At 72.4% G+C, this 96,839-nt stretch carries 86 protein-coding genes, 2 tRNA genes, 12 pseudogenes and 1 riboswitch; of the genes and pseudogenes, 67 read left to right on the top strand and 33 right to left on the bottom strand.

Translation table 11 applies throughout. The features are described 5' to 3' along the window. On the bottom strand, positions 1-2,302 hold a 2,302-nt coding region (locus BM536_RS04440; RefSeq protein WP_094102547.1), incomplete at its 3' end, for a Tex family protein. Between the two features lie 90 nt (positions 2,303-2,392). After that, positions 2,393-2,524 (bottom strand): LPFR motif small protein, encoded by a 132-nt coding sequence (locus tag BM536_RS43840; RefSeq protein WP_252548838.1) that lies wholly within the window; start codon positions 2,522-2,524, stop codon positions 2,393-2,395. A gap of 150 nt (positions 2,525-2,674) precedes the next feature. Here BM536_RS43840 and BM536_RS04435 point away from each other — a divergent pair, with 150 nt between their 5' ends. After that, positions 2,675-3,637 carry a GlxA family transcriptional regulator gene (locus BM536_RS04435; RefSeq protein WP_094102546.1) on the top strand — a complete coding sequence of 321 codons (963 nt, stop codon included), beginning with the start codon at positions 2,675-2,677 and terminating at the stop codon, positions 3,635-3,637. Positions 3,638-3,669: 32 nt separating this feature from the next. Next, positions 3,670-4,305, top strand: coding sequence for a DJ-1/PfpI family protein (locus BM536_RS04430; protein ID WP_073495842.1), 636 nt, complete (start codon positions 3,670-3,672; stop codon positions 4,303-4,305). On the opposite strand, the gene BM536_RS04425 is transcribed toward BM536_RS04430, so the two are convergent. Beyond that, positions 4,292-5,041: an enoyl-CoA hydratase/isomerase family protein gene (locus BM536_RS04425; protein ID WP_073495844.1), complete on the bottom strand. Its 750-nt coding sequence runs from the start codon at positions 5,039-5,041 to the stop codon at positions 4,292-4,294. The two genes, BM536_RS04430 and BM536_RS04425, sit on opposite strands and share 14 nt — an antisense overlap. Positions 5,042-5,152: 111 nt before the next feature. Between BM536_RS04425 and BM536_RS04420 the strand changes: the two genes are divergently transcribed. Both BM536_RS04420 and BM536_RS04415 read left to right on the top strand, forming a co-directional pair. Further along, positions 5,153-5,791, top strand: coding sequence for an HdeD family acid-resistance protein (locus BM536_RS04420; RefSeq protein ID WP_073495847.1), 639 nt, complete (start codon positions 5,153-5,155; stop codon positions 5,789-5,791). 174 nt (positions 5,792-5,965) lie between these two features. Next, the gene (locus BM536_RS04415; protein WP_073495869.1) at positions 5,966-6,520 is read left to right on the top strand and encodes an ATP-binding protein; all 555 of its coding nucleotides are present in this window, start codon (positions 5,966-5,968) and stop codon (positions 6,518-6,520) included. 10 nt (positions 6,521-6,530) lie between these two features. On the opposite strand, the gene idi is transcribed toward BM536_RS04415, so the two are convergent. From idi to galE, 3 genes are all read right to left on the bottom strand, one after another. Further along, a complete protein-coding gene (idi, locus tag BM536_RS04410; RefSeq protein WP_073495849.1) occupies positions 6,531-7,124 on the bottom strand; it encodes an isopentenyl-diphosphate Delta-isomerase in 594 nt (197 codons plus the stop codon). Between the two features lie 216 nt (positions 7,125-7,340). Continuing rightward, positions 7,341-8,276, bottom strand: a complete 936-nt coding sequence (locus tag BM536_RS04405; RefSeq protein ID WP_073495851.1) for a cation diffusion facilitator family transporter — start codon at positions 8,274-8,276, stop codon at positions 7,341-7,343. A gap of 137 nt (positions 8,277-8,413) precedes the next feature. Beyond that, entirely contained in the window at positions 8,414-9,385 is a 972-nt protein-coding gene (galE, locus tag BM536_RS04400; protein WP_073495853.1) for a UDP-glucose 4-epimerase GalE, read from the bottom strand. A 299-nt stretch (positions 9,386-9,684) separates the two neighbouring features. Between galE and BM536_RS04395 the strand changes: the two are divergent. The 21 genes and pseudogenes from BM536_RS04395 to BM536_RS04305 form a co-directional block, all read left to right on the top strand. Continuing rightward, positions 9,685-11,009, top strand: a pseudogene (locus tag BM536_RS04395) (CDP-alcohol phosphatidyltransferase family protein); the annotation flags it as partial. After that, the gene (locus BM536_RS44700) at positions 10,994-11,497 is read left to right on the top strand and encodes a DUF5941 domain-containing protein (RefSeq protein WP_425444608.1); all 504 of its coding nucleotides are present in this window, start codon (positions 10,994-10,996) and stop codon (positions 11,495-11,497) included. The pseudogene BM536_RS04395 and the gene BM536_RS44700, both read left to right, overlap by 16 nt. Continuing rightward, positions 11,494-12,246, top strand: a complete 753-nt coding sequence (locus BM536_RS04390) for a phosphocholine cytidylyltransferase family protein (protein ID WP_073495855.1) — start codon at positions 11,494-11,496, stop codon at positions 12,244-12,246. The genes BM536_RS44700 and BM536_RS04390 overlap by 4 nt, the downstream gene beginning before the upstream one ends. Beyond that, positions 12,234-13,295 carry an iron-containing alcohol dehydrogenase family protein gene (locus BM536_RS04385; protein WP_073495857.1) on the top strand — a complete coding sequence of 354 codons (1,062 nt, stop codon included), beginning with the start codon at positions 12,234-12,236 and terminating at the stop codon, positions 13,293-13,295. Before BM536_RS04390 ends, BM536_RS04385 begins: the two co-directional genes overlap by 13 nt. Next, a complete protein-coding gene (locus BM536_RS04380; protein ID WP_073495870.1) occupies positions 13,273-14,052 on the top strand; it encodes a CDP-alcohol phosphatidyltransferase family protein in 780 nt (259 codons plus the stop codon). Before BM536_RS04385 ends, BM536_RS04380 begins: the two co-directional genes overlap by 23 nt. Before the next feature lie 8 nt (positions 14,053-14,060). Then, positions 14,061-14,942, top strand: coding sequence for a glycosyltransferase family 2 protein (locus BM536_RS04375; protein ID WP_073495859.1), 882 nt, complete (start codon positions 14,061-14,063; stop codon positions 14,940-14,942). Between the two features lie 97 nt (positions 14,943-15,039). After that, a complete protein-coding gene (locus BM536_RS04370; RefSeq protein WP_073495860.1) occupies positions 15,040-15,969 on the top strand; it encodes an ABC transporter permease in 930 nt (309 codons plus the stop codon). Then, on the top strand, positions 15,962-16,744 hold the full coding sequence (locus BM536_RS04365) for an ABC transporter ATP-binding protein (RefSeq protein ID WP_073495862.1): 783 nt from the start codon (positions 15,962-15,964) through the stop codon (positions 16,742-16,744). Before BM536_RS04370 ends, BM536_RS04365 begins: the two co-directional genes overlap by 8 nt. Before the next feature lie 360 nt (positions 16,745-17,104). Continuing rightward, positions 17,105-17,997 (top strand): annotated as a pseudogene (hpnC, locus tag BM536_RS04360) (squalene synthase HpnC). Continuing rightward, positions 17,994-18,944, top strand: coding sequence for a presqualene diphosphate synthase HpnD (hpnD, locus tag BM536_RS04355; RefSeq protein ID WP_094102545.1), 951 nt, complete (start codon positions 17,994-17,996; stop codon positions 18,942-18,944). Before hpnC ends, hpnD begins: the two are co-directional and overlap by 4 nt. Further along, positions 18,944-19,099 carry a DUF6380 family protein gene (locus tag BM536_RS44695; RefSeq protein WP_425444601.1) on the top strand — a complete coding sequence of 52 codons (156 nt, stop codon included), beginning with the start codon at positions 18,944-18,946 and terminating at the stop codon, positions 19,097-19,099. Before hpnD ends, BM536_RS44695 begins: the two co-directional genes overlap by 1 nt. After that, positions 19,096-20,553, top strand: a complete 1,458-nt coding sequence (gene hpnE, locus BM536_RS04350) for a hydroxysqualene dehydroxylase HpnE (RefSeq protein WP_073495863.1) — start codon at positions 19,096-19,098, stop codon at positions 20,551-20,553. Before BM536_RS44695 ends, hpnE begins: the two co-directional genes overlap by 4 nt. 74 nt (positions 20,554-20,627) lie before the next feature. After that, the gene (locus tag BM536_RS04345) at positions 20,628-21,692 is read left to right on the top strand and encodes a polyprenyl synthetase family protein (protein ID WP_170109880.1); all 1,065 of its coding nucleotides are present in this window, start codon (positions 20,628-20,630) and stop codon (positions 21,690-21,692) included. A gap of 118 nt (positions 21,693-21,810) precedes the next feature. Further along, positions 21,811-23,823: a squalene--hopene cyclase gene (gene shc, locus BM536_RS04340; protein ID WP_094102543.1), complete on the top strand. Its 2,013-nt coding sequence runs from the start codon at positions 21,811-21,813 to the stop codon at positions 23,821-23,823. Then, positions 23,823-24,464 carry a phosphorylase family protein gene (locus BM536_RS04335; RefSeq protein ID WP_094102542.1) on the top strand — a complete coding sequence of 214 codons (642 nt, stop codon included), beginning with the start codon at positions 23,823-23,825 and terminating at the stop codon, positions 24,462-24,464. The genes shc and BM536_RS04335 overlap by 1 nt, the downstream gene beginning before the upstream one ends. Positions 24,465-24,469: 5 nt before the next feature. Beyond that, positions 24,470-25,492, top strand: a complete 1,023-nt coding sequence (hpnH, locus tag BM536_RS04330) for an adenosyl-hopene transferase HpnH (RefSeq protein ID WP_073495867.1) — start codon at positions 24,470-24,472, stop codon at positions 25,490-25,492. Positions 25,493-25,496: 4 nt separating this feature from the next. After that, positions 25,497-26,290, top strand: a pseudogene (locus BM536_RS04325) (flavodoxin-dependent (E)-4-hydroxy-3-methylbut-2-enyl-diphosphate synthase). Between the two features lie 28 nt (positions 26,291-26,318). Continuing rightward, a complete protein-coding gene (dxs, locus tag BM536_RS04320) occupies positions 26,319-28,220 on the top strand; it encodes a 1-deoxy-D-xylulose-5-phosphate synthase (protein ID WP_094102541.1) in 1,902 nt (633 codons plus the stop codon). Then, positions 28,217-29,602, top strand: coding sequence for an aspartate aminotransferase family protein (locus BM536_RS04315; RefSeq protein WP_073499745.1), 1,386 nt, complete (start codon positions 28,217-28,219; stop codon positions 29,600-29,602). Before dxs ends, BM536_RS04315 begins: the two co-directional genes overlap by 4 nt. A gap of 80 nt (positions 29,603-29,682) precedes the next feature. Beyond that, positions 29,683-30,306: a helix-turn-helix domain-containing protein gene (locus BM536_RS04310; protein ID WP_073499747.1), complete on the top strand. Its 624-nt coding sequence runs from the start codon at positions 29,683-29,685 to the stop codon at positions 30,304-30,306. Further along, complete coding sequence (locus tag BM536_RS04305; protein ID WP_073499749.1) at positions 30,303-30,425, top strand: DUF6126 family protein; 123 nt, start codon at positions 30,303-30,305, stop codon at positions 30,423-30,425. The genes BM536_RS04310 and BM536_RS04305 overlap by 4 nt, the downstream gene beginning before the upstream one ends. Positions 30,426-30,451: 26 nt before the next feature. Here the strand turns inward: BM536_RS04305 and BM536_RS04300 are convergent. Continuing rightward, positions 30,452-31,248, bottom strand: a pseudogene (locus tag BM536_RS04300) (tyrosine-protein phosphatase). Positions 31,249-32,310: 1,062 nt separating this feature from the next. Further along, positions 32,311-32,468: riboswitch (cyclic di-AMP (ydaO/yuaA leader) on the top strand. 4 nt (positions 32,469-32,472) lie between these two features. Between BM536_RS04300 and BM536_RS04295 the strand changes: the two are divergent. The 4 genes and pseudogenes from BM536_RS04295 (at position 32,473) to BM536_RS04280 (ending at position 37,429) form a co-directional block, all read left to right on the top strand. Further along, positions 32,473-33,498, top strand: coding sequence for a M23 family metallopeptidase (locus tag BM536_RS04295; RefSeq protein ID WP_073491705.1), 1,026 nt, complete (start codon positions 32,473-32,475; stop codon positions 33,496-33,498). Between the two features lie 354 nt (positions 33,499-33,852). Beyond that, positions 33,853-35,772: a rhamnogalacturonan lyase family protein gene (locus tag BM536_RS04290; RefSeq protein WP_245873258.1), complete on the top strand. Its 1,920-nt coding sequence runs from the start codon at positions 33,853-33,855 to the stop codon at positions 35,770-35,772. A gap of 14 nt (positions 35,773-35,786) precedes the next feature. After that, positions 35,787-36,499 (top strand): annotated as a pseudogene (locus BM536_RS04285) (DUF6250 domain-containing protein). A 145-nt stretch (positions 36,500-36,644) separates the two neighbouring features. Next, positions 36,645-37,429 (top strand): annotated as a pseudogene (locus BM536_RS04280) (SGNH/GDSL hydrolase family protein). Between the two features lie 508 nt (positions 37,430-37,937). Here the strand turns inward: BM536_RS04280 and BM536_RS04275 are convergent. After that, complete coding sequence (locus BM536_RS04275; protein ID WP_281258534.1) at positions 37,938-38,558, bottom strand: TetR/AcrR family transcriptional regulator; 621 nt, start codon at positions 38,556-38,558, stop codon at positions 37,938-37,940. A 41-nt stretch (positions 38,559-38,599) separates the two neighbouring features. Beyond that, positions 38,600-39,778 (bottom strand): Glu/Leu/Phe/Val dehydrogenase dimerization domain-containing protein, encoded by a 1,179-nt coding sequence (locus BM536_RS04270; RefSeq protein WP_094102540.1) that lies wholly within the window; start codon positions 39,776-39,778, stop codon positions 38,600-38,602. Positions 39,779-39,941: 163 nt separating this feature from the next. Here BM536_RS04270 and BM536_RS04265 point away from each other — a divergent pair, with 163 nt between their 5' ends. The 7 genes from BM536_RS04265 (at position 39,942) to BM536_RS04240 (ending at position 45,714) form a co-directional block, all read left to right on the top strand. After that, positions 39,942-41,171: an MBL fold metallo-hydrolase gene (locus tag BM536_RS04265; protein ID WP_094102539.1), complete on the top strand. Its 1,230-nt coding sequence runs from the start codon at positions 39,942-39,944 to the stop codon at positions 41,169-41,171. 360 nt (positions 41,172-41,531) lie between these two features. Further along, entirely contained in the window at positions 41,532-43,211 is a 1,680-nt protein-coding gene (locus BM536_RS04260) for a sensor histidine kinase (RefSeq protein WP_245873257.1), read from the top strand. A gap of 31 nt (positions 43,212-43,242) precedes the next feature. Continuing rightward, a complete protein-coding gene (locus tag BM536_RS44690; RefSeq protein WP_245873256.1) occupies positions 43,243-43,602 on the top strand; it encodes a hypothetical protein in 360 nt (119 codons plus the stop codon). Positions 43,603-43,676: 74 nt separating this feature from the next. Then, a complete protein-coding gene (locus BM536_RS04255; protein ID WP_073491709.1) occupies positions 43,677-44,111 on the top strand; it encodes a roadblock/LC7 domain-containing protein in 435 nt (144 codons plus the stop codon). A 2-nt stretch (positions 44,112-44,113) separates the two neighbouring features. Then, on the top strand, positions 44,114-44,485 hold the full coding sequence (locus tag BM536_RS04250; protein WP_073491710.1) for a DUF742 domain-containing protein: 372 nt from the start codon (positions 44,114-44,116) through the stop codon (positions 44,483-44,485). Beyond that, on the top strand, positions 44,463-45,083 hold the full coding sequence (locus BM536_RS04245) for a GTP-binding protein (protein ID WP_073491711.1): 621 nt from the start codon (positions 44,463-44,465) through the stop codon (positions 45,081-45,083). The genes BM536_RS04250 and BM536_RS04245 overlap by 23 nt, the downstream gene beginning before the upstream one ends. A 61-nt stretch (positions 45,084-45,144) precedes the next feature. Next, a complete protein-coding gene (locus tag BM536_RS04240) occupies positions 45,145-45,714 on the top strand; it encodes a GAF domain-containing protein (protein ID WP_073491712.1) in 570 nt (189 codons plus the stop codon). 18 nt (positions 45,715-45,732) lie between these two features. Here the strand turns inward: BM536_RS04240 and BM536_RS04235 are convergent, their stop codons facing one another. Continuing rightward, positions 45,733-46,338 (bottom strand): GOLPH3/VPS74 family protein, encoded by a 606-nt coding sequence (locus BM536_RS04235; protein ID WP_073491713.1) that lies wholly within the window; start codon positions 46,336-46,338, stop codon positions 45,733-45,735. Between the two features lie 204 nt (positions 46,339-46,542). On the opposite strand from BM536_RS04235, the gene tdh reads away from it, so the two are divergent. From tdh to BM536_RS04200, 7 genes and pseudogenes are all read left to right on the top strand, one after another. Beyond that, positions 46,543-47,571 (top strand): L-threonine 3-dehydrogenase, encoded by a 1,029-nt coding sequence (gene tdh / locus BM536_RS04230; RefSeq protein WP_094102538.1) that lies wholly within the window; start codon positions 46,543-46,545, stop codon positions 47,569-47,571. 35 nt (positions 47,572-47,606) lie between these two features. Beyond that, complete coding sequence (locus tag BM536_RS04225; RefSeq protein WP_073491714.1) at positions 47,607-48,827, top strand: glycine C-acetyltransferase; 1,221 nt, start codon at positions 47,607-47,609, stop codon at positions 48,825-48,827. An 8-nt stretch (positions 48,828-48,835) separates the two neighbouring features. After that, entirely contained in the window at positions 48,836-49,738 is a 903-nt protein-coding gene (locus BM536_RS04220) for a LysR family transcriptional regulator (RefSeq protein ID WP_094102537.1), read from the top strand. Between the two features lie 43 nt (positions 49,739-49,781). Then, a pseudogene (locus BM536_RS04215) lies at positions 49,782-50,359 on the top strand (helix-turn-helix domain-containing protein). Continuing rightward, positions 50,356-50,877 (top strand): GNAT family N-acetyltransferase, encoded by a 522-nt coding sequence (locus tag BM536_RS04210; protein WP_073491716.1) that lies wholly within the window; start codon positions 50,356-50,358, stop codon positions 50,875-50,877. Before BM536_RS04215 ends, BM536_RS04210 begins: the two are co-directional and overlap by 4 nt. A gap of 30 nt (positions 50,878-50,907) precedes the next feature. Continuing rightward, positions 50,908-51,273: an MmcQ/YjbR family DNA-binding protein gene (locus tag BM536_RS04205; protein ID WP_073491717.1), complete on the top strand. Its 366-nt coding sequence runs from the start codon at positions 50,908-50,910 to the stop codon at positions 51,271-51,273. A gap of 81 nt (positions 51,274-51,354) precedes the next feature. Continuing rightward, a tRNA-Pro gene (locus BM536_RS04200) sits at positions 51,355-51,428 on the top strand. A 195-nt stretch (positions 51,429-51,623) separates the two neighbouring features. Here BM536_RS04200 and BM536_RS04195 read toward each other — a convergent pair. Together BM536_RS04195 and BM536_RS04190 are read right to left on the bottom strand one after the other, a co-directional pair. Next, the gene (locus BM536_RS04195) at positions 51,624-52,274 is read right to left on the bottom strand and encodes an endonuclease (protein ID WP_073491718.1); all 651 of its coding nucleotides are present in this window, start codon (positions 52,272-52,274) and stop codon (positions 51,624-51,626) included. A gap of 123 nt (positions 52,275-52,397) precedes the next feature. After that, a complete protein-coding gene (locus tag BM536_RS04190; RefSeq protein ID WP_073491740.1) occupies positions 52,398-53,036 on the bottom strand; it encodes a DedA family protein in 639 nt (212 codons plus the stop codon). A gap of 243 nt (positions 53,037-53,279) precedes the next feature. Here BM536_RS04190 and BM536_RS04185 point away from each other — a divergent pair, with 243 nt between their 5' ends. After that, positions 53,280-55,097, top strand: a complete 1,818-nt coding sequence (locus BM536_RS04185) for an ABC transporter ATP-binding protein (RefSeq protein WP_094102535.1) — start codon at positions 53,280-53,282, stop codon at positions 55,095-55,097. A gap of 404 nt (positions 55,098-55,501) precedes the next feature. On the opposite strand, the gene BM536_RS04180 is transcribed toward BM536_RS04185, so the two are convergent. Both BM536_RS04180 and BM536_RS04175 read right to left on the bottom strand, forming a co-directional pair. Next, entirely contained in the window at positions 55,502-55,942 is a 441-nt protein-coding gene (locus tag BM536_RS04180) for a (2Fe-2S) ferredoxin domain-containing protein (RefSeq protein WP_245873255.1), read from the bottom strand. 5 nt (positions 55,943-55,947) lie between these two features. Beyond that, entirely contained in the window at positions 55,948-56,487 is a 540-nt protein-coding gene (locus tag BM536_RS04175) for an NUDIX hydrolase family protein (RefSeq protein ID WP_094102534.1), read from the bottom strand. Positions 56,488-56,814: 327 nt separating this feature from the next. Here BM536_RS04175 and BM536_RS04170 point away from each other — a divergent pair, with 327 nt between their 5' ends. Then, positions 56,815-57,684 carry a Cof-type HAD-IIB family hydrolase gene (locus tag BM536_RS04170; protein WP_073491719.1) on the top strand — a complete coding sequence of 290 codons (870 nt, stop codon included), beginning with the start codon at positions 56,815-56,817 and terminating at the stop codon, positions 57,682-57,684. Between the two features lie 888 nt (positions 57,685-58,572). Then, entirely contained in the window at positions 58,573-59,835 is a 1,263-nt protein-coding gene (locus tag BM536_RS04165; protein ID WP_073491720.1) for an amidohydrolase, read from the top strand. 35 nt (positions 59,836-59,870) lie between these two features. Here BM536_RS04165 and BM536_RS04160 read toward each other — a convergent pair whose 3' ends face one another. From BM536_RS04160 to BM536_RS04150, 3 genes are read right to left on the bottom strand one after another with little or no spacing between them, the layout of a single operon-like run. After that, on the bottom strand, positions 59,871-60,203 hold the full coding sequence (locus BM536_RS04160) for a DUF3140 domain-containing protein (RefSeq protein ID WP_073491721.1): 333 nt from the start codon (positions 60,201-60,203) through the stop codon (positions 59,871-59,873). A 43-nt stretch (positions 60,204-60,246) separates the two neighbouring features. Next, complete coding sequence (locus tag BM536_RS04155) at positions 60,247-60,729, bottom strand: Dps family protein (protein WP_073491722.1); 483 nt, start codon at positions 60,727-60,729, stop codon at positions 60,247-60,249. After that, entirely contained in the window at positions 60,726-60,983 is a 258-nt protein-coding gene (locus tag BM536_RS04150) for a WhiB family transcriptional regulator (protein WP_073491742.1), read from the bottom strand. The genes BM536_RS04155 and BM536_RS04150 overlap by 4 nt, the downstream gene beginning before the upstream one ends. A 187-nt stretch (positions 60,984-61,170) precedes the next feature. Here BM536_RS04150 and BM536_RS04145 point away from each other — a divergent pair, with 187 nt between their 5' ends. From BM536_RS04145 to BM536_RS04135, 3 genes are all read left to right on the top strand, one after another. After that, positions 61,171-62,358 carry a thiolase family protein gene (locus BM536_RS04145; protein WP_094102533.1) on the top strand — a complete coding sequence of 396 codons (1,188 nt, stop codon included), beginning with the start codon at positions 61,171-61,173 and terminating at the stop codon, positions 62,356-62,358. An 89-nt stretch (positions 62,359-62,447) separates the two neighbouring features. Next, positions 62,448-63,221 carry a sulfite exporter TauE/SafE family protein gene (locus tag BM536_RS04140; RefSeq protein WP_073491723.1) on the top strand — a complete coding sequence of 258 codons (774 nt, stop codon included), beginning with the start codon at positions 62,448-62,450 and terminating at the stop codon, positions 63,219-63,221. A 143-nt stretch (positions 63,222-63,364) separates the two neighbouring features. Then, entirely contained in the window at positions 63,365-64,111 is a 747-nt protein-coding gene (locus tag BM536_RS04135) for a cobalt-precorrin-6A reductase (protein ID WP_094102532.1), read from the top strand. On the opposite strand, the pseudogene BM536_RS04130 reads toward BM536_RS04135, so the two are convergent. From BM536_RS04130 to BM536_RS04115, 4 genes and pseudogenes are all read right to left on the bottom strand, one after another. Further along, positions 64,098-64,516, bottom strand: a pseudogene (locus tag BM536_RS04130) (hypothetical protein). The gene BM536_RS04135 and the pseudogene BM536_RS04130 sit on opposite strands and share 14 nt — an antisense overlap. A gap of 44 nt (positions 64,517-64,560) precedes the next feature. After that, a pseudogene (locus tag BM536_RS04125) lies at positions 64,561-66,659 on the bottom strand (MDR family MFS transporter). Positions 66,660-66,729: 70 nt separating this feature from the next. Continuing rightward, positions 66,730-67,503, bottom strand: a complete 774-nt coding sequence (cobF, locus tag BM536_RS04120) for a precorrin-6A synthase (deacetylating) (RefSeq protein ID WP_073491743.1) — start codon at positions 67,501-67,503, stop codon at positions 66,730-66,732. Between the two features lie 45 nt (positions 67,504-67,548). Next, positions 67,549-68,054, bottom strand: a pseudogene (locus tag BM536_RS04115) (DUF309 domain-containing protein). A 97-nt stretch (positions 68,055-68,151) separates the two neighbouring features. On the opposite strand from BM536_RS04115, the gene BM536_RS04110 reads away from it, so the two are divergent. From BM536_RS04110 to BM536_RS04095, 4 genes are all read left to right on the top strand, one after another. Then, positions 68,152-68,228 (top strand) — tRNA-Pro (locus tag BM536_RS04110). 117 nt (positions 68,229-68,345) lie between these two features. Further along, positions 68,346-68,918, top strand: a complete 573-nt coding sequence (locus tag BM536_RS04105; RefSeq protein ID WP_073491724.1) for a TetR/AcrR family transcriptional regulator — start codon at positions 68,346-68,348, stop codon at positions 68,916-68,918. A 151-nt stretch (positions 68,919-69,069) separates the two neighbouring features. Further along, complete coding sequence (locus BM536_RS04100) at positions 69,070-70,248, top strand: acyl-CoA dehydrogenase family protein (RefSeq protein WP_094102608.1); 1,179 nt, start codon at positions 69,070-69,072, stop codon at positions 70,246-70,248. Positions 70,249-70,250: 2 nt separating this feature from the next. Then, positions 70,251-71,009: an SDR family NAD(P)-dependent oxidoreductase gene (locus tag BM536_RS04095; protein ID WP_073491744.1), complete on the top strand. Its 759-nt coding sequence runs from the start codon at positions 70,251-70,253 to the stop codon at positions 71,007-71,009. Between the two features lie 50 nt (positions 71,010-71,059). Here BM536_RS04095 and BM536_RS04090 read toward each other — a convergent pair whose 3' ends face one another. Next, positions 71,060-71,845, bottom strand: a complete 786-nt coding sequence (locus BM536_RS04090) for a GntR family transcriptional regulator (RefSeq protein WP_073491745.1) — start codon at positions 71,843-71,845, stop codon at positions 71,060-71,062. 301 nt (positions 71,846-72,146) lie between these two features. On the opposite strand from BM536_RS04090, the gene BM536_RS04085 reads away from it, so the two are divergent. The 5 genes from BM536_RS04085 to BM536_RS04065 all read left to right on the top strand — a co-directional run bounded on the left by BM536_RS04085 (position 72,147) and on the right by BM536_RS04065 (position 77,542). Continuing rightward, positions 72,147-73,166 (top strand): sugar ABC transporter substrate-binding protein, encoded by a 1,020-nt coding sequence (locus tag BM536_RS04085; RefSeq protein WP_073491725.1) that lies wholly within the window; start codon positions 72,147-72,149, stop codon positions 73,164-73,166. Further along, a complete protein-coding gene (locus BM536_RS04080) occupies positions 73,166-74,242 on the top strand; it encodes an ABC transporter permease (RefSeq protein ID WP_073491726.1) in 1,077 nt (358 codons plus the stop codon). Before BM536_RS04085 ends, BM536_RS04080 begins: the two co-directional genes overlap by 1 nt. 5 nt (positions 74,243-74,247) lie before the next feature. Continuing rightward, positions 74,248-75,162, top strand: coding sequence for an ATP-binding cassette domain-containing protein (locus tag BM536_RS04075; RefSeq protein WP_073491727.1), 915 nt, complete (start codon positions 74,248-74,250; stop codon positions 75,160-75,162). Positions 75,163-75,186: 24 nt separating this feature from the next. Beyond that, on the top strand, positions 75,187-75,792 hold the full coding sequence (locus tag BM536_RS04070) for a GNAT family N-acetyltransferase (RefSeq protein WP_245873254.1): 606 nt from the start codon (positions 75,187-75,189) through the stop codon (positions 75,790-75,792). Between the two features lie 499 nt (positions 75,793-76,291). Further along, positions 76,292-77,542 (top strand): serine hydrolase domain-containing protein, encoded by a 1,251-nt coding sequence (locus BM536_RS04065; protein ID WP_094102530.1) that lies wholly within the window; start codon positions 76,292-76,294, stop codon positions 77,540-77,542. A gap of 45 nt (positions 77,543-77,587) precedes the next feature. Here the strand turns inward: BM536_RS04065 and BM536_RS04060 are convergent, their stop codons facing one another. The 3 genes and pseudogenes from BM536_RS04060 to BM536_RS04050 form a co-directional block, all read right to left on the bottom strand. Next, positions 77,588-78,592, bottom strand: coding sequence for a Gfo/Idh/MocA family protein (locus BM536_RS04060; RefSeq protein ID WP_073491729.1), 1,005 nt, complete (start codon positions 78,590-78,592; stop codon positions 77,588-77,590). 63 nt (positions 78,593-78,655) lie between these two features. Then, a pseudogene (locus tag BM536_RS04055) lies at positions 78,656-79,429 on the bottom strand (SDR family oxidoreductase); the annotation flags it as partial. 73 nt (positions 79,430-79,502) lie between these two features. Then, on the bottom strand, positions 79,503-80,651 hold the full coding sequence (locus BM536_RS04050) for a phytanoyl-CoA dioxygenase family protein (protein ID WP_094102528.1): 1,149 nt from the start codon (positions 80,649-80,651) through the stop codon (positions 79,503-79,505). Positions 80,652-80,795: 144 nt separating this feature from the next. Between BM536_RS04050 and BM536_RS04045 the strand changes: the two genes are divergently transcribed. Beyond that, positions 80,796-81,827, top strand: a complete 1,032-nt coding sequence (locus tag BM536_RS04045; RefSeq protein WP_073491731.1) for a LacI family DNA-binding transcriptional regulator — start codon at positions 80,796-80,798, stop codon at positions 81,825-81,827. Positions 81,828-81,838: 11 nt separating this feature from the next. On the opposite strand, the gene BM536_RS04040 is transcribed toward BM536_RS04045, so the two are convergent. Continuing rightward, positions 81,839-82,999 carry a Gfo/Idh/MocA family protein gene (locus BM536_RS04040; protein WP_073491732.1) on the bottom strand — a complete coding sequence of 387 codons (1,161 nt, stop codon included), beginning with the start codon at positions 82,997-82,999 and terminating at the stop codon, positions 81,839-81,841. A 123-nt stretch (positions 83,000-83,122) separates the two neighbouring features. Here BM536_RS04040 and BM536_RS04035 point away from each other — a divergent pair, with 123 nt between their 5' ends. Then, positions 83,123-84,178, top strand: coding sequence for a LacI family DNA-binding transcriptional regulator (locus BM536_RS04035; protein WP_094102527.1), 1,056 nt, complete (start codon positions 83,123-83,125; stop codon positions 84,176-84,178). Here BM536_RS04035 and BM536_RS04030 read toward each other — a convergent pair. Beyond that, positions 84,168-84,512 (bottom strand): cupin domain-containing protein, encoded by a 345-nt coding sequence (locus BM536_RS04030; protein WP_073491733.1) that lies wholly within the window; start codon positions 84,510-84,512, stop codon positions 84,168-84,170. The genes BM536_RS04035 and BM536_RS04030 overlap by 11 nt on opposite strands. A gap of 211 nt (positions 84,513-84,723) precedes the next feature. Here BM536_RS04030 and BM536_RS04025 point away from each other — a divergent pair, with 211 nt between their 5' ends. From BM536_RS04025 to BM536_RS03995, 7 genes are all read left to right on the top strand, one after another. After that, the gene (locus BM536_RS04025) at positions 84,724-85,374 is read left to right on the top strand and encodes a GntR family transcriptional regulator (protein WP_073491734.1); all 651 of its coding nucleotides are present in this window, start codon (positions 84,724-84,726) and stop codon (positions 85,372-85,374) included. A 181-nt stretch (positions 85,375-85,555) separates the two neighbouring features. Then, complete coding sequence (locus BM536_RS04020; RefSeq protein ID WP_073491735.1) at positions 85,556-86,308, top strand: PIG-L deacetylase family protein; 753 nt, start codon at positions 85,556-85,558, stop codon at positions 86,306-86,308. Further along, on the top strand, positions 86,305-87,027 hold the full coding sequence (locus tag BM536_RS04015; RefSeq protein WP_073491736.1) for a 4-carboxy-4-hydroxy-2-oxoadipate aldolase/oxaloacetate decarboxylase: 723 nt from the start codon (positions 86,305-86,307) through the stop codon (positions 87,025-87,027). The genes BM536_RS04020 and BM536_RS04015 overlap by 4 nt, the downstream gene beginning before the upstream one ends. Then, positions 87,024-88,136: a 4-oxalomesaconate tautomerase gene (locus BM536_RS04010; RefSeq protein WP_094102526.1), complete on the top strand. Its 1,113-nt coding sequence runs from the start codon at positions 87,024-87,026 to the stop codon at positions 88,134-88,136. The genes BM536_RS04015 and BM536_RS04010 overlap by 4 nt, the downstream gene beginning before the upstream one ends. Continuing rightward, positions 88,133-89,083 carry a catechol 2,3-dioxygenase gene (locus tag BM536_RS04005; RefSeq protein WP_073491737.1) on the top strand — a complete coding sequence of 317 codons (951 nt, stop codon included), beginning with the start codon at positions 88,133-88,135 and terminating at the stop codon, positions 89,081-89,083. Before BM536_RS04010 ends, BM536_RS04005 begins: the two co-directional genes overlap by 4 nt. A 117-nt stretch (positions 89,084-89,200) precedes the next feature. Next, positions 89,201-90,532, top strand: coding sequence for an MFS transporter (locus BM536_RS04000; RefSeq protein ID WP_094102525.1), 1,332 nt, complete (start codon positions 89,201-89,203; stop codon positions 90,530-90,532). A 72-nt stretch (positions 90,533-90,604) separates the two neighbouring features. Further along, positions 90,605-90,823 (top strand): hypothetical protein, encoded by a 219-nt coding sequence (locus BM536_RS03995; RefSeq protein ID WP_094102524.1) that lies wholly within the window; start codon positions 90,605-90,607, stop codon positions 90,821-90,823. A 31-nt stretch (positions 90,824-90,854) separates the two neighbouring features. On the opposite strand, the gene BM536_RS03990 is transcribed toward BM536_RS03995, so the two are convergent. From BM536_RS03990 to BM536_RS03965, 6 genes and pseudogenes are all read right to left on the bottom strand, one after another. Continuing rightward, positions 90,855-91,799 (bottom strand): alpha/beta hydrolase fold domain-containing protein, encoded by a 945-nt coding sequence (locus BM536_RS03990; protein WP_073500138.1) that lies wholly within the window; start codon positions 91,797-91,799, stop codon positions 90,855-90,857. 194 nt (positions 91,800-91,993) lie between these two features. Next, positions 91,994-93,030 (bottom strand): annotated as a pseudogene (locus BM536_RS03985) (class I SAM-dependent methyltransferase). A gap of 265 nt (positions 93,031-93,295) precedes the next feature. Next, a complete protein-coding gene (locus tag BM536_RS03980) occupies positions 93,296-94,456 on the bottom strand; it encodes a glycosyltransferase (RefSeq protein WP_094102523.1) in 1,161 nt (386 codons plus the stop codon). Next, positions 94,453-95,265, bottom strand: coding sequence for an alpha/beta fold hydrolase (locus BM536_RS03975; RefSeq protein WP_073500035.1), 813 nt, complete (start codon positions 95,263-95,265; stop codon positions 94,453-94,455). Before BM536_RS03975 ends, BM536_RS03980 begins: the two co-directional genes overlap by 4 nt. A gap of 2 nt (positions 95,266-95,267) precedes the next feature. After that, on the bottom strand, positions 95,268-95,585 hold the full coding sequence (locus BM536_RS03970; protein WP_073500033.1) for an acyl carrier protein: 318 nt from the start codon (positions 95,583-95,585) through the stop codon (positions 95,268-95,270). Next, the coding region (locus BM536_RS03965) for a 4'-phosphopantetheinyl transferase superfamily protein (RefSeq protein ID WP_143650807.1) at positions 95,582-96,839 on the bottom strand (1,258 nt) is incomplete at its 5' end. The genes BM536_RS03965 and BM536_RS03970, both read right to left, overlap by 4 nt.

The following is a 96,839-nucleotide window of genomic DNA, read 5'->3' as shown; positions in this document are numbered from 1 at the left end:
CCCCGCCGCGCTGCCCGCCCTGCTGACGCCGGTTGCCACCCTGCTGACGCTGCTGCGGGGGACGCCCGCCGCCCTGCGGCCGGCCCTCGCCCGACGGGTCGCCCTTCGGGGCCGCCTCGTCGTCCAGGCGGAGCGTCAGCGAGATCCGCTTGCGCGGGATGTCGATGTCGAGGACCTTCACCTTGACGATGTCACCGGGCTTGACCACGTCCCGCGGGTCCTTGACGAACGTCCTGGACAGCGCGGAGACGTGCGCCAGCCCGTCCTGGTGGACGCCGATGTCGATGAACGCCCCGAAGGCCGCCACGTTCGTGACGACACCCTCCAGGACCATCCCGGACGCCAGGTCGGAGATCTTCTCCACGCCCTCCTTGAAGGTGGCCGTCCTGAAGGCGGGCCGCGGGTCGCGGCCGGGCTTCTCCAGCTCCTTGAGGATGTCGGAGACGGTCGGCAGACCGAATTTCTCGTCCACGAAGTCGGTCGGACGCAGCGAACGCAGCACCGCCGTGTTGCCCATCAGCGAAGCGACCTCCTGCCCGGACGACTTCACCATCCGCCGCACCACCGGGTACGCCTCGGGGTGCACGCTGGATGCGTCCAGCGGGTCGTCGCCGCCACGGATCCGCAGGAAGCCCGCGCACTGCTCGTACGCCTTCGGGCCGAGCCGGGGCACCTTCTTCAGCGATTGCCGGGAGGTGAACGGCCCGTTCGAGTCCCGGTGCGCCACGATGTTCTCGGCGAGACCGGAGGTGATGCCGGAGACCCGGGCGAGCAGCGGGGCCGAGGCGGTGTTCACGTCGACGCCGACGCCGTTCACACAGTCCTCCACCACCGCGTCCAGCGAACGCGACAGCTTCAGCTCGGACAGGTCGTGCTGGTACTGGCCCACCCCGATGGACTTCGGGTCGATCTTCACCAGCTCGGCCAGCGGGTCCTGGAGCCGGCGCGCGATCGAGACCGCGCCGCGCAGCGACACGTCCATGTCGGGCAGCTCCTGCGAGGCGAACGCGGACGCCGAGTACACGGACGCGCCGGCCTCGGACACCATCACCTTGGTGACCTTCAACTCCGGATGCCTGTCGATGAGTTCACCGGCGAGTTTGTCGGTCTCGCGGGACGCTGTGCCGTTGCCGATCGCGATCAGCTCGACCGCGTGCTCCCGCACCAGGCGCGCCAGTGTGGCGATCGACTCGTCCCACCTGTTGGCCGGGACGTGCGGGTGGATGACGTCGGTGGCGACGACCTTGCCGGTCGCGTCGACGACGGCGACCTTCACGCCCGTACGGAAGCCGGGGTCGAGGCCGAGCGTCGCGCGCGTGCCCGCGGGGGCGGCGAGCAGCAGGTCGCGCAGGTTCGCCGCGAAGACGTTCACCGCCTCGTCCTCGGCGGCCGTGCGCAGCCTGAGCCGCAGGTCGATGCCGAGGTGCACGAGGAGGCGGGTGCGCCAGGCCCAGCGGACGGTGTCCTTGAGCCACTTGTCGCCCGGTCGCCCGCGGTCGGTGATACCGAACCGGTGCGCCACGATCCCCTCGAAGGAGGACGGCCCGTCCGTCGGCTCCTCCGGCTCCAGGACGAGGTCGAGGACCTCCTCCTTCTCGCCGCGCAGCATCGCGAGGATCCGGTGCGAGGGCAGCGCGGTGAACGGCTCGGCGAAGTCGAAGTAGTCGGCGAACTTCGCGCCCGTCTCCTCCTTGCCCTCCCGCACCTTCGCCGCCAGCCGGCCCCGCACCCACATGCGCTCGCGCAGCTCGCCGATCAGGTCGGCGTCCTCCGAGAACCGCTCGGTGAGGATCGCCCGCGCGCCGTCCAGCGCGGCCTGCGGATCGGCTACGCCCTTCTCGGCGTCGACGAACGCCGCCGCCGCGGCGAGCGGCTCCACCGAGGGGTCGCCGAGCAGTCCGTCGGCGAGCGGCTCCAGGCCCGCCTCGCGTGCGATCTGCGCCTTCGTCCGCCGCTTCGGCTTGAACGGCAGGTAGATGTCCTCCAGCCGCGCCTTGGTCTCGGCGCCCCGGATCCGCGCCTCCAGCTCGTCGCTGAGCTTGCCCTGCTCGCGCACGGACTCCAGGATCGCCGTGCGGCGTTCCTCCAGCTCCCGCAGATAGCGCAGCCGCTCCTCGATCGTGCGCAGCTGCGCGTCGTCGAGCATCTCGGTCGCTTCCTTGCGGTAGCGGGCGATGAAGGGCACCGTCGAGCCGCCGTCGAGCAGCTCCACGGCGGACCTCACCTGCCGCTCCCGGACGCCGAGTTCCCCGGCGATCCTGCCTTCGATGGACCCTGCGAGGGCCGGCAGCTCTGTCGTCACGATTCCCGTACCGCCTTCTCCACTGAGGTTGCGCGGCAATTGTGGCAGGCGGCGCCGACACACGGGGATCAGGGCGCGGCCCGGCGGGCCTCAGGCCCTCCCGTGCCGCGTCGTGGAGGAGGCCCCGCCGAACAGGCGGGCCAGGGCACGGAAGGGCAGCGTCACGACGGTGGCGACGGCCCCACCGATCTGCCGCAGTACATCTGCGATCGCACGGAACACGGAGTTCTCCTTTCGTCTCCCGGCCGCTCGGCCGGGCCGCCCGGGTACCTCGACCGCGCCGGATCATGCCGCGTGCGCGTCGGCGAGGTGGCAGAAAAGGTGGGGAACTCGTCGTTGCGGCCGCCGGGCGGGCGGCGAAGAATCGACCGCATGGCCCAGCGAACCGTCCTCGTCGTCCTGTTCGACGATGTCCAGAGCCTCGACGTCACCGGTCCCGTGGAGGTCTTCGCGGGAGCCGACAAGCACGTCCCCGGCACGTACCGCGTCCGGACCGCCTCCCTGGACGGCGGCGCCGTGCGCACCTCCAGCGGCCTCACCCTCGTACCCGACACGGCCCTCGCCGACGCGCCCGAACCGCACACGCTGCTCGTGCCGGGCGGACAGGGCACCCGCGCGCCCGACCCGCGGCTCACCGAGTGGCTGCGCGGGCACGGCCCGCGCGCCGAGCGCCTGGTCTCCGTGTGCACCGGCGCGATCCTGCTCGCCGAGGCGGGCCTGCTCGACGGCCGCCGCGCCACGACCCACTGGGCGTACTCCGACAGCCTCGCCCGCAACCACCCGGCGATCGAGGTCGACGCCGAGCCCATCTACGTGCGCGACGGGCACGTCTCCACCTCGGCCGGCGTCACCGCGGGCATCGACCTCGCCCTCGCCCTGGTCGAGGAGGACCTGGGCCGGGAGGTGGCGCTCGGCGTCGCCCGCCACCTGGTCGTCTTCCTGCGCAGGCCCGGCAACCAGGCCCAGTTCAGCGCCCAGCTCCGCGCGCAGACCGCCCGGCGGGAGCCGCTGCGCGAGGTCCAGCAGTGGATCACCGAACACCCGGACGGCGACCTCGGCGTCGAGTCCCTCGCGGCCCGCGCCCTGCTCTCGCCCCGCCACTTCGCCCGCGCCTTCCGCACGGAGACCGGCATGACGCCCGGCCGCTACGTCGACCGGGTCCGCCTCGAACACGCCCGCCGCCTGCTGGAGGACACCGGCGAGGGCGTCGAGGAGATCTCCCGCGCAAGCGGCTACGGCACCCCCGAGGCGATGCGCCGCGCCTTCGTCAGGGCGCTCGCCACCTCCCCGGCCGAGTACCGGCGCCGGTTCCGCACCGCCGCCCCCGTGCAGTGAGACGTCCATCGGCTTCTTCCGGAAGGCAGCACATGCAGATCGCCATCGTCCTCTTCGACCGCTTCACCGCCCTGGACGCCGTCGGCCCCTACGAGACCCTCGGCCGCCTCCCCGACGCGCGGACCGTCTTCGTCGCCGAGCGGACCGGCCCGGTGCGTACCGACACCGGGGCCCTCGCCCTCACCGCCGACCGGACCCTCGCCGAGGTGACGAGCCCTGACCTGGTGGTCGTGCCCGGCGGCCCCGGCCAGACGCCGCAGATGGACAACCCCGTGCTGCTGGACTGGCTCCGTGCGGCCGACGCCACCAGCACCTGGACGACGTCGGTGTGCACCGGCTCGCTGATCCTGGCCGCCGCCGGACTTCTCCGGGGCCGCCGGGCCACCTCGCACTGGCTCGCCCTGGACCACCTGAAGCGGTTCGGCGCGGAACCGGCCGAGGAGCGGGTCGTCACCGACGGCAAGTACGTCACCGCGGCCGGCGTCTCCGCCGGCATCGACATGGGCCTCACCCTGCTCGGCCGGATCGCCGGCGACGAGCACGCCCAGGCCGTCCAACTGCTGACCGAGTACGACCCGCAGCCGCCCTACGACGCCGGATCACCGCACAAGGCACCGGCGCACCTCGTCGAGGAGTTCCGCGCCACCAGCCGGTTCAGCCTGACGTAGTCCAGGTGAAGCGCGGCTCCCTGCGCTCCAGGAAGGCGGCGACCCCCTCCGCGGTGTCGCCGCTGCCGCGCGCCTGCGCCGACCAGTAGGCGTCACGGTCCGTGCGGCCGTCCGCGAACTCCTTCGCCGCGGCCTGCGTCAGCCGCGAGCGGGACACCAGCACGCGCGTGAACTCCTCGACCCGTCCGTCGAGTTCGCCGGCCGGCAGCACCTCGTCGACCAGGCCCGTGCGCAGCGCCCGCTCCGTGTCGATCAACTCGGCCGAGAACAACAGGTACTTGGCGGTGGCCGGACCCACCAGCGACACCAGCCGCCGGGTCGCGGAGGACGGGTAGACGATCCCGAGCCTGGCCGGCGTCACCCCGAACAGCGCGCCCTCCTCGGCGAACCGCAGGTCGCAGGCGGCCGCGAGCTGCGCGCCCCCGCCCACGCAGTGCCCCTTCACCGCGGCCACCGTCGGCCCGGGGAAGGCGGCGAGGGCCTCCTCGGCCCGCACGGCCAGCGTCTGGGCCTCGTCCGGCGAGCCCTGGAGCGTGGAGATGTCGGCCCCCGCGCAGAAGGTGCCGCCCGCGCCGGTCAACACCAGCGCCCGTACACCGGGATCGGCCGCCAGCTTCTCCAGCAGCGGTGGCAGCGCCCGCCACATCGCGGCCGTCATGGCGTTGCGCTTGGCCGGATGGTGCAGGACGACGGTGGCGACAGCGTCGGTGACACCGTGCAGCAGTTCGGGCTCCATGGCCCGGATGCTAACCGTCCGGCCGGGCACATGATCAAGCCCGGCCGCGTGAGCGTCACGTCATCGAGGGCAAAGGGGACTAAAGGGGGGAAGCCATGCGAGGAGATGCCCATGGACACGTCCACCCGGAACGAGGGCGAGGTGGCGAGGCTCCGCAGAGGGTTCAGCCGGCTCTTCGTGCTCGGGGTGATCCTGGTGGTGGCCGGGCTCGTCGGGCTCGTCTACACCGGTGTCGCCACCCTGACCTCGATGCTGCTGTTCGGCTGGCTGCTGCTGATCGGCGGCGTGGTGGGCCTGTTGCACGCCGTCCAGGCCCGCGGCACCAGCTTCTTCTGGCTCGGCGTCATCGTGGCCGCCCTGAACATCGCCGCCGGAGTCGTCATCATCCGCAGGCCCGACGAGGCCGCCGCCGCGCTCACCATGTTCGCCGCCCTGCTGTTCCTCACCGGTGGCCTCTTCCGGCTGGTCGGCAGCATGGTCGTACGGGGCTCGCAGTTCGGCTGGACGCTTCTGCTGGGCGTCTTCGACCTGCTGCTGGGCATCCTGGTACTGATCGACTGGCCGAGCAGCAGTCAGTACGTGATCGGCTGCTTCTTCTCCCTCGCCCTGCTCTTCGACGGCCTCGGGCTGGTCGCCACCGGCTTCGGTGGGCGGCGCATCGTGGGCCTGGTCTCCGAGCGCATGGCCGGGGAGACGGATGCCGGGGACGAACCGGGCGAGCGCACCGCCAAACCCGTACAACCCGAATAGTGCGCGAAGGAGGCACGGCCAGGACAGAAGCGCTGGCGATTCCGACAGGAGGTGTCTCCAGCGGTCGGGAACGCTCGATACCGGCTGACTTCTGTTCAGGCATCCGGTGGGAAGCGCCGCGTTACCAACACTCGACGTGTGGTGACAATCGAGCGCAAGGACGGCGACCGGACGATGGAGAACCAAGGGCGCGGGCCCGGCCCACGCCCCGAGGGTGAGACAGGGGCGCCTTCCGAGCCCTCGGAGACCCCCCCGGCCGGCAGAGTGCCGCAACCGCTGCCGCAGGCCATGCCGCAACCGCTGCCGTACGAAGGCGTCTGGCGGTTCACCGCACAGGCGGAGGACGCCTCGGTCCCGCAGGCCAGACACGCCGTGCGGGACCTGCTGTACCGGCAGGGCGTCCCGGCCTCGGACGACCTGGTCCAGGGTCTCCTGCTGATCGTCTCCGAGCTGGTGACCAACGCCGTACGGCACGCGGCACTGCTGTCGCCGATGCTGGCGGTGGAGGTGGCCGTCGGGGCCGAGTGGGTGCGGGTGTCCGTGGAGGACGACCACCCCTACCGCCCGACCGCGCTGGAGGCCGATCACGGCCGGACGGGTGGCCGCGGGCTGCTGCTGGTGCGGGAGATCACCCGCGAGGCGGGCGGGGTGTGCGAGGTCGAGCACACCTCGAGCGGCGGCAAGGTGATCTGGGCCGCCCTGCCGCTCAAATCCGTCGGAACGCGCTAGTCCACCCGGTTCACCAGCCGACCGAGGGGCCCGTCAGCTCCCGCACCGCCGGCCTCGCCGCGTCCAGCACGGTCATGAACCAGGAGGAGAACACGTCCTTCGCATGCCGCTCGGCCAGCTCGGCGGGCGTCACGAAGAGGGTGTCGCCGACCTCCTCCGGGTCCGGCCGCGGTACGGACTGCACCATCCCTACGAACAGGTGGTTGTACTCCTGCTCCACCAGGCCCGATGCCGGGTCCGGATGGTTGTAGCGGACCGTGCCCGCCTCCGCCATCAGCGAGGGCGACACCCCCAGCTCCTCGAACGTGCGCCGCGCCGCCGCCGCGAAGGGCGCCTCACCCGGGTAGGGGTGACCGCAGCAGGTGTTGGACCAGACACCGGGGGAGTGGTACTTGCCCAGCGCCCGCTGCTGCAGCAGCAGCCGGCCCCGCTCGTCGAAGAGGAACACCGAGAACGCCCGGTGCAGCAGCCCCGGCGCCTGATGGGCCGCGAGCTTCTCCGCGGTGCCGATGGTCACGCCGTTCTCGTCGACCAGCTCCAGCAAAATCGGGTCCGCGGTGCCGTTCGACGAGCGGGTCGTCGCGGTGGCAGGTGTGATCGGCATACCCATCCTTAACATCGGTCCTCGCGCCCCCAGTCTGCCGTACGCGCACGGCACTCCCGGCACTTCCGCGCGCACGCCCGCATGTCCCGCCGCCCGGCGCGACCACGGCGGCCGCCGCCCAGTCTCCGGAAACGGGGCCCGGTGGGTGATCTTGCCCGGCGCCGCGCGCCCGGAACCGTCCGGAACGGATGTGCGAACCCGGTGCCGCCCGGCCGGTCAGTGGCAGAGCCGCGCCTCGTGCTGCGCGTGCCCGCTCGGCTCCAGCTGGAAGGTGCAGTGCGCCACGTCGAAGTGATCGCCCAGACAGCCCTGGAGCTCGTGCAGCATCTTCTCGTGGCCGATCGCGTCCAGCACGTCGGAGCGCACCACCACGTGCGCCGACAGCACCGGCATCCCGGAGGTGATCGTCCAGGCGTGCAGGTCGTGCACGTCCTCCACGCCGTCCAGGGCGAGCATGTGGGTGCGCACCTCCGCCATGTCGACGCCCTTCGGAGCCGCCTCCAGCAGCACGTCCAGCGTCTCGCGCAGCAGCTTCACCGTCCGGGGCACGATCATCAGGCCGATGACGAGCGAGGCGACCGGGTCGGCGGCCTGCCAGCCGGTCGTCAGGATCACCACCGCCGAGACCAGCACCGCGACCGAGCCCAGCGCGTCCGCCGCCACCTCCAGGAACGCGCCCCGCACGTTGATGCTGTCCGCCTGGCCGCGCATCAGCAGGCTCAGCGAGACCATGTTGGCGGCCAGGCCGATCCCACCGAACACGATCATCAGCCCGCCCTCGGTCGGGGCCGGCGTGAAGAACCGCTGGACGGCCTCGTACACGACGTACCCGCCCACGCCGAGCAGCAGCAGACAGTTGGCGAGCGCGGCCAGGATCTCGGCGCGGGCGTACCCGAAGGTGCGGTTCCCGGTCGGCGGGCGGCCCGCGAAGTGGATGGCGAGCAGCGCCATCCCCAGGCCGAGCGCGTCGGTCGCCATGTGCGCCGCGTCCGCGATCAGGGCGAGGGAGTCGGCGAGCACACCGCCGACGATCTCCACCACCATGACGGTGAGCGTGATCGAGAGCGCGGCGCGCAGTCTGCCGCGGTACGCCGCCGCGGCCGTACCCGTGGTCGGCACGTGCGTGTGGCCGTGGTCGTGCCCAGCCCCCATGAGAAACAGCCTCCTGTGATCCGCCCGGCCTCCCAGTGAACTACGGGTGGGGGGTATCCGGCAACGCGGCACTGAACACCGTTGTCATGTGCCCTGACCTGCGAAAACGAAATGCAGGTCAGCGGCCCGGCGCCGGCTCACCCGCCGTGGTGCAGCTGCCATCCCCGCCAGGCCGACGCGACCATCTCGCGCATCCCGCGCGAGGCGGTCCAGCCCAGTTCCCGGGCGGCCAGCGCGGCCGAGGCCACCGCGCGCGGGGCGTCCCCGGGGCGTCGTCCCTCGACCAGGGCGGGCCGGGGGTCGCCGGTGACCTCGCCGATCAGCGTGACCAGCTCGCGCACCGAGACGCCCTCGCCCCGGCCGATGTTCACCGTCAGATCGCCGCGCACGTCCGGCGCGGTGAGCCGCCGGGCCGCCGCGAGATGCGCCTCGGCCAGGTCGGCGACGTGGATGTAGTCCCGTACACAGGTGCCGTCCGGCGTCGGGTAGTCGTCGCCGAAGATCCGCGGGGCCTCGTCGCGGGTGAGCCGGTCGAAGACCATCGGGACGATGTTGAAGACGCCGGTGTCGGCCAGGGCGGGCTCGGCCGCCCCGGCCACGTTGAAGTAGCGCAGGCACGTCGTCGCGATGCCGTGCGCCTCGCCCGCCGCCCGCACCAGCCACTCCCCGGCGAGCTTGGTCTCGCCGTACGGGTTGACCGGGGAGCAGGGGGTGTCCTCCGTGATGAGGTCCACGTCCGGGTTGCCGTACACGGCCGCCGACGAGGAGAACAGGAACCGGCGGACACCGGCCTCGGCGACCGCCTCCAGCAGGGTGGCCAGACCGCCGACGTTCTCCCGGTAGTAGCGCGTGGGCCGCGCCACCGACTCGGCGACCTGCTTGCGCGCCGCCAGGTGCACCACCCCGGTCACCGCGTGCTCGGCCAGCACCCGCTTCAGCAGCCCCGCGTCGAGCGCCGAGCCCGCCACGAGCGGCACGTCCGCGGGCAGCCGACCGGGCACGCCGGCCGACAGGTCGTCCAGGACGACGACGCGCTCGCCGGCGCCGGTCATGGCCCGCGCCACATGTGCCCCTATGTATCCGGCCCCGCCGGTGATCAGCCACGTCATGGCCGCCCACCCTATGCCGAGCCCCCGGGTCCGTGCGCAATGTCCCGGATGTCCGCCACCGGGGAGCGCGGTTTGTGGGCGGGGCCGCCGATCACACATGATGATCTCGGCGACGGCCGGTCCGGACCGTGTGGATCGGACCTGAACGGCCGGTGAACACGGCCTTCCCGGCATCCGATAGCCTCTGCCGAATGCCGCGCCCGGTGCCTTCACCGGTGCCGCCAAGGGGCGCCCGCCATGCAGAGCCCACCATGCAGACGACCGGCGCGCACGCGCCGGGACCCAGGGAGTGAGTTCGGTTGTCGACCGCCATCCTCACCGGTCAGCCGGTCCCCGGTTCGTCGATCGAGGCAGACCTGCGGTCCCTCGGCTTCGACGTCCGGACCGCCACCGATGCCGCCGACGCGGAGACGCTCCTCGCGGCCGTCCCGGGTGACCAGCGGGTCGCCGTCGTCGACACCCGCTTCGTGGGCCATCGCCACGCGCTGCGCCTAGGCCTCACCGACCCCCGCTTCCCGCTCGCCGCGATCCCCGGCGCCGTCACCGCGCAGCCGGCCGGCCGGCAGGCCCTGACCCGCGCCCTGGCCCGCGAGAACTCGGCGAACGGCGGCACCGTCCTCGCCGTGGACAGCCTCGCCGACCGCATCGTCACCGCCCTCGACGCCGACGGCGGCGAGGTGCACCGGCCCGAGCTGGGCAGCCTGGTCGCCGCCGTCCCGGCCGACCCGCAGGCCCGCAACGAGGCACGGCAGGCCGTCAGCGCCGTCGACGACGAGACCGTACGCCTGAAGTCGGCGGTGAAGGCCCGCGACGGCTTCTTCACCACGTTCTGCATCAGCCCCTACTCGCGCTACCTCGCCCGCTGGTGCGCCCGCCGTGGGCTCACCCCCAACCAGGTCACCACCGCCTCGCTGATCACCGCGCTGATCGCGGCGGGCTGCGCGGCCACCGGCACCCGCGGCGGATACGTCGCCGCCGGACTGCTGCTCCTCTTCTCCTTCGTGCTGGACTGCACCGACGGCCAGCTCGCCCGCTACTCCCTCCAGTACTCCACCCTCGGAGCCTGGCTGGACGCCACCTTCGACCGGGCCAAGGAGTACGCCTACTACGCCGGACTCGCCCTCGGAGCGGCCCGCGGCGGCGACGACGTCTGGGCCCTGGCCCTCGGCGCGATGGTCCTCCAGACCTGCCGGCACGTCGTGGACTTCTCCTTCAACGAGGCGAACGTCGACAGCACCGCCGCCACCGCGAACACCAGCCCCACCGCGGCCCTCTCCGGCAAGCTGGACAGCGTCGGCTGGACGGTCTGGGCGCGCCGGATGATAGTCCTGCCCATCGGCGAACGATGGGCCATGATCGCCGTCCTCACCGCGGCCACCACCCCCCGCATCACCTTCTACGTCCTGCTCGTCGGCTGCGCCTTCGCCGCGACGTACACCACGGCGGGCCGCCTCCTGCGCTCCCTCACCCGCAAGGCGCGGCGCACGGACCGGGCCGCACAGGCCCTGGCGGACCTCGCGGACAGCGGGCCGACGGCCGGCCTGCTGGTGCGGTTCCTGCCCGGCGGGGGCGCGGCCGACGGCGACCCTCAGCGCAGCCGCCGGTGCCGTGCTCGTCACGCTCGGCGCCTGGCTGTGGGGACCGAGCTGGTGGGTCGTGCTGATGGCCGGTGCCTATGTCCTGCTGTCCGCCGAAGCCGTCGCCCGCCCCCTCAAGGGCGCCCTCGACTGGCTCGTCCCGCCGGTGTTCCGCGCCGCCGAGTACGGCACGGTGCTGATCCTCGCGGCGAAGGCGGATGTGAACGGAGCGCTACCGGCGGCTTTCGGGCTGGTTGCCGCTGTCGCCTACCATCACTACGACACGGTGTACCGCATCCGCGGCAACGCCGGAGCGCCGCCGGCCTGGCTGGTGCGCGCTGTCGGGGGACAGGAGGGGCGGACGCTGCTCGTGGCCGTACTGGCCGCGGTGCTCACCGCCCGGCAGTTCACGGTCGCGCTCACGGTGCTCGCCGTGGCCGTCGCCCTCGTGGTGCTCGCCGAGAGCATCCGCTTCTGGGTCGCCGCCCACCGGGCGGGCGCCCCGTCCGTACACGATGAAGGAGAACCCGCATGATCGGCCTCGTGCTGGCGGCCGGCGCCGGACGGCGTCTGCGCCCCTACACCGACAGCCTGCCCAAGGCGCTGGTGCCGGTGGGGCCCGCGGGCATAGAGGGCGAGCCCACGGTGCTGGACCTGACCCTCGGCAACTTCGCCGAGATCGGTCTGACCGAGGTCGCGGTCATCGTCGGCTACCGCAAGGAAGCCGTGTACGAGCGCAAGGCGGCCCTGGAGGCGAAGTACGGCCTCAAGCTGACCCTCATCGACAACGACAAGGCCGAGGAGTGGAACAACGCCTACTCCCTGTGGTGCGGGCGTGACGCCCTCAAGGACGGTGTGATCCTCGCCAACGGCGACACCGTGCACCCGGTCTCCGTCGAGAGGACCCTGCTCGCCGCCCGCGGCGAGGGCAGGAAGATCATCCTCGCCCTCGACACCGTGAAGTCCCTCGCGGACGAGGAGATGAAGGTCGTCGTCGACCCCGCGAAGGGCATGACGAAGATCACCAAGCTGATGGACCCCGCCGAGGCCACCGGCGAGTACATCGGCGTCACCCTCATCGAGGGCGACGCCGCCCCCGAACTGGCCGACGCGCTGAAGACCGTGTGGGAGACCGACCCGCAGCAGTTCTACGAGCACGGCTACCAGGAACTGGTGAACCGAGGCTTCCGGATCGACGTGGCCCCGATCGGCGACGTCAGCTGGGTCGAGATCGACAACCACGACGATCTCGCCCGTGGACGGGAGATCGCGTGCCAGTACTGACCCGGCTGATCCCCTCGCCGGTCGTCGTCGACATCCGTCCGGGTGCCCTCGACGACCTCGTGGGGGTCCTCGCCGACGAGCGCATCTCGCACTCGGGCAAGCTCGCGATCGCCGTCAGCGGCGGCTCGGGCGCCCGGCTGCGCGAGCGCCTCTCCCCCTCCCTGCCCGGCGCCACCTGGTACGAGGTCGGCGGCGGCACCCTCGACGACGCCGTGCGGCTCGCCGGTGACATAAAGGCCGGCCATTACGACGCGGTCGTGGGCCTGGGCGGCGGCAAGATCATCGACTGCGCCAAGTTCGCCGCGGCCCGGGTGGGCCTCGCGCTCGTCGCCGTACCGACGAACCTCGCGCACGACGGCCTGTGCTCCCCGGTCGCCACTCTCGACAACGACGCGGGCCGCGGCTCCTACGGCGTGCCGAACCCGATCGCGGTCGTGATCGACCTGGACGTCATCCGCGAGGCACCGGTGCGCTACGTGCGGGCCGGCATCGGCGACGCCGTCTCCAACATCTCCGCGATCGCCGACTGGGAGCTGGCCCACCGCGTCAAGGGCGAGAAGATCGACGGCCTCGCCGCCGCGATCGCCCGGCAGGCGGGCGAGGCGGTCCTCAGGCACCCGGGCGGCATCGGCGACACCGGCTTCCTCCAGGTGCTCGCCGAGGCACTCGTCCTCAGCGGCATCGCGATGTCGGTGTCCGGCGACTCCCGCCCCTCCTCCGGCGCCTGCCACGAGATCAACCACGCCTTCGACCTGCTGTATCCCAAGCGTGCCGCCGCCCACGGCGAGCAGTGCGGACTCGGCGCGGCCTTCGCGATGTACCTGCGCGGAGCCCACGAGGAGTCCGTCTACATGGCCGAGGTGCTGCGCCGGCACGGGCTGCCGGTGCTGCCCGACGAGATCGGCTTCACGACCGACGAGTTCGTCAAGGTCGTCGAGTTCGCCCCGCAGACCCGCCCCGGCCGCTACACGATCCTCGAACACCTCGACCTCAAGACCGAACAGATCAAGGACACCTACGCCGACTATGTCAAGGCCATCGGTAGCTGAACTCAGACCGGTCGTCCACCCCGCGGGGGTGAAGGACCGGCGCAGCGGTGAGCACTGGATGGGACGCCTCTACATGCGTGAGGTGTCCCTGCGGGTCGACCGCTACCTGGTCAACACCAGGGTCACGCCCAACCAGCTCACGTACCTGATGACCGTCTTCGGCGTGCTCGCGGCCCCGGCCCTGCTGGTGCCGGGGATCACGGGCGCCGTGCTCGGCCTGGTCTGCGTCCAGATGTACCTGCTGCTGGACTGCGTGGACGGCGAGATCGCCCGCTGGAAGAAGCAGTACTCGCTCGGCGGCGTCTACCTCGACCGGGTCGGGGCCTACCTGACCGACGCCGCGGTGCTCGTCGGCTTCGGCCTGCGCGCCGCCGACCTGTGGGGCACCGGCCGTATCGACTGGCTGTGGGCCTTCCTCGGCACCCTGGCCGCGCTCGGCGCCATCCTGATCAAGGCGGAGACCGACCTCGTCGGCGTCGCCCGCCACCAGGGCGGACTGCCGCCGGTCAAGGAGACGGCGTCCGAGCCGCGATCCTCCGGCATGGCGCTGGCCCGCCGGGCGGCCGCCGCGCTCAAGTTCCACCGCCTGGTCCTCGGGATGGAGGCCTCGCTGCTCATCCTGGTCCTGGCGATCGTGGACCAGACGCGCGGCGACCTCTTCTTCTCCCGGCTCGGCGTCGCCGTACTCGCCGGCATCGCACTGCTCCAGACCGTGCTGCACCTGGTGTCCATCCTCGCGTCGAGCAGGCTGCGGTGAGCGCGCCCATGAAGGTCGGCGCGGTGATCATCACCATGGGCAACCGCCCCGAGGAACTGCGCGCGCTGATCGACTCGGTCGCCAAGCAGGACGGCGACCCGGTCGAGGTCGTCGTCGTCGGCAACGGCTCCCCGGTCCCGGACGTCACCGAGTTCTCCCCGCACGTGCGCACCGTCGAGCTGCCCGAGAACCTGGGCATCCCCGGCGGCCGCAACGTCGGCACGGAGGCCTTCGGCCCCAGCGGCCGCGACGTCGACATATTGATGTTCCTCGACGACGACGGGCTGCTCGCCCGGCACGACACCGCCCGGCTGTGCCGCGAGGCCTTCGCGGCCGACCCCGAGCTGGGCATCATCAGCTTCCGCATCGCCGACCCCGATACCGGGGTCACCCAGCGCCGCCACGTGCCCCGGCTGCGCGCCGCCGACCCGATGCGCTCCTCCCGGGTCACCACCTTCCTCGGCGGCGCCAACGCGGTGCGCACCCGGGTCCTCGCGGAGGTCGGTGGTCTCCCGGACGAATTCTTCTACGCCCACGAGGAAACCGACCTGGCATGGCGGGCCCTCGACGCGGGCTGGATGATCAACTACCGGTCCGACATGGTGCTGCACCACCCGACGACCGCGCCCTCGCGGCACGCGGTCTACCACCGCATGGTCGCCCGCAACCGGGTCTGGCTGGCCCGGCGCAACCTCCCCGCGCCCCTCGTCCCGGTCTACCTCGGGGTCTGGTTGCTGCTCACTCTGCTGCGCCGCCCCTCGCGCTCGGCCCTGAAGGCGTGGTTCGGTGGTTTCCGGGAAGGGTGGGCCACACCGTGCGGACCGCGCAGGCCCATGAAGTGGCGTACGGTGTGGCGGCTGACCCGACTGGGCCGGCCTCCCGTCATCTGACAAGCTCGTCCCCGAGGGCCCCGGGCCGTTCCGCGGCCCCCCGGCACGTGCCGGCCCGGTTCAGGCCGCGCATCCCGAAGACGAAAGTTTCCTACTGGTGAGTGAGACAACGCATGACGGCGCAGTCGCGGTGAGTGCGCCGCCGTCGCCCGACGAGGGCCTCACGGCGGCGCAGCTGGCCGCCAAGTACGGGTTGGCCGTGAGTGGTGCCCGGCCCCCGCTGCGGGAGTACGTCGGCCGGCTCTGGGGACGCCGTCACTTCATCCTGGCCTTCTCCCAGGCGAAGCTGACCGCCCAGTACAGCCAGGCGAAGCTGGGGCAGCTGTGGCAGGTGGCCACACCGCTGCTGAACGCCGCCGTGTACTTCATGATCTTCGGCGTGATCCTCAACGCCAGCCGCGGCATGGAGAAGGAGGTGTACATCCCGTTCCTCGTCACGGGTGTGTTCGTCTTCACCTTCACCCAGTCCTCGGTGATGAGCGGCGTCCGCGCGATCTCCGGCAACCTCGGCCTGGTCCGCGCCCTGCACTTCCCGCGGGCCGCGCTGCCGATCTCCTTCGCGCTCCAGCAGCTCCAGCAGCTGCTGTACTCGATGATCGTGCTGTTCCTGGTGGTGATCGGTTTCGGCAGCTACCCGGACGCCTCCTGGATCCTGATCGTCCCGGCGCTGGTGCTCCAGTTCTGCTTCAACACCGGTCTGGCACTGGTGTTCGCGCGGGCCGGCGCCAAGACCCCGGACCTGGCGCAGCTGATGCCGTTCGTGATGCGGACCTGGATGTACGCCTCCGGCGTCATGTTCTCCATCCCCGTCTTCCTCGCCGACAAGCCGCAGTGGATGGCGAACGTCCTGCAGTGGAACCCGGCCGCCATCTACATGGACCTGGTGCGCTTCGCCCTCATCGACGAGTACGGCTCCGAGAACCTGCCCCAGCACGTGTGGGCCGTCGCCGGCGGCTGGGCCGCGCTGTTCGCGATCGGCGGCTTCGTCTACTTCTGGCAGGCGGAGGAGAGGTACGGCCGTGGCTGAGCAGGCGCCGGGCACCCGGGTCCCCACCGTCATCGCCGAGGACGTGCACATCGTCTACCGCGTCAACGGCGCCCGGACGGGGAAGGGCAGCGCCACCGCGGCCCTCAGCCGCATCGTCAGACGCGGCGGCGAGGAGCGGGGCGTGCGCAAGGTGCACGCGGTGCGCGGTGTCTCCTTCGTCGCCCACCGCGGCGAGGCCATCGGCCTGATCGGCTCCAACGGCTCCGGCAAGTCCACCCTGCTGCGCGCCATCGCCGGCCTGCTGCCGCCCGAGAGCGGCAAGGTCTACACCGACGGCCAGCCCTCGCTGCTCGGCGTGAACGCCGCCCTGATGAACGACCTGACCGGCGAGCGCAACATCGTGCTCGGCGGGCTCGCCATGGGCATGTCCCGGGAGCAGATCAAGGAGCGCTACCAGGAGATCGTCGACTTCTCCGGCATCAACGAGAAGGGCGACTTCGTCACTCTTCCCATGCGCACCTACTCCTCCGGCATGCAGGCCCGTCTGCGGTTCTCCATCGCCGCCGCCAAGGACCACGACGTCCTGATGATCGACGAGGCGCTGGCCACCGGCGACGCGAAGTTCCGCAAGCGCTCCGAGGAACGCATCCGGGAGCTGCGCGGGCAGGCCGGGACGGTGTTCCTGGTCAGCCACAGCAACAAGTCGATCCGGGACACCTGCGACCGCGTGCTGTGGCTGGAGCGCGGTGAACTGCGCATGGACGGACCGACCGAAGAGGTCCTGCGGGAGTACGAGAAGTTCTCCGGGAAGTGACCCGGCGCCGTCGGGGCCCCGCCGGAACTGTCCGACGGGGCCCCGCGTCTGCAAAGGAGGCGTCAACTCCTTCCCGCCGTAGGAAGCTTGACGCCGATCGGTGTGTTGTTGTGATCTGCGGGACACCCGCGCGTACCGCGCCGCGTTGTACAACGTAAGCTGTGGCGGGTCCCGAAACGCGTCAAGTGGGGCGATAATGCGCGACACCTCCGGGCCCGGCTGCCACGCGGGCGGCCGGGCGGCGTGTCCGAAATAGTGGGTGTCGGGTTGTCGGTGTAGAACGGGAGATGTGACGGCAATGGCTACGGAAACTCCCCAGCTCAACGCAGCATGCGCCGTCCCTGCCCCGGGCAGCCGACGATGACGGCGCCGGGCACCGCGGACGCGGAGCGCGGCACCCTCGCCAAGGCCGCCGACGAGAACTTCCCCGTCGCCCCCTTCTTCCTGCCCCGGGACTGGCGCGAGGACCTGGTGGCCGTGTACGGCTTCGCCCGCCTCGTCGACGACATCGGTGACGGCGACCTGGCACCCGGCGGCGCCGACGCCCGCCTGCTGGGCGTGCCGGCCGACGAGGCCGAGGACCGCCTGGTCCTCCTCGACGCCTTCGAGGCGACCTGCGGCGCGTCTTCGACGGCACGCCCCGCCACCCCCTGCTGCGTCGCCTGAGGCCCACCGTGCGCCGCCGCTCGCTCACCCCCGAGCCCTTCCTCGGCCTGATCGCCGCCAACCGCCAGGACCAGCTCGTCACCCGGTACGAGACCTACGACGACCTGCTGGCCTACTGCGAGCTGTCCGCCAACCCCGTGGGCCGCCTGGTCCTCGCCGTCACCGGCACCACGACCCCCGAGCGCGTCCGCCTCTCCGACGCGATCTGCACCGCGCTCCAGATCGTCGAGCACCTCCAGGACGTGGCCGAGGACCTCGGCCGCGACCGTGTCTACCTTCCCGCCGCGGACATGAAGCGTTTTCACGTCCAGGAGGCGGATCTCGCAGCGGTCACCGCGGGCGCGTCGGTGCGCGCCCTGGTCGCCTTCGAAGCCCAGCGCGCCCGCGACCTCCTGAACGAGGGCGCCCCCCTCGTGGATAGCGTCCACGGCAGGCTGAGGCTGCTGCTCGCGGGCTTCGTGGCGGGAGGAAGGGCGGCGCTCCACGCGATCGCCGCCGCCCAGCACGACGTTCTTCCCGGCCCGCCCAAGCCCGGCAAGCTCCGGCTGCTGCGCGAGGTGGGCGTGACCCTGCGAGGAGAGGGGTGATCCGGACCGTGGAGTCACCGCCACCCGTGTCCGCGCCGGTACTCGCCGCCTACGGCTACTGCGAGACCGTCACCGGCCAACAGGCGCGCAACTTCGCCTACGGCATCCGGCTGCTGCCCACCGCGAAGCGGCGTGCGATGTCGGCGCTGTACGCGTTCTCGCGCCGCGTCGACGACATCGGCGACGGCGCGCTGGGCGGCGAGGTCAAGAGCGCCCGGCTCCAGGACACGCGGGCGCTGCTCACCCGGGTCCGCGCGGGCGAGGTCGAGGAGGACGACACCGACCCCGTCGCGGTCGCCCTCGCGCACGCCGCGCGGGTCTTCCCGATCCCGCTGGGCGGCCTGGACGAGCTGATCGACGGCGTCCTGATGGACGTCCGCGGCGAGACCTACGAGACCTGGGACGACCTGAGGACGTACTGCCGCTGCGTGGCGGGCGCCATCGGGCGGCTCTCCCTCGGCGTGTTCGGCACGGAAGCGGGGGCGCGCGGCGCCGACCGGGCGCCGGAGTACGCCGACACCCTCGGCCTCGCCCTCCAACTGACCAACATCCTCAGGGACGTCCGCGAGGACGCCCTCGGCGGGCGCACCTATCTGCCCGCCGACGACCTCGCCAAGTTCGGCTGCTCGGCCGGGTTCGACGGGCCGACGCCGCCGGAGGGCTCCGACTTCGCGGGCCTCGTGCACTTCGAGGTGCGACGCGCCCGCGCCCTGTTCGCCGAGGGCTACCGGCTGCTTCCCCTGCTCGACCGGCGTAGCGGCGCCTGCGTGGCCGCCATGGCCGGCATCTACCGCCGCCTCCTCGACCGCATCGAACGCGACCCCGAGGCCGTCCTGCGCGGCCGGGTCTCGCTGCCCGGCCGGGAGAAGGCCTACGTCGCCGTCCGCGGCCTCTCCGGTCTGGACACCCGCCATGTGTCCCGGATGTCCGGCAGGAGGCAGATCTGATGGACCCACGGGGTGACAACGACGTGGACCAGGGCGATGCCGCCGGAGGAAAGCGGCACGCAACCCTCCGCAGCGGCGCGGCGTCCCTGACTGCGACGGCCTGCCGCGCGGAGTTCGACCGTCACGGTGGGCGCACAGGAGAGGGTGCACGATGAGCGACGAGCCGCGCTCCGACATCCCGGAAACCTCCGGGCGGGACGCCGTAGTGATCGGCGGCGGGCTCGCCGGCATCACCGCCGCGCTCGCGCTCGCCGACGCGGGCGTGCGCGTCACCCTGCTCGAGAGCCGGCCCCGGCTCGGCGGACTGGCCTTCTCCTTCCAGCGCGACGGACTCACCGTCGACAACGGCCAGCATGTGTACCTGCGCTGCTGCACCGCCTACCGCTGGTTCCTCGACCGCATCGAGGGCACGGCGCTGGCACCGATCCAGAACCGCCTCGACGTGCCCGTCGTCGACCTCGCCAGGCCCGAGGGACGACGGCTCGGCAGACTGCGGCGCGACGAGCTGCCGGTCCCCCTCCACCTGGGGCGCAGCCTCGCCACGTATCCGCACCTCTCGCTCGCCGACCGCGCCAGGGTCGGCCGGGCCGCGCTCGCGCTCAAGGGACTCGATCTCGCCGATCCGGCCCTGGACGCGCAGGACTTCGGCAGCTGGCTGACCGCGCACGGTCAGTCGGCGCGTGCCGTCGAGGCCCTGTGGGACCTGGTCGGCGTCGCCACCCTCAACGCGGTCGCGGGCGACACCTCCCTGGCACTCGCCGCGATGGTGTTCAAGACCGGCCTGCTGTCCGACCCGGGCGCCGCCGACATCGGCTGGGCCCATGTCCCGCTGGGCGAACTGCACGACCGGCTGGCCCGCAAGGCCCTCGACTCCGCGGGCGTGCGCACCGAGATCCGTACCCGTGTCACCTCCGTCTCCGCCGAGGACAACGGCAGTTGGACCGTTCAGGTGCCCGGCGAGACGCTCCGCGCGGACGCCGTCGTGCTCGCCGTACCACAGCGCGAGACGTACGACCTGCTGCCGGACGGGGCGCTCGACGCCCCCGAGCGGCTGCTGGACATCGGGACGGCGCCGATCCTGAACCTGCACGTCGTCTACGACCGCAAGGTGCTCGACGTCCCCTTCCTCACCGCGCTGGGCACCCCCGTGCAGTGGGTGTTCGACCGCACCGACGCCTCCGGGCTGTCGACAGGCCGCCCCGAAGGGCCTGACGAGGGCCGTGGCGGGCGACGGGCGGGACAGTACCTCGCCGTCTCGCAGTCCGCCGCGCACGAGGACATCGACGCACCCGTCGCCGCCCTGCGCGAGCGCTACCTGCCCGAACTGGAGCGGCTGCTGCCGGCCGCCCGCGGCGCCACGGTGCGGGACTTCTTCGTGACCCGGGAGCGCACGGCCACCTTCGCTCCCACCCCCGGCGTCGGACGGCTCAGGCCCGGCGCCCGCACCAAGGCATCCGGCCTGTACCTGGCCGGAGCGTGGACCGCCACAGGGTGGCCCGCGACCATGGAGAGTGCGGTCCGCAGCGGCGTCAGTGCGGCGGACGCCGCCCTCGGCGCCCTCGGCCGGCCCCGCCCCCGCCGCCTCTTCGCCGTCGAGGAGGCCGCCTGATGACCGATCAGCACGGCTCGGCACACCCCCGCACCCCCTCCGGTAACGCGACAAGAGGAGAAACTGTGCCCACTGTGCCCCCGGCCGAGAAGGCCGCTCGGAGGACCGCGGTGGACGTGACCGCGCTGCTGGAGCGCGGCCGGACCCTGGCCACACCGGTGCTGCGCGCGGCCGTCGACCGCCTGGTGTCTCCCATGGACACGGTCGCCGCCTACCACTTCGGCTGGATCGACGCCCAGGGCAACCCGACCGACGGGGACGGCGGCAAGGCCGTACGTCCCGCGCTCGCGGTGCTCTCCGCCCAGGTCACCGGAGCCGCGCCCGAGGTGGGCGTGCCCGGGGCGGTCGCCGTCGAACTGGTCCACAACTTCTCGCTCCTGCACGACGACCTGATGGACGGCGACGAGCAGCGCCGTCACCGCGACACCGTCTGGAAGGTGCACGGCCCCGCCCAGGCCATCCTGGTCGGCGACGCCCTGTTCGCCCTCGCAGGCGAGGTCCTCCTCGAACTCGGCACGGTCGAGGCGGGCCGGGCCGCCCGGCGGCTGACCACCGCCTCCCGCGCCCTGATCGACGGCCAGGCCCAGGACATGTCCTACGAGCACCGCGACCGCGTCAGCGTCGAGGAGTGCCTGGAGATGGAGGGCAACAAGACCGGCGCCCTGCTGGCCTGCGCCAGCTCGATCGGCGCCGTGCTGGGCGGCGCGGACGCGCGCACCGCCGACACCCTGGAGCGTTACGGCCACCACCTCGGCCTGGCCTTCCAGGCCGTCGACGACCTCCTCGGCATCTGGGGAGACCCGGAGGCCACCGGCAAGCAGACCTGGAGCGATCTGCGTCAGCGCAAGAAGTCCCTGCCGGTCGTGGCCGCCCTCGCCGCCGGCGGCCCCGCCTCCGAGCAGCTCGGGGAGATGCTCGCCGCCGACGCCAAGCGCCAGGACTTCGCGAACTTCTCCGAGGAGGAGTTCGCGGCCCGCGCCGCGCTCATCGAGGAGGCCGGCGGCCGCGAGTGGACCGCCGGGGAGGCACGCCGTCAGCACACCATCGCCATCGAAGCCCTGAACGCCGTCGACATGCCCGAGCAGGTGCGGGACCAGTTCACGGCGCTCGCCGACTTCGTCGTCGTACGAAAGAGATGATCACTATCGGTCGAATAACCCTCGCGTAGTCGCCGGCCGGTGTCGCGGGAAGAGACGCACCGGCGACGGCGGACCCACAGCAGACGCAACGCCATGCACACTGCACGAAGGGGAAGCCATGACAGCGACGACCGACGGAAGCACCGGGGCCCTCCCGCCCCGCGCTGCCGCGGCCAGCGAAACCCGTATCGACATCCCCGCGGCGGCCGGGGTACAAGAAGCCGCCGTGCGCGCGGTCCGGCGCGCGACCGACTTCCTGCTCGCCCGGCAGGACGTCGAGGGCTGGTGGAAGGGCGACCTCGAGACGAACGTCACCATGGACGCCGAGGATCTGCTGCTCCGTCAGTTCCTGGACATCCAGGACGAGTCGACGACCCGCGCCGCCGCCCTCTTCATCCGCGGCGAACAGCGCGCGGACGGAACCTGGGCCACCTTCCACGGCGGCCCCGGCGACCTCTCCGCCACCATCGAGGCGTACGTCGCCCTGCGGCTGGCCGGGGACGAGCCCCACGCGCCGCACATGGCGAAGGCCTCCGCCTGGGTCCGCGACCAGGGAGGGATCGCCGCCGCCCGGGTCTTCACCCGGATCTGGCTGGCGCTGTTCGGCTGGTGGAAGTGGGAGGACCTCCCCGAACTCCCGCCGGAACTCCTCTACTTCCCGAAGTGGTTCCCGCTCAGCATCTACAACTTCGGCTGCTGGGCCCGGCAGACCATCGTGCCGCTCACCGTCGTCTCCGCGAAGCGCCCGGTGCGTCCGGCGCCCTTCCCGCTCGACGAACTGCACACCGACCCGGCCGATCCCAACCCGCCCAGGCCCCTGGCGCCGGTGGCCAGTTGGGACGGGTTGTTCCAGCGGCTGGACAAGGTCGTGCGCGGCTACCGCAAGGTCGCGGTGCGCAGACTGCGCAAGGCCGCCCTGAACTCCGCCGCCCGCTGGATCGTCGAGCGGCAGGAGAACGACGGCTGCTGGGGCGGCATCCAGCCGCCGGCCGTGTACTCGGTCATCGCCCTGTACCTGCTCGGCTACGACCTCGAACACCCCGTGATGCGCGAGGGCCTCAAGTCGCTGGACCGGTACGCGGTGTGGCGCGAGGACGGGGCGCGGATGATCGAGGCCTGCCAGTCACCCGTGTGGGACACCTGCCTCGCCACCATCGCGCTGGCCGACGCGGGGGTGCCGGCCGACCACCCCCAACTGGTCAAGGCGGCCGACTGGATGCTGGGCGAGCAGATCGTGCGGCCCGGCGACTGGTCCGTACGGCGGCCCGGGCTCCCGCCCGGTGGCTGGGCCTTCGAGTTCCACAACGACAACTACCCCGACATCGACGACACCGCCGAGGTGGTCCTCGCGCTGCGCCGGGTCCGCCACCACGACCCGGACCGGGTGGAGAGCGCGATCGGGCGCGGGGTGCGCTGGAACCTCGGCATGCAGTCCAGGAACGGCGCCTGGGGCGCGTTCGACGTCGACAACACCAGCCCCTTTCCCAACCGCCTGCCGTTCTGCGACTTCGGCGAGGTCATCGACCCGCCGTCCGCGGACGTCACCGCGCACGTCGTCGAGATGCTCGCGTTCGAGGGCCTCTCCCACGATCCGCGCACCCGGCGCGGCATCACCTGGCTACTCGCCGAACAGGAGCCGGAAGGCTCGTGGTTCGGGCGCTGGGGCGTCAACTACATCTACGGCACCGGCTCGGTGGTGCCCGCGCTCACCGCCGCCGGACTGCCCGCCCGGCACCCGGCGATCCGGCGGGCGGTCGGCTGGCTGGAGCGGGTGCAGAACGAGGACGGCGGCTGGGGCGAGGACCTGCGCTCCTACCAGGACTCGACACGCTGGAGCGGCCGGGGCGCCTCCACCGCCTCCCAGACCGCCTGGGCGCTGATGGCGCTGCTGGCGGCCGGGGAGAAGGACTCCAAGGCCGTCGAGCGGGGCGTCGCCTGGCTCGCCGAGACCCAGCGCGAGGACGGTTCCTGGGACGAGCCGCAGTTCACCGGGACCGGCTTCCCGTGGGACTTCTCCATCAACTACCACCTGTACCGGCAGGTGTTCCCGCTGACCGCGCTCGGCCGGTACGTCCACGGCGAGCCCCTCGTCGTGAAGGCACCGTCTCCCGCCGAGGCCGAAGGACGCTGATGAACGCCCAGCCCGCCCCCGCCCCGCTGCTGATCGCCTGCGCGCTCGGCATCGAGCACCTCGCGCTGCGCATGGGCGACCGCGGCGGGGCCGGCGGGCCGGTGACCGTCCTGCGCACCGGCATGGGGCCGAAGGCGGCCGAGCGCTCCGTCACCCGGGTCCTCGCCGACCCGGTGCTCGGCGGGGCGGCGGTGCTCGCCACCGGCTTCTGCGCGGGACTGGCCCCCGGCATGCACCCCGGCGACCTCGTCGTCGCCGAGGAGACCCGTGACCCGCTCGGCACCGTGCCGTGCGTGAACACCGACCTGCTCGTCAAGGAACTCGTGCGCACCCTGCCCGGGCGCACCGTCCACACCGGCCCCCTGACCGGCTCCGACCACGTGGTGCGCGGCCCGGAGCGGTCCGACCTGCTCGCCACCGGCGCGATCGCGGTCGACATGGAGTCGGCGGCCACGCTGCTGAGCGCCGTCCGCGCGGGCACGCGCCCGGTTGCGGCCGTCCGGGTGGTCGTGGACGCTCCTGAACATGAACTCGTCCGGATCGGCACGGTACGCGGTGGAATATCGGCGTTCCGCGTCCTTCGTTCCGTCCTGCCTGCATTCTTCGAATGGCACCGCAATGTGCTGCTCCCCCGGAGGTGAGCCAGATGGCCATGCCGCTGCGCCAGTCCATCAAGGTCGCTACGTACTTGGCTGAACAGAAGCTCCGCAAGCGGGAGAAGTTTCCGCTCATCGTGGAGCTGGAACCCCTCTTCGCCTGCAACCTGGCGTGCGAGGGCTGCGGCAAGATCCAGCACCCGGCCGGTGTGCTGAAGCAACGCATGCCGGTCGCCCAGGCCGTGGGCGCGGTACTCGAATCCGGTGCGCCGATGGTCTCCATCGCCGGCGGCGAGCCGCTGATGCATCCTCAGATCCACGAGATCGTGCGGCAGTTGGTGGCGAGGAGGAAGTACGTCTTCCTCTGCACCAACGCCATGCTGATGCGCAAGAAGATGGACAGGTTCACGCCCTCGCCCTACTTCGCCTTCGCGGTGCACATCGACGGTCTGCGCGAGCGGCACGACGAGTCCGTCGCCAAGGAGGGCGTGTTCGACGAGGCGGTGGAGGCGATCAAGGAGGCCAAGCGGCGCGGCTTCCGGGTCACCACCAACTCGACCTTCTTCAACACCGACACCCCGCAGACCATCATCGAGGTGCTCAACTTCCTCAACGACGACCTCAAGGTCGACGAGATGATGATCTCGCCCGCCTACGCCTACGAGAAGGCTCCCGACCAGGAGCACTTCCTCGGCGTGGAGCAGACCCGGGAGCTGTTCAAGAAGGCCTTCTCCGGCGGAAACAGGCGCCGCTGGCGGCTCAACCACTCGCCGCTCTTCCTGGACTTCCTGGAGGGCAAGGTCGATTTCCCGTGCACGGCCTGGGCGATCCCGAACTACTCCCTCTTCGGCTGGCAGCGGCCCTGCTACCTGATGAGCGACGGCTATGTGCCGACGTACCGGGAACTGATCGAGGAGACCGACTGGGACAAGTACGGCCGCGGCAAGGACCCGCGCTGCGCGAACTGCATGGCGCACTGCGGCTACGAGCCCACCGCCGTCCTCGCCACCATGGGCTCGCTCAAGGAGTCCCTGCGGGCCATGCGCGAAACCGTCTCCGGAAACCGCGAGTAGCGCTGTGACCGCCATCTCCTTGGGCATTCCCGAGGTACCGGTCCGGCCGATCGCCGCGCGGCGCGTGTCGCGGCGGATCCAGGTCGGACCGGTGGCGGTCGGGGGCGGGGCTCCGGTGTCCGTGCAGTCGATGACGACGACCCGGACGTCCGACATCGGCGCGACGCTCCAGCAGATCGCCGAGCTGACGGCGTCCGGCTGAAGATCTCCGTCAAGCACAACGACCCGGTGGTGATGATCGAGGCCTACCGCCAGCTCGCCGCCCAGTGCGACTACCCGCTGCACCTCGGGGTGACCGAGGCGGGTCCGGCGTTCCAGGGGACGATCAAGTCGGCCGTGGCCTTCGGCGCCCTGCTCTCGCAGGGGATCGGGGACACGATCCGGGTGTCGTTGAGCGCGCCGCCCGCGGAGGAGGTCAAGGTCGGCATCCAGATCCTGGAGTCGCTGAACCTCAGGCAGCGTGGGCTGGAAATCGTCTCCTGCCCGTCCTGCGGCCGCGCCCAGGTCGACGTCTACAAGCTGGCCGAGGAGGTCACCGCGGGTCTGGAGGGCATGGAGGTCCCGCTCCGGGTCGCGGTCATGGGATGTGTGGTCAACGGCCCCGGCGAGGCGCGGGAGGCGGACCTGGGAGTCGCCTCCGGCAACGGCAAGGGGCAGATCTTCGTGAAGGGCGAGGTCGTCAAGACCGTGCCCGAGTCGAGGATCGTGGAGACCCTCATCGAGGAGGCGATGAAGATCGTCCAGCGGATGGAACAGGACGGCGTCGCCTCCGGAGGGCCGGCCGTCACCGTGAGTTGAACAGCACGGACCGAGAGGGGGCCCGAGCGTGACGATCCTGGAGAACATTCGGCAGCCGCGCGACCTGAAGGCGCTGTCCGAGGCGGAACTCGGCGAACTGTGCGGCGAGATCAGGGAGTTCCTGGTGCACGCCGTCGCCAGGACCGGCGGACACCTCGGGCCCAATCTGGGGGTGGTGGAACTGACCGTCGCCCTGCACCGGGCCTTCGAGTCGCCGGTCGACCGCATCCTGTGGGACACCGGCCATCAGAGTTATGTGCACAAGCTTCTGACGGGGCGTCAGGATTTCTCCAAGCTGCGGGGCAAGGGCGGCCTGTCCGGCTATCCCTCACGCGAGGAGTCCGAGCACGACGTCATCGAGAACAGCCACGCCTCCACCGCCCTCGGCTGGGCCGACGGCCTCGCCAAGGCCCGCCAGGTGCGGGGCGAGAAGGGCCACGTCGTCGCGGTCGTCGGCGACGGCGCGCTCACCGGCGGCATGGCCTGGGAGGCGCTCAACAACATCGCGGCCGCCAAGGACCGGCCGCTGATCATCGTCGTCAACGACAACGAACGCTCCTACGCCCCGACCATCGGCGGCCTCGCCGACCACCTGGCCACCCTGCGCACCACCGACGGCTACGAGAAGGTGCTGGCCTGGGGGAAGGACGTACTGCTGCGCACGCCCGTCGTCGGCCACACCGTCTACGAGTCGCTGCACGGCGCGAAGAAGGGCTTCAAGGACGCCTTCGCGCCGCAGGGCATGTTCGAGGACCTCGGCCTGAAGTACGTCGGTCCCGTCGACGGGCACGACATCGGGGCCGTCGAGTCGGCGCTGCGGCGGGCCAAGCGCTTCCACGGGCCGGTGCTGGTTCACTGCCTGACCGAGAAGGGCCGCGGCTACGAGCCCGCTCTCGCGCACGAGGAGGACCACTTCCACACCGTCGGGGTGATGGACCCGCTGACCTGCGCACCGCTCGCCCCGGCCGGCGCCCCCTCCTGGACGTCCGTGTTCGGCGACGAGATCGTGCGGATCGGCGAGGAACGCGACGACGTCGTGGCGATCACCGCCGCCATGCTGCACCCGGTCGGCCTCGGTGAGTTCGCCGCCCGCTTCCCCGGCCGGGTGTGGGACGTCGGGATCGCCGAACAGCACGCGGCGGTGTCCGCGGCCGGGCTGGCCACCGGGGGCCTGCACCCCGTCGTCGCCGTGTACGCCACCTTCCTCAACCGGGCCTTCGACCAGCTGCTGATGGACGTGGCCCTGCACCGCTGCGGCGTCACGTTCGTCCTCGACCGCGCCGGGGTGACCGGGGTGGACGGCGCCTCCCACAACGGCATGTGGGACATGTCCGTCCTCCAGGTCGTCCCCGGCCTCAGGATCGCGGCCCCGCGCGACGCCGACCAACTGCGCGCGCAACTGCGGGAAGCGGTCGCCGTGGACGACGCGCCCACCCTGATCCGCTTCCCGAAGGAGTCGGTCGGACCGCGGATCCCGGCCGTCGGCCACGTCGGTGGCATGGACGTACTGCGCCGCGGCGCGGCGCCGGAGGTCCTCCTGGTCGCCGTCGGCGTCATGGCACCGGCCTGCCTCAGGGCCGCCGAACTGCTGGAGGCCCGGGGCATCGACTGCACGGTGGTGGACCCGCGCTGGGTGAAACCCGTCGACCCGGCCCTGCCCGGCCTCGCCGCCGACCACCGTCTGGTGGCCGTCGTCGAGGACAACAGCCGTGCCGCGGGCGTCGGTTCGGCCGTCGCCCTGGCCCTCGGAGACGCCGAGGTCGACGTGCCCGTACGGCGGTTCGGCATCCCGGAGCAGTTCCTCGCCCACGCTAAGCGGGCCGAGGTGCTCGCCGACATCGGCCTCACGCCCGTCGAGATCGCCGGACGGATCAGCGCGAGCCTGGCCGTCTGCGACGCCGACGGCCCCGTCAAGGAGACAACGGAATGAGCACGGAGTTCGACCTCGGCGCGCTGCTGGCCGAGCGCGGAGCCGAACGCTACGAGCTGCACGGCAGATACCTCAACCACCAACTGCCGCGCATGCTGCACACCATCGGCTTCGACAAGGTCTACGAGCGGGGCGAGGGCGCGTACTTCTGGGACGCGGACGGCAACGACTACCTGGACATGCTCGCCGGGTTCGGGGTGATGGGCCTGGGCCGCCACCACCCCGTCGTCCGCAAGGCGCTGCACGACGTCCTCGACGCCTCGCTCGCCGACCTCACGCGCTTCGACTGCCAGCCGCTGCCCGGACTGCTGGCCGAGAAGCTGCTCGCCCACAGTCCGCACCTGGACCGGGTGTTCTTCGGCAACAGCGGCACGGAGGCCGTGGAGACCGCCCTGAAGTTCGCCCGGTACGCCACCGGGAAGCCGAGGGTCCTGTACTGCGACCACGCCTTCCACGGGCTCACCACGGGTTCCCTGTCGGTCAACGGCGAGGGCGGGTTCCGCGACGGCTTCGCGCCGCTGCTGCCCGACACCGCCGTACCCCTCGGCGATCTCGACGCGCTGGCACGGGAGTTGCGGAAGGGCGACGTGGCCGCGCTGATCGTCGAGCCGATCCAGGGCAAGGGGGTGCACGAGGCCCCGCCCGGCCATCTGCGTGCCGCCCAGGAGCTGCTGCACCGGCACAGGGCGCTGCTCATCGCCGACGAGGTGCAGACCGGCCTCGGCCGGACCGGCGACTTCTACGCCTACCAGCACGAGGACGGCGTCGAACCGGACCTGGTGTGCGTCGCCAAGGCCCTCTCCGGAGGCTATGTGCCGGTCGGCGCCACGCTCGGGAAGGATTGGATCTTCAAGAAGGTCTACTCGTCCATGGACCGGGTGCTGGTCCACTCGGCGAGCTTCGGGTCCAACGCACAGGCCATGGCGGCCGGGCTCGCCGTGCTGTCCGTCATGGAGAACGAGCAGATCGTCGCGGGCGCCCGCCTGACCGGCGACCTGCTGAAGTCCCGGCTCACGGCGCTGATCGACAAGTACGAGCTGCTCGCCGACGTCCGTGGCCGGGGCCTGATGATCGGCATCGAGTTCGGAAAGCCCCGATCCCTGAAACTGCGCAGTCGCTGGGCCATGCTCCAGGCGGCGCGCAAGGGGCTGTTCGCGCAGATGGTGGTCGTCCCGCTGCTCCAGCGGCACCGCATCCTCACCCAGGTCTCCGGCGACCACCTGGAGGTGATCAAGCTGATCCCGCCGTTGGTGGTGGGCGAGCCGGAGGTGGACCGGTTCGTGGACGCCTTCACCGAGGTGATGGACGACGCGCACAACGGGGGCGGTCTGGTCTGGGACTTCGGCAGGACGCTGATCAAGCAGGCGGTGGCCAACCGGTAGGTCCTCCCGCCCCCGCCGATGTCTTTTGCCTCTGAGGCAACAAGTTTGCCGCAGAGGCAAAGTTCCGGCTGAATGGAGGCATGAGCCACCCCGCCTCCGAGCCCGGGCCCGAACCGGCGGACGACCTGGGTGTCGTCGCGCCCCAGCTCCGCGCCCTGCGCCGGCGCGCCTCCCTCACCCTGGAGGCCGCGGCCCGCGCCGCCGGGCTGTCACCGGCCCACCTCTCGCGCCTGGAGACCGGGCAGCGCCAGCCCTCGCTGCCCATGCTGCTCGCACTCGCCCGCGTCTACGGTACGACCGTCTCCGAACTCCTCGGCGAGAGGGTCGCCGACCGGGACGCCGTCGTACGCGCCGCCGACATGGAGCCCACCCACGCGGGCGGCTGGACCTACTGGCAGTCCGGCGCCTCCGGGCGGGGCATGCAGGCGCTGCGCGTGCAGGTGCCGTACGGCTCGCAGGGCGACATCGTGCGGGTGCATCCGGGCGAGGAGTGGCTGCACGTCCTGCGGGGACGGCTGCGGCTGCGCCTCGGGGACACCACGCACCTGCTCGGCGCGGGGGACAGTGCGCACTTCGACTCGCTGACCCCGCACCGCATCGCCGCCCAGGACCCCGACGGGGTCGACCTGCTGTTCGTCCACACTCTGTTGCAGAGCCCGACGGCCGCGCTGTGCCTCGGCCCCACCCCTGGAGAGACGCCATGACCGACATCGAGGAGAAGTTCCCCAGGAGCCTGTGGATCCGGCTGATCATCTACATCGCGGTGGGGCATGTCTTCGCCGGGTTCCTGTGGCTGCTGTTCGAGGTCGGCGCCAAGCGGTAGCCGACGGCCCTCGGCCGGCGGGGTGCTCAGTCGAGCAGGCGCTCGCGGAGCCGCTCGCGAGTCCGAGGCGTCAGGCCGAGGCCCTGCTCCAGGTAGGTGTCGACACGCCCCAGGTCTCCTCGACGGTCTCGAACGCGGCCGTCAGGTACTCGGCACGGGCGTCGAAGAGGGGGTCGAGCAGCTCCATGACCTCGGGGGAGTACGCCGCGGCGGAGGTGCCGCTGCGGCGCACCTTGTAGCGGCGGTGCTTGGCGCTGGACTCCAGGTAGTCGGCCAGGATCGCGTCGCGCTCCACACCCAGGGCGAGCAGGGTCACGGCGATGGACAGGCCGGCGCGGTCCTTGCCCGCCGCGCAGTGCATCAGCGCCGGGACGCTGTCCTCCGCGAGGGAGTGCAGGACGCGGGAGTGCTCGCCCGTACGCTCCTTCATGATCGAGCGGTAGGAGGCGATCATCCGGCCGGCCGCCCTGCCGTCGCCGAGGATCTCGCGCAGCTGCTCGATGTCGCCTTCGCGGACCATCTTCCAGAACTCGGCGCCGTCCGCCGGGTCGGAGAGCGGCAGGTTCACATTGCGCACGCCCGGCAGCTCGACGTCGGGGCCCTCCAGCTTCTGGTCCGCCGCGTTGCGGAAGTCGAAGACCGTGTGCAATCCCAGCGAGGAGAGGAACGCGACGTCCTCGTCGGTGGCGTGCGCGAGGTGGCCGCTGCGGTACAGCACGCCGTGGCGGACGCGCCGGCCGTCGACGGTCGGCAGGCCGCCCACGTCCCGGAAGTTGCGCACTCCGGCCAGCTCGGGCTCGGTCGACGGGATCTGCTGCGTCACGGGGGCTCCTCCCGGTCGTCGGTCCCGGCCGGCGCGGCTCGAGATGGCCACCGGAACACCTCACTGACCATACGACATGGATGCCCGGGGCAAACGGGTTGTCCACAGGGGGCTCCGGCGGTTGTGCGGCACCTGGCGTGTACGTCGGACCGGGGCGGGCGGGGGAGGAGCGGGGGCGCATGATCGGGGTCGCCTCGGCCGGGCGAGGCCCTCGGCCGGTGGCTCGAGGGGCGGCACCCGGGCGGGTGATGCCCCTTGCGGACGGGGGGAGTGCCGGCTGTGGGGCCCGGCCGGGGTGGCGGGTCGCCGGGGTGGCAGTCCGCGTGTGAGGGGGCGGGGGCCCGAGGCGAGGGAGCCGCCCGGGCGGCGGTGCCGGATTCTGGTGGGCTCGGTCGGGCGATGGCCTCGCCCGACCGTGGTGCCCGAGTGGCGGCCTTCGAGAGGGAGTTGTCCGAGCGGGGCACGGCCGGGTCAGGGTCGCCCGGGCGATGACGGCCGACCCTGCCAGTCGGCTGCCCCGGCCCACCCCGGCTGGGTTCGGTTCCAGCCCGGACGAAAGCGGACGGAACTGTGCAATCGACTCGTACTGCACTCCGTGCGCCAGGACGTCCAGGAGCGCCGGGGCTCGACCCGGCAACGGTGTGCGAATGCCGTGAAATGGACGAAGTTGACCGGGGTGCGATGCTGATGCGCCACTGGTTGAGCGCCGGGCCGCATGGTGGTCTTGATGCGACGGTTATCCGGCAGCGTCGCATCTGGGGGTTCTGTCCGAATTAGATCCTTCGTCACAACTCGCTCTGTAATAAGGGGATCTGGGGACATGTCACGTGAGCAGCGTCATATTCGTGACTATGAGTCGCCCGTCATGTGCACGTAATACGGCTGTTTCCCAAGGGCGTTCGTGGGAAGAACGGCCTCTCGATGCACGCAGGGTGACCGGGAATTCTCACAGGGGATCAAGAGAAGCGTGCGGTGAGTGCAACCTTCGCTTGTACCTGTGCGTCGTGGTCGCTTACGTTCCACCCAATCCGGACGGACGCCCAATCCTGCCGCCGCCCGGAGACCGCACACTCACCCGTGAACGGCAGGAGCGGGGGACCCACAGGCAGTACCGCCTGTTCCGGTCTCCGGAACGGCTAGGGGTAAAGCCGCGCCTCGGCGCGGCCGGACATCTCCAGTCCGCACCCGACAGCTCACCTCGCAGGCGCCGGAGAGGAATTCGTCATGCCCGCCAAGGGTAAGCACCGTCGTCCGAAGTCCCAGCGCTTCACCCGTTCCATCGCCGTCGCCGGAACCGGTGGCGCCGCGCTCGCCCTCCCCTTGATGGGGGCCTCCGGCGCCCAGGCCGCACCGTCCCAGTCGGCGACGCAGGCCGTTTCCGCCGCCTCCGCCGTTTCCTCCCTTCCCTCCCACTCCTCTGTTTCGGAAAAGGCCGCCGAGACCGTTTCCGTGGCGCAGAAGTCCGGGAAGTCCGCCACGGGCGCCAAGACCTACACGGTGCAGTCGGGCGACTACCTCTCCAAGATCGCGGACGAGCAGAACGTCAGCGGCGGCTGGAGCCGGCTCTACGCGGACAACCGTGAGGCCGTCGGCGAGAACCCGTCGCTGATCCACCCGGGACTGAAGCTCTCGATCGGGGAGAAGGCCGCGACCGGCACGACCAAGTCGCCGTCCACTTCGTCCGGTTCATCTACTTCGTCCGGTTCGTCGGCCTCGCCGAAGCAGTCCTCGGGCTCCTCCACGAAGTCGTCCTCCTCGGACTCGGGCTCGTCGGACTCCGCGAAGTCCTCCTCGTCGAAGGCGTCCACGGCGCAGGCTGCCGAGAAGGCCACCGCCTCCAGTGGCTTCGCCCTCCCGGTGGCGGGTGCGACCGTCGGCACCCCGTACAAGATGTCCGGCAGCATGTGGTCCAGCGGTTACCACACCGGCGTCGACTTCGTCGTCCCGACCGGCACCTCGCTCAAGGCCGTCGGCGCGGGCACGGTCGTCTCCGCGGGCTGGGGCGGCGCGTACGGCAACCAGGTCGTCATCAAGCTCGCCGACGGCTACTACGCCCAGTACGCCCACCTGTCCTCGCTCTCCGTCTCGGCCGGCCAGTCCGTCTCCGGCGGTCAGCAGATCGGCCTGTCCGGTGCGACCGGCAACGTGACCGGCCCGCACCTGCACTTCGAGATCCGTACCGGTCCCGACTACGGCTCGGACATCGACCCCGTCGCCTACCTGCGCTCGCACGGCGTCTCCGTCGGCTGACGTAGCGCTCGACCTCCCGCCTGACACGCCGTCGAAGGCCGGACCCCGATCCCGGGTCGGCCTTCGGTGTTTCCACACGCCCGCGCGCCTGGGCGCTCGCATGCCCGCACGCAGGTGCCCGCACCTGCTCCCGCACGGACGCCCGCACCGGCACTCCCCGCCCCCCGGCACCCGCTCCGCATCTGTTCGACTTTGCGCGCTCATGATCGTTCCATTGCGGTCTTGTGGCGGGTGTGCCCGAGGTGTCGACAGGCGGGGCGGGGCAGGGACACAGTGATCGAAAAGAGCGGCAAGCGCTTTCCCGCATCGCGCCCCGTCCGTCTCACGCGATCCTGTGCCGTTGAGGAGCCCCTGGTGCACACCACCCCGCGCCGAAGAACCGTCACCGTCACCACGACCGCGGTGGCCCTGCTGGCCGGGCTGTTCACCGCACCGGCCACCGGCCGGGCGGCGTCCGCGCACGTCGAACAGCCGCGCCGCGTCGTCGAGAACCTCGACCGCGGACTGGTCGCCGTGCCCTCCGCGGAGGGCACCTTCCTCAGCTGGCGGCTGCTCGGCACCGAGTACGCCCGTCACGGCGAGGCGATCGCCTTCAACGTGTACAAGAACGGCCGCCGCCTCAACCGCGAACCGGTCAGGAAGTCCACGACCTACCGGGACCACAGCCCCGGCAAGGGCAGGTACACCGTCCGCGCGGTCGTCGACGGCCGGGAGACCAGGGCGAGTTCCCCCGCCCTGGACTTCGCCGACGGGTACGCCGAGATCCCCCTCTCCGCCGCCGACGGTTACACCGTCCAGCATGCCTGGCCCGGCGACCTCGACGGCGACGGACGCTACGAACTCGTCGTCAGCCGGCTCTCCCGGACCCGGGACCACCCCGACCTGCTGGAGGCGTACACCCTCACCGGCGAGCGGCTCTGGCGGGTCGACCTCGGCCCCGGCTCCTACACCCAGGTCGGCGGGAACGGCGCCAACGATCCCGCGCCCGCCGCGATCAGCGGGTCCACCGCGATCGGCGGCTACCGCAACGACGACAACGTCACCGTGTACGACCTCGACAGCGACGGCAGGGCGGAGGTGCTGGTGCACACGGCCGCCGGGACCACCTTCGCGGACGGCGCCCGGGTCGCCGCCGACTCGCCCGCGGACCAGTTCGTCTCGGTGATCGACGGCGCGACCGGAGCCGAGCGCACCCGGCAGCCCGTCCCCGACGACTTCGTCGCCGACGGCCCCTCCGGCGGCCACTTCGGCATCGCCCACCTCGACGGTCAACATCCCAGCCTCGTCACCAAGTCGGTCACCCGCGTGGGCGCCCGGCGCGGCACCTTCCGGAGCCTGTTCCAGACGTGGGACTTCAACGGCACCGATCTGACCCGCCGTTGGAAGTACGTCGTGGATCCGGCCTCCGGCGCGACCGGTTTCCACCAGATCCGCACCGTCGACGTCGACCAGGACGGCAAGGACGAGATCGCCGACGGCAACTACGTCATCAACAGTGACGGCACCCTGCGCTATGTCGTCGACGGCGCCATCCACGGCGACCGCTTCGACATCGCCGACCTCGACCCGGCCCGCCCCGGCCTGGAGGGCTTCGCCATCCAGCAGTCCGAACTGGGCATCGTCTCCGACTTCCCCTGGTACTACTACGACGCCGACACGGGCGAGCGACTGGTGACCGGCGCCCACCCGGCGACCCCCGTGAGCGACGCCGACCTCGACGTGGGCCGCGGCAACGCCGCCGACATCGACCCCGGCCACCCCGGCTACGAGTACTGGACCTCGACCGCCGACGTCACCCGGCCCGGCGCGGGCGTCTTCAACGTGCTGCACGGCAAGGTCTCCGGCACCACTCCGAGCGTCAACTTCCGCATCTGGTGGGACGGTGACAAGGCGTCGGAACTGCTCGACCTCACCCACGTCGAGAAGTGGGACCCCGCCACCGAGACCGCCACCCGCCTCTTCGACCCGGCCGGCGTGGTCTCCGGCGCCCGCAACGCCACTCCCTTCTACGGCGACCTCGTCGGCGACTGGCGCGAGGAGATCCTCGCCGAGACCGCCGACCACACCGCGCTGCGCCTCCACACCACCACCGAGCCGACGAGGACCCGCGTCTACACCCTCGCGCAGAACCCGGCCTACCGGCTCGGCTGGACCGTGCGTGGCTACCTCCAGTCCACGTACACCGACTACTACCTCGGCACCGAGACCCGCCGTATCCCCGAACCGCTCATCACCACGCCCACCGCCACCACGCCCCTGCCCGGTACGCCCTGAAGGAGCCGCTTCCCATGACCACCACCCGCAGAGCCTTCGGCGCCATGGCCTCCGGTGCCGTAATCGCCGCACTCGCCCCCGCGACCGCGGCGAGGGCCACGCCCCGCCACCGCCGCCTGATCGCCCACGACGACTTCCGTCACGGCCTCGGCCGGTGGGCCGTCGAGCTGGAGAAGGGCGGCTCCGTCACCGCCTCCCGCGGCACCCTGGAGGTCGACGTTCCGGCCGGCGCGACGATCTGGTTCAAGAAGCGGCTCGAAGGGCCGTACGTCCTGGAGTACTCGGCCACCCCGGTCTCCGCCGGCGGCGTCAACGACCGCGTCTCGGACCTCAACAACTTCTGGAACGCCGTCGACGCCCGTTCCCCGCACGACCTCTTCGCCACCCCGCGCCGCGCGCCCTCGCCGAGTACGACCACCTCAGGACCTACTACGTCGGCTACGGCGCCAACACCAACACCACGACCCGGCTGCGCCGTTACGTCGGGCAGGCGGGAGTGCGGCCGCTGGTCCTCGACCACACCGAACCGCTGCTGGTGGCGAACGCGCCGCACCATGTCCGCATCGTCTCCGACGGCTCCACCGTCCGGTGGTGGAACAACAGGCGGCTCGTCTTCGACCACACCGACCCGGAGCCCTACACCGCCGGGCATTTCGCCTTCCGCACCACCTGGAGCCATTTCCGGATCAGCGGATTCCGGGTGTGGTCGTTGCACCGACGCGGCTGAGACAAGGCCTATTCCCGCATTGGCCAAGTCTTTAGGAGTGGCTTATCTCACCGCCCGTCAACCCTTGCCTACGGTCGCGTAAGTCACATTCGAAGGTGAATCATGAACGGTTGTGGCAGACGATTCGAAGAATGACGACAGTTCACTGATCGGGTCGTACGTGGCGGTGGGGGACAGCTTCACCGAGGGCGTCGGCGACCCCGGCCCCGACGGGGCGTTCGTCGGCTGGGCCGACCGGTTCGCGGTACTGCTCGCGGACCGGCGGCCCGAAGGCGACTTCGCGTACGTGAACCTCGCGGTGCGCGGCAAGCTGCTCGACCAGATCGTGGAGGACCAGCTTCCCCGGGCGGTCGAGCTGGCGCCGGACCTGGTCTCCTTCTGTGCGGGCGGCAACGACATCCTCCGACCCGGCACCGACCCCGACGAGGTCGCCGAACGCTTCGAGCGAGCGATCGCGGCCCTCACCTCCGTGGCCGGCACCGTCATGGTGACAACCGGGTTCGACACCCGCGGCGTCCCCGTGCTCCGGCATCTGCGCGGCAAGATCGCCACCTACAACGGGCACGTGCGCGCGGTCGCCGACCGGTACGGCTGTCCGGTCCTGGACCTGTGGTCGCTGAAGTCCATCCAGGACCGACGGGCCTGGGACGGCGACCGGCTCCACCTCGGCGCGGAGGGCCACACGCGCGTGGCGCTGCGCGCGGTCAGGTCCTGGGCATCGACGTACCCGCCGACCCGGAGCAGCCCTGGCCGCAGCTCCCGCCGCGCGGCACCTTCGACATCCGGCGCGACGACGTGCAGTGGGCGCGCGAGTACCTGGTGCCGTGGATCGGACGCCGGCTGCGCGGGGAGTCCTCGGGCGACCACGTGACCGCCAAGGGCACGCTCTCGCCCGACGACATCAAGCTGCGGATCGCGACCGTGGCCTGAGCCCGGTGCGGCCGGCCGTTCCCGAGGGACCCGGTCGGCCGCTCGACCAGTGAGGTGAGCGCGCGGGAGTGGGTCCTCGCGGAACCGGTCCGGAGGCCGGGACGACCGCATGCCCCGCTCCCGCACGTGGCTCTCGTCCACGGCGCCCCGCGCCCGTACGTCCGGCAGGGCGCCGCGTGCGGCCGCCGCGGCCGTCTTGACGCTCCAGGGCGCTCCAAGGCATTCCAGGCCCCGGTTCGCCCGACTCGGCGGCCACCGCCTCGGCCGCATGGTCTCCCTCGGCGAGGACGCGACCGGCTGTCCGCGCCCGCCGGTACCGCCGACGCCGAAGCCGCCGACGCCGAAACCGCCTCCGGTGGAGTCGCCGTGGCGCCGGGCGTCATCCGCGCGGCGGCGACGGCGACGGCGACGGTGACGGCCGTGGACGAACTCGACTGCGCCGTGGACGAACTCGACTGCGCCGGGTACCCACTCGACTGAGCCGGGTACGCACTCGACCGGTCCGGTCTCAGTGCTCCTGGGCGCTCGACGTCCCCGCCCCCAGACCGAGTTCCCGGCCCAGCGCCTCCTCCACCCATTCCTGCGCACGGGCCCGGGAGACCGCACCGTCGTAGGACGTGAGCTGTACGGCGAGACCGTCGAGGAGGGCCGTCAGGCGCAGGGCCGTCCCGGCCGGGTCGGGACAGCGGAACTCGCCCGCGGCCACCCCCTCCGCGATCACCTCGGCGAGCGCCGCCTTCCACCGCCGGTCGAGGTCGCGGGCGACGTCCCGCAGAGCGGGTTCGCGCAGCGACACCGCCCAGCCCTCGATCCACAGCCGCCAGCCCTTGGCCGGTCCCGTGGGGGCGTACCAGCGCACCGCCGACCGCAGTCGGCGCAGTGCGGTCGTGCGCCGGCCGAGCAGTTTGCGCAGATGGGCCAGGTCGCCCTCGGCGGCGAAGGCGAACGCGTCGGCGACGAGCCGCTCCTTGGTGGAGAAGTGGTAGAGCACGAGCGCGTTGCTCACGCCGAGCGCCGAGGCCACGTCGGCGATCCTGACCGCCGCCACGCCCCGCGCCTCGATCTGCTCGATGGCCGCCCGCAGCAACTCCTCGCGCCGCTCCGCCACACTCAACCGGACCCTAGCCACGCCGTCACCCTACACACGGCCCGCGACCTGCGCGGACGCCCTCAGCGGTGCTGCCCGAACCGCTCCGCGATGACCGGCAGTCGCTGGTCGGCGATCGCGTGCGCGGCCCGGCGCGGGGTTGTCCCGTCGGCCTCCGCGCGCGTCAGCACCAGGTCCACCAGGGCGCGCATCGAGCGGCGCGTGTGGGCGAACGCCTCCCCGGCGTCCGCGCCGATGTCGCCGAACAGCGTCCACCACCACCAGGCGTTGGTCCCGGAGTTGACGACGACGTCGGGCAGCACGCTCACCCCGCGCGCGTGCAGCAGCGCCTCCGCCTCGGGAAGAACCGGCATGTTGGCCGCCTCGGCGATCCAGCGGGCGGTGATCCGCGCCTGCTCGTCCGGCCCGATCGCGTACGACACGGCGGCCGGCACCAGCACCTCGGCCTCGGCCGACAGCCAGGCGTCCCCCGGCAGTTCGCGGTCGCCGGGGCGCAACGCGCGGCGGTCGACGGTGCCATGGGCGTCCCGCGCGGCCAGCAGCGCCTCCACGTCGAGGCCCGCCGGGTTGGTGATCGTGCCCTTGACGTCGGCGACGGCCACGACCGTCAGTCCCGCGCGCGTGAGGAAGCGCGCCGTGGCCCCACCCATGGTGCCCAGACCCTGGAGGGCGACCCGGGTGCCGGCGTGCGGCACTCCCGCCCGGTCCAGGGCGGTGAGGACGGACTCGGCGACCCCGCAGCCGCCGACCAGCTCGTCCAGGCCGATGCCGTCCACCTCGACGGCGAAGGCGTCCGCGAGCCGCCGGCGGGCGGTGCTCTCGTCGTCGAGCAGCGGATGGACGGCCTGGATCGACGACACCAGCCCGGCCTCGGCGACGGCCCGGTCGACGACGTCCTGGCTGAGCCCCAGGTCCTCACCGGTGGTCCAGCAGCTCTCGACGTAGGGCCGTACCGCCCGCAGGTAGCGCACCAGCAGGCCGTACGCCTCCGGGTCGCGAGGATCGCAGTCGATGCCGCCCTTCGCGCCGCCCAGGGGGACATGGCGTGCCGCCGGGTCGTAGTGCAGGGCCTCCTTGCGGCTCATGCCGCGGGCGAGGCCGGTCACCTCGTCGAGGGTGCAGCCGTCCCGCATCCGCAGGCCGCCGCTGCACACGCCGCGCACGAGCCGGTCGACGACCAGGTAGCCCCGGCGGCCGGTGAGGTGGTCGGTCCAGGTGAGGGACACCAAGGGGGAGGTCATGCGGACTCCTCGACAGGGACCTGTTACTGAACAGTGGGTCAGTATCGGGAGCCCGGAGGTGCCGTGTCAACGCGCTGCGGGCGGCCCCGGACCAGGGCGACCCGAGGTTTGTCGGACCGGCCGACCATAATGGGAATCCTCAGTGACCCCACCTGGAGGTACCGTGGCTGCATTCCGTTCCCTGAGCCCTGGGCTCCGCGCACTGCAGCCCGAGGCCTTCGGCGCGGACCCGAGCGGTGAGCGCCTGGCGCGCATCCGCAGATCACCCCACTTCAAGGACGGGGTGTTCCAGAACCCCGGCGGCATCGGCGCGCGGATCCGGCCCTCGGGCACCGGGCTCGACTTCGCCAAGGCCTTCTTCGACAAGGAGACCCGCCCCCGGCGTTCCCCCTCCGGCCCCGTTCCGGTGCACCCCACCACCCTCGCCGACCTGGCCCGGCCACCCGCCACGGGCCTGCGCCTGACCTGGATGGGGCACTCCAGCGTGCTCGCGGAGATCGACGGGCACCGGGTGCTGTTCGACCCCGTCTGGGGCGAGCGCTGCTCTCCCGTCCCCTTCGCGGGCCCCAAGCGACTGCACCCGGCCCCGCTGCCGCTGGCCGCGCTCGGCCCGGTGGACGTCGTCGTCATCTCGCACGACCACTACGACCACCTCGACCTGCCCACGATCAAGGCGCTGGCCGGCACGGACACCCTGTTCGCGGTGCCCCTCGGTGTCGGCGCCCATCTCGAACACTGGGGCGTGTCCGCCGACCGGCTGCGCGAGCTGGACTGGCACGAGGCGACCCGCGTCGGCGGCCTCACCCTCACCGCCACCCCGGCCCGCCACTTCTGCGGCCGAGGCCTGCGCAACACCCAGCACACCCTGTGGGCCTCCTGGTCCGTCGCCGGCGACGAGCACCGGATCTTCCACAGCGGCGACACCGGTTACTTCGACGGTTTCAAGGACATCGGCGCCGAGTACGGCCCGTTCGACGCGACGATGATCCAGATCGGCGCCTACTCCGACCTGTGGCCGGACATCCACATGACCCCCGAGGAGGGGCTGCGCGCCCACCTCGACCTCCAGGGCGGCCCGAGCGGGGCGATCCTGCCCATCCACTGGGCCACCTTCAATCTCGCCACGCACGCGTGGTCCGACCCGGGGGAGGGCACCCTGGCCGCCGCGCGCGCGGCCGGCGCCCGGATCGCGCTGCCCCGCCCCGGCGAGCCCTTCGAGCCGACCGCCGAGACCGTGCCGGCGGAGCCGTGGTGGCGTGGCGTGGCGCTCGCTCCGGCGGGCGGGTGGCCCGAAGTGCTGCCGGAAGCCAAGGCCATGGTCGATACGGTGCGTGACATTCCGAGGGATGCGGCCGAGGGTGGGGACACCCCGGAGGCCGTCCCGGCGGGCTAGCGGGGCGCCCGTACCGGACCTGACCGCCCGACGACGGGGGTCGGAGCGAACAGCTCCCCGACCCCCGTCGTCCGTTTCCGAGCGTCTCTGACCAGGTCCGATCGGCTTCCGCACCTCAACTGTCCGTAGACCGAGCGGGTTTATCGGTCTGTCGTACGAAGCCTCATACCAGAGCGGGACGCTCACCGGGGGACTTTGTCAACTGCCCGCCGCACATGATGGGTTGGCAACTACTGTGAGTGGCCGTGGGGCGAGAAGGGTGCACGAAGCTCTCGCTCTCCGACCGACACCGCGATGGCGCGAGCCCCAGGAGCGCACCCCACGCGAGCCCCAGGCCCGACGGACAGTACGAGGACACCGATGTCTCACCTCCGCGCACCGGCCGCACGCGCAGACCGCCGTGAGGGCGGACGGCACGGACGGCCGGTCTCCCGCCCCGCACCCGCACCGGCCGAGACGCACATACGGCCGCAGCTGCTGCGGCTCGCCGTGCTGCCCCCGACCGCCGTCGCCCTCAGCGCCTGCGCGGCCGTCCTGTTCACCGTCCGCTCCACCGGCGCCCGGCCGGGACCGGTCCTGTGGGCCGTCCTCGCCGGAGCCGTCGCGGTGACCGGCGTCGGCATCGTCGTCGCCGCCGTGGCCGCCGACCGGGCCGCCCGCTCCGTCAGCGACCGCGTCACCGCCCTGCGTCGCAACAGCGCGCGCGGCGAGGCCGACCTGCGCGCCCTGCTGGACACGCTGCGCCGCGGCGAGCCCCCGCCGCAGCGCACACCGCGCGGCGGTCCGCCCGGCGACGCCGACGAGTTCGAGCTGCTCGCCGCCGATCTGTCCCGCGCCCACGACGGGGCCGCCACCGCCGTCGTCCAGGCCGCGCAGCTCTCCAGCCAGACGGGCAGCGAACAGAAGCTCGAGGTCTTCGTCAACCTGGCGCGGCGCCTTCAGTCCCTCGTGCACCGGGAGATCGCCACCCTGGACGAGCTGGAGAACGAGATCGAGGACCCCGACCTCCTCAAGGGCCTCTTCCACGTCGACCACCTCGCCACCCGGATCCGCCGCCACGCCGAGAACCTCGCCGTCCTCGGCGGTGCCGTCTCCCGGCGGCAGTGGAGCAACCCCGTCTCCATGACCGAGGTGCTGCGCTCCGCCATCGCCGAGGTCGAGCAGTACTCGAGGGTCAAACTCGTCCCGCCGGTCGACGGCGAACTGCGCGGGCACGCCGTCGCCGACGTCATCCACCTGCTCGCCGAACTCGTCGAGAACGCCACGGTCTTCTCCGCCCCGCACACCCAGGTCCTGTTGCGCGCCAACCTGGTCACCTCCGGGCTCGCCGTCGAGGTCGAGGACCGCGGCCTCGGCATGCCCGTCGAGGAGCAGAGCCGGATGAACGCCCTGCTCGCCGACCCCGACCAGGTCAACGTCGGCCGTCTGCTCGCCGATGGCCGCATCGGCCTCTACGTCGTCTCCCAGCTGGCCCGCCGCCACGGCATCCGGGTCCGGCTCCAGAACAACATCTACGGCGGCGTCCAGGCCGTACTCGTCGTACCGCAGGCCCTGCTGGGGTCGGCCGGGCTGCCGTTGCCGCAGGCCGAGGAGCGTGGCACGGGAACGGTGCCGACGGGGGCGGCGGGGCCGGCGGGCGGACAGGGCGCGCGAGACGGGGGGAGGCCACAACCGGCTCCGCACGCCCGCGTGCAGGCGCAGGGGCAGGCCCGCCCCGAGTCACGCCCGCAGCCCCAGCCGCAGCTTCGGTCCCCGGCCCCGCTCCAGCCGCAGGCACCGCCACCGACGCACCTCCAGCCCCGCCTCCAGCCCCAGCTCCAGTCCCAGGGCTCTCCGCTCCCACCGCCGTACACGCCCCCCCGGCCCGCCCCGCGGGAGCATCCGCACGCAGGCGCCGCGTCCGCCCCCACCACCGGGTCCCCCGTCCAGCACGACCACCCCCCGCCCGAACGACGGCCGGCCGGCCCCCCTCCCCGTTCGCGGGCGCGCACGAGGAGCGGCCCAATCCGGCCGAGGCCGTGCCCGGTGTCCGGCCGGTGACCGGTCCGCGGTGGAGGAGATCGCGGGCCTCATGCCCACTCCGCGCGCCGGCGCCGTGCGCGGCACCATGGGCAAGCCCCAGCTGCCCCGGCGCCGCGCCCACGAGCACCTCGCACCCCAGTTGCGCGGCGGCCCGGCCCCCCGGCCGGACGCCGCCGAGCAGCCCGCCGGGCACGACCCCGGTCTGATGGCCGCCTTCCAGCGCGGCGTCGGCCTCGCCGAGGCCCAGCAGAGCCTGGAGGCGGACCCCCTGCCGGACCCGGCCGTCGCGGACGCACCGCCCGCCATGCCGGCGTACCCCATGGCCGAGACCCGCACCGTGTCCGGCCTGTCCGGCGACTTCGACCACCAGTCCACCACCCGGCACGACGGGAGCACACCAGCCGGATGAGCACCCCCCTCACCACCTCCACCCCCACCGCACCCGCTCCCGCTGACCTTCGTACCCCAAGGAGTCGATCCACCATGGCGAGCGATGCGCCGACCGGCCAGGTATCCGATCTCGACTGGCTGATGAGCGGCCTCGTGCAGCGTGTACCGCACACGACCAGCGCGGTCCTCCTCTCCTGCGACGGCCTCGTGAAGTCCGTCCACGGCCTGGACCACGACAGCGCCGACCACATGGCGGCCCTGGCCTCCGGGCTGTACTCCCTCGGCCGCAGCGCCGGTCTCCGCTTCGGCGACGGCGGGGACGTACGGCAGGTCGTCGTCGAACTCGACTCGACGCTGCTGTTCGTCACCACCGCGGGGTCGGGCACCTGTCTCGCGGTGCTGGCCGGGCGCGAGGCCGATGCCGCCGTGCTCGGCTACGAGATGGCGATGCTCGTCAAGAGCGTGCGGCCGTACCTGGTCACCGCGCCCCGGCAGCACGCCGTCGAACCCTCGGTGATGGGGCCTTGAGGGTGGCGGCGGCCGGCGACGGGCCCTGGCTCGACGACGCGGCCGGACGGCTGGTCCGTCCGTTCACGGTCAGCAACGGCCGCACCAAGCCCACCGTCGCCCTCGACCTCATGTCACAGGTGCGGGCGACCGGGTCCACCCCCCTCGGCTATCTCGGCCCCGAGCACGCGCAGGCGCTGGACCTGTGCCGTGCCCCCGTCCCGGTCGCCGAGGTCGCCGCACATCTGAGGCTGCCGGCGGCGGTCACCAAGGTGCTGCTGGCGGACCTCGTGGACTGCGGGGCGCTGACCACCAAGCCCCCCGAGTTCCAGCACAACCCCACCGACCGGGTCCTTCTGGAGGCAGTGCTCGATGGACTACGACGACAGCTCTGAACACGACGACGACCGCGACCCCTTCCCGACCGCGCTGAAGATCCTGGTCGCGGGCGGGTTCGGGGTCGGCAAGACCACGTTCGTCGGCGCGGTCAGCGAGATCGCGCCCCTGAGTACCGAGGAGCTGCTCACCACCGTCGGCGCCGCGACCGACAACCTCGACGGCATCGAGAACAAGGTCGAGACGACCGTGGCCATGGACTTCGGCCGCATCAGCCTCGATCCACAGCATGTCCTGTACCTGTTCGGCACCCCCGGACAGGAACGGTTCTGGTTCATGTGGGACGAACTGTCCGAGGGGGCCCTCGGCGCGGTCGTCATCGCCGACACGCGCCGCCTGGAGGAGTGCTTCGCGGCCGTCGACTTCTTCGAGGAACGCGGCCTCGGCTTCATCGTGGCCGTCAACGAGTTCGACGGCGCCCACCGCTACGACCCGGAGGAGGTGCGCGCCGCCATCGACCTGGACCCGGCCGTCCCCATCGTGCGCTGCGACGCCCGCATCTCCGCGTCGGGCGTGCAGACCCTGCTCACCCTCGTCCGCCACCTCATCGCCCACGCGCCGGCGGCACCTCAGCCGAGCCGCGGCGCCCACATGTGATCCCCGTACACCACACACCGGAGCCGCACATGCGCTACGTCCACAGCGACGGAGTCCGCCGATGAGCCACGACCCGCCCCGCACGGCCGGTCGACTGCTGCTCACCCCCGAGGACAAGGAAGCTCCCGCCCGCACCCGGAGGGTGCGCCGACTCGGCCTCGGGGAGCGGGCGGAGCCCTCCCTGGACGCCTTCGCGGACCGCCTCGCCGAGGTGACCGACGCGCCGTACGCGATGGTCAACTTCATCGACGAGGAACGGCAGTTCTTCGCCGGGCTGCACACCCCGCCCGGCGGCCGGGCGGCCCGCGGCGGCAAGCCGGAGGTGGGCCGGCGGCTGCCCCGCGAGTACGGCTACTGCCCGTACGTCGTCGTGCGGCGCAAGGCGGTGGTGCTGGAGGACGTCCGCGACTACCCGCGGTTCGCGGGCAACCCGGTCGTCGACGAGTACGGCATCCACGCGTATCTAGGCGCCCCGCTGATCGACACGGCCGGCCTGGTCCTCGGCACGGTGTCGGTGGCCGATCTGGCGCCCCGGCCGTGGGGGAAGGCGGGACTGGAGACCATCAAGGCGACCGCGGCGGATCTGGCCGGGCGGCTGGAGCACCGGGCGGCCGGCGGGCCGCCCCTGTGACCTGACCTGCGGTGGCCGTCACAGGCCCCGCCAGACGTTGTCGAAGGCGGAGTCCTCGACGGACCGCCGCTGCTGTACGGCCGTCAGTTCCGTCACCGCCTCGCCGACCGCGGCCAGGACCGTCGCCACCGGATCGGTGAGGGGACCCGGAAAGCCGTCGCCCGGCTCCTCGCGCAGACCGGCCGTGGTGGCCAGGCCGGCGAGGACGGGCTCGGCCGACGCCCAGCGTTCGGCGGCGCGGCGCCGGGCCGGTGAGTCCACGGCCTCGCTCCGGTCGGACCGTGCCGCGAGCCAGCGGCCGCGCGGGTGGGTCAGCACCCCGTCGGCCTCCATCCGCGCGGTGTAGGCCGACATCAGCCCACGGCCGCGGCGCCACAGCCACTCCTCGACCGACTCGTACGGCTCCCGCCGTACCAGCGAGGAGGCGGCGTCCGCCAGCAGGCGGTCGTCCGGGGCCGCGGCCCGGCCGGGCGTCACCCGGTCACCGTCCAGGACGACCACGCCCGCCTCCACCAGGTCGATCAGTTCGGCCCCCGCGAGGGCGAGGGAGAGTTCACCCTGCTCGACGGGGCGCGCGGGCGCCACGTCCAGCGAGACGATCATCAGGTCCTGCGCTGTGGTCATGAGCGGCTTCCCGTCGTCGGTTCCCTCTCCAGAGTGGCACGTCGCCGCGGGGCGTGAAGCGGAGCTGTGGCGCCGCTTAAGAAACTCTCGATGGACCGTGGCGCCGCCGTACGGCAGATTGCTACCGGATTCCACCCCTCTTCCCCCGCCGCGGGCCGCTTCGGCATGCCCGGCGCCGGGGTCTCACCGTCAGGAGCCGTAGCGTTGAAGGCGCTGGTCAAGGAGAAGGCAGAGCCGGGACTGTGGCTCGCGGACGTGCCGGAGCCCGCCGTCGGACCCGGGGACGTACTGATCAGGGTGCTGCGCACCGGCATCTGCGGCACCGATCTGCACATCCGGTCCTGGGACGGCTGGGCGCGGCAGACGATCCGCACCCCCCTCGTCCTCGGGCACGAGTTCGTCGGCGAGGTCGTCGGGACCGGCCGGGACGTCGGCGACATCAAGGCCGGTGACCGGGTGAGCGGCGAGGGACACCTGGTCTGCGGCAGGTGCCGCAACTGCCTCGCCGGGCGCCGCCACCTGTGCCGGGCCACCGTCGGGCTGGGCGTCGGCCGCGACGGCGCGTTCGCCGAGTACGTGGCGCTGCCCGCCGCGAACGTCTGGGTGCACCGCGTCCCGGTGGACCTCGACGTGGCGGCGATCTTCGACCCGTTCGGCAACGCCGTCCACACCGCGCTGTCCTTCCCGCTGGTCGGCGAGGACGTGCTGATCACCGGGGCCGGCCCGATCGGCCTGATGGCCGCCGCCGTCGCCCGGCACGCCGGCGCCCGCAACGTCGTCGTCACCGACGTCAGCGAGGAGCGCCTGGAACTCGCCCGCAAGATCGGCGCGAGCCTCGCCCTGAACGTCTCCCGCGCCACCATCGCCGACGGACAGCGAGAACTGGGCCTGCGCGAGGGCTTCGACATCGGCCTGGAGATGTCCGGCCGCCCCGAGGCGATGCGCGACATGATCGCCAACATGACGCACGGCGGCCGGATCGCCATGCTCGGCCTGCCCGCCGAGGAGTTCCCGGTCGACTGGGCCCGCATCGTCACCTCGATGATCACCATCAAGGGCATCTACGGCCGCGAGATGTTCGAGACCTGGTACGCCATGTCGGTCCTGCTGGAGGGCGGCCTCGACCTCGCCCCCGTGATCACCGGCCGCTACGGCTACCGCGACTTCGAGGCGGCGTTCGCCGACGCGGCGAGCGGCACCGGCGGCAAGGTCATCCTCGACTGGACCGCGTGACCCCCTTCCGGCAAGAACACCCCAGGAGCCTCACCATGTTCGACTCCGTGCGCGACGACCTGCGCGCCACCCTCGACGAGATCCGCGACGCCGGCCTGCACAAGCCCGAACGGGTCATCGGCAGCCCGCAGTCCAGGGCCGTCGCCGTCACCGCGGGCGGCCGGACCGGCGAGGTCCTCAACTTCTGCGCCAACAACTACCTCGGCCTCGCCGACCACCCCGAGGTGATCGCCGCCGCCCACGAGGCCCTGGACCGCTGGGGCTACGGCATGGCCTCCGTGCGGTTCATCTGCGGCACGCAGGAGGTCCACAAGGAGCTGGAGGCGCGGCTGTCGGCCTTCCTCGGCCAGGAGGACACGATCCTGTACTCCTCCTGCTTCGACGCCAACGGCGGTGTCTTCGAGACGCTGCTCGGCCCCGAGGACGCGGTGATCTCCGACGCCCTCAACCACGCCTCCATCATCGACGGCATCCGGCTCTCCAAGGCCCGCCGCTTCCGCTACGCCAACCGTGATCTGGCGGACCTGGAAAGGCAGTTGAAGGACGCGTCCGACGCGCGCCGCCGGCTGATCGTCACCGACGGCGTCTTCTCCATGGACGGTTACGTCGCCCCCCTCGCCGAGATCTGCGACCTCGCCGACCGCTACGACGCGATGGTCATGGTCGACGACTCCCACGCTGTCGGCTTCGTCGGGCCCGGCGGCCGCGGCACCCCCGAGCTGCACGGTGTGATGGACCGGGTCGACATCATCACCGGCACCCTCGGCAAGGCGCTCGGCGGGGCGTCCGGCGGTTATGTCGCCGCCCGCGCCGAGATCGTGGCGCTCCTGCGCCAGCGCTCCCGCCCCTACCTGTTCTCCAACACCCTCGCGCCGGTCATCGCCGCCGCCTCCCTCAAGGTCCTCGACCTGCTGGAGTCGGCCGACGACCTGCGTCTGCGGCTGGCCGAGAACACCGCCCTGTTCCGCCGCCGGATGACGGACGAGGGCTTCGACGTCCTGCCCGGCGACCACGCCATCGCGCCCGTGATGATCGGTGACGCGGCGCGGGCGAGCCGGATGGCGGAGCTGCTGCTGGAGCGCGGGGTGTACGTGATCGGCTTCTCCTACCCGGTCGTCCCGCACGGCCGGGCCCGCATCCGGGTCCAGCTCTCGGCCGCGCACTCCACGGCCGACGTCGACCGTGCCGTGGACGCCTTCGTGGCGGCGCGGGCGGCACTGGAGGCTGAACCGGCCACCCCGGACACCTTGCGATAATCGACCTCATGATCGAAGCGCGGCGGCTCCACATCCTCCGTGCGGTGGCCGACCACCGCACGGTGACGGCGGCTGCCGCCGCGCTGTACCTCACTCCGTCCGCCGTCTCCCAGCAGCTCACCGCCCTGGAACAGGAGACCGGCCACCGCCTGGTGGAACGCGGCGCCAAGGGCGTACGGCTCACCCCGGCCGGCGAGATCCTGCTCGCCCACACCCACGCGGTCCTCGCCCAGTTGGAGCGGGCGGAGGCGGAACTGGCGGCCTACGACGCGGGCACGGCCGGGACGGTCACCGTCGCGGCCTTCGCGACCGGCATCGCCCTGGTCGTGGCGCCCGCCGTGGCCCGGCTCGCCGGCACCGACCCGGGGATCCGGATCCGCGTCCAGGACGCCGAGGGCGACGCCAGCCTGCCGATGGTCCTCGACCGACAGGTCGACATCGCCGTGGCCGTCGAGTACCGCGGGGCACCCGCCGCCGACGACCCGCGCCTCGCGCACGTCCCGCTCTACGCCGAGCCCTTCGACGCGGTCGTCCCGGTCACCCACCGCCTCGCCGGGTGCGCGGAGGTGCCGCTCGCCGACCTGGCCAAGGACCCGTGGATCGGCCCGTACCCCGGCAACCCCTGTCATGACGTGGTCGTCCTGGCCTGCGAGAACGCCGGCTTCCAGCCTCGCCTGGAGCACTCCTCGGACGATTTCCGCGCCGTCGTGGCGCTGGCCTCGGCCGACGCGGGCGTGGCGCTGGTGCCGCGCTCGGCGCTGCGCGGCATGGACCTGACCGGCGTGGTCGTCCGTCCGGTCGACGGGGTGGCCCCGACCCGCCGCGTCTTCGCGGCCGTACGCCGTGGGGCGGAGGAGCATCCGCTGATCCGCCCGGTGCTGGACGCGCTGGAGCAGGTCACGCCTGCCTGAGCCCCAGGCTGGGCTGTCTCTCATCTGGGATAGCATCCCGAATATGAAACAGCCTGTGGACGGTGAGGTCGACGCCCGGCTGGCCGCGCGCCTGGCCGAGCTGCGCGGCGAGCGCGGCTGGTCGCTGGGGGAGCTGGCCGAGCGCAGCGGCGTGAGCCGCTCCACCCTGTCCCGCGCCGAACGCGCCGAGATCAGCCCGACCGCCGCCCTGCTCAACCGTCTGTGCCAGGTGTACGGCCGGACCATGTCCCGGCTGCTCAGCGAGGTCGAGGCGGAGGCCGGGCCGGTGCCGCTGGTGCGGGCTGGTGAGCAGAGCGTCTGGGAGGACCGCGCCTCCGGCTTCGTCCGGCGGTCCGTGTCGCCGCCGCACCCCTCACTGCGCGGCGAACTCGTCGAGGGCCGGCTCGCCGCGGGCGCCGACCTGGTCTACGACCGGCCGCCCGTGCCGGGCCTGGAACAGCACATCTGGGTCCTGGAGGGCGCCCTCGCGGTGACGGCGCAGGACGTCGAGCACCGCCTGGACACCGGTGACTGCCTGCGGCTGCGGGTGTGGGGGCCGACGAGGTTCCGGTGCGCGGGCGCCGAGGAGCGCGGTACGTGCTGGCGGTGGTGCTGCCATGACGACGACCGGGCTCGACGCCGCCGCCCTCCTCGGCCGCGCCGGGGAGTTGGCCGACCTGCTGGTCGACACGGTGGCCGGCGGCGCCTCCGTCGGCTTCCTCGCCCCCCTCGACCGTACGGAGGCCCTCGCCTGGTGGGAGGGGCGCGCGGCCGGTGTCGCCGCCGGGCACCTGGCGGTCTGGGCGGCCCTCGACGGCGACCGGGTCGCCGGCACCGTCACCCTGGCCTTCCCCGACAAGCCCAACAGCCGTCACCGCGCCGAACTGGTCAAACTCATGGTCCACCGGGACGCCCGGGGGCAGGGCCTCGGCCGTCGGCTGCTGACCACCGCCGAGGAGGCCGCCGCCGCGGCCGGTGTCACCCTGCTGCACCTGGACACCGAGACCGACAGTCCCGCCGAACGCCTCTACCGCACGGCGGGATGGACCAGGGCGGGGATCATCCCCGACTACGCGGCCGACCCGTCCGGTGTCCTGCGGCCGACGGCCCTCTACTACAAACACCTGTCCGCGCCGTGACTGTCAGTGCCTGCCGCTACGGTGCGAAGCATGCCGGACGCCGAAGACGTACGCCGTGTCGCCCTGTCCCTGCCGGACACGACGGAGAAGACCGCCTGGAACATGCCCACGTTCCGGGTCGCGGGAAAGATGTTCGCCACCCTGCCCGAGGACGAGACCTCGCTCGCCGTGCGCTGCCCCAAGGAGGAGCGCGACGAGCTGGCTCTCGCCGAGCCGGGGAAGTTCTGGATCGCCGACCACGAGGCCCAGTTCGCCTGGGTCCGGGTCCGGCTGGCCGCCCTGGAGGACGAGGCCGAGCTGCGGGACATCCTCGCCGACTCCTGGCGCCAGGCCGCTCCGACCTCGCTGCTGGAGGCGTATCCGGGACTGGGGGTGGCGGGGGAGGGGGCGCCGTAAAGGCGTGCGCGATCACCGACCCGAGTGCGGTATTGTTTCCCTGCGGGTCCGGCCGGGCGAAACCCCAGGTCAGACGGGCAGCGGGACGTGGCGCAGCTTGGTAGCGCACTTGACTGGGGGTCAAGGGGTCGCAGGTTCAAATCCTGTCGTCCCGACTTTTCGAAGTCGGATCAGAGGCCGTCTTCTCAGCGATGAGGAGACGGCCTCTGTCGTGTCCGAGCGGTGGCCCCGTGTCCGAGCGGTGGCCTCTTGTCCGCGGTATGGGAGCGGCGCCAAGCCGTCCGGCGGTCGGGGGCCGGGGTCGGCGGTCAGCAGTCGGCGGTCGCCGGTCGGCAGGGTCGTCGTCCGTGTCAGCCGGCCCTGGCGAGCACCTCGTCGACCAGCTTCCTGTCCAGTGCGGCCCGCACCAACGCGGCGGCCAGTGCGGCCGGTTCGGTGGGCCGGGCCGACGCGACCAGTTGGTCCGGCTCGTCCGGGAGACCGAGCCGACGCGCGCCCTCCAGGGCCTTCGCGTCGATGTACGGTGCCGCCTCCGGCCAGACGCTCTGGACCTCCCGCAGGAAGATGTCCGCTCCGGTGGGCCCGATCCCCGTCACCTCCTGGACCAGGCGGCGCAGCCGGGAGACGTCCCCGCCGGCCTCCTCCCGCAGGCGTCGCAGGTCGCCTCCCCACCGCTCGGTCAACAGTTCCGCCGCCGCGCCGAGTTGGGTCGCCGTGCGTTCGTCGTAGCGCCGGTAACCGCCGCGGCCCAGGGCGTCGACGCGCTGCCGCCAGGTCGCTTCGGCCATGGTCCGGGGGTCGCGCATGCCCGCGTCGTACAGGGCACGGACCGTCGCGACGGCGGTGGAGGCGCGGATGCGTGCGCTGAGCAGATGGGCCAGGACGAGGGTGCGGTACAGCGGCTGCGGGGTGTTCCTCAGCCGGATGCCCGCCTCCTGCGCGTAGGTGCGGCCGTACGAGGAGAGGAGTTCCTCGATGACGTGCTGCTGCTTGTCGCTCATCGTGCGAGCCGCTCCTCGGCCTGGGAGTGAGAGCCCCGCGCGAGGCCCGTCGGAGCCCCGGGGCCGACGGGTGCCCGTCACGGACGGGCGGAAACCGGACGGACTCGGAATCCGGCCCTTCGCTCAGCGTGAGGGCCGCCGCCGCTCGTGCCGTGCGCGGCGCGCCGGTGCCAGCAGGGGGAACAGGGAGAGCGCGACGACCACGGCGATGAGCGGCAGCAGGTAGTCCTCGATGTGGGGGACGGACGAGCCGAGGGTGTACCCGGCCAGCACGAGACTCTGCGACCAGAGCAGACCGCCGACGACCTGCCAGACGGTGAAGGTGCGCATGGGCACGCCGAGCGCCCCGGCCGCCGGGTGCAGCACGGTCCGCAGCATCGGCACGAAGCGGCCGATCACGAGGGCCTTGCCGTGGCCGTAGCGGGCCAGGAACCTCTCCGCCTGTGCCGTGCCCTCCTTCAGGCGCCGGTTCGAGGTGTGGGCCAGCAGCGCCCGCCCGCCGCGCCGTCCGAGCAGGAACCCGACCTGCGCGCCCGCCACGGCGCCGACGGCCGCGCACACCAGCACCTGCCACAGCTCCAGCCGCGCAGCCTGCTGGCCGCTGCCCGCGCACAGCACGCCGGCCGGGAGGAGCAGCGCGTCACCGGGCAGGAAGAAGCCGACCACCAGCAGCCCCGACTCCGCGAAGATCACCACCAGCACGCCCAGCGCGCCGAAGGCGGCCAGCAGCGAGGCGCTGTCCATCGGATTGACGGCGATCACGGTCATCGCCTCCCGGCCGTCCTCGTCGAGCTGTCGTGCGTCGAGCCGTCGTCATCGGTCCCGTCGGCCGAGTTCCCTGTCCTCGCGCATCCAGCGGACATGGCGGAGCAGGCGGAGGTCTTCGGGGGGCGCACGGGAGTACCCGTGCCGTCCGGAGCGTAAATCCTTGGACTCCGTCGGAGCCGTCGCGGGACACTGCGAAGGCCGGTACGACCGGCTGCCGGACGACCGCACGGGGTGGGGATGGGATCGTCTGAATCGCGCAGAGTCACGCCCGGCAAGGGCTCCGTACTGCTCGCACTTCGCTATTACGGGCGGGAGTTGGCCCGCCTTCGGTGGCTGACCCTTCCCGCCATGCTGTTGCCGGCGCTCGGCAACATCGGCATCAACTACCTCGCTCCGCTGGTCGTCGCCAAGCTCGTCGGCCGGCTGGCGGACGACCCGGACGTCGAGGTCGGAGCGGCGTTGCCGTACGTGCTCGGCTTCGCCGGGGTGCTGCTGGTCGCTGAGGCGCTGTGGCGGGTCGGGCTGCACTGTCTGAACCGTCTGGACGCGCTCGGCATCGAGCACCTGTACGTGATCGGCATGGACGAGCTCTTCGCCAAGGACGCCGCGTTCTTCCACGACAACTTCGCCGGGTCGCTGACCAAGCGGGTGCTGAGTTTCGCCTCCCGCTACGAGGAGTTCGTCGACACGCTGACGTTCCAGATCGTGGGCAGTCTCGTGCCGCTGCTGTTCGGCTCGGTGGTGCTGTGGCGTTACGAACCGCTGCTCGTCGTCGGGCTGCTGACCATGATCACCTTGACCGCGCTGTGCGTGGTGCCGCTGATCCGGCGCCGGCAGGCGCTCGTCGCCCAGCGCGAGGAGGCGATCGCGCGGGTCTCCGGCCATGTCGCCGACAGCCTGATGAACATGGACACCGTCCGCGCCTTCGCGGCGGAGGAACGGGAGGCCGCCGAGCACCGCTCCCGGGTCGCGGTGTCCCGGCGGCTCACGCTGAGGTCGTGGGACTACGGCAATCTGCGCATCGACACCCTGGTCGCGCCGCTGTCGGTGCTGACCAACGCCCTGGGCCTGCTGCTGGCGGTCGCGCTCGGCGGGGGCGGGCAGAGCGTGGAGGCGGTCGTGGTGGCCTTCATGTACTACGCCAACGCGACCCGGATCATGTTCGAGTTCAACCAGATCTACCGCCGCCTGGAGAGTTCGATGACGGAGGCCGCGCAGTTCACCGAACTGCTGCTGGCGCCGCCGACCGTGCTCGACCCCGAGGCGCCCGAGCCGCTGCGGCCCACCGCCGCCGACGTCCGCTTCGAGCGGGTGACCTTCTCCCACGGTGGCCCGGAGCCCCTCTTCGACGGGCTCGAACTCACCGTGCCCAGCGGGACGAAGCTCGGGCTCGTCGGCCGCTCCGGCGGCGGCAAGACCACCCTGACCCGGCTGCTGCTGCGGATGACCGACATCGACGGCGGACGCATCCTCGTCGGCGGCCAGGACATCAGCCGGCTGCGCCAGGCCGACCTGCGCAGCCGGATCGCCTACGTCCCGCAGGACCCGGCGATGTTCCACCGCTCGCTGCGGGACAACATCGTCTTCGCCCGGCCGGACGCCACCGAGGCCGAGATCCGCCGTGCGGCCGACGCGGCCCATGTCACCGAGTTCGCCGACGCGCTCCCGGACGGCTTCGGCACCATGGTCGGCGAGCGCGGCATCAAACTGTCCGGCGGCCAGCGGCAGCGGGTCGCGCTCGCCCGCGCGATCCTGCGGGACGCGCCGATCCTGCTGCTCGACGAGGCGACCAGCGCGCTGGACTCCGAGAGCGAGATCCTCGTCCAGGAGGCGCTGTGGCGGCTCATGGAGGGGCGGACGGCCCTGGTGGTCGCGCACCGCCTGAGCACCGTCGCCGGCATGGACAGCCTGGTCGTCCTGGACCGCGGACGGATCGTCGAGCAGGGCACCCACCAGGAACTGCTGGCGTCGCAGGGCACCTACGCCAAGCTGTGGCAGCACCAGTCGGGCGGCTTTCTCGACGACGACCCGGCGCGGGCGGCCGACCTGCTCTGAGCGCGGGACCGCTCGGGCGGCGGGCCCCCGGTCCGTGCCGGCCGCCGACGAGGAGACCGGACGCCGCCCGTGCGACGTGCCGCAACGGCTGACGGGAGTCCACTGCGGGCTCCCGGTCGTCGAAGGTCTTCCGTTCGGGCCGCCTGCCGGGTCAGGGAGCGGGGCTTGGTGACGGGGAACCTCCCGCGCTGTTCGGACGGTGGGGGAGCCCCGCGGGGCGGAGGCGGGAGCCGGGGCGGAGCCCTGGGGCCACCGACGACAACGCGGCGACCTGCGATGCAGGAGCCCGCGAGCCCGGCGGGATCCGGGACGAGGGGCTCCGGTCACCGTCGGGTGCGGGCCGGCGGGATCCGGGACGAGGGGCTCCGGGTCACCGTCGGGTGCGGGCCGGGCGGGATCCGGGATTAGGGGCTCCGGTCACCGTCGGGTGCGGGCCGGACGGGCGGGCTGATGAACTGGAGTGTCAGGGCGGCCGGGGGCGTCGCGACGCCCGGACCGCCCGCCGCCGCCCAGGTGAGGATCTCCTCGGTGCAGTCGTCGTCCATGGCGAACCCGATCCAGGTGGCGCGGCCGCCCGCCCGACGGCCCGCGCCGGACGGCTGGACCACGATCACGTTCGCCTGGTCGCACGGGCCCAGACAGTCCGTCGTGCGGACCTCGAAGCGGCCCGCCGACGCCGCGGCCGCGGCGCGCAGGCGCTCCAGTTGCCAGGCGTGGTCGTAGCCGGGGTGCTTGCGGGCGTCGCCGCAGCAGCAGCCCCGGCACACCACGAGGGTGCAGGGCCTGCGGGCGGCGGCGCCGATCGACACCACGCGCTGGGCCGGCAGGCCGGCACGGACTCCCACGCCGGTCAGGACGCCGACTGGCCGACGTGGGCCAGCGCCTGCCGCACCAGGAAGCCGTGCCCGCCCGGCATCTCGGTCTGCACCGCGGGCGAGACGACCTCCTGCGGGTCGAACCACACCAGGTCCAGGGCGTCCTGCCGGGGCCGGCAGTCACCGGTCACCGGCACGATGTACGCCAGCGACACGGCGTGCTGACGGGGGTCGTGGTACGGCGTGATGCCCTGCGTCGGGAAGTACTCCGCGACGGTGAAGGGCTGGAGGGACGCCGGGACGTGGGGCAGCGCCATCGGGCCGAGGTCCTTCTCCAGGTGCCGCAGCAGGGCGTCGCGGACCCGCTCGTGGTGCAGGACCCGGCCCGAGACCAGGGTCCGGCTGACGTTGCCGTCCGGTCCTATCCGGAGCAGCAGGCCGATCTTGGTGACTTCGCCGCTGTCGTCGACGCGCACGGGCACGGCCTCGACGTACAGGATCGGCAAGCGGGAGCGGGCGGCTTCGAGTTCGTCCTGGCTCAGCCAGCCGGGCGTGGTATCGGTCAAGTCAGACATTGCTTGATCATACTTTCAGTCCGTCGGGAAGCCGGTAGACCCGGCGAGCGTTGCCCGCCCCGGCCCACCGCGCCGGGCGCGGCGCGTCGGCGGTGCAGAGGCAGCACGGTGATCGTGCCCGCGGTGCGGGGCAGCCAGTCCGTCGGAAGGGCCGGAACCGCCGGCGGATCCCCGAGGCACCCGCTCGGCCCGACCCTGCCGGATCCGGCCGTACGCCGGTACGGCCCGGGAGCGCGGAGGGACGAACGCGTCGACCGGCGCCCGCGGTCGGCTCCAGCGGCCCCCGGTAGGGTGACAATCCGGTCACCCCCGTACAGGAAGCAGGACATGCCCTACTCCCACGCCCCTCAGCTGACCGCTCCCGAGCCGTCGGCCGGCAGCGCCGACATCCGTCTCGTCGTCACCGACATGGACGGCACGCTGCTCGACGACGACAAGCGGATACCCGACGGGCTCTGGGAGGTCCTCGCGCTGCTGCGGGAGCGGGGCGTGCTGTTCAGTCCCGCCAGCGGCCGGCAGTACGCGACGCTGGCGCGGGAGTTCGCCGAGGTCGCCGACGGGATGGTCTTCATAGCGGAGAACGGCACCTACGTCGTCCGCGACGGTGAGGAACTCAGCTCCGACCCGCTGGACCCCGCAGCGGTCACCGGCGTCGTCGAGGCCGTACGGCGGCTCGCGGCGGACGGCGCGGATGTCGGGGCCGTCGTCTGCGGGAAGCGGTCCGCCTACGTCGAGCGGGCCGACGAGGCGTTCCTGGCCGAGGTCGGCCGCTACTACCTGCGCCACCAGGTGGTCGAGGACATCGCCGCCGTCGAGGACGACGTCATCAAGGTCGCCCTGTTCGACTTCGGGTCGGTGGAGGAGCGCACCGCGCCGGCCCTCGCGCCCTTCGCGGACACCCACCAGGTCGTCGTCTCCGGCGAACACTGGGTCGACGTCATGAACCGCACCGCCAACAAGGGCGCCGCGCTGCGCCGGCTCCAGCGGGAACTGGGCATCACGCCCGCGCAGACCGTCGTGTTCGGCGACTACCTCAACGACCTGGAGATGCTGGACGCCGCCGACTGGTCCTTCGCCATGGCCAACGCCCACCCCGAGGTGGCCCGGCGGGCCCGCCACCGGGCCCCCTCCAACAACGACAACGGGGTCCTGCGCACCCTGGTCCGCCTCCTGGACCTGCCGGTGACCGGACTCTGACCCGCGTCCTCAGGACGCCGGCCGAGCGTGGCGGAGCAGACGGGCCAGGGCCGCGATCTCCACACGGTTGCGCATGTGCGGCCCGAGCCGGACGCCGGGACAGGAGTGTCCCGGCCATGGAGCGCGACGCGTACGGTCCGCCCGCGATCTCGGCGTCGGTGCGGCCCGGGGCGACCCGGCGCCGGGATGGGGGCCATCTCGGCGGACGGACTTCCAGGTGCCGGGGTCGGCCGTGGTGCGGACGACGGTGACGGGAGGGCGGACGGTGGCACCCTCGGCCGTGGGCGTGGACGACGTGACGGGCGCCGTCGGCCGTGGCGTGGACGACGGTGACGGGAGTGCGGACGGTGGCACCGTCGCCTTCCCGCCGGTGCGGGTGACCGTGGCCCCGGCCACGGCCTTGCGGCCGTCCGGGCAGGTGACCCGGAGGCCCTGTCGCCGACCCTCGGGAGCGGAGGAAACGTGCTCTGCGCGCGGGCGGCGGTGACGACGTCGGCGCCGAGTGGCCTGTGGCCGACGGTCACGGTGCTCTGCCCGTCCCGGGGTGTGGCCGGCTCCGTGCCGGAGAGCAGGTGGGTGCCGAGCGCGCCCGGGGGCGATCACGGCGTCGGAGCCCCGATGGCACCGACCACGGACTTGGCGCACTGCACGCGGACTTCAGGTGGCCGGGGAAGGAGGAGGCGCGGTCCTCCGTCGTGGCCGTCGCGGCCGTCGTGGCCGTCGTGCCGTCGCGGAGGCAGGACGCGCCTCCGACTTCGCCTCGCACGGGTGCGCTCATCTCGGCCGAACGGCAGGGGATCGCGGGCGGAACCCGACCGCCGGGCCGATCGTTTCCGGGCGGGGCGCACAAGCGCCGGGGGCAGGTGTCCGTCGAGAAGGGGGAAGCGAGTGAGCGATCCGGCGGAAGTCGCGCGCCTGACCCGGGAGGTGACCGCGGGGCTGGAGCGGGCGGACCTGGAGGACTTCTACCGGGACCTGCACCGCCACCCCGAACTGTCCTTCCGCGAGCACCGTACGGCCGCCCGTCTTGCCGGGCGGCTGCGGGCGGCCGGGTTCGCGGTGACGGAGGGCGTCGCCCGTACCGGCGTGGTCGGCGTGCTGGCCAACGGCGACGGGCCCGTGGTGTGGCTGCGCGGCGACATGGACGCGCTGCCCGTGCGGGAGGCCACCGGCCTCGACCACGCCTCCACCGTCGACGGCGTCATGCACGCCTGCGGCCACGACCTGCACATCACCTGGCTCGCGGGCGCCGCGGAGGTGCTCGCCGCCGCCCGCGAGACCTGGTCCGGCACGCTCGTCGTGGTGGGGCAGCCCGCGGAGGAGGCGGAGGGCGGGGCGGCGGCGATGGTCGCTGACGGGCTGCACCAGCGGTTCCCGCGCCCCGACGTGCTCCTCGGTCAGCACGTCACGCCAGGGCCGGCCGGCTTCTATCCGCACACGTCGGGGCTGACCCTGTCGGCCTCCGACGACATCGACGTCGTCGTGCACGGCGTGGGCGGGCACGGGGCGCGGCCCGAGTCGACCGTCGACCCGGTGGTGACCGCCGCGTACGTCGTCACCCGGCTCCAGGGCGTCGTCTCGCGCGAGGTCGCGGCGAACGAGTCCGTGGTGCTGACGGTGGGCCGGTTCCACGCGGGGACGAAGCCGAACATCATCCCCGCCGAGGCGCGCCTCTCACTGAACGTGCGCACCCAGGACACCAAGGTGCGCGAGCGGGTCCTCGCCGCGATCCGGCGGATCGTGGAGGGCGAGTGCGCGGCGGCCGGCTGCCCGGCACCGCCCGAGGTCACGGTGGTCCCCGGCCACCCGGTCACCGTGAACGACGCCGTGCTCGACGAGGAGGTGGCCGCCGTCCACCGCGAACTCTTCGGCGCGGACCGGGTGTTCGACTTCGGCCGGGCGATGGGCAGCGAGGACTTCTCGCTGCTCGCACCCGCCGGTGTGCCGTACGACTACTGGTACGTGACCTCGACGCCGGCCGAGGTGTGGGAGGCGGCGCCGGGCGAGGAACTGGCCCAGAAGATCGACGCGGTGCCGGGCAACCACAGCCCGTTGTTCGCGCCGGACCTGTCGGTGGTCGTGCCGGGCGTGCGGACGCTGGTGTCCGCGGCCCTGAGCCGCCTCACGGGGCCGGCCCCGCTCAAGGCCTGAGCGGGGCCGGGCTCACGCCTTGAGCGGGGCCGGGCTCAGGGCCTGAGAGGATCGTGGCCCACGGTCATCAGCCGGTGGCGCAGGGCGGTGTCCCCGGCCGCGGGCTCGTCGGCCGCGTCCGTCCGGTCGGCGACCTCGTCCACCACCTCCCGCATCACGCGGAGGTCGTCCTCCGTGAGGTCGGTGCGCCGCTTCTGCAGGATGGCCAGCACCTGCCGGCCGGTCCGGGTGCCCGCCTCTTCGGGCGGCACCTCGGTGGTCTCTTCGGCGTCGCGCACCCGGAGCCAGGCGGCCAGCTCCTGGGAGGTCATGTTGACCACGCGGTTGAAGTCCTCCCACAGCGCGTCGAGTTCGAGGGCGTCGGTCATGGCATGCCCTTCCGTCGTCGTCGAGCCGGTGTCGCGGCGGTGGTCAGCTCTCGCGCGGCCAGTTCTCCGCCTCGAACATCCACCGCTGCTTCTCCAACTCGGCGGTGACGCTGATCAGCAGGTCCTGGCTGACCGGGTCGGCCTGCTCGGTGGCTTCGATGCGTTCCCGCAGCCGGCCGATGGCCGCGCCCAGTGTCTCGGCGATCACCTCGACCACGTCCTCGTCGCGCAGCCAGCCGTCCTTCGGGGCCGGCAGCGTGAACGCCGAGGCGATCGTCTCCGGGCGGCCGTCCGGCGGCAGGCCGAGGGCGGCGGCACGCTCGGCGACCGTGTCGGCGAAGGAGCGGGCCGCGGTCACCACCTCGTCGAGCTGGAGGTGGACCGAGCGGAAGCGCGGCCCGACGATGTTCCAGTGCGCCTGCTTCCCGATCAGGGAGATCCCCAGCAGATCGACCAGGGTGCTCTGGAGGGCGTCGTAGGTGACCTGACGGGCCGGTTCGGGGAGCGGACTCTTCACGACAGTCATACGGCGGTCTTCCTTCTCACGTCGTCTCGGGCGGTACGGAGCAGATCGGCACGTTCCGCCTCGCCGGTCCCGCCCCACACACCGGACGTCTGCCCGCTGACGAGGGCGTAGTCCAGGCAGTCGGCGGTCACCGGGCAGCGGGCGCACACCCGCTTGGCGTCCGCGATCTCCCGCAGGGCCGGTCCGGACGCGCCCACCGGGAAGAACAGCTCGGGGTCCTCACCGACGCAGGCGGCACTGCGCAACCACTCCATGGAGGCGCGGGTGCCCCGGCCGAATCGCCGCAAACACGGCTCGCGCGGGGAGCGGACGAGGCTCCGGGGACCTTCCCAGCGGCCCCGGCCGCGGTCTATAGTCCGAAACTAGCAGTGCTAATTAATCTGCCGATCCACAGCTGATCTGCCGATCCACAGCGTCGTCGTCGGTCAGGAGACCCCAGTCGTGCGTCCCGTCCACTTCGCGGCCGCCCGCCGCACCCCCATCGGAAAGCTGCGCGGCGCCCTGTCCGCCGTACGGCCCGACGACCTCGCCGCCGCCGTCATCCGCGGCCTGGTCGCCGACCTGCCCGCGCTCGACCCCGCCCGGATCGACGACGTGTACTGGGGCGCCGCCAACCAGGCCGGCGAGGACAACCGCAACGTCGCCCGCATGGCCGCCCTGCTCGCCGGACTCCCCGAGACCGTGCCCGGCGCCACGGTGAACCGGCTCTGCGCCTCGGGCATGGAGGCCGTCACCGCCGCGGCCCGCACGATCGCCGCGGGCGAGGCCGAGATCGTGCTCGCGGGCGGCTCCGAGTCGATGAGCCGCGCCCCCTTCGTGCTCGCCCGCCCCGACGAGGCCCTCCCGCACCGCGTGGAGACCGTGGACACCCGGCTCGGCTGGCGCCTGGTCAACCCCGCCATGAAGGACCTGCACGGTCTGCTGGCGATGGGCGAGACCGCCGAGGAGGTCGCCGAACGGTACGGCATCACCCGCGAGCGCCAGGACGACTTCGCGCTCCGCAGCCACCGACGCGCCGCGCTCGCCCGCAAGAACGGCCACTTCGACGACGAACTCCTGCCCGTGCGGCGCCCGGACGGCGTGGTCGTCGACGCCGACGAGTGCATCCGCGAGGACACCTCCTACGACAGGCTCGCCGCGCTCGCACCCGTCTTCCGGCGGGGCGGCACGGTCACCGCGGGCAACGCCTCCCCGATGAACGACGGCGCCGCCGGCCTCCTCCTGGTCAGCGAGGAGGCCCTGAACGCACTGGGTCTGGAGTCCCTCGGCCGCTACGTCGCCGGTGCCTCCGCCGGTGTCCACCCCGACGTGATGGGCATCGGCCCGGTCCCCGCGACCCGCAAGGCGCTGGACCGCGCCGGGTGGAGCGTCGGCGACCTCCAGGAGGCCGAGTTCAACGAGGCGTTCGCCGCGCAGGCACTGGCCTGCGTGGACCAGCTGGGCGTCGACCCCGAGCTGGTCAACCCCAGCGGCGGCGCGATCGCCCTCGGCCATCCCCTCGGCTGCTCCGGGGCCCGCATCCTCACCACCCTGCTGCACCGGATGCGGCGCACGGGGGCGGAGCGGGGCCTGGCGACGATGTGCGTCGGCGTGGGGCAGGGGAGCGCGGTGCTGGTCGAGCGGCACTAGGACCCGACGGGGCGGCAGGCCCTTGCAGGAGCCGTCGGGCGACACCGGCTCACCGGGGCCCCTTAGGTGTGCGTAGCATCGGTCCCCGCATGAACACGATGACGTTGTGGCACATCACCGGCTGGGAGTTCGCCGTCCTCGCCCTCGCGGCCCTGCTGGTCGGCTTCTCCAAGACGGCCGTCAGCGGGGCCAACACGGTCAGCCTGGCGATCTTCGCCGCGGTCCTGCCCGCCCGCGCCTCCACCGGCGTCCTGCTGCCGATCCTGATCGCCGGGGACGTGCTGGCCGTCCTGACCTACCGCCGGCACGCCCACTGGCCCACGCTGTGGCGGCTGTTCCCGGCGGTCGCGGCCGGTGTCGTCGTCGGCACGCTGTTCCTGATGTGGGCCGACGACGCGGCCGTGCGCACCTCGATCGGCGTGATCCTGCTGTTCATGACCGGCGTCACGGTGTGGCGGCGGCGCACCGCCGAGGCGGCCGACGACCCCGACGCCGTGGTCACCCGCGCCGGCCGTCTGAAGGCCCGCTCCTACGGCGTCCTCGGCGGCTTCACCACGATGGTCGCCAACGCGGGCGGCCCGGTGATGTCGATGTACCTGCTCTCGGCGGGGTTCCGCAAACTCGGCTTCCTCGGCACCTCCGCGTTCTTCTTCCTCATCGTGAACGTCTCGAAGGTGCCGTTCAGTGTCGGCCTCGGCCTGATCGACGGCAGCTCGCTGCTCCTGGACGCGGCTCTCGTCGCGTTCGTCGTCCCCGGTGCCCTGCTCGGCCGGTGGGCGGTGCACCGCATCAACCAGCTGCTGTTCGAACGGCTCGTCATCGCGGCGACGGTGGTGGGCGGCGTCCAGTTGCTGGTGCGCTGACCTCCGTCCGTGCCGGGAGGTCCGCGGCCCCGACGTCCGTGCCGGGAGGTCCGCGGCCCCGACGTCCGCGCCGGGACGTCCGCGCCGGGACGGCCCCCCAGCCCCCTCCGCCCTTCCGGCCTCGTACGCTCGACGCCATGTCCATGTCCGCGCATGTCCTGGTCCTCGGTGGCACCACCGAAGCCCGTGAACTGGCCGCCGTCCTGGCGGCACACCCCGGTGTCCGGGTGACCTCGTCGCTGGCGGGGCGGGTGTCGCGGCCGGGGGCGCTCGCGGGGGACGTGCGCATCGGCGGGTTCGGCGGGGCCGAAGGGCTCGCGGCCTGGCTGGGCGAGCACGGGGTGCACGCCGTGGTCGACGCCACCCATCCCTTCGCCTCCGGCATCACCGCGAACGCGGCGACGGCCGCGTCGGCCGCCGGACGGCCCCTGGTCGTGCTGCGCCGGCCCGGCTGGCGGCCCGGACCGGGCGACCGCTGGCACCCGGTCGGCTCCCTGGCAGAGGCGGCGGAACTGCTGCCCGCCCTGGGCAGGCGTGTGTTCCTGACGACGGGACGCCTGGGCCTGGCGGCCTTCGCACATCTGACCGGACCGCACTTCGTCGTCCGGTCCGTGGAGCCGCCCGAGCCGCCGATGCCGCCGGACACCGAACTGGTTCTGGCCCGCGGCCCGTTCACCGTCACCGACGAGCTGGCGCTGCTGCGGGAGCACCGCATCGACGTGCTGGTCACCAAGGACAGCGGGGGAGCGGCGACGGCCGCGAAGCTGACGGCCGCCCGCCGGCTCGGCCTGCCCGTCGTGGTCGTACGACGGCCGCCGTTGCCGGACGGTGTGACCGTGGTCCCGGACGTGGCCGGTGCGCTGGAACGGCTGGGGTTCAGCGCGCCGTGACGGAGGCGCGCATCCGGTCGATCGCGCGGAGGACCTCCGTGCGGTTCTTGGCGCTCTTGATCCAGGCGGGCAGCCGGGCGATGTACGTCATCTTGCGGCCGTGCTCGTACCAGGGGTCCCGCTCCCGCAGGGAGGCGGCCACGAACCGCCGCAGCACATCGAGGTGTTCGAGGTTGTACGCCCACACCTCGCCGTGCCGGGTACGGGTCGACAGCCACAGCGCCGGCCGTCCCGCGGGCCGGGACAGGCCGCAGGAGCGGCACACCAGACGGTGGACGGGGGTGTGGTCAGGGCGCGCTCGTAGTGAGCGAGGCGCGCGCAGCGCGGGCACCTGACCAGCGCCGACGCGGCGTGGTCGGCGAGGGTGGTGGCCGGGTCGCGGAAGCGGACGGGGGCGGGCGGCATGGCGTCGAGTATGAGGTGCGCGGACCCCGGTGGGCATCCCGTTTTCAGGGTGCGGCCGGGGCGAGCGCCGACGACCGCTGGGTGAGGCCGGCGCTGAGGTCCTCGACCACGAGCCGCTTGGCGATGGCGTCCACGGCGGCCCGCAGATCGCTGCCCGCCGGGTGTCCGATGTCCTGCCGGACCCGCTCCTCCAGCCAGTCGCCCCACGCCTGGGTGATCACGCGGGCCTCGCGCGCCCCCGCCTCCGTGTGGCCGATCAGCGAGCCGTGGCGGGTCAGGAAACCCTCGTCGACCATGCGGTCGAACACCGGCAGCAGCACCTCGGGCGGCAGGTGACGGCGGGCGGCGATCAGCCCGAGGCTCGCATGGCCGACCAGCCGGTCGAACAGCTCGACCTGCATCACCGCCCACGCCCCGGCCGCGTCGAGCCGGGTGTCGGACTCCTCGACGATGCGGCGTGCGGTCTCGGCGTCCGTCCTGCCGATGATCTTCGCCACGGCCGTCTCCAGCATCCGCCGCGCGTTCGCGTCGTGCGGCGAGCCGAACCCCTCGCCGAGGTCGGTGGAGGTCCTGCGGGCGCTGTCGCGCAGCGGGACCTGCTTGAGGAACAGCGCGACGAGGAAGCCGAGGGCGGCGACCGGCACGGTCCACAGGAACACCGTCTGGATGGTGTCGGCGTACGCCCCGACGAGCGGGGCGGCGGTGTCCGGGGGCAGTTGGTGCAGGCCCTCCGGGCTGGTCGCCGCGCGGGTGACGGTCGCCGGGTCGCACCGCCGACCGCCGTGGCGGACGCGATGCCGTCCTCGAGGTTGGGGGCGAGGGCGTTGGCGTAGATCGTGCCGAAGACTGCGGTGCCGAAGGCACTGCCCAGGGTCCGGAAGAAGGTGACGCCGGAGGTGGCGGTGCCCAGGTCGGCGTATTCGACGGTGTTCTGCACGGCGATCGTCAGCACCTGCATGCACAGACCGATGCCGGTGCCGAGCACGAACATGTACAGCGACTCCAGCCAGGCGCCCGTGGACGGTTCCATGAGGGACATCAGGTACAGCCCGACACCCATCACCAGCGAACCGACGATCGGGAACAGGCGGTACCTGCCCGTCTTGCTGACCACGTTGCCGCTGAAGACCGACGCGATCAGCAGCCCCAGCACCATCGGCAGGGTGCGTACGCCGGACACGGTCGCCGAGTCGCCGTCCACGTACTGGAGATACGTCGGCAGGTAGGTCAGGGCGCCGAGCATCGCGAAGCCGACGATGAAGCTGAGGATCGAGCAGACCGTGAAGACCGGGCTGAGGAACAGCCGCATCGGCAGCATCGGTTGCTTCGCCCGGGTCTCCACCCAGCAGAACCCGGCGAGGGCGAGCAGGCCGCCGACGAACAGGCCGATGATGACGCCCGAACCCCACGCGTACTCGTTGCCGCCCCAACTCGTCGCCAGGATCAGCGCGCTGGCGCCGACCGCGATCAGCGCGATGCCCGCGTAGTCGATGACCGGGCGGACCGCCGACCTCACCACCGGGATGGTGCGGGCTGCCGCGAACACGACGACGATCGCGATGGGGACGTTGACGTAGAACGCCCACCGCCACGACAGATGGTCGGTGAACAGGCCGCCCAGCAGCGGCCCGACGACGGTGGCCACGCCGAACACGGCGCCGATCGCGCCCTGGTACTTGCCGCGCTCGCGCAGCGGGATGACGTCGGCGATCAGCGCCATGGAGGTCACCATCAGGCCGCCCGCGCCGATGCCCTGCATCGCCCGCCACAGGATCAGCAGCGTCATGTCGGTGGCCAGGCCGCACAGGAACGACCCCGTGATGAAGATGATCGCGGATACCTGGAAGACCGCCTTGCGGCCGAACAGGTCGCCGAACTTGCCGACCAGGACGGTCGCGACGGTCTCCGCGAGGAGATAGGCGGTGACCACCCACGACATGTGCTCGGCGCCGCCGAGGTCCGAGACGATCGTCGGCAGCGCGGTGCCCACGATCGTCTGGTCCAGCGCCGCCAGCAGCATGCCCAGCACGATCGTCACGAAGACGATGTTCCGCCGCCGCGGATCGAGCACGGGCGGCTGTGTCGCGGCCGGCACGGACCCCGCGGATCCCCCGGCCCCCGCCGATTCCTCGGTGACTGTCACGAGGTCACGATCACACCGGCCACCCGGCCCCGCACGCGGGCGCGGTCCGGCCGGGTGCCCTACGACACCCCTACACGTCCCGGGGGTTGCGGCGCAGCAGATACGTGTCCATGATCCAGCCCTTGCGCTCGCGGGCCTCGGCGCGCAGGCGCTCGATGCGGGGGCCGGCCTCGGCGAGCGGGCCCGAGACGAGGATCTCGTCCGGGGTGCCGATGTAGGCGCCCCAGTAGATGTCGACGTCCTGGTCGGCGTACCGCCTGAATGCCTGGTGGGCGTCGAGCATCACCACCACGTCGTCCACCCCCTCCGGGAAGCCCTCGGCGAGCCGCCGCCCGGTGGTGATCTGCACCGGCCGGGCCACCCGGTTCAGGCCCGTGCGGTGGCGGGCGACGAGTGCCGAGACACTGCTGATGCCGGGCACCACGTCGTAGGCGAAGGCCACCGCGCCCCGTGCCAGCACCTCCTCGAGGATCCCGATCGTGCTGTCGTACAGCGCGGGGTCGCCCCACACCAGGAACGCGCCGCTCTCCTCCTCGCCGAGTTCCTCCGCGATCAGCCGCTCGTAGATCCCGGCGCGGGCGCTGCGCCAGTCGCCGACGGCGGGGGAGTAGGCGGCGCCGCCCGCGCGGCGGTCCCGCTCCGGGTCGCGGGCCTCCACCACCCGGTAGCCGCCGTCCGGTACGTGCGTGTCCAGCATGTCCCGGCGCAGTCGTGTGAGGTCGCTCTTCACCTCGCCCTTGTCCAGGACGAAGAACACGTCCGTGCTGCGCAGCGCCCGGACCGCCTGGAGGGTCAGCTGGTCGGGGTCGCCCGCGCCGATACCGATGACATGAATCTTTCGCACGACCACGAGTCTGCCGTACGCCACCGACAGTGACGGGGGCGGGTGTCAGCGCAACCGCGGTGCCGAGGCCCTCGCGTCCACCGCCGCACCCGTCTCCTCCACCTCCGCGGCCAGCCGCCGCGCCCAGTCGGCCAGCCCGGCGACGTCCATCCCGTACGGCCGCCACCGCCCGGTGCCGCGGGCCCACTCCTCCACGGCCGCCGCCCCGCGCCCCAGCAGCCGCGGCCGCCCGTGAGGTTGCCGCGGGCGGCATGGGTGAGACCCACCGCGAGCTGGGCCAGGCCCCGCCACAGCGTGCGCTCCTCCTCCGGGCCCGACTTCCAGGCGTCCTCGAACACCTCGTGCGCGTGGAACGGCTTCCCGGCGTCCAGCAGCGCCTGCGCCTCGGTGACACTGTCCTGCGGCCGCCGGACGACCCCCTCGGGCTGGCGCTCCACCCCGGCCGTCCCGTACGGCAGCGGTCGTCCCAGCCCGTCCCGTGGCCGTGCGCTGCGTGCCCGCCCTTCCTCGTCCCGGTCCCTCGCGTCCTCGCCGCCACTCGTGCTGCCCATGGGGCGATTGTCCCGCGCCGGTGCCCCTTTCGGCGCAGCGCCCGGCGTGGGGTAAAGTGCTGTTCGCGCGATCACGCGGAAATCCGCGGGAGCGCACCGGGACGTGGCGCAGCTTGGTAGCGCACTTGACTGGGGGTCAAGGGGTCGCAGGTTCAAATCCTGTCGTCCCGACCAGCGTCATCGCAGGTCGGAAGCCGCTTTCTCATGCGTGAGAGGGCGGCTTCGGTGCGTTCCGGGCGCGGTCGGCCACCGGCCGGCCGGGTCCGGCGGGGGCCTGGATATTCTGGGATCATGCCGTCCCCCCGCCGCACCGCCCGACAGGCCGACCTGCTGGAACGACTCGTCGCGCTGCTCACGGCGGAGGGGTTCTCCGATCTCACCCTGGACGATCTCGCCGAGCGGCTGCGCTGCTCCAAGACCACGCTGTACCAGCTGGCCCGCAGCAAGCAGGGGCTGGTCGTGGAGGCCGTCAAGCACTACTTCCGGGGTGCGACCGAGGCCGTAGAGAAGCGGGTGGCGCAGACCGACGACCCCTCGGACCGCGTCCGCGTCTACCTGACGGCCGTCGCCGAGCAGCTACGGCCGCTCTCCCGGCGCTTCCTCGACGACGTGGCCGAGTTCCCGCCCGCGCGCGAGGTCTACGAGGCCAACACGCGCATGGCGGCGGAGCGGGTACGGCGGCTGATCGCGGACGGCGTCTCCGACGGCGCCTTCCGGGAGGTGCACACCGCGTTCGTCGGCGAGGTCGCCGCCGCGACCATGCGCCAGATCCAGCAGGGCGAGCTGAAGGCGCGTACCGGGCTGACCGACGCCGAGGCGTACGAGCAGCTCGCGTCACTCATCGTGCACGCCGTCTCCTCCTGAGCCTCTCCTGCCTCTCCTTCCGCGTCTCCTCCTACGGAGCGGCGGCTGAGGCGCTTGGTGCATCTTCCGTGCGGATGCTCTGCCACGCCAGCGTGCCGTACTGTGAATGATACGTTCGTACTCGTTTCAGTATCACTCCGCGGAGGTCGACATGCCTGCCACTCGCGCCCTGCCGACCGAGGAAGCCGTCGACCTCATCCAGCTGACGCGCACCCTCGCCGCCAGGGAACTCGCACCCCGGGTCGCCGACGCGGAGGCGGACGGGGCGTTCCCCCGGGACGTCTTCCGTACCCTCGGGCGCAGCGGACTGCTCGGACTGCCCTTCGCCGAGGAGCACGGCGGGGCGGGACAGCCGTACGAGGTGTACCTCCAGGTCGTCGAGGAGGTCGCCGCCGTCTGGGCCAGCGTGGCCGTGGGCATCTCCGTGCACGCGCTGTCCTGCTTCCCGCTGGCCCGCTTCGGCACCGAGGAGCAGCGCGGGAAGTGGCTGCCCGAGATGCTGGGCGGGGAACTGCTCGGCGCGTACTGCCTCTCCGAGCCGCACGCCGGCTCCGACCCGGCGGCCATGCTCACGCGTGCGGCGCGCGCCGGCGACGAGTACGTCCTGAACGGCGCCAAGGCGTGGACCACGCACGGCGGGTACGCCGACTTCTACACGGTGATGGCCCGCACCTCCGACGACCGTGCGCACGGCATCTCCTGCTTCCTCGTCCCGGCGGACGCCCCGGGGCTGAGCGTCGACCCGCCGGAGCGGAAGATGGGGCTGACGGGGTCGGCCACGGCCACCGTGCGGCTCGACGACGTGCGGGTGCCCGTCGAGCGGCTCATCGGGGAGGAGGGGCAGGGCTTGAAGATCGCGCTCGCCTCCCTGGACTGCGGCCGCCTCGGCATCGCCGCCGTCGCCACCGGCCTCGGCCAGGGCGCCCTGGACCACGCCGTACGCTACGCCCGCGAGCGGGAGACCTTCGGCAAGCCGATCATCGAGCACCAGGGGCTGGCCTTCGTCCTCGCCGACATGGGCGCGGCCACCGAGTCGGCGCGCGCCACGGCCCTCGCGGCCGCCCGGCTCAAGGACGCCGGCCTCCCGTTCACCCGGGAGGCCTCCATCGCCAAGCTCGTGGCCACCGACAACGCGATGAAGGTGACCACGGACGCGGTGCAGGTCCTCGGCGGGTACGGATACACGCGTGACTTCCCCGTCGAGCGCTACATGCGCGAGGCGAAGGTCATGCAGATCTTCGAAGGAACCAATCAGATCCAGCGCATGATCATCTCCCGTGCGCTGGACCGGAACGAGGGTGGTGCGCTCACCGTCCTCGGCAAGGAGTGATGATGCAGCTCGAGAACACCGCCGCCCTAGTCACCGGCGGTGCGTCCGGCCTCGGCGCGGCCACCGCGAAGGCCCTCGCCGAGGCCGGTGCGCGGGTCTTCGCCCTCGACCTCAAGGACGGCGTCGACAAGGCGCCCGAGGTCCCCGGCGTGACCTACGTGCCCTCCGACGTCACCGACCCCGAGCAGGTACGGGCCGCCGTCGCCACCGCGGCCGGCGCGGGAGTGCCGCTGCGCACGGTCGTCAACTGCGCCGGCATCGGCCCGTCCATGCGGATCCTCGGCAAGAAGGGCGTGCACGACCTCGCCCTGTACGCGAAGGTCGTCCAGATCAACCTGGTCGGCACCTTCAACGTCCTCGCACTGGCCTCGGAGGCCATCGCCGGCACCGAGGCCGACGAGAACGGCCAGCGTGGCGTGATCGTCAACACCGCCTCGATCGCCGCCTACGACGGCCAGGTCGGCCAGGCCGCCTACTCCTCCTCCAAGGGCGGCGTCGTCGGACTGACCCTCCCCGCCGCCCGCGACCTCGCGCAGTACGGCATCCGGGTCTGCACCATCGCCCCGGGCATCGTCGAGACACCGATGCTGGCCACCGTCTCCGAGGAGTTCCGCGCCTCGCTCGCCGCCGGAGTGCCCTTCCCGCAGCGGCTGGCCCAGCCCGAGGAGTACGCCAGGCTCGTCCTGGCGATCGTCGACCACGACTACCTCAACGGCGAGACCATCCGCATGGACGGCGCGCTGCGGATGGCGCCCCGGTAGTTCCCGGGGGCCGGCGGCCGGGCCCGGTGGTTCTCCCGGCCCGCCGGCTCTCACGGTCTGACCAGCAGCCGGAAGTCGAACGCGTACCGGGACGCACGGTAGACGTGCGTCCCGTACTCGACCGCGCGCCCCGTGTCGTCGTAGGCCGTGCGCTGCATGGTCAGCAGGGCCGCCCCCGCCCTCTCCGCGAGCAGGGTGGCCTCCTCGGCGGTGGCCGAGCGGGCGCCGATGGTCTGCCGGGCGCTGTGCAGCGTCACGCCGGCCGCGCGCAGCAGCCGGTACAGGCCCGTCCCCTCCAGCCGTGCCGTGTCGAGGTCCAGCAGGGCCGGGGGCAGGTAGTTGCACAGGAACGCCACCGGCTGCCCGTGCGTCGAGCGCAGCCGCTCCAAAAGCGTGACCTCGGCGCCCTCCGGTATCCCCAGGGCGGCGGCGACATCGGCCGTCGCCGGGACGCGTTCGTTGCGGACGACGTGCGTGGTCGGTCCCTGCCCGGCCGCCTCCAGATCGTCGTAGAGGCTGCTCAGTTCCAGCGGCCGTTTCACCTGGCTGTGCACCACCTGCGTGCCGACACCTCGGCGGCGTACCAGCAGGCCCTTGTCGACCAGTGACTGGATGGCCTGGCGGACCGTGGGGCGGGACAGGCCGAGCCGGGTCGACAGGTCGATCTCGTTGCCGAGCAGGTTGCCCGGGGTGAGCGCCCCCTGCTCGATGGCCGCCTCCAACTGCTGGGAGAGCTGGTGGTAGAGCGGCACCGGGCTGCTGCGGTCCAGCGTGAAGTCCAGCGCGTCCAGGGCCGATCCTGACGTGGCACGGGTACGGTCACCGGTCCTCGGCAGACGGTCGCCGGTCCTCGGCATCGGGCACCTCCTCGGGCGGCGGGTGGCCCCCCGGTACTCGGGGTAGAGATCGCCCCCTCAGGTGTAGGGCCCGCCCGGCCCCGATGTCAATGGTTTGTTCTAACATTCGGACCTGCTCCTGAAATGATGTCTTAACAAAGTATTGACAGCGGGCGCCCCAGGGGATTGGATCCCGTCCCAGCAGCGTCGCAGTTCCCGACCTCCAGGTCCGGGCCCGGATCCTTGTGATCGACTCCCCCTTCCCCGTCGTTCCCCTGTCGCACAGTGAGGTGCCGGAAAGATGGACAGCTCTTCTCCCTCCCGTTCCCGCAGAATCGCCCCGGTCGTGGCCATGGCCGCGGCGGTCGCCCTGACCCTCGCGGGCTGCTCCAGCAGTTCCGGTGGCAAGAAGTCCGAGGAGGGAGCGGGTGAGGCCTCCGCCGGCAAGGCCACGACACCCCGGATGACCGTCGCGCTGGTGACCCACCAGTCGCCCGGCGACACCTTCTGGGACATCGTCCGCAAGGGCGCCGAGGCCGCCGCCGCCAAGGACAACGTCAAACTGATCTACTCCGCCGACCCCAACGCGGGCAACCAGGCCAACCTGGTGCAGAACGCGATCGACCAGAAGGTCGACGGCATCGCCGTCACCCTGGCCAAGCCGGACGCCCTCAAGGACGTCATCTCCAAGGCCAAGGCCGCGAACATACCCGTCGTCGGTCTCAACTCCGGTGTGAGCGAGTGGAAGAACCTCGGTCTGCTGCAGTTCTTCGGCCAGGACGAGACGGTGGCCGGCGAGGCGCTCGGCAACCGGCTGAACTCCGAAGGCGCCAAGAAGGTCGCCTGTGTCATCCAGGAGCAGGGCAACATCGGCCTCACCCAGCGCTGCGACGGCGTGAAGAAGACCTTCTCCGGCACCACGGAGACCCTGTACGTCAACGGCACCGACATGCCGTCGGTGAAGTCGACGATCACCGCCAAGCTCAAGCAGGACAGCGCCATCGACCACATCGTGACCCTGGGCGCCCCGTACGCCCTGACCGCGGTCCAGTCGGTGGCGGAGGCGGGCAGCAAGGCGAAGATCGCCACGTTCGACCTGAACAAGAACCTGACGGGCGCCATCAGCCAGGGCACCATCCAGTTCGCCGTCGACCAGCAGCCCTACCTCCAGGGGTACTTGGCGATCGACTCGCTGTGGCTGTACGAGAACAACGGCAACTACATGGGTGGCGGGGAGCAGCCGGTGCTGACCGGTCCGGCCTTCGTCGACAAGTCCAACGTCGACGCGGTCGCCGCGTACGCCGCGAAGGGCACCCGGTGATGAGCATGGCCCAGCACGCCGAGCCGGCGGTGACCACACCGCCGGCCCCCGGCCGTAAGGAGACCGACGGCCGGACCTCCCGACGCTCGCCGGCCCTGCGGGTGCTGGCCCGGCCCGAGGTGGGCGTCTTCCTCGGTGCCGTCGCGGTGTTCGTCTTCTTCCTCGTCACGGCTCCGCCGGTGCGCGACGGCAGTTCGATGGCGAACGTGCTGTACCAGTCGTCGACCATCGGGATCATGGCCCTGCCGGTCGCGCTGCTGATGATCGGCGGCGAGTTCGACCTGTCGGCCGGTGTCGCGGTGATCGCCTCGGCGCTCACGGCGAGCATGCTCAGCTACCAACTGACCATGAACGTCTGGGTCGGTGTGGTCGTCGCGCTGATCGTGTCCCTCGGGATCGGCGCGTTCAACGGCTGGATGCTGGTCAGGACCGGCCTGCCCAGCTTCCTGGTCACCCTCGGCACGTTCCTGATCCTCCAGGGTGTCAACCTCGCGGTGACCAAGCTGGTCACCGGGAACGTGGCCACCGACGACATCAGCGACATGGACGGCTTCGGCCGGGCGAGGAAGGTCTTCGCCTCGTCCTTCGACGTCGGCGGCGTCCAGGTGAAGATCACGGTCGTGTGGTGGCTGGTCTTCGCGGCCATCGCCACCTGGGTCCTGCTGCGCACCAAGTACGGCAACTGGATCTTCGCGGTCGGCGGCAACAAGGAGTCCGCCCGTGCGGTGGGCGTGCCGGTGACGTTCACGAAGATCTCGCTGTTCATGCTGGTCGGTTTCGGTGCCTGGTTCGTCGGCATGCACCAGCTGTTCACCTTCAACACGGTGCAGTCCGGCGAGGGCGTCGGCCAGGAACTGATCTACATCGCGGCGGCGGTCATCGGCGGTTGTCTGCTGACCGGCGGCTACGGCTCGGCGATCGGCCCGGTCTTCGGCGCCTTCATGTTCGGCATGGTCCAGCAGGGCATCGTCTACGCCGGCTGGAACCCCGACTGGTTCAAGGCCTTCCTCGGCGTCATGCTCCTGGGCGCCGTCCTGATCAATCTGTGGGTCCAGCGCACGGCCACCCGGAGGTGACCCCCATGACGAACGACCACAGCGGCACCCACGGTGCCGTCCTCGCGGACATCCCCCCGGCCGACGCCGACCGTCCGCTCGTCGAACTCCGCAACGCGGGCAAGTCGTACGGCAACATCCGCGCCCTGCACGGCGTGGACCTGACCGTCCGTCCCGGCAAGGTCGCCTGCGTGCTGGGCGACAACGGCGCAGGCAAGTCCACCCTCATCAAGATCGTCTCGGGGCTGCACCAGCACACCGAGGGCGAGTTCCTCGTCGACGGCGAACCCGTGCGCTTCTCCACCCCGCGCGAGGCCCTCGACCGCGGTATCGCGACCGTCTACCAGGACCTCGCGACCGTTCCCCTCATGCCGGTCTGGCGCAACTTCTTTCTCGGCTCCGAGATCACCAAGGGCCCCTGGCCGGTCCGACGCCTCGACATCGAGACGATGAAGCGGACGGCCGACGAGGAACTGCGCAACATGGGCATCGTCCTCGACGACCTCGAACAGCCCATCGGCACCCTCTCCGGCGGCCAGCGCCAGTGCGTCGCCATCGCCCGCGCCGTCCACTTCGGCGCCCGCGTCCTCATCCTCGACGAGCCCACCGCCGCCCTCGGCGTCAAGCAGTCCGGCGTGGTCCTCAAGTACATCGCCGCCGCCCGCGACCGCGGCCTCGGAGTCATCTTCATCACCCACAACCCCCACCACGCCTACATGGTCGGCGACCACTTCAGCGTCCTGCGCCTCGGCACCATGGAACTCTCCGCCGACCGTGACCAGGTCAGCCTCGAGGAACTCACCAACCACATGGCCGGCGGCACAGAACTCACCGCCCTCAAACACGAGTTGGCGCAGGTACGCGGCGTCGACGTCGAGAGGCTCCCCGACGGGCGGGACCTCACCGCACCCGTCGCGGAGCCGGGCGAGGAGAAGGCCTGAGCCGCCGTCACCTACGCTGACGTCATGGACGAGACCGCCGTGCGACAGATGCGACAGGTACGACAGGTACGACAGGTACGGCTCGAGGCCGGTGCCACCGCGTCGGCGCCCGCGCTGCTGCTGCGCCCATGGCGCCCCGAGGACGCCGCCGGCGTGGCCGAGGCGTACCGGGACCCGGTGCTGCGCCGCTGGGCCGCCGTGACCGTGCGCAACGAGGCGGAGGCGCTGCGCTGGGTGCTGGAACAGAGCGACCTGTGGGCGACGGAGGAGCGCCTCGCCTTCGCCGTCCTCGAGGCGCAACCGGGCGGTGCCGAAGGGCGGTTGGCGGGGCATGTCGTACTGAAGGCGCCGCACGGTGCCGAGCCGGAGGTCGGCTACTGGACCGCCGCGCACGCGCGCGGCCGGGGCGTGGCTCCGCGGGCGCTGAGCACGTTGACCGACTGGGCCTTCACCGCCTTCCCCGGGACGGCCCGGCTCCGGCTGATGCACGAGGCCGAGAACACCGCCTCCTGCCGGGTCGCGGAGAAGACCGGCTACGGCTTCGACGCCGTACTGCCCGCCGCGCCACCGGAGTTCCCCGGCGAGGGCCACCTCCACGTACGCCACGCCGACGGTCGGGCTCCCGCGTGAACACCATCAGGGGCTGACCGGGGCCGTCGTACTCCTCCTCCGGCTCCTCCTCCGGCTCCTCCTCCGGCCGGACGTCCCCTGGGTGGGCCGCCTCCGTGAAGGTGTCGTACAGGGCGTGGCCGAGGCCCGTGCCGCAGGCGTGGGCGAACGCAGTGCGTGCCGTCGGGGGTGACGAAGCCGATGAGGTGGCCGCGCACGCCGTCGACGGGGCGCGCGCGACCGGACACGTCGGGCCCAACTCGTCGACGAGGGGAAGGGGACGGGGATGGGCGAGGTCACGCCCACCCCCGTGACGGTGGTGGGCGCGAGGGTCTCCCGGACGCCGGTGACCCGGGCGGAGTGATGTGCGCGTGCACGATGCGGTCGTGGCCCGGGGGTCCGTGCCGCCGAGAGGCGGCGGTCCGCCCCCGCTCCTATCCTGGTGCTGAATGGGCCGCGCGCGGCCGTGCCCCTGGTGCGGCTGTGGCCTGCGGCGAAGTCTCCTGGCGGGAGTGCGCCCATGACGCGTCCGTGTGTCCACCTGTGCAGAGGGGCCGTCGTCGCCACAGCGGTGGGGGCCCTCGTCCTGCCGGCCCTGGGCGGTACGGCAGGGGCGGCGGCGCCCGCCGCCGGGGCCACCGTCGTCGCCGCGGCACCCTCCCCGACCCCCTCCGGTGACGAGGTGCGCGACCTCACGCCGCAGGTGAAGCAGCGGATCGACCAGGCCGTGCGGCGGATCATGAAGCAGGCGAACGTCCCCGGCGTGTCCGTCGGCGTGTGGACCCCCGACAAGGGCGAGCACGTGAAGTCCTTCGGGCTCGCCGACAAGGAAACCGGCCGGAAGATGACCCCGGACCTCTTCATGCGGATCGGCAGCGAGACCAAGACGTTCACCGTCACCGCCGTGCTGGAGCTGGCCGACGAGGACAAGGTCGGCCTCGACGACACCATCGACAAGTACGTCGAGGGCGTACCGAACGGCGACAGGATCACGCTGCGGCAGCTGGCCGGCATGCGCAGCGGGCTGTTCAACTACTCGCAGGACGAGGACTTCTTCAAGGCCCTGACGTCCGATCCGCAACGGCCGTTCGCACCCCAGCAGTTGCTCGACTACTCCTTCAAGCACCCCGTGCTGTTCCAGCCGGGCGCGGAGTTCAACTACTCCAACACCAACCTGATCCTGCTCGGCATGGTCGTCGAGAAGATCAGCGGGCAGACCCTCGCGGACTACATCCAGGAGCACATCCTCGATCCGGCCGGCCTCGGCGACACGAGCTTCCCCACGGGGAACGAGTTCCCGCAGCCGCACGCGCAGGGCTACTCGAACCAGACCGCGACCGGCGAGGTCGAGGACACGGCCGACTGGAACCCCTCCTGGGGCTGGGCCGCCGGCGCGATGATCTCCACGCTGGAGGACATGCGGGTCTGGGCGCGGACCGTGGCCACCGGCCGACTCCCCGACGGCGAGCGGCTGATCAGCCCCGCGACGCAGAAGGAGCGGCTGACCACACCGCCCACGCCGATCCCCGGCGCCGGATACGGTCTCGGCATCTTCGACGTGCAGGGCTGGATCGGCCACAACGGCTCGCTGCCGGGCTACGAGTCCCTCACCATCCACCTGCCGTCCGCCCAGGCCACCCTCGTCGTCCTGCTGAACACCGACATCAGCTACAAGAACGAGGAGCCCAGCACCCTCTTCGGCGACGCCATCACGCGGATCATCTCCCCGGACCACGTCTTCGACCTGCCCAGCCAGCCCGCCGCCCGGTGAGGGAGGTGCGGGAGGTACCCGGCACCGAGCCGGGTGCACGGCCGCTCAGGCGGTGCGGACCTCCGCGATGGTCACCGGCCGGTGCTCGTGCAGCGACAGTGTGCACGCCTCCGCGATCCAGCCCGCCTCCAGGGCGTCCTCGATCGTGCAGGGCGAGGGCCGGGTGCCGGCCACCACCTCGGTGAACGCGGTGAGTTCGGCCCGGTAGGCGGCCGTGAAGCGGTCCATGAAGAAGTCGTGCGGGGTCCCGGCCGGGAAGGTCACGCCCGGTTCCACCGAGCGCAGCGGCAGCTTGTCCTCCAGGCCCACCGCGATGGAGTCCTGGAAGCCGTGGATCTCCATGCGGACGTCGTAACCGCGCCCGTTGTGACGGGAGTTGGAGATCACGGCGATCGTGCCGTCGTCCAGGGTGAGGACCGCGCCCGTGGTGTCGGCGTCGCCCGCCTCCCGGATGAAGTCGGCGCCCCGGTTCCCGCCGACCGCGTACACCTCGCGCACCTCGCGGCCCGTGACCCAGCGGATGATGTCGAAGTCGTGCACCGAGCAGTCCCGGAAGATGCCGCCGGACGCGGCGATGTACGCGGCGGGCGGCGGCGCCGGGTCCAGGGTGGTGGAGCGCACGGTGTGCAGCGTGCCCAGCTCGCCGGAGCGCACGGCGGCACGAGCGGCGACGAAACCGGCGTCGAAGCGGCGGTTGTAGCCGATCTGGATCGGCACCTCCGAGCCCCGCACGGCCTTCAGGACGTCGACTCCCTCCCGCATGGTCCGGGCGACGGGCTTCTCGCAGAACACGGGCACGCCCGCGGCCACGGCGGCGAGGATCAGCGCCGGGTGGGCGTCGGTGGCGGCGGCCACCACGATGCCGTCCACCCCGGCCGCCAGCACGGCCTCGGGGGAGTCGGCGACCTCGGCGCCGAACCGCTCGGCGGCGGACTTGGCGGCCTCGGTGAACGGGTCGGCGACGACGAGCGACTCGACGGCGTCGAGTCCGGACAGGGTCTCGGCGTGGAAGGCGCCGATGCGGCCGAGGCCGAGAATGCCGATACGCATGGGGTGCAGCTCCTTGGGCGTCGTACGGGGGCGGGGAGAGACAGGGAAGGGGGGAGGGGCGGCCTAGTCCAGGCCGCCGAGCACGTTCTGGTCCCAGTCGATCACCGAACCGGTGACCACGCCGGACCGCTCGGACAGCAGGAAGACCACGAAGTCGGCGATCTCGTCCGGCTGGCCGAGCTTGCCCATCGGCAGCCGGGCGGCCGCCTGCTCGCGCCAGTCGTCCCCGGCGCCGTGGAAGGCCCGCTGGGTCGCGTCCTCGCCCTCCGTCGCCGTCCAGCCGATGTTCAGGCCGTTGACGCGGACCCGGTCGTGGCGGTGGGCGTGCGCCGCGTTGCGGGTCAGGCCGACCAGGCCGGCCTTGGCGGCGACGTACGGGGCGAGGAACGGCTGCCCGCCGTGCGCCGACGAGGTGATGATGTTGACGACCGTGCCCGGCGCGCCCCGGCCCACCATGTCCGCGACGGCGGCCTGCATGGCGAAGAACGGCGCCTTCAGGTTGATCGCGATGTGCTGGTCGAACAGCTCGGGCGTGGTGTCCAGCAGCGTGCCCCGCGTGGTCAGCCCGGCGGAGTTCACGAGGCAGTCCACCCGGCCGTACGCCTCGACCGTGCGGGCCACGGCGGCCTTCGCCTGCTCCGCGTCCGCGAGGTCGGCCCGGACGAACGTCGCCTTGCCGCCGGCCGCGGCCAGCTCCGTGACCAGTGCCTCGCCCGGTTCCGGGCGGCGGCCGGTGAGGGCCACGACCGCGCCCTCGCGGACGGCGGCCCGCGCGATCGCGGCACCCACGCCCTGGCTGCCGCCGTTGACGAGCACGACCTTGTCGGCGAGAAGCCCCGCGGCGGGGAGGGGGCCGGGGGAGGGGAGGGGGCCCGTGGAGGGAAGGAGGTCCCATGGAGTGGAGGTCCTTTCAGCTCGCGCGCCGCTGGGCGCCCGCCCGCAGCGCGTCCCGCAGGGCTTCGGGTGTCCAGGCCTCGCGCAGCGCGCGCCGCACGGTGTCCGCCTGCGAGGGCGGGGCCAGGCCGTCGACCGGCGGGTCGCTGTCGAGGTTGGTGGGGAAGGGGTAGCCCTCGGCGCTCGCGGCGACGACCCGCTCCAGCCACGCCGTGTCGGCGCCCTCCGCGGCGCGCTTCAGCAGCACCGGGTACACGGCGTTCGTCACCGCTTCCCGGTCGACCGTCTCCATGGCCCGGCCGAACGCGGAGGACACCTGGAGCAGGTTGGCCGTACGGCGGATGCCGGCGGACCGGTTGGTGCCGGCCGCGTGGAACAGGGCCGGGTTGAAGAAGACGGCGTCGCCCCGCGTCAGGGACAACTGGACGTGCCGTTCCGCGAAGTAGGCCTGGAACTCCGGCAGTCTCCAGGCGAGATAGCCGGGCCCGTACTTCTGCGAGTGCGGCAGGTACATCGTCGGTCCGGACTCCACGGGCATGTCGCAGTGGGCGACCGCGCCCTGGAGGGTGAGCACGGGGGAGAGCCGGTGGACGTGTGCCGGGTAGGCGGCCGCGGCCTCGGCGGAGAGGAACCCGAGGTGGTAGTCGCGGTGCGCGGTCTGTGCGGCGCCGCCCGGATTGACGACGTTGACCTGCGAGGTCACCTGGTAGCCGGGGCCGAGCCAGGCCCGTGAGACCAGGGCGAGGAGGTCGTTGGCGTAGTAGTCGGCGAATGCCTCCGGGTCGAGGCGGGCGGCCTTCTCCAGCGCGTTCCACACCCGGTCGTTGGCACCGGGCTTCGCGAAGTGGTCGCCGGCGGTCGTGCCCGCCGCGCGCTGCCCGGCGATCAGGGCGTCGAACACGGCCGTCAGCCGGTCGACGACCGACGGGTCCGGGAAAGCCCCCCGGAAGACCACGATGCCGGGCCCGTCGGCGAGGGCGCGGACCAGCTCGGCCCCCACCTCCGCGACGTCGCCGCCGCGCAGCCGGTCGCCGTCGTACACGAGCACGTTCCGCTCCACGGCTGCGGCGTGCGGGTAATCGGCGACATCGGTCCCGTGTTCGACCAGCGCGCGAAAGGCGTCGAGGTCGCAGTCCCGCTCGGACAGCCAGGGGGTGCAGGACATCGTCGTCCTCTCGGTGACGGGGGCGGTTCGGCTCGGCGGGACGGTTCCTTGACGAGGAGTCGCCCGGCGCTGTCATTCTTGTCAGTACAAACCCCTCGAACAACCAGCAGGAAGCCGTCAAAAACCCCTCAAGGAGCCGACGACATGGGGCATCCCTTCCCGATCCGCGAGATAGCCCGGCAGGCGGGTCTCAGCGAGGCCACCGTGGACCGGGTCCTGAACGGCAGGGGAGGGGTGCGTGAGAGCACCGTGCGGGAGGTCCGCCAGGCGATCGCCGACCTGGACCGGCAGCGCACCCAGGTCCGGCTCGTCGGCCGCACCTTCATGATCGACATCGTGATGCAGGCGCCGGAACGCTTCTCCACCGCCGTACGGTCCGCCCTGGAGGCCGAACTGCCGGCGCTGCACCCGGCGGTCGTCCGCTCCCGCTTCCACTTCCGGGAGACCGGACCCGTCGCCGAACTGGTCCGCACCCTGGACCGGATCGCCCGGCGCGGCTCCCAGGGCGTGGTCCTCAAGGCGCCCGACCTCCCCGAGGTCACGGCCGCCGTCGGCCGGCTCACCGAGGCCGGCGTCCCGGTGGTGACCCTCGTGACCGACCTGCCCACCTCCGCCCGCCTCGCCTACGTCGGCATCGACAACCGGGCCGCCGGCGCCACCGCCGCCTACCTCATGGGCCAGTGGCTGGGCGAGCGGCCCGGCAACGTGCTCACCAGCCTCAGCAGCGGCTTCTTCCGCAACGAGGAGGAGCGTGAGATGGGCTTCCGCGGCGCCATGCGCGCCCGCCAACCGCAGCGCGCGCTCGTCGAGATCGCCGAGGGGCAGGGCCTCGACGCCACCCAGTACGACCTCGTCCGCGCCGCCCTGGAACGCGACCCGCAGATCCGCGCCGTCTACTCCATCGGCGGCGGCAACATCGCCACCCTGCGCGCCTTCGCCGACCTCGGCCGCGCGTGTGCCGTGTTCGTCGCCCACGACCTCGACCACGACAACACCCGCCTGCTGCGCGAGCACCGGCTCTCCGCCGTGCTCCACCACGACCTGCGCCAGGACATGCGGGAGGTGTGCCACGCCGTGATGCGGGCGCACGGCGCGCTGCCGCCCGCCGGCCCCGTGTTGCCGTCCGCCATCCAGGTGGTGACGCCGTACAACATGCCGCCCGCCGCCCTCGGCTGACGGCCGTCCGGTCAGGCCGTGGGCACGTCCACCCAGGTGCCGCTCTCCGCGGAGCGCGCCATCGCGTCCAGTACGGCCGCACTGCGCACGGCGTCCGTCAGGGTCGCCCCGTACGGGGTGCCCTCGGCGATCGAGCGGAGGAAGCGGTAGGCCTCGATCACCTTCAGGTCGTCGTAGCCCATCGCGTTCGCCGCGCCCGGCTGGAAGGCGCCGAACTCGCCCGCGCCGGGGCCGACGTACACCGTGCTCACCGGCTGGTCCTGGTAGCCGGTGCCGCGGCTGACGGCCAGCTCGTTCATCCGGCGGAAGTCCCAGAACACCGCGCCGCGGGTGCCGTGCACCTCGAAGCCGTACGCGTTCTGCTCGCCGACGGAGACCCGGCAGGCCTCCAGGACGCCGCGGGCACCGGAGGCGAACCGGAGCAGACAGCCGACGTAGTCCTCGTTCTCCACGGGGCCCGGTTCGCCGCCCGTGGCCAGGGTGTGGCCGGCGGTGGTCCCGGCGGGGCGGGCCCGTTCGGGGACGAAGACGGCGGTGTCGGCGGTCAGCGAGGTGATCTCGCCGAGCAGGAAGCGGGCCAGGTCGGCGCCGTGCGAGGCGAGGTCCCCGAGGACCCCGCTGCCGCCGCGTTTGCGCTCGTAGCGCCAGGTCAGGGCGGAGTCGGGGTGGGCGGCGTAGTCGCTGAAGAGGCGGACGCGGACATGGGTGACCACGCCGATGTCACCGGCGGCGATCAGGTCGCGGGCCGCCTCCACGGCGGGCGCGTTGCGGTAGTTGAAACCGACCGCGCCCTGCACGCCGGCCTTCGCGACCGCGTCCGCGACCGCGCGGGCGTCGTCGGCCGTGAGGCCCACCGGCTTCTCGATCCAGAGGTGCTTGCCGGCCCCGGCCATCGCCACACCGATCTCGCGGTGCAGGAAGTTCGGCGCGGTGATGCTGACCGCCGCCACCCGGGGGTCGGCGGCGACCTCCCGCCAGTCCCGGACCGCCGAGGCGAAGCCGTACTGCCCGGCGGCCTGTTCGGCCCGGCCCGGCACCTCCTCGGCGACCGTGATCAGCTCGGGCCGCAGGGGGAGCTGCGGGAAGTGGTGCGGCACGCGCGCGTATGCCTGCGTGTGCACCCGGCCCATCCAGCCGAACCCGACGACGGCGACACCCAGCGGTTCACTCACGGCGGCAGCCCTTCCATGGACCGGTCCACATCCTGTCGAGGTCACCCTGAGGCGCCCATCCCAGCATGTCAAGAAGCTTCGCGCCCTTTGACAACCGGACCGCTCCGTGGAACGGTCCAACGCATGAGAGCGCCGACCATCCGCGACGTCGCCGACCGGGCCGGCGTGTCCAAGTCCCTGGTCTCCCTCGTCCTGCGCGGCTCCGACCGGGTGCGCGCCGAGAAGCGGGACGCCGTCCTGCGGGCCGTGCGCGAACTGGGCTACCGGCCCAACACGGCGGCCCGCAGCCTCAGTGAACGCCGCACCCTCCCCCACTCCCGGCTTCCCTCGAGCGGGGCGAGCCCCATGGTCGGGGTCCTCCTCAACGACCTGCGCAACCCCTGGTACGTCGACCTCCTCGACGGCCTCAACTCGCTGCTGTCCGCGAGCGGCCGGCACATGCTGCTCGCCGACGCCCGCCTCAACCGGCGCGTCGGTCACGACCTCGCCGGACCGTTCCTCGACCTGCCGGCCGACGGCCTGGTCGTCGTCGGCACCCTGCCCGACCCCGCGGCCCTCAACGCGGTCGCCGCCCGCATCCCGGTCGTCGTCGCGGGCGCGCGCGAGCCCGTCCCGGCGGGGGTGGACGTCGTCGCCAACGACGACGAGCGGGGCGCCCGGCTGGTCACCGAGCACCTGATCGGCCTCGGCCACCGCACGATCGCGCACCTCGCGGGGTACGGCGCCGTCGGTGAGCTGCGCCGCGGCGCCTTCGAGTCGGTGATGCGGGAGCACGGGCTCGGGCAGCGGGCGCCGGTCGAGCCGTGCGACATGACGGAGGAGGGCGGCTACCGCGCCACCGTACGGCTGCTCAGCCGGCCCGACCGGCCCACCGCCGTCTTCGCCGTCAACGACATCGCGTGCGTCGGCGCGCTCTCCGCGGCCGAGGAACTGGGCCTCTCCGTCCCCCGCGACCTGTCCCTCGTCGGCTACGACAACACGAGCATCTCCCGTCTGCGCCACCTGTGGCTCACCACCGTCGACCACGCCGGCCACGAGGTCGGCCGCCGAGCCGCCCGCTGCCTCCTCGACCGGCTGGAGCGGCCCGGCGCGGAGGGCCGCCTGCAACTGGCGGCACCGACGCTGGAGGTGCGGGGGACCACGGGGCCGCCGGCGGTGCCGGGGACCGTCAGAGATTGATGGCGTACGCCTTGCGCAGGGTCTCGTGCACGGTCCACGTCGTCCGGTCGCCGGCGCGCAGGACGGCCATGTCGCCGGGCCCGACCCGCAGCGTGGCCCCGCCCTCGACCTCGACGGTCGCCGAGCCGCTGATCACCACGAACAGTTCGTCCGCCTCGGTGTCGGTGACGACTCCCGGCGTGATCTGCCAGATCCCCCGGACCTGCCGCCCGTCCGCCGACTCCCACACCACCTTGCCGCTCACCTCGGGCGCCCCGGACACGATCTGCCCGGGGTCGAGCGGCTCGGGCACGAGATCGGCGTCGGGGACGTGGAGAGCGAAGCTGGGAGTCATGGGGCGACCTTAACGAGACGGTGTGCGGGTGGGGGTTGACAGGGTGTGGGGTATCGGGGCGGATGGCGGGACGGTCTGTCGCGGCCGACGGCCTGCCGGATCGTCCACAGACCTTGGGCTCGTATGCACGGCCAATATGGCAGACAAAATTGTTGACAATCTTGTTTGGCTAGATTTAGGTTCGACAGGCACTCACTCAGGGAGGGCAACGATGCCGAAAGAAGCCCGTCCGAGCACCGGGGAGCAGGCCAAGCAGCACGCGTTCGCGCAGCTGCGGCAGGCGATCCTGCACGGCGAGATGGCACCGGCACAGCGGCTGGTGGAGAACGAGCTCGCCGAGCAGTTCGGTGTGACGCGGGCCAGCATCCGCGCGGCGCTCATCGATCTGGAGTCCCAGGGACTCGTCGAACGGATCCGCAACCGCGGCTCGCGCGTGCGAGTGGTGAGCGTGGACGAAGCGGTCGCCATCACCGAGTGCCGGATGGTCCTCGAAGGGCTGTGCGCGGCGAAGGCGGCCGTCGCGGCCAGCGACGACCAACTGGACCAGCTGACCGACCTCGGCACCGCGATGAGCAAGTCCGTGGCCGACGGTGAGCCGGTGACCTACTCCGAGCTGAACCATGAACTGCACGTCCGCATCCGGGAGTTCTCCGACCAGCGGACCGCGCAGGAGCTGCTGGAGCGGCTCAACGCCCAACTGGTGCGTCACCGCTTCCAGTTGGCACTGAGGCCGGGGCGTCCGCAGCAATCCCTGAACGAGCACCTGGACATGATCGAAGCGATCAGGGCCAGGGACCCGCAGGCGGCCGAGGCGGCCGTCCGCGCCCACCTCACCAGCGTGATCGAGGCGCTGCGCGACTGATCACGGCTGCGCGGGGCGGGCGCCCACCTGTCACCACGGCGAGTGAGCCGATGGGGTGCGCCGGTGTCCGGGGGCGCGAGCGTGCGAAAGGTCCGAAGGGGGCCGGACGCGCGGTCGCCGCCCTCCGCGAACGCCGGTGGAGCGCTCCGGAGGCGAGCCGCCCCACAAGGGAGATTGCAGCATGACGCAGGCCACAGCGCCCGCCGGCCCACCCCGATCGACCCTCGTGGTCACCGCGCACGCCGGTGACTTCGTCTGGCGGGCGGGCGGTGCCATCGCCCTGGCCGCCTCGCGCGGGGAGAAGGTCACCATCGCGTGCCTGACCTTCGGCGAGCGCGGGGAGTCCGCCAAGGCATGGCGCGAGGGCAAGCGGCTGGACGAGATCAAGGCGATACGCCGGGACGAGGCCGAGCGCGCCGCCGCCACCCTGGGCGCCCGGGTCCGCTTCTTCGACGCGGGCGACTACCCGCTGGTCGCGACCGCGGAGCTGACCGACAGGCTGGTCGAGGTCTACCGCGAGACCCAGCCGGACGTCGTCCTCACCCACCCCACCGAGGACCCGTACAACGGCGATCACCCCGCCGCCAACCGCATGGCGCTGGAGGCCCGCGTCCTCGCCCAGGCCATCGGCTACCCGGGCCCCGGCGAGATCATCGGCGCCCCGCCCGTCTTCTACTTCGAGCCGCACCAGCCCGAGATGAGCGGCTTCCGGCCCGAGGTCCTCCTCGACATCACCGAGGTGTGGGAGACCAAGCGCAAGGCCATGGAGTGCCTCGGCGCCCAGCAGCACCTGTGGGACTACTACACCGACCTCGCCGTCCGCCGCGGCGTCCAGCTCAAGCGCAACGCGGGCCCCAACCTGGGCCTCGCGCACAAGACGATGGCCGAGGCGTACATGCGCCCGTACCCGCAGATCGCGAAGGAGCTGGCATGAGCGGCGTGATCGTCACCGGCCCGCCGAAGGCGGACCCGAAGGACGTCGAGGCGCTGGCGGCCTTCGGGGTGGCCACCGTGAGCGAGGCGATGGGGCGAACGGGCCTGCTGGGCCCGGGCATCCGCCCCATCCAGCAGGGCGTACGGATCGCCGGCACCGCCGTCACGGTGCTCAGCTGGCCCGGCGACAACCTGATGATCCACGCGGCCGTCGAGCAGTGCGGCGAGGGCGACGTCCTCGTCGTCACCACCACCTCGCCGTCCACGGACGGCATGTTCGGCGAGCTGTTCGCCACCGCGCTGCGGCGGCGGGGCGTGCGTGGCCTCGTCATCAACGCCGGCATCCGCGACACCCAGGAACTGCGCGAGATGGACTTCCCGGCCTGGTCCCGTGCCGTCTGCGCGCAAGGCACGGTGAAGGCCACCGGCGGCTCGGTCAACGTCCCCGTGGCCGTGGACGGCCAGGTGATCCGCCCCGGTGACGTGATCCTCGCCGACGACGACGGCGTCGTGGTCGTCCCGCGCGAGCGCGCCCGCGCCACCGCCGAGGCGTCCGAGGCCCGCGAGGTGAAGGAGGCGAAGGCCCGCGCCGCGTTCCTCGACGGCCAACTCGGCCTGGACCGCTACGGGTTGCGCGACACGCTGAAGCGGCTCGGTGTCGAGTACCGGACCTACGACGAGTACACGGCGGGCGCCCCGGACGCGGGGGAGCCCTCGTGAGCGGTGTGCCCGAGGGGGTGCCGTGCCTGCTGATGCGGGGCGGCACCTCCAAGGGCGCCTACTTCCTCGCCGCCGACCTCCCCGCCGAACCGGACCTGCGCGACGACCTGTTGCTGCGGATCATGGGCAGTCCCGACGAGCGCCAGATCGACGGCCTGGGCGGCGCCCACCCGCTCACCAGCAAGGTGGCCGTGGTCTCGCCCTCCGCCGACCCGGACGCCGACGTCGACTACCTGTTCCTGCAAGTCGCCGTCGACCGACCGGAGGTGAGCGACCGTCAGAACTGCGGGAACATCCTCGCCGGCATCGGCCCGTTCGCCGTCGAGCGCGGACTCGTGCCGGCGGGCCCGGACGAGACCTCCGTCCGCATCCGCATGGTCAACAGCGGCGACCGGGCCACGGCGACCTTCCCGACGCCCGGCGGCCGGGTGGACTACACCGGCGACGCGGAGATCTCCGGCGTACCGGGCGCCGCGGCACCCGTGCTGATCGAGTTCCCGCCGGGCCCGAACCCGCTCCTGCCCACCGGCAGCGCCCGGGAGGAGATCGACGGGGTCCGGGTGACCTGCGTGGACAACGGCATGCCGACGGTCCTGATCGCCGCGACCTCCCTCGACGTCACCGGCTACGAATCGCCCGCCGCGCTGGAGGAGGACCCGGTCCTGGCCGACCGGCTCCGCCGGATCAGGCTGGAGGCGGGCCGCCGGATGGGCCTCGGGGACGTGGCGGACGCCACCGTGCCCAAGCTCACGCTGCTCGCCCCGCCCCGCGAAGGCGGCGCCGTCACCACCCGCACCTTCATTCCCGTGCGCTGCCACCCCTCCATCGGAGTGCTCGGCGCGGCCGGAGTCGCCGCGGGCCTTCGGATCGAAGGGAGCGTCGGGGCCGATCTGGCGGATCTGGAGCCCGGCAGTGACCGAATTCGCATAGAACATCCCACCGGCTTCCTGGATATCGAAAGTAGCCTCGTCCCCACCCCCGAGGGCCTGCCCTCCGCCCGCCGCACGGCCGTGGTCCGCACGGCCCGCAAGATCTTGGACGGCACCGTGTTCCCCCGGTCCGCCGAGACGGCACCGATCAACCCGCACCCCCTTGGAGGTCAACGATGACTCCGCCGCTCGGCGACATCGCGCACATCGGCCACGCCCAGTTGTTCACCCCCGACCTGGACGCCAGTGTCGGCTTCTTCACCGACTACCTGGGCCTCACCGTCAACGGGCGGGACGGCGACACGGTCTATCTGCGGACCTTCGACGACTACGAGCACCACAGCCTGGTCCTCACCGCCCGCGACACCCCCGGCCTCGGCCGGCTCGCCCTGCGCACCTCCAGCGAGGAGGCGCTCCAGCGGCGGGTGAAGGCGGTCGAGGAGGCGGGCGGCACCGGACACTGGGCGGAGGACGAGCCCGGCCTCGGCAGGCTGTACGTCACCACCGACCCGGACGGCCACGAGCACGCCCTCTACTGGGAGAGCGAGTACTACCGGGCCCCCGAGGAGCTGAAACCGGCGCTGAAGAACCAGCCGCAGGCCAAGCCCAACCGGGGCGTCGGCGTACGCCGCCTGGACCACGTCAACTTCCTCGCCGCCGATGTCCTCGCCAACGCCGAGTTCCAGCAGGACGTCCTCGGCGCCCGGCCCACCGAGCAGATCCGGCTCGACACCGGGAAGATCGCGGCACGCTGGCTGACGTACACGGACAAGTCGTACGACGTCGTCTACACCTCGGACTGGACCGGCAGCGCCGGGCGGCTGCACCACATCGCCTTCGCGACCGACACCCGCGAGGACATCCTGCGCGCCGCCGACCTCGCCATCGACAGCGGCGTGTTCATCGAGACGGGGCCGCACAAGCACGCCATCCAGCAGACCTTCTTCCTGTACGTCTACGAGCCCGGCGGCAACCGGATCGAACTGTGCAACCCGCTCACCCGCCTGGTGCTGGCGCCCGACTGGCCGCTGGTCACCTGGACCGAGGAGGAGCGGAAGAAGGGCCAGGCATGGGGCCTGCAGACCATCGCGTCGTTCCACACCCACGGCACCCCGCCGGTCGCGTAACGGCCCCAGCGGCCCCGGCGCACACATTGTCGATGAGATTGTTGACAAAAGTGTTGACGAAAATCCTCGCGGGTCCTTAGCGTCGGGGCACCCCCGCCCGCACGAGAGGAAACAACGATGTCCTCCTCCCCCTCCCCGCTGTCCGCCCGCGGCAGCAGACTGGCCCTCCTGGTCGTCGGTCTCTGCTGGCTGGCCGTCCTCTTCGACGGCCTGGACATGTTCATCTACGGCTCGGTCCTCCCGCACCTGCTGGAGACCGGAACCTTCGGCCTCACCCCGGACCGGGCCGGCGACCTCGGCAGCTACGCCACCTTCGGCATGCTGATCGGCGCGCTCGCCGCCGGCACCATCGCCGACCGGATCGGCCGCAAGAAGCTGATGGTCTCCTGTGTGGCCCTGTTCTCGCTGGCCTCGGGCCTGTGCGCGCTCGCCGACGGCGTCGCCGTCTTCGGCCTCGGCCGGACCCTGGCCGGCGTCGGCCTCGGCGGACTGCTGCCGACCGCGATCAGCATGGTCTCCGACTACGCCCCGCGTGGCCGCGGCGCCATCGTCATCGGCCTGCTGATGACCGCCCACCACGCCGGCGGCATCCTCTCCGCCTACGTCGCCAAGTGGCTCGTGGAGCCCGTCGGCTGGCGTGCCGCGTTCTGGGTGTGCGTGCTGCCGCTGCTGTTCGCCCCGGTCCTCGCCCGGTTCCTGCCCGAGTCGCTGAGCTTCCTCGTCGCCAAGGGACGTACCGAGGAGGCCCGCGCACTCGCCGCCCGCTACGACGTCGAGGTGCCCGCCGCAAGGTCGGCCAAGGCCGGTCCGGGCGAGCGGTGGGCCAACCTGGTGGCCCTCTTCCGCGGTCGCGAGTGGACCCAGACGCTGCTGTACTGGCTGGCCTCCTTCGGTGGTCTGCTCCTCGTCTACGGCGTCGCCACCTGGCTGCCCACCCTGATGCGCGCCGAGGGCTACGAACTGGGCTCCGCGCTGTCGTTCGTGGTCGTCTTCAACCTCGGTGGCATCGTGGGCATGCTGGTCGCCGGCCGGGCCGCCGACCGCTTCGGCGCCCCGCGAATCTCGGCGATCTGGTTCGCGCTCACCGCCGTCGGCGTGTATCTGCTCAGCGTGCACATGCCGATGACGGTGACGATGATCGTCGTCTTCCTCACGGGCGTCTTCCTCAACAGCGCCCAGACGATGATCTACGCGACGGTGTCCATCCGATCCAACCCGGACAACCGTGCCACCGCCGTCGGCTGGACCTCCGGCATGGGCCGCTTCGGTGCCGTCTTCGGCCCGTGGCTCGGCGGCCAGCTCCTCGCCTCCAACCAGGGCGACTGGGGGTTCACCGCCTTCGCCCTGGCCGGTGTCTCGTCCATGGTCTTCATCGGGGCAGCGGCCCTGCGCACCCCGCCGACGGCCGCCCAGGACGGCCCGCGCGAACAGCAGCTGGCCGCACACTGACCGGCCGGGCGGCCGGTCAGGGGCTGCCCGGCCGCCGCGGGAGACACGGACGCCGGCCACCGCACCGCAGAGGTGCCGTGGCCGGCGTCCGGTCGCTTCCGTGGCCGGCGTCCGCTCAAGGGCCTGCCCGTCGCGGAGGGCGCGGAGGGCGTGTTCTACCCGGGCGAGCGGAGCGCCGCGGTGGCCGCCGATCGCGGCGAGAAGGGCATTCCGGTGGCGCCGAAGCTGTGGCGCGACCTGAGCGAACGCGCCGAGAGGCTGGGCGTCGCCCTGCCGGGAACCGCCGGATAGCCGGACGGCCTCCGCGTCGCGCCCGCGTCCGTCAGGAGACGTCGGGCGCCGCGGACCGCCGCAGGTGACGGGCGATCAGGAGGTAGGTGGCGCGCGCCTTCTCGTCGTCCTGGGTGTCATAGCCGTGGTCGGCCCCGGCGACCTCGTGGTGCTCGACCAGGGCGCCGGCCGCGGCCAGCCGCCGGGCGTAGCGTTCCGCCTCGGCGCGCAGCAGGTCGTACTCCGCCGTGATGACCAGCGCCGGGGCGATGCCCCGCAGATCGGCGGTGTCCGAGGCGCCGGCGGGCGAGACCAGCCGGTCGGCGCGGCGCCGCGGGTCCGGCACGTACGAGGTGTCGAAGACCTCCGCCATCCAGGGCCGCAGCATCGGCCTGGCGACGGCCGCCTTCTTGTCGCGGGCGCTGGTCGCGAGGTCCAGCGGGGGATAGTGCAGCACCTGGAGCGTGAGCGGGGGACCGCCCTGCTCCAGGGCCTGGCGGGCCACGGCGGCGGCGAGCCCACCGCCCGCGCTCTGCCCGCCGACGCTCAGCCGGCCGCCGTCCCAGCCCTGTTCCGCGCCGTGCTCGGCGACCCAGCGGACCACGTCGTACGCCTGCGTCGGCGGGGCCGGGAACGGGTGCTGCGGGGCGACCACGTACTTCACGTTGACGACGACCACCCCCGCCTCGACGGCGAGGATCCGGCAGAGCGCGTCGTCGATCTCCGGCATCGACATGACGTAGCCGCCGCCGTGGAAGTTGACGTGGACCGGGGGCCACGCGGCCGTGCCGGCCGGGGGCGCGTAGATCGTGACCGGGGCGGGGGCGACGGACGTCGGCACGGTCGCCTCGCGGGTGTCACGCGGGTAGGCGGGGAAGCGGGCCTGCCGGGCGGCGGTGGAACCGGGCCCGTCGGAGCGGCGGCTCGCCAGCCGGGTGAGGCCCTGCATCGTCTTGGCGGCACGGGTCGCCACCGCGGGTCTGGCCAGGAGGGACATGGGCATTCCGTTCGTCGGGCCGTACCGTCGGCCACCAGGCCCTGATCGCCTGCCATTGACAGGAATCCTGGCGATTGGTCGGGCTGAAAGTAACACGGCGCCGACGCCCGCACACCCCCTCGGCCTGCACACCCCTTCGCTCGCACAGCCCTTCGCCCGCACAGCCCCTCGCCCGCACAGCCCCCGCCCCGCGCTCAGTCGCGCCGCGCCACGATCCGGTAGGCGTTGGACAGGCCCAGCCGGTGCGACAGCGGCCGGACCGCGAACCGGTCGAGCAGCGTGCCCGCGACCAGCACCGGCACGCCGGTGAGGAACAGGGCGGCCCGCAGCGTTCGGCGCAGCGCGTTCGGCGGCTCCCGCAGCCAGGGCGCGTCCTCGCGCGGCGCCGCGTGGTCCAGCGCCAGCCATACGGCCGCCAGCAGGTCCACCGGGTCGTGCGGCTCGGCGTGCTGTTCCGCGACCACCGTGAACCCGAGGTCCGCGAGCCGTTCCCGCAGGTTGGCCACCGGCACGAAGTGCAGGTGCTGCGGCTGGAGCCACGGCAGCCACCAGCGGCCCAGGAGGCGGGCGTACCGGCTCTCCGGGTCCGGCACCTCGATGAGGAGATGCCCGCCCGGCCGGACGGCCTCCCGGGCGGCGCGCAGTTCACGGTCGGGGTCGGTGCTGTGCTCCAGGTAGTGGAACATGCTCACCACGTCGTACCGGCCGGCCAGTTCGGGCGCGAGGTCGGGGAAGGCCCCTCGGTAGCCGTGCTCCACGCGGCCCTCCCGCTCGGCGAGTTCGACGCCGTCGGTGAAGTCCAGCCCGTCGAACGCCGTCCCCGGCAGTACCTCCCGCGCGACCGCGCAGAAGTGCCCGTGTCCCGTGCCGACGTCCAGCCACGTCCTGGGCCCGGCGTCGTGCGGCAGCATCGACTCGGCCCGCCCCCGGTACATCCGCGTGCGCCCGCCGAAGGTGTCGCCGAGCTTCTTCTCGCCGAGACCGTCGTAGAAGTCCCGGTAGTAGAACTCCAGCCCCGCCGCGCTGAGCCGGGGGTTCTGGAAGGTGTGCCCGCAGCCCTCGCAGCGGTCCAGGACGAACCGGCCCGGCTTGTGCTGGAGCAGGTCCGTGGTGCGCAGCCGCGTGGTCAGCCGGTCGGAGCCGCACCAGGGCAGTCGGTGCGCCGGGGCTCGAAGAAGCGGTCCGGGCCGGCGGCGAGATCGGCCTGGTAGCCGGGCCGCAGCACCGCGATCCGGTCGGCGGGCCTGGTCTGGTTCCGGTCGCCGGGCCCGGCCTCGTTTCGAGGGTGGGCTTGGTCTCGTCTCGAGCGGTGGGCACGATTCCGTTCCGGCCGCCGGGCCGGGTCTCGTCCCGAGGGGTGGGCCCGGTCTCGTTTCGGGCGGTCAGCCCGGTCTCGTCCCGAGGGATGGTCCCGGTCTCGTCCCGAGGGATGGTCCCGGTCTCGTCCCGAGGGATGGGCCCGGTCTCCTCGCGCTCGATGGGCGCGCTCCCGTCGTTCATCGCAACTCCCCGGCCAGCTCCTCGAGATGGTCCGCGGCGGCGGGCGTTCCGCCGGCCGCCCGGAAGGCGGCTCCGATCCGCTCGGCCGCCGCCCGGTGGCCGGGTCCGTCCAGTACGGCGTCGAGGGCCGCGCCCAGCCGACGCGCGTCGACCCGGCCGAACCGCACCCGCACCCCGGCCCCCGCGTCCGCGACCTGCCCGGCCACCACCGGCTGGTCGTCGCGGATGGGCGCCACCACCAGCGGGACCCCGTGCCACAGGGCCTCGCACACCGTGTTGTGCCCGGCATGGCACACCACCGCGCCCACTCCCCGCTCCAGCAGGGCGAGTTGGGGCACGGACGGCACGATCAGTACGTCCTTGTCGTCGACCGGCGCCCGCAGGGTGCCGCCCGGGTCGACGACCACCCCCTGCACCCGGTCCGCCCGTTCGCGCAGCGCCCGCACGCACACGTCGAGGAAACGGGCGCCGACGTCGGTGTTCGCGGTGCCCAGCGTCACCAGTACGGTCGTCCGCCCGGCGTCGAGCCACTCCCAGGGGAAACCGGCCCCGGCGGGGCGGGCCGCGACGGAAGGGCCCACCCAGCGGACGCCGTCGGCGGGGCCGGCCAACTCCGGCGCGCTGAAGGCGAGGACCAGATGCGGCGAGAACCTCGGGTCGGTCCGGCCCGCCGGGTCACCGACCGAGGCGCGCAGGAGCGCGAGCCGCTCCTGCAGCCACTCCCGCACCTTCGGCAGTCCCGCCAGCGGATCGGTGAACTCGGCCGAGGTGGTCGCCGAGGTCGCCCACGGCACCCCCAGCCGTTCCGCGACCAGCGCGCCCGCGAAGGCCTGCTGGTCGGCGACCACCACGTCCGGCCGGAACTCCCCGACGGCCGCCCGCACGCCCGGTGCCATCGCCTCGGCGAGCGGCAGCAGATACCACTCCCACAGGAACCTCAGCGCCTCGGGCCCGCGCAGCTCGGGCGGCCGGGTCCCTTCCGGCGCCCCGGCGCACGCGAACACCTCGGCACCCGCACCCGCGAGCCGCCGGACCAGCGCGGGATCGGAGCACGCCCACGCCACCCGGTGCCCGCGGCAGGCGAGTTCGGCCGCCACGCCCACGGCCGGGTTGATGTGCCCGGTCAACGGCGGTACCACGAACAGGAACCGGCTCATCGGACCTCCGCCCCCGCCCGCTCCGCCTCGCGCACCAGGGCCAGTACATGGCCGCCCACCGCCGGGGCCGCCTCCACCAGCACCGAGTGCTCGTGTCCCGGGATCACCACGGTCCGGCAGTCCGGCAGCGACGCCTCGAGCCAGGGCGCCAGTTCGGCGAGGTCGGAGTCGCCGCCGTACACGCCGAGCACCGGGCAGCGCACCGCCGTGATCTGTTCCTCGGTGAGTACCCGGCTGGCCGGGATGTCCCGTCCCAGGGTGGTGTCGCGGGCGAGGCGGGCCGCGCCCCTGGCCAGCCGGGCGGTGTTGTGGCCGCGGTGCGCGGTGATCCAGGCGATGGCGTCGGTCTCGTTGTGCGCGAGCTGCGTCACCACCCGGTCCAGGATGCCGCCCAGCTTCACCGCCCAGGCGGGCGTGGCCGGTTCGGACTCGATGAGGGTGACACTCGCGGCCCGCTCGGGATGCCGGGCCGCGTAGCCGAACGCGACCGTCCCGCCGTAGGAGTTGCCGACCAGGTGCACCGGTCCGGTCACCGCGAGGCGGTCGAGGAGCGCCTCCAGGTCGTCGACGTTGTCGTCGAGGGTGTAACCGTCGGCGGGGCGTGCGCTGCGGCCGTGGCCGCGCAGGTCGTACATGACGACGTCCAGGCCCGCGGCGGCGAACGCGGGGGCCACGGTGAAGTAGTAGCTGGCCAGGCTGTCGGTGAGCAGGCCGTGCACCAGCACCACGGTGGCGGTGGCCGGCCGGCCGTCGCGGGGGCCGATCCTCTGCACGTGCAACCGGACGGCGCCGGTGTCGACCATGGCCATGGTCAGCTCGCCTCCGCGGCGTGCAGGCTCGCCACGACGTACTCGACGAGGCGTCCGACGGTCAGCTCGATGATCTCGTCGAACTCCATGCCGGCCAGGAACTCGGCGAAGTTGACCCGGTCGCCGTACCGCTCCTGGAGCAGCCCGGCCAGGGTGACGAGGTCGATGCTCTCCAGTTCCAGGTCACGGTTGAAGGTGGTGTCCGGGCCGATCTCGATGTCGTCGAGGCCGTACTCGTCCTCCATGAGCCGGGCGAGCAGCTCGGTGAGGTCGGCGAGGACGGTCCGCTCGTCGGCGGTGACGGAGGTGTGGGGGGTCATCGGTCGTACTCCTTCGCTTCGACGGGACCCGTCGTCCAGGCCACGGCATAGGTGCGGTCCGGCAGGTGGGGCGGGTTGACGGCCGGGGCGCAGTGCACGGTGTAGGCGCGTTCCAGACGGCCCGCGACGGTCAGCCGGTCGCCGGCCGGGGTGGCGTCGAGGACGGCGAAGTCCCGTGGCCGCCCGCCGAACCCGGTGCCCTCCGCCTTCGCGACGGCCTCCTTCGCCGCCCAGAAGCGGGTGAACCACAGCCCCTCGGACCCGTCGGACCCGTCGGACCCGTCGGACCCGTCGGACACCAGGGTCCGCAGCAACCGCAGCTCGTCCGGGCCCAGGGCGGTGGCCACGGTCTGCGGGGTGCGCTCGGTGACCTCCTCGATGTCGATGCCGGGACCCGGCCCGGGGGTGTGGGGCCGCACGATCGCGACGCCCGCCTCGGCGCAGTGCGCCAGCGACACGTCCAGCGGCGGCAGGACCCGGCCGTGCACCCCGGTGACGTACGGTCGGCCCGCCTCGTCGTTGTGCACCCGCAGCTCGGCCGGGAAGACGGGCCCCTCACCCTGGTCCCAAAGCCACTGCCGTACGGCGTCCTTGACGGCGATCCGGCCCAGCAGCCACTGCCGGCGGCCGCGCGGGGCGTGTTCCGCGTACCGGACGCGTTCCGGCCCGGCCAGCGAGTTGCGCATGATCAGCTCGCGGGACGCCAGGTCGGGCCAGCGCTCGTGCAGCAGCGACCAGCCGCCCGGCCGGGCCTCGGAGAGCGTGTTGCGCTCCGGGAAGCGCTCGACCGGACGGGTCTTCGGGTCGTTGTCGAAGCGGCGGTCCTGCCAGCCGTACAGCTCCGCCCACACCGTGCCGTCGACGGTCAGCTGGACGTCGGCCGCCAGAAGGGTGTCGGTGAGCGAGGTGATCCGCACCAGGCACGCCACCTCGGTGCCGGGCGCCGGGTGCGGCCCGTGGAAACGCATCTCGCGCATGCCGACCGGGAACACGACGGTCCGGGCCGTGCGGGTCGCCATGATCCAGTAGCCGAGGAGCTGGCCTACGTTGTCCAGCAGGGCGCCGGGCGCGGGTGGCGTCGTGATCACGCCCCGGACATGCCGGTCGCCGATCGCGGTGAGGTCCGTGACGCCCTGAAACGCCGGGCCGTGGAACATCCAGCGCTCGTCGTAGAGCTGGGCGGCCGTGTGCTCGGGGACGCGTTCGGAGGCCGGGTCGGCGGGCCAGGGGCGGGCGGGCCGGGTGGGCGGCCGG

This window comes from Streptomyces phaeoluteigriseus, assembly GCF_001896135.2.
GTDB classification, from domain to species: Bacteria; Actinomycetota; Actinomycetes; order Streptomycetales; family Streptomycetaceae; genus Streptomyces; species Streptomyces phaeoluteigriseus.
The sequence above is the reverse complement of the archived record's forward strand: the minus strand, read 5'-3'. Positions and strand labels throughout refer to the sequence as shown.

Bases quoted from the DNA above. Each gene is read 5' to 3' on its own strand.
- BM536_RS04435 (WP_094102546.1), top strand. From the start codon at position 2,675: ATGGCCCAGCGAACCGTCCTCGTCGTCCTGTTCGACGATGTCCAGAGC.
- BM536_RS04430 (WP_073495842.1), top strand. From the start codon at position 3,670: ATGCAGATCGCCATCGTCCTCTTCGACCGCTTCACCGCCCTGGACGCC.
- BM536_RS04425 (WP_073495844.1), bottom strand. From the start codon at position 5,041: ATGGAGCCCGAACTGCTGCACGGTGTCACCGACGCTGTCGCCACCGTC.
- BM536_RS04420 (WP_073495847.1), top strand. From the start codon at position 5,153: ATGGACACGTCCACCCGGAACGAGGGCGAGGTGGCGAGGCTCCGCAGA.
- BM536_RS04415 (WP_073495869.1), top strand. From the start codon at position 5,966: ATGGAGAACCAAGGGCGCGGGCCCGGCCCACGCCCCGAGGGTGAGACA.
- idi (WP_073495849.1), bottom strand. From the start codon at position 7,124: ATGCCGATCACACCTGCCACCGCGACGACCCGCTCGTCGAACGGCACC.
- BM536_RS04405 (WP_073495851.1), bottom strand. From the start codon at position 8,276: ATGGGGGCTGGGCACGACCACGGCCACACGCACGTGCCGACCACGGGT.
- galE (WP_073495853.1), bottom strand. From the start codon at position 9,385: ATGACGTGGCTGATCACCGGCGGGGCCGGATACATAGGGGCACATGTG.
- BM536_RS04390 (WP_073495855.1), top strand. From the start codon at position 11,494: ATGATCGGCCTCGTGCTGGCGGCCGGCGCCGGACGGCGTCTGCGCCCC.
- BM536_RS04380 (WP_073495870.1), top strand. From the start codon at position 13,273: ATGTCAAGGCCATCGGTAGCTGAACTCAGACCGGTCGTCCACCCCGCG.
- BM536_RS04375 (WP_073495859.1), top strand. From the start codon at position 14,061: ATGAAGGTCGGCGCGGTGATCATCACCATGGGCAACCGCCCCGAGGAA.
- BM536_RS44695 (WP_425444601.1), top strand. From the start codon at position 18,944: ATGGACCCACGGGGTGACAACGACGTGGACCAGGGCGATGCCGCCGGA.
- hpnE (WP_073495863.1), top strand. From the start codon at position 19,096: ATGAGCGACGAGCCGCGCTCCGACATCCCGGAAACCTCCGGGCGGGAC.
- shc (WP_094102543.1), top strand. From the start codon at position 21,811: ATGACAGCGACGACCGACGGAAGCACCGGGGCCCTCCCGCCCCGCGCT.
- BM536_RS04335 (WP_094102542.1), top strand. From the start codon at position 23,823: ATGAACGCCCAGCCCGCCCCCGCCCCGCTGCTGATCGCCTGCGCGCTC.
- hpnH (WP_073495867.1), top strand. From the start codon at position 24,470: ATGGCCATGCCGCTGCGCCAGTCCATCAAGGTCGCTACGTACTTGGCT.
- BM536_RS04315 (WP_073499745.1), top strand. From the start codon at position 28,217: ATGAGCACGGAGTTCGACCTCGGCGCGCTGCTGGCCGAGCGCGGAGCC.
- BM536_RS04310 (WP_073499747.1), top strand. From the start codon at position 29,683: ATGAGCCACCCCGCCTCCGAGCCCGGGCCCGAACCGGCGGACGACCTG.
- BM536_RS04305 (WP_073499749.1), top strand. From the start codon at position 30,303: ATGACCGACATCGAGGAGAAGTTCCCCAGGAGCCTGTGGATCCGGCTG.
- BM536_RS04295 (WP_073491705.1), top strand. From the start codon at position 32,473: ATGCCCGCCAAGGGTAAGCACCGTCGTCCGAAGTCCCAGCGCTTCACC.
- BM536_RS04270 (WP_094102540.1), bottom strand. From the start codon at position 39,778: ATGACCTCCCCCTTGGTGTCCCTCACCTGGACCGACCACCTCACCGGC.
- BM536_RS04260 (WP_245873257.1), top strand. From the start codon at position 41,532: ATGTCTCACCTCCGCGCACCGGCCGCACGCGCAGACCGCCGTGAGGGC.
- BM536_RS44690 (WP_245873256.1), top strand. From the start codon at position 43,243: ATGCCCACTCCGCGCGCCGGCGCCGTGCGCGGCACCATGGGCAAGCCC.
- BM536_RS04255 (WP_073491709.1), top strand. From the start codon at position 43,677: ATGGCGAGCGATGCGCCGACCGGCCAGGTATCCGATCTCGACTGGCTG.
- BM536_RS04245 (WP_073491711.1), top strand. From the start codon at position 44,463: ATGGACTACGACGACAGCTCTGAACACGACGACGACCGCGACCCCTTC.
- BM536_RS04240 (WP_073491712.1), top strand. From the start codon at position 45,145: ATGAGCCACGACCCGCCCCGCACGGCCGGTCGACTGCTGCTCACCCCC.
- BM536_RS04235 (WP_073491713.1), bottom strand. From the start codon at position 46,338: ATGACCACAGCGCAGGACCTGATGATCGTCTCGCTGGACGTGGCGCCC.
- BM536_RS04225 (WP_073491714.1), top strand. From the start codon at position 47,607: ATGTTCGACTCCGTGCGCGACGACCTGCGCGCCACCCTCGACGAGATC.
- BM536_RS04220 (WP_094102537.1), top strand. From the start codon at position 48,836: ATGATCGAAGCGCGGCGGCTCCACATCCTCCGTGCGGTGGCCGACCAC.
- BM536_RS04210 (WP_073491716.1), top strand. From the start codon at position 50,356: ATGACGACGACCGGGCTCGACGCCGCCGCCCTCCTCGGCCGCGCCGGG.
- BM536_RS04205 (WP_073491717.1), top strand. From the start codon at position 50,908: ATGCCGGACGCCGAAGACGTACGCCGTGTCGCCCTGTCCCTGCCGGAC.
- BM536_RS04195 (WP_073491718.1), bottom strand. From the start codon at position 52,274: ATGAGCGACAAGCAGCAGCACGTCATCGAGGAACTCCTCTCCTCGTAC.
- BM536_RS04185 (WP_094102535.1), top strand. From the start codon at position 53,280: ATGGGATCGTCTGAATCGCGCAGAGTCACGCCCGGCAAGGGCTCCGTA.
- BM536_RS04175 (WP_094102534.1), bottom strand. From the start codon at position 56,487: ATGTCTGACTTGACCGATACCACGCCCGGCTGGCTGAGCCAGGACGAA.
- BM536_RS04170 (WP_073491719.1), top strand. From the start codon at position 56,815: ATGCCCTACTCCCACGCCCCTCAGCTGACCGCTCCCGAGCCGTCGGCC.
- BM536_RS04160 (WP_073491721.1), bottom strand. From the start codon at position 60,203: ATGACCGACGCCCTCGAACTCGACGCGCTGTGGGAGGACTTCAACCGC.
- BM536_RS04155 (WP_073491722.1), bottom strand. From the start codon at position 60,729: ATGACTGTCGTGAAGAGTCCGCTCCCCGAACCGGCCCGTCAGGTCACC.
- BM536_RS04150 (WP_073491742.1), bottom strand. From the start codon at position 60,983: ATGGAGTGGTTGCGCAGTGCCGCCTGCGTCGGTGAGGACCCCGAGCTG.
- BM536_RS04140 (WP_073491723.1), top strand. From the start codon at position 62,448: ATGAACACGATGACGTTGTGGCACATCACCGGCTGGGAGTTCGCCGTC.
- BM536_RS04135 (WP_094102532.1), top strand. From the start codon at position 63,365: ATGTCCGCGCATGTCCTGGTCCTCGGTGGCACCACCGAAGCCCGTGAA.
- BM536_RS04105 (WP_073491724.1), top strand. From the start codon at position 68,346: ATGCCGTCCCCCCGCCGCACCGCCCGACAGGCCGACCTGCTGGAACGA.
- BM536_RS04100 (WP_094102608.1), top strand. From the start codon at position 69,070: ATGCCTGCCACTCGCGCCCTGCCGACCGAGGAAGCCGTCGACCTCATC.
- BM536_RS04095 (WP_073491744.1), top strand. From the start codon at position 70,251: ATGCAGCTCGAGAACACCGCCGCCCTAGTCACCGGCGGTGCGTCCGGC.
- BM536_RS04085 (WP_073491725.1), top strand. From the start codon at position 72,147: ATGGACAGCTCTTCTCCCTCCCGTTCCCGCAGAATCGCCCCGGTCGTG.
- BM536_RS04080 (WP_073491726.1), top strand. From the start codon at position 73,166: ATGAGCATGGCCCAGCACGCCGAGCCGGCGGTGACCACACCGCCGGCC.
- BM536_RS04075 (WP_073491727.1), top strand. From the start codon at position 74,248: ATGACGAACGACCACAGCGGCACCCACGGTGCCGTCCTCGCGGACATC.
- BM536_RS04070 (WP_245873254.1), top strand. From the start codon at position 75,187: ATGGACGAGACCGCCGTGCGACAGATGCGACAGGTACGACAGGTACGA.
- BM536_RS04065 (WP_094102530.1), top strand. From the start codon at position 76,292: ATGACGCGTCCGTGTGTCCACCTGTGCAGAGGGGCCGTCGTCGCCACA.
- BM536_RS04060 (WP_073491729.1), bottom strand. From the start codon at position 78,592: ATGCGTATCGGCATTCTCGGCCTCGGCCGCATCGGCGCCTTCCACGCC.
- BM536_RS04050 (WP_094102528.1), bottom strand. From the start codon at position 80,651: ATGTCCTGCACCCCCTGGCTGTCCGAGCGGGACTGCGACCTCGACGCC.
- BM536_RS04045 (WP_073491731.1), top strand. From the start codon at position 80,796: ATGGGGCATCCCTTCCCGATCCGCGAGATAGCCCGGCAGGCGGGTCTC.
- BM536_RS04035 (WP_094102527.1), top strand. From the start codon at position 83,123: ATGAGAGCGCCGACCATCCGCGACGTCGCCGACCGGGCCGGCGTGTCC.
- BM536_RS04030 (WP_073491733.1), bottom strand. From the start codon at position 84,512: ATGACTCCCAGCTTCGCTCTCCACGTCCCCGACGCCGATCTCGTGCCC.
- BM536_RS04025 (WP_073491734.1), top strand. From the start codon at position 84,724: ATGCCGAAAGAAGCCCGTCCGAGCACCGGGGAGCAGGCCAAGCAGCAC.
- BM536_RS04020 (WP_073491735.1), top strand. From the start codon at position 85,556: ATGACGCAGGCCACAGCGCCCGCCGGCCCACCCCGATCGACCCTCGTG.
- BM536_RS04015 (WP_073491736.1), top strand. From the start codon at position 86,305: ATGAGCGGCGTGATCGTCACCGGCCCGCCGAAGGCGGACCCGAAGGAC.
- BM536_RS04005 (WP_073491737.1), top strand. From the start codon at position 88,133: ATGACTCCGCCGCTCGGCGACATCGCGCACATCGGCCACGCCCAGTTG.
- BM536_RS04000 (WP_094102525.1), top strand. From the start codon at position 89,201: ATGTCCTCCTCCCCCTCCCCGCTGTCCGCCCGCGGCAGCAGACTGGCC.
- BM536_RS03990 (WP_073500138.1), bottom strand. From the start codon at position 91,799: ATGTCCCTCCTGGCCAGACCCGCGGTGGCGACCCGTGCCGCCAAGACG.
- BM536_RS03980 (WP_094102523.1), bottom strand. From the start codon at position 94,456: ATGAGCCGGTTCCTGTTCGTGGTACCGCCGTTGACCGGGCACATCAAC.
- BM536_RS03975 (WP_073500035.1), bottom strand. From the start codon at position 95,265: ATGGCCATGGTCGACACCGGCGCCGTCCGGTTGCACGTGCAGAGGATC.
- BM536_RS03970 (WP_073500033.1), bottom strand. From the start codon at position 95,585: ATGACCCCCCACACCTCCGTCACCGCCGACGAGCGGACCGTCCTCGCC.